The organism is Pseudarthrobacter sp. J1738, assembly GCF_050490315.1.
In the GTDB taxonomy this organism is placed as follows: domain Bacteria; phylum Actinomycetota; class Actinomycetes; order Actinomycetales; family Micrococcaceae; genus JBNPEO01.
The window spans coordinates 315,339-430,681 of sequence record NZ_JBNPEO010000001.1 but is presented as its reverse complement, the minus strand read 5'-3'; the positions used below and the strand labels follow the sequence as shown (position 1 = coordinate 430,681).

The following is a 115,343-nucleotide window of genomic DNA, read 5'->3' as shown; positions in this document are numbered from 1 at the left end:
CTGTTCGTCAGGACCGGGGCGGTAGTGACACCCGGGAATCCCCCACCGCCGCTCTGGCGGTAGTTGTTAATCGCCATGGCAAATTCTTGTTTCGGGTCGATGGGGGCTCCGTTGTAGCTCAGGCCCACAATCCGCTGGCCGTTGGGCTTGGCTACATCGATGTCATAGCTCAGCGATCCGTCGAGCCCGTACACAACGTCATAGTTGTAGTCAGGTGTCCCGGCGGGCGCCAGGTTGGTAACGGCGTTGGTCAGGTCCGCCGCTGGCACGGTGGTTGACGAGACGGTCTTGTAATACTGCGAAGACCACTCAAGGTAATCCTTGACTTGGGCACCGGTGACCTTAATAGACAGCAGAGTGTTGTCGAAGATGTACAGGCCCGCAATGTCCCGGATGGTCAGCGCCCCAGCTTTGACGTCAACTTCACGTGAAAACGCAGCGGCAATTGAGAGGACGGGCAGATGAGCGTTTGGTCCGCCAGCCAATTCCGCCTTGATGGTGGAAGCCTGAACAAAATTGATGGCATCAATAGCTGCCGTGTCTTCCCAGCAAGCCGTTGCAGTAGTCAGTGCTGCCGTTGAATTGCCAATCACAGTGTTGACGTATTTCACTGTGGCGTCGTGACCGGAACGTACTGCAGCAACCACTGCGGCATCTTCAGGAGCTGTGCGCGAATCCAAAAGGTGTGCGTGAGCTGTGTTGACCTTCCACTGGCCGCGGTCCTTGATCAGGTCCAAGTCCATCACGGTTACTCGCATGCCCCATCGCAGCGGTTCACTCAAGAGCACTTGCTGCCCGGTGGTCTTGTTCGTGACAAAACGTTCCGCAATTTCTTGGTGTGCGTGGCCGACCAGGATCGCGTCAATTCCTGGCACTTCTTCTGCCAATTGGCTTGAAGCGTTCTCCGGGAACGGCAATGCGTCGCCGTAGGAGGACCCGGGTGTAGCGCCAGAGTGGCAAGAGACAACCACAATGTCCGCCCCAGCTCGCTTGACCTCCGGAATAACTATTTTGGCTTCTTCCACGATGCCGTTGAAGGTCAACTTGCCTTCCACGTTGGCACGGTCCCACAAGGCACAGCCCGGGGTAACCAAACCAACTAGGCCCACCGTGACCCAACCATTGCCTGTTTTGACTCGTTTGAGTGTGTACGGCTTAAAGGCCCTGGCCCCCGTGGTAGCGCTATGAACGTTGGCGCTCAGGACTGGGAATGTGAGTTGGCTTTCCCAGGTCCGCAAGTGGTCAATACCGTAGTTAAACTCGTGGTTTCCAAGCGCGACGGCGTCATAACCTACCGCGTTCATGGCCAGTGCCATGGGGTGCTTGACGCTGCTCGAAGCCGGAGTGATCTTGGCAAAGTAGTAGGCCAGAGGTGTGCCTTGGATAATGTCTCCGGCATCCAAGGTCAGAGTGTTGGCGTGACCGCGTTCAGCCCGAACTGCACGGATCAAGGAGGCGGCTTGGGCAACACCGATCTGGTTCCCTGCTTTATCCGAGTACGGCGCGTCTTTGAAGTAGTCCCAGTTCAGAACGTTATTGTGCAGATCCGTTGTGCCCAAGATTGTTAGCCGGAAGTTCTTGTTGTGCCCCGCTGGGCCGCCGTTGGCCTCGGCTTGGGCTGGTGCGGCTCCAAGAATTGCTGCTGCTGTGGTTCCGCCGACTGCTGCTGCCGTGATCATGGCTCTGCGGCTAATCTTCGTCTCTGGTGAGTGCATGGTGGTTTGCTCCTGTGGGACCGAGGTCTTTGTGCGGCTGGTTGTTCCGGCTGCGTTGGACAGTCTAGGAGTGAAGCTCGCTGATAGCGAGGGTTTCGGCGGATCGGTAGGCATCGGATAGCAATCTTTCACTTGCGGTTAACCTTCGCCGAGTGGGTAGATAATGTCCCTTTGGCGCCGGGCAAAAGAGCTTTATCTACCCATTCGGCGAGGGAGGCGCCGCCGAGGAGACAACAAAAAACCCCGTCCACCGAAGTGGACGGGGTTTTGAGTGAAACGGAATCGACTACTTGACCGTAACGGTTGCGCCGGCAGCTTCGAGCTGCTCCTTGGCCTTGTCAGCAGCGTCCTTGGTTGCGCCTTCCAGCACAGCCTTGGGAGCACCGTCAACGAGGTCCTTAGCTTCCTTCAGGCCCAAGGAAGTGATTGCACGAACTTCCTTGATCACTGCGATCTTCTTGTCGCCAGCAGCTTCGAGGATGACGTCGAATGCAGTCTTCTCTTCCTCTTCAGCAGCAGCGGCGCCAGCCGGGCCAGCAACTGCAACAGCAGCAGCGGTAACTTCGAAGGTCTCTTCGAAGAGCTTAACGAACTCGGAGAGCTCGATGATGGTCAATTCCTTGAAAGCTTCAATGAGCTCTTCGTTGCTGAGCTTCGCCATGTTGGCGTCCTTCCTTTGGTTGGTGCCTGCGCACCAAGAATTTGATGAGAGAGAAGAGAATTAGTTCTCTTCGGTAGCTGCTTCAGCAGCTTCTTCAGCGGGAGCTTCTTCGGCTGCAGCTTCGGTAGCCGGAGCTTCCTCAGCAGCGGGAGCCGGAGCGCCGCCTTCTTCTTCAAGCTTGAGGCGCAGTGCATCAATGATGCGTGCAGCAGCAGCAGCAGGTGCCTTGAGGACACCAGCAACCTTGGCCAACTGCAGTTCGCGGGACTCGAGAGCTGCCAGTGCGGCAACCTCGCTGGCGTCCAATGCCTTGCCCTCGAAGTAACCGGTCTTGATGACCAGCTGCTTGTTGGCCTTGGCAAAGTCCGTCAGGCTCTTTGCGGCAGCAACAGCGTCGCCCTTGATGAAGGCAATAGCAGTAGGTCCGGAAAGCTGACCGTCGAATGCTTCGACACCAGCTTCCTTGGCTGCAATTGCGGTCAGGGTGTTCTTGACGACCGAGTACTTGTTGTCCTGGCCGAGCGAACGACGCAGCTCTTTGAGCTGTGCAACAGAGAGCCCACGGTATTCGGTCAGAACAGCGGCGTTCGATTCGTTGAAATCGGTGGTGATCTCAGAAACTGCGGTCACCTTGTTCGGCGTTGTCATAACCCTCCTTCCGGGGAATAAAGTCAGTATTGCTGGTCCCCGCCCGGATGGGCTAACGCATGTGCGCACAAACTAAAAACGCCCCGCGCAGATGCACGGGGCTTGGCTCAACATTCTCTTTCAAGAATGGAGCGTTGCTTCGTTCACCTGCGCCGGCCGCCCTTAAAGTTAGGGGCCTTCGATTGAAAATTCACGGTTCCCAGCGGCATGCGCACACGGTTGTGTCATAACATCTGGGGTGAATTTCCAAATAACCGACGGTCTTTGGTTCTTCAAGCTTAGCTGAGAGGCCGAGCAGCGCCAAATCAAAGGCCCGGTCTCCCGCACCGAGGGTTAAGACGTAGTTGCCGGCGAGAAATCCGGCAATTCCTTTTGCCAGATCCCGGTGACGCCCGCTGACACGAAGCCCAGTTGCCGGTTTACGGTCAGCAAGTACCTGTTTTCGAGAGCGTTCCAGGTGTAAATCACCCGCGCGTCCGGAAACTGCTCGCACAAGCGCTCCATGTTGGCTACTTTAATCAGCAATCCCAGCTTGTTGCCGCGATGCTCCTCCAGTATCTGAGTATCGTCTTGAAAGACCACGTCCTGCCGGTGCGCGAGGACAGCGATAGTTGTGATTCCAACTAGCGCACCCGAGTTAATATGTTCGACGGCGGTAACCACCATGCGCCGCCCCTGCGCTATTGAGAGTTCTTCGGTTTCACGCATCATCGAAGAATCAAAAGTCATCTGCTCAGAATCGGCTCCGAGGTACCGTCCGTCTTCACCCACCGAATTCTCTAACTGGGCGACGGCGTTGAGCCACCTCTGTGGGCAATGATCAGTCCAGTGGTGAAGGCGGTACCGATCATCGTTGGCTTGGTCAGCTTCAAGTTCCAGCTCAGCGATCAGGGCCGAGTCCAACGGTAGATTACAGGCGCTGAACTGCTCGATCCGCTCAAGGGTGTATCCAGTCCGGCGCGCAAAGTTGGCCTCACGGCTACTCAAGGGAACATACCCGGCCCCCGTTTCCGGCGGTAGCTGCTCGGCTTCAAGGTCCGGAAGCGACGCTAGGGGGTGGTTCGTATCCACCAGAATCATGCGCCGCCCTTCGGCCCGAGCGTAGAGTTCTGCGGCTTCCACCAATTCCCGCCCGAGGCCCCGGTGCTGGTAGTCCGGCAGGATATCCAGTGTGAGCTCGGCGAGATCAGAGTTGTCCACCAACGGCAAGGAAATATCTACCACCCCAACGATCTGCCCGTCCAACTTGGCCACCAAAACAATCAGCCGATCATAAGGATCATGAGCTTCCAATAGTTTTTCGATTGGCGTGTATGCCAGATCGTCGGTGCCCCACGTTTGCATACGAACTTTCCTAGCCACTTCTACGGCAGCTAGGAAGTCTTCAGCATCCGGATCCTCAAGGGAATCCGGGATCCACAGTTGTTCGATTTTCAGCTCACTGTTCACGGGCTTGCTCCACAACTTTTTGCCATTCCCCGGAGTATCCAGATGGACAGAACCCCAGGGCGATATTGATATTGAGCATGTAGCTGTTCTCAGCAGCATTCTCTGTGACAATTTGGACAACGCGCGGATAATTGGCGCGCAAACGCCTCAGGTTCAGCAACTTCACCAGAACACCCAAGCGATTCCCGCGGTACCCCGCGGCAACCAAGGTGTCATCTTGTTTGGCCACGTTGGGCGCCTCGCTACTGATCTCAAGCACCGTGTACGCTGCCAATTCTCCAGTGGCCACATGCCGAGCAGCACTCACCAGAGATGTCACACCACCGCCCTTGGCAACTTGTTCTACTCGACGCACCCGCTGTGCATCCCATAGTTCCGCCTCAAGCTGCACCCCACCAGCCGGTGCATCGGTGCTCATCTTGGACATCAGCACAGCCATTTGATCTACAAACTCCTCCGGACACTCGTCTACCCAGTGCAAGAGTTCAAAGCTGTCCCCCACTATGGCAAGGGCATCAGCTTCCAGCTGGTCCCACAGGGCCTCAGCGCCAGAACCGAATTCTAGGGCACTCACCCGCTCGGGTTGTTCTAGCCGGTAGCCAGAGGTAAGAGCGAACCGTACGGCGCGGCTGTTCTTGGGTAGTCCGCCGCTGCCGGTAGAGGCGGAAAGTAAGCCATCGGCGTCGGGATCAAAAGTGGCTTGGTGTCCCGAGGAACCCATCAGCACATGCCGACCGCGCTGTTCAGCCACCGCCTCAACATGGTCCAGAAGCATCTTGCCCAGGCCGCGGCCTTGGAAGGCTTGCAGGACGTCGACTTGGAGGTAGCACGAGTCAAGATTGTCCTGAAGCGAAAACATTATCCACGCCCTGGCGACCATCTGCCCCTGAACTCGGACAAAACAGAATTTCAATTCCCAATATTCATTAGGCTTCCAGCTTGCAAGCCGCTGGGTAATGGGCGTAGCACGATCAAGACTGCCCCAGGTTTCAATCACCAGCGCGTCAGTGAGCGCGCTAAACTCCAAAAAGGCGCCGGCATCCGTACTGCCAACTGTCTCTGGAAGTTTCAGCTCCTCGATCACTACCCCATGCGCATCCATCCAGTCAGCCTAACGGCGAGCCACTCGATCTCAAGTCACATCGAGCAATAGAGCGAGCGTGACTTCCACCGGTGCCCGGCCAAAACAGTCCGGCCAAAAGAGCCCCGCCCAACAGAACCCGTGCAAAAAGAAAAAGACCCGCTGGCAGATGCCAGCGGGTCTTTCACTAAAAGTGAGACTTAAGCCTCAGTCACCACGCGGGTAACGTTCGGGTCAACGGAGATGCCCGGACCGAAGGTGGTGGAAACCGTAGCCTTCTGGATGTAGCGGCCCTTGGAAGCGGACGGCTTCAAACGAAGCACCTCTTCCAATGCTGCTGCGTAGTTCTCGGCCAGCTTGAGAGCGTCGAAGGACACCTTGCCGATGATGAAGTGAAGGTTGGAGTGCTTGTCAACGCGGAAGTCGATCTTTCCGCCTTTGATGTCATTCACAGCCTTTGCAACATCCGGGGTAACGGTACCGGTCTTGGGGTTAGGCATGAGGTTACGAGGACCAAGTACCTTACCCAAGCGGCCAACCTTACCCATAAGGTCAGGAGTTGCTACTGCTGCGTCGAAGTCGGTCCAGCCACCCTGGATCTTTTCGATCAGGTCATCGGAACCAACGAAGTCGGCGCCAGCTGCGATTGCTGCTTCTGCCTTGTCACCGGTTGCGAAAACCAAAACGCGGGCGGTCTTACCGGTACCGTGCGGGAGGTTGACTGTACCGCGGACCATCTGGTCAGCCTTACGAGGGTCAACACCCAAACGGAATGCAACCTCAACGGTAGCGTCGAACTTGGACGGGTTGGTGTCCTTGGCGAGCGTAATTGCCTCGAACGGGGCGTAGACCTTGTCTGCCTCGATCTTGGCTACGGCTGCCTCATATGCTTTGCTGCGCTTTGCCATGCTGCTTGTTTCTCCTTGTGCAGTTGTGGTCTGCGGACCGCGCTGGGCCCTGCCACAGTTGGCCATCCAAAGATGCCCAACACTCTAATTTTCGATTCGCCGGAAGTCCGGCAGGGGTAAAGCTGAGTGTCAATTACTCGACAGTGATACCCATGGAACGAGCGGTACCGGCGATGATCTTGGCGGCAGCCTTGACATCGTTGGCGTTCAGATCTTCCATCTTGGTGGTTGCGATTTCTTCAACCTGTGCCTGGGTCAGCTTGGCAACCTTAACGGTGTGCGGGGTAGCCGAACCCTTTGCAACGCCTGCAGCCTTTTTGATGAGCTCTGCAGCCGGGGGGGTCTTGGTAATGAACGTAAATGAACGGTCTTCGTACACGGTGATCTCAACCGGGATAACGTTGCCGCGCTGGGCTTCCGTTGCCGCGTTGTAGGCCTTGCAGAATTCCATGATGTTGACACCGTGCTGACCAAGCGCGGGACCAATCGGAGGAGCCGGGTTAGCGGCACCTGCCTGGATCTGCAGCTTGATGAGGCCGGTGACCTTCTTCTTGGGAGCCAATGTAGGGTCCTTCTCTCAATAACTTACTAAGGAACAGGAGTGCGCCTTAGCTGGGTGGCCGCCATGGCGAGGCGACCGAACGCTTCCGCAACCGCTAAAGCAACACGGTTATGGAGCGAAAAATTTGGTTCAACTAGATCTTGGTGACCTGGTTGAATGCGAGGGTTACAGGAGTTTCGCGCTCGAAGATCGAAACCAAAACCACCAAAGTCTGAGACTCGGGCTTGATCTCGGAGATCGTTGCATTGAGGGTCTCGAACGGACCTTCCTTCACAATGACGGACTCGCCGATCTCGAAGTCCACATCCACCTGAGCCGAAGGCTGCTTGATGGGCGAACCCTTTTCTGCCTGCTCTTCTTCGAATACCGGAGCGAGCATGGAGAAAACTTCGTTCAAACGCAGCGGTACGGGATTGTGAGCGTTACCCACAAAGCCGGTTACACCTGGCGTGTGGCGAACTGCACCCCACGATGCGTCAGTCAGGTCCATACGAACCAATACGTAGCCGGGGATACGAACGCGGTTGATGACCTTGCGCTGAGCGTTCTTGATCTCAACAACTTCTTCCATGGGAACCTGGATTTCGAAGATGTAATCTTCCATGTCCAAGGTCTGGATACGAGTCTCAAGGTTGGTCTTAACGCGGTTTTCGTAGCCTGCGTAAGAGTGAATAACGTACCAGTCACCCTCTTGGCGGCGAAGCTTGGCTTTGAACTCCTCCGCGGGGTCAACAGGAGCGGCGGCTGCAGCGGCAGCCAACGCATCGGCGTCGTCCTCTACTGCGTCTTGGTCCTCGGAAACTTCAGTTTCCTCGGCGACCTCAGTATCTTCCGCGGTTTCGGGCGCAGCAGACTCCGACTCTGCGTCAGTACCAGCTTCAGCCGCTACAGACGTGGTCTCATCCTGCTCAGTCTCGGTTACCTCGAGCTCCTGCTCAGACACTTGGTCTCCTGCTTCCTCAAATTGCATTTTATGCCCTGTTAAATGGCTCAATTCCACAGACCCCGCATTTTCACCTGAAATTTCAGTGTTTTGCGCGCGGCCTGCGGACAGTTTTAGCTAGTTGTCCAGCGATCCTGAGCCACCGAAGACCCAGCCAACACCTGTACCAAAAGCCAGATCCAGCAGAGTGACGATGATCATCATGATCACAACGAATACCAACACAACGAGCGTGTAATTGATCAATTCCGAGCGGGTGGGGGTCACAACCTTCTTCAATTCACCAATGACTTGGCGGAAGAACAGAGCGATGCGAGCGAAGAAACTAGGCTTCGCGGGACGACCCTTGGAGCTGCGGGCAGCTGTATCGGTCACCGTGATCCTCACTCATCTGTTGTGATCCATTCCCATTGGGGAATGTATTCAACCGAAACCCAATCGGGCCCCGATTACTTTGCTCATTGCACCAGTTGTGCTTGTTTCGGCATTTCTACATGCCGTGACAACCATGCGCAGGGCAGACAGGACTCGAACCTGCAACCTGCGGTTTTGGAGACCGCTGCGCTACCAATTGCGCCACTACCCTATGGAGCGAATTACCACTCCGGTGTTTGTCCAACCGGCTTCCCGGGCGGAACGTCAATCAATCGTATACGAGATACAAAATGATTTATGCACCGATTCTCAGGCGCAAACCATCGTGGCGTTTTCAACACCGAGGAATAAGTCTACGCAACTTCTCCGGCTACGTCGAACCCGCCTTGCCAGCATAGAGTTGGTTGTGTCGAATCGACCACCCTCGAGTCCCACCAGAAATGGAATCGTGATGACTGCAGCCCGTGTTTCCCTCCGGATCTCCGCCATTGCCGAGTCAGCGACGCTTGCCGTTGACGCTAAGGCCAAAGCCCTCAAGGCAGCTGGCCGGCCCGTCATCGGTTTTGGTGCGGGTGAGCCTGACTTCCCCACACCCGGCTACATTGTGGAGGCCGCCGTTGAAGCCGCGAAGCAGCCCAAGTTTCACCGCTACTCCCCCGCTGGCGGGCTTCCTGAACTGAAAAAAGCCATTGCGGAAAAGACGCTCCGGGATTCTGGCTACCAGGTTGATCCGGCCCAGGTTCTTGTCACCAACGGCGGTAAACAAGCCGTCTACAACACTTTCGCGACCTTGGTTGATCCGGGAGACGAAGTAATTGTTCCCACACCCTTCTGGACCACGTACCCGGAGGCCATTCGTTTGGCCGGCGGTGTTCCGGTAGAAGTTTTCGCTGGCCCCGAGCAGGATTACTTGGTTTCGATTGAGCAGCTCGAAGCGGCGCTCACCGAAAAAACCAAAATCTTGCTGTTTGTTTCCCCGTCCAACCCCACCGGCTCGGTCTACAGCCCCGAGCAAGTGGCAGCGATTGGCCGCTGGGCTGCTTCCAAGGGCCTGTGGGTGGTCACCGATGAAATCTACGAACACCTGACGTACGACGGCGTTCCCTTCACCTCGATTGCCACCGCAGCCCCTGAGCTAGGCGACAAAGTGGTCATCCTCAACGGTGTGGCAAAAACTTACGCCATGACCGGTTGGCGTGTGGGATGGATGATTGGCCCGCTGGACGTGATCAAGGCCGCAACCAACTTGCAGTCCCACGCCACCTCCAACGTCTCCAACATTATGCAGATCGCGGCCCTCGCTGCGGTCTCGGGCCCGTTGACGGCAGTGGATGAGATGAAGGTGGCCTTTGACCGCCGCCGCAAGGCGATTGTTGCTGGTTTGAACGCCATTGAAGGTGTTGAATGTCCGACGCCGAAGGGCGCCTTTTACGTCTACGCAGACGTCCGCGGCCTGCTGGGTAAGGAGTTCAAGACTGCTGCTGGAACTGCGACTCCTACAACCTCTGCCGAGTTGGCCTCGTTGATTCTGGACGAAGTTGAAGTGGCTGTAGTCCCGGGCGAAGCATTTGGCCCCTCGGGCTTTGTTCGCTTGAGCTACGCGCTGGGTGACGAAGACCTTGCCGAAGGTGTGCGCCGTTTGCAGGACTTCCTGGGCACCGCTAAGTAATACGGCGCCACCAAGTACGACACTCGCTCACTTGCTCCAAGAAAAACCGGAACGCTCCCTCGCCTTGGTGCGGGAGCGTTCCGGAAAAGTGGAATAAAAAACTGGAACTGTCACATCGCTGCTAAAGCAAGCGGCGGTCTGCAGCCCATTTGCTGAGCTCGTGACGGTTGGAGAGCTGCAACTTTCGCAGTACCGCTGAGACGTGTGTTTCCACAGTTTTAATCGAAATGAACAGCTCTTTAGCCACTTCTTTGTAGCTGTAACCGCGAGCAATCAACCGCATCACTTCAAGTTCTCGCGCTGAAAGTTTGTCTAGCTCGTCATCCGCGATCTCCGCTGGTACTGTCCCGAAGGCATCTAGAACAAACCCAGCCAATCGTGGCGAAAACACTGCGTCACCGTCGGAGATTCTGCGAACGGCATCTGAAATTTCTGCGCCTGAAATGGTTTTTGTGACATAGCCGCGAGCGCCGGATCGAATAACGGAGACCACGTCTTCGGCGGCATCGGAAACGCTCAGGGCCAAGAATCGGACTTCGCCTAGGAGTGCAAGGCACCCATTGAGAACTTCGCGTCCGCCTCCCCCCAGACCACCTGGCAAGTGGACATCAAGGAGCACCACTTCTGGTTTCGATGCCGTAATCACTGCGATGGCCTGTTCCACGCTGGCTGCTTCACCGACCACCTCGATGCCTTCGTCTAGATCAGCTTTGAGGCCCGAGCGGAAGATGGCGTGATCATCCACAACGACTACTCTCACCCGACGGTTCCGCGGCGTAACGGGCTCGCTCATGATGCTCCTTCGTTCTTCTCTGGCGGTGTAGCGGGCAAGCTGAGTCGAACTTCAGTGCCGTCACTTCCACTCACGATCTCGGCTGTTCCGCCATGGCGTTTCATTCGGCCCACAATCGATTCACGTACACCCATCCGATCGGCTGGAACTGCGTTTTGATCAAAACCGGGACCACGGTCTTTGACGAAAATCTGCGTGCCCGTGTCCGAGGTTTCTGCGTAGACACTGATGGCGCCGCCAGCATGCCGGGCGGCGTTCAGCATGGCTTCTCGCGCTGATTGCAAGAGCGCTTCATACGGTTCGGTGGTGGTGGCCTGCCCCACAAGAACGACGTCGATTTGGACTCCGTGGGCGTCCTCCACTTCGGCGGCAAAGGCTTTGAGCTGCTCACCAAATTCCGCAGCATCTTTGGCTGAGTCACGGAACAGCCACTCGCGCAGTTCACGTTCTTGGGCTCTCGCCAAGCGGGCGACGTCTTGCTCGTTCCCAGCCCTTCGTTGAATGAGCGCCAAGGTTTGAAGAACCGAATCATGGAGGTGGGCCGCAATTTCCGCCCGTTCGGTCTCGCGTACTCGCCCTGCTCGTTCGGCTTCTAGGTCGCGCCAAAACTTCAGTCCCCACGGCAAAAGCACAAGTGCCACGCCGCCCAGAACGGCGACTGAAGCCAGTAGAGCTACGCCGCTTTGTTCCCAAGAGCCCGATCCTGAAACGATCACTAGGACACCGGCAATGACCAACGCCAAACCCGCACCGAGTCGGGCCCAGCCACCGGCTTGGTTCGCTTTGGTTTTGTCCACGAGACCGGATCGGCGGGTTTCGTCTAGCTGAATCCACGCGATTGCGGCACCAGCAAGGATGGCGAGCGCAGGGATCAACGTTCCCAGAGGAACATCCACTCCGAATTGGCGGGCGATCAAGATTGTTCCAACCAGAATGAGCCCGGCGCCCAGCAGGATTTCCTTGCCGTGACGAACTTTGTTCCAGGTGCGTGTCCACGATGCGCCGGAGACACCAGCTGTGCCCGAAGTCGAGGAATATGAGCCAGGTGTAGCGCCAACGTGCGAAGCGAATCCCGGAGAACTCACCGTTGGAGCAATGGGGGACGCTGGCCGTTTGGCATTTGGCTTGGCAGCTTCATCGGCTGTAGGCACCAAAATCCAGAGCCACCCATAAAAGACCAGTCCTGCCCCGCCGGCTAAGGTCGCAGCAATCATGATCCAGCGCACGGTGTGTACTGGCCAGCCCAGGTGGTCAGCCAAGCCAGCACATACACCGGCCAGCATTCGTTCGCTGCTACGTACAAGCGGCGGACGTTGTGGCGCGCTTTGGATTCGGTCTGGACTCACAGCTCAATCCAAGCACGGCAATCCCCACTGGGCACTGTGCAAGGAGCCGAATTAGGCGGAAAACGCCCAGAATGGGTGATTCCAACATTCGCTCCCTCAGTATTGCCCTGAGAACCCACTGCCCACACTCAGGGTTTATTCAGGGTGTTACCTCATAGATAGCACGCACCCGTGCTTGGCAAGATCGAGGTATGAACTCGAGCCCCAACCCCGATCCAGTGCAGCCTCCCCCACCACTGCCGCCCACGGAAACGCCAACGCAGCCCACTGCGGCGCCGGAGAGCGACTTCTTCGGGTGGATCCGCAGCCTAGGTATTAGCCGCGGCCAGGAGCGCTGGGTTGGTGGGGTTGCGAGTGGCATCGCCCAAAAACTCGGCATTGATCCGCTCATTGTGCGCGGCCTCTTGCTGCTCTTGGTTATTTTTGCCGGCGTCGGATTATTTGTTTATGGTCTGGCTTGGGCTCTTCTCCCCGAGCCAGACGGCCGAATCCACGCCCAAGAAGCGGGCCGAGGACGTTGGGCAAGCGGCATGACCGGCGCACTTGTTGCAACAGTGGTTGGCCTCCCCGCTCTAGGCCGAGGCTTCTGGGGATGGGGCTGGAGTGGAGGATCAGGGATCTTCTGGAGCCTGCTCTGGATTGGCCTGATTGTTTGGTTCGTCTACTGGCTGCTCAACCGCCGAGGCCACGGAGGCACAGCGCCGCACACCATCCCTCCGATCGTGCACAGAAACACCAACTACACCCACGCACCAACCACCAGCACAGGGACCATAACGGCAGGCACCGCCCCACCAACCCTCGCTTACCCCACCACCCAGTACCCAAGCACCAACTACCCAAGTGAAAACTACAGCGCGTACAGCTACACCCCAAAGCCTCCTCGCCCGCCGCGCCCGCCGCGCCCGCACCGTCCCGGCCCCGGGAAACCCACGGTACTGATGGCTCTCGGCGGCGGACTCCTCGTTGGTGGCGGGCTCAAAGCCGCCGATGCCACCAACCTCCTTGACCTGGGGCCTCACGGAAACGCGATCGCATGGGCTAGTGCCGCCGTCGTACTCGGTGTCGCGATTCTTGTGGCCGGCTTCAGAGGCCGCACCGCCGGAGCGCTGTTCCTCTTCGCCATTATCTCCCTCATGATTGGAGGCGTATTCAACGTGGCGCAGCACGGAGTCCGTTCTGACTTTGGCAACCGCAACTGGGCACCAACCTCGGTGACCGAGCTTTCCAATGGCTTTGACCTGACCGCGGGTCGAGGGACCATCGATCTGCGAAGCCTGGACCTGCGAGCGCCTCTGAGTAATTCCGAGACCGTGAAGCTCGACATCACTGCCGCGAATGCAACCATTCTGCTGCCCGCGGACATTCCCGTTCAGATTCGCTATGACATCACCATGGGCAACGTGAGCATCAACGGCCAAAACTTTAATCGCACTGAAGGCCAACCAAGCGAAGACTTCAATACGGACAAACCCGGGGCACCCTTGATCATCAATCTCGAGGCAACGGTCAGCAACGTCATCATCAACGGAGGTCAGTGAAATGAGCAGCAATGAACCGAACGCAGCACTACCACCCCGGGTTGGAACTATTGTGTGGGGGCTGTTGATTGTGGCGCTCGCGGCTCTGATCATCGTCTCTCAACTTGGAGTGATCGCGCTTAATGGCAGCTACGTGGCGATTGGCGTGATGATCGGGGCCGGCTTGGCTCTGCTCATCGGAGGAATCGTCTCGGGGGCCGCAGAGAGATCCCGCACCGCGGCCGAAACACTCAACTCAGCGGAACCCGAAGTACCTGTACAAAGTGACAATCTCGGCACAAACAAGGAGGCTTAGAGCATGAACAAGTTCTACGAAATCATCAGAAGCGCAGGATTGAACCGTGGCCCTCAACGCTGGCTTGGTGGCGTTTGCGGCGGAATAGCAGCCAAATTCAATCTGGACGTTTCCTGGGTTCGGATCGGATTTTTACTGTTGTGTTTGCTTCCCGGCCCAGCTTTTGTTCTGTACGCCGCTGCGTGGCTAGTGCTGCCGGACGCTAAAACCGCCAAAATTCCGTTGCAAAGCTTCTTGGACAAACGCGCGAGTTCCTAAAGTTAACTTGTCACCAGTTGTAACCCGCGCCACACCCTCGCCTACAATCTTAGTGAGCTCAACGGTGCGCTCTCCCTACGCATTTAATCGAAGCAAGGATTTGAGCCACACTCATGAAAATTGGAATCCTCACCAGCGGCGGCGACTGCCCCGGACTCAACGCCGTGATCCGTGGCGCCGTCCTGAAGGGCATCGCTATCCACGGCCACGAATTTGTGGGGTTCCGTGATGGGTGGCGCGGTGTTGTTGAGGGCGATGTTATGGACATCCCCCGCACCATGGTCCGTGGCATTGCCAAGCAGGGTGGCACCATCTTAGGTACCTCCCGCACCAATCCCTTTGAAAACGGTGGCGGACCTGAGGTCATCAAGGCACACATGGAGCGCCTTGGTATTGACGCGATGATCGCCATTGGCGGCGAAGGCACGCTGGCCGCGGCCAAGCGGCTCACCGATACTGGACTCAAGATTGTGGGTGTACCCAAGACGGTTGATAACGACCTCGACGCCACCGACTACACCTTTGGCTTCGACACGGCTGTACAGATTGCCACCGAGGCTATTGACCGTCTGCGCACCACCGGCGAATCGCACCACCGCTGCATGATCGCCGAAGTGATGGGCCGGCACGTGGGCTGGATTGCGCTCCACTCCGGCATGGCCTCGGGTGCGCACGCCATCCTCATTCCCGAACAGCAAACCAGCATCGAACAGATCGCCGAGTGGGTCAGCGACGCTCACGAACGTGGTCGTGCTCCTCTGGTGGTGGTGGCAGAAGGCTTTGTGCCCTCCCACATGGAAGCGCCGCACTCTGAGCGTGGCCTGGACACCTTTGGCCGTCCACGCTTGGGTGGCATTGCCGATCAGCTTGCCCCAGAAATTGAGGCTCGCACCGGTATTGAAACCCGCGCCACCATCCTGGGTCACATCCAGCGCGGAGGTGTTCCTACCGCTTTTGATCGTGTCCTAGCAACGCGCTTGGGTATGGCCGCGATCGACTCGGTGGTTGAGGGCCGTTGGGGAACCATGGTTGCGTTGAGCGGCACGGAGATCACACACGTGAGCTTCGAAAACGCCCTGGGCCAGCTCAAGACCGTCCCTCAGCACCGCTATGACGAGGCCGCCGTCCTCTTCGGCTAAGCATGACTCTGGACGCCGGCTCTGCAGACATTATCCAACTGGCCTGGGCCAGACATTTAGGGTTCGACGACGGCGCTTTCGCCGCCGCTACTTCCTCAAGTGCGCGCCGGTCACACTTAGCTGTGGCCGGCTCGGGAGCGCGGCCAGCCGTGCGTTTGTGGCGTGAGGATCCGGCAGCCAGAGAGTTGAGCTTTCTTCGGTTGTTTGGAGTCGCTGCGCTGACTGGTCCCGCGTGGGCCCTCGAGGCTGCTAGTGACTTCAGCGATGAACAATTGGCTGATCATGGCACCCTTTTGAGTGTTTCCCGCCGCGCTAATGGCCATGGGGGTGGCACGTCTGCGCTGTTTTTTGCCGATGATCTACCCTTACAGCAAACCGCCGAAGAGCTGGAAGTTTCACATAGTCCCGAGGATTTTCAGAGGCTAGAGACTTCCTGCCCGCCGGATGACGTGAACGAAGTCCATGGCGCTCTGAACAGTGGGGCTGGGGATGCCGCATCTTGGAATGCATCTTCGAGCACCGTGTCTTGGGCTGCGGGCCACACAAGCTTTTATACCGTGATTAACGAAGGCGTTCCCCTCGGCGCTGGCGCGTTCAGCGAGTGGGAAGGGCTCTTGGCCTCCATGGCGGTCCTGGTGGCCCCCGACTGGCGTCAGCAAGGCCTCGGCACCGTGGTAGCTTCCATCGCCGCTCATGAGGCTCTAGCGGGCGGGCTAACGCTCCAATGCATCGCTGATGTCACTAACACTGGAGCGCTTGCCCTAGCGAGGAGTCTTGGCTTCGCCGCAGGTGGCACGCAAACCACAGTGAAGCTGGGCCAATGAGTCCGGGGCTAGCGCAACTGGCTAGCTTTGGGTGCAGCGAAGAAAACAGCCATCGCGGCCCCCAGCAGAACCACTGCAGCGGGCAGCATGATCGATTGGCCCATGGCGGTAGAGAAGCCCTCGTGTAAGAAGTCCGGCAGCGTTCCACTGAATTCAAGTGAGGAACTACCTGTAGTCCCGGGTGTTGTGGGCAGTTCGGCTGCAAGGCGTGCTTGGATCAGCGCCGCAATGGCGGCAGAGCCCAGCACAGCACCAACTTGGCGAGTGGTGTTGTAAACACCAGCCCCAGCTCCCGCCATCCGTGGCGGCAGATTACGGGTTGCGGTAGAGCTGAGGGGAGCCCAAATTCCGGCGTTTGCAAAACCCAATAAAGCGCTGGGCAACAAGAACAACCAGATGGCTGTGTCCGGGTGCAGGAGTAGCGAATTCCAGAACAACGCCACAGACATCAGTACAAAAGCCGTTGCCGTAATAAAGCGTGGGTTCACGCGGTCAATGATCTTCCCAACCACGGGGGCCAAACCACCTGAGATCACCGCCATGGGCACCATCATGAGCGCTGACTGAGTGGGGCTCATGCCCCGCACCATCTGGTAGTAAAAGATCTGCGGCAAGGACATAGCCGTGATGCTGAAGCCCATTGCGGTGATGGCAATGTTCGCGAGTGAGAAGTTCCGGTCCCTAAAAACACCCAAGGGAAGCAAAGGCTCACCCATGAAATATCTCGGGAAGATGGACTGCCACACCACAAACGCAATGAGGACTATCAGCCCAACAACTATGAGGCCCCACACGGTGATGGGCCCAGTGACCGTACCCCAGTTGAACTTTTCGCCTTCTTGGATCCCAAAGACCAGGAGGAACATTCCCACAGCGCTAAGGACAATTCCTAGGACGTCGAAGCGGTGCGTGTGAGTCTCAAGCTTGGGAACAAACCGCAGAGCGAAAATGAATCCAACAACACCAACGGGAACGTTGATAAAGAAGATCCACTCCCATCCCAAGCCATCAACCAGTACCCCACCCAAAATGGGGCCAACTAGGGTGGCGACTCCCGCCGTCGCACCCCAGAGGCCCATGGCTGCACCGCGGCGATTCGGCGGAAAAATCCGGGTGATAACTGCCATGGTTTGCGGGGTCATCAGCGCAGCGCCGAGGCCCTGAACTACCCGGGCGGTAATCAGCATGTCGATGTCTTGGGACAAACCGCACCAGAGGGAAGCAGCCGTAAAAACTACCAAGCCTGAGAGGTACAGCTTTTTAGGGCCAAAGCGGTCACCTAGGCGACCGGTGATCAGCAAGGGAACTGCGTAGGCCAGCAGATAGGCGCTGGTCACCCAGATCACCGAGTTGATGTCTGCGTGCAGGCCTTCCATAATCCGTGGATTGGCCACAGAAACAATGGTGGTGTCGATCAGGATCATAAAGAAACCGATCACAAGGGACCACAGCGCCGGCCAAGGACGTTGAACGTTTTCCATTAAGTTGTTTATCTTTTCTAGCCCGTTCTTGGACTGATGGTGTGCCTGGCTAGAGGTAGCAGTACCTAGCTAGCAGCCGAAGTGCCTGAGCGGCGTTCTTCGATAAGTGCTTGAATGTCGGTGCGCTGGAACATGGCTGCGGTGTCTGCAGCGCTCGGTGTTCCTGCGGCCGGATCAGCGCCACCGTCTAAAAGGAGGCGAGCAACCTCGGTGTATCCCTTAAAAACTGCCCCTGCAAGAGGCGTCTGGCCACGATCGTTACTCGCTTCAACGTCTGCGCCGTGCTTTAGCAACAGCTCAACCGTGGCAGCATTCCCGTGGTACGCGGCGAGCATCAAGAGCGTATCGCCGCTGGCATTGGTCAAATTAGCTGGTGCACCGGCCTCCAGATAAGGCGCCAAAACAGCGTTATCTCCGGCCCGGGCTGCATCAAAGAGCCGGTGGGCAAGTTCAATCGCCTCGTTGTCGTTGCTCATGCGTGCCTCCCGCGAATAAATCCTGTTTGTCTTCCAACTACTTGCCCGGCGTCCGGGGCCACAATGATTTCCTGAGCGGCGTCATAGTTTTGCTCCCCGTCCACCACCGTCAAAGTGATGGAAGGATCAACGCTCCGCTTGACCATTGCCAAGGCGATGGGACCCATCTCGTAGTGCAGCGCCGAGCTTGTTACAGTGCCCACTGCGCGGCCCTCAACGTGAATGGGGCTTCCCGCTTCAGGGAGAGTGTGGTGTGAGCCGTCCAGGTGCAAAAACACCAATCGCCGTGGCGGGTGACCCAAGTTGTGCACTCGTGCCACAGTTTCTTGGCCCTTGTAGCAGCCCTTAGCCAGATGAACCGCGGTACGGATCAGGTCAAGCTCATGCGGAATTGACTTCTCATCAGTGTCCACACCCAAACGCGGACGCCACGCTGCGATGCGCAACGCCTCGCTAGCCATGGTTCCCGCCAAGCGCCGCTCCCCTACCGTGTTCACCAGGTCTTCGATAGGAACTAGATATTCAAACCAGGGCCGCTCATAACCGGGGTGCTGAGCTTGTTCGATGGGGCTGTAGGCGTAGCCGCCGGGCCCAACGTTGGGCCATGGGTCCTGCCAGCGAAGCAACTGGTCCCATTCCGCAACTTCATGGGTGCTTGCAAGGACGCCCCATTTCTCAGAAACGTCGCTTACCTCAACGCGCAGCATGAATTTCATCGAGTTCAACCACGCGGCGAGCGGCTGTGCCTCAGCAGTTTCCACGATCAGCCAAGCAGTTTCGCCGTCGTCAATAATTCGGGCATCGTAGTCAATCCGGCCTTGGATGCTCAGGAGCAATAACTCGCTGGACTCCCCCGGCTTCAGACCGGTCAGTTGCTGTGAGGAAAGCGTGTTCAGCCAGGACAACCGGTCCGGCCCGCTCACCGATACAACGCCGCGGTGGGAGAAATCAGCCACCGCTTTGCCGCCAGCAAGGGCGCGTTGCTCGGGAAGCGGTTCGCCATAGTGTGCGGCGACGCCAGCATCAACGCCGCCGGCAGCTACGGCACCAGGGCGCGACAGTAGAAGGCTGTTATAGGTCATACGATCTAGAAGTCCTTTGCGCTTTGCCCTATTCCCGGGAAGGAAAGAGCGCCGGATTTCGGCGCTCGATCTCGGGGCTGCGTCACGGGACGCAGCTACTCGGTGGGAGTGGAGATTTTGTTCAGGAAGGCTGAAGCATGGGCCTTGAGTGAGTTCTCATCTTGGCCGCTAGTGGAACCATCCGTGGCCAAAGGCCCGGTAGCAACATCCCAGCGCCACAACAGATTTCCGTCAACCAAACCGAAAATTCGTGTGGCCGCGGTGTACTGCTTCGAGTGGCTCCCGCGCATCACCATGTCCGTGCTGAGCTGAATCTGCGGGCCCTTGATCTGGCCGTAGTAGAGCTCCGAAATCGCGCCGGGGTGGGTAATAGAAACGGCGATGTTAAATCCACCGTCGGCATTGCGAAGCGCTTCAACTTCGTCTGCAGTTTTCAGGGCGGGAACAATATCCGCCGGGATCAGGCCGGGGCCACCATCGGCGTCGTCGAGCTTACGCTCGAGTGCCCAGAAACCGGTTTCCACCGAGAGCGGCCGCTCAACTGCGCCGTCTTCGTCAGTGAGCCAGCTTTCTGCCCGGTACTGCAAGTACGGCAAACCGTTATGAGTGAAGCTAACGTGCTGTAGAAAGTGCTCGGAATCTTCCTCGCCCGAGCCCAAACGGCCGCGGCCTTCCCATTCGCCAATCAACCATGAGAGGGGAACGAGTTCAGGGGTGAGTCCGGTGGGGATTTCAATGGCCACAGCAGCTGCTACTTCTGGCCCTTGAACAGCCGGTAGACAACGAATCCTGCAAACCACGCCATGGACAAGCCTGCGACGCCGAGCAGAACCAAGAAAATGATTTCAAAAGTAAGAACGGACATGCTGTAATCCTAACGCCTTAGACGGTCAGTAATTTGTCAATGAAATACGCCAGCGCCCCAACTGCAGCCACTGGTGCCAGCCCAACTCCAATCGCAGCCATGACGCTCAATGAGCCGCGGTGAAGCGAAACCAGCCTACGGAAACTCATCAGCACCGAGGCAACAACAACCCCAGTTACAGCCGCTGGCACCACCGCGAGGTCAGAAAAGACCAACCCGCTTAACGGCGCCGCAAGTGCGGCCATCACAACACCTAACGGTGCCACAATACGGTCCGGCCACCGGATCATCCCCACCAAAAGTGCGACGGCGGCGCTAATGCCAGCTACCAGAACCATCTCGCTGACGCCGTTGTAACGTGTGTTCGCGATCCAACCCGCGCTCAGGGCAGCGAGCATTACGCCCGCGCAAGCGCCAAGAGTTGATTCAAGGCGCGCTGCTTGTCCTGTGCCACGAATGAGCTGGACCAGCATCACTGCCATACAGCCCAGGGCAATAAAGGCTGGAGTCCACTCCAAAAATCCTGGAGCTTTGGTCATCGCAGCTGTAACAACGGAGGCAACGGCGGACAGGCCCAATACGGCACCCAAGGTTTTGCGCGCAGGAATGCCCAAGAAGTGCGGCCAGCCCAGACCGATCAACGCAGCCACAACCGCCACGGCCACGGTATGCGCCGGGGCAGCTAAGTATGAGCCACCAACGAGCAGCGTTAGTCCGAGCAAACCTATAAGACCCACTAGGGATGAACCGTGGGCCAGTGGCGTAGCGCTGCTGTCATTGCTCGAAGTCACAAGCCCATCCTGCCTTATGTGACACCAGAAGTGCTTGCACTGTGGACACAAGCGGCATAGACAGTTCCCGCTTAGCTATACTCAAGCAACGGCCCGACGATGTGCTCCAGCCCATTGGAGGAAAAATGTCGCACATACTGCTCCTGACGAACAGCCCAGGATCATCTATTGACGTTTTGCCTGCCCTGGAACTGCTCAACCACCGAGTTCACATCCTTCCGGCCGAACCCACCGCGCTCCTAGACACCGATCCCTGTGACGTCGTTTTACTTGATGCACGCAAGGATCTAGTGGGCTCCCGTTCGCTGACTCAACTGCTCAAAGCCACTGGCCTCAGCTCCCCGCTTGTGTTGATTCTCACAGAGGGCGGCATGGCTGCAGTTTCGGCAATGTGGGCGGTAGATGACATCGTCCTTGAAACGGCAGGACCCGCTGAAGTTGAGGCCCGCATCCGCTTGGCCATCGCACGAGGTTCCGCCGAGCAAGAGGAAACTCAAACCGAAATCCGCGCTGCCGGCGTCGTTATTGACGAGGCAAGCTACACCGCACGCGTTAATGGTTCTCCTCTGAACCTGACGTTCAAAGAATTTGAACTGCTCAAGTACTTAGCTCAACACCCGGGACGGGTCTTTACCCGCCAGCAGCTACTAACCGAAGTTTGGGGCTACGACTACTACGGAGGCACCCGCACGGTAGACGTGCATGTGCGCCGTTTGCGGGCCAAACTCGGAGCGGATAACGAAAACTTGATCGGCACTGTACGTAACGTGGGCTACCGACTGACGCTGACCCGAATGCCAGAAGACGAGCACGCGGACGCCTAAGCACGCCACCGGTACGCGCCACGCATAGAAGCACCCAACTCTTGTGGGGCGCTGAACTGGGGCGCTGAACAAAAGCAAAAAAATTGCCCTCAGCCATGTGACTGAGGGCAATTTACTGGTGGAGGACATACGGGTCGAACGTATCGAGGCCACCCCACTGGTGGATCCCCCTCGCCGTTCTCGCCACCAACGCTGGCAACCGAACGAGATATCCACTATACGTAACCGATGGGCCACTCGCAAAATTGGCTGGCTGTAGCGCCTGAAGCGCCATATAACCTTAGGCAATGAGCACCGAGCACTCCTTGAACTTGCATCTTGCCGTGACTACCGGGCCCGTGGACGCCACGTTTTTGCGTCACGCCACTGCCGTTCTCATGGCAGCGGAAAGCGAAGACGGAAAGCCGCCCGTGTCGGAGCAGAGCATTATTTCACTACGCACTGGCGGCTCGGAGCAACAAACAGTACGGACGGTGAGCGCATACGTTGGCGAAGAAGCAACGCTGGCCGGGTTCGCCGTCGTGATTGAGGACCCGAACGAAGATGACTCACACGCCGGCCTTCTAGAACTTGCTGTTCACCCTAACTACCGCGGAATGGGGGTGGCTAGGCGGCTCATCGCTGAAGTTGCCGCAAACCGTGAAAGTGGGCTGCGTGGCCTCAGCGCGTGGGCGCATGCCAGCCACAACACAGCAGCTGAACTAGCCAAAGAATTTGGTTTTGTTCCCGTTCGTGAACTGTGGCGGATGCGCTTAGACGCAGCTTCGGCATCAAGTACGCAGTCCGCGCCATTGGCTGAGGGCGTTTCAATTCGGGCCTTTATTCCAGGCCACGATGAGGAATCTTGGCTCGCCGCCAACCGCGCAGCCTTCGCCCATCACCCAGAACAGGGCAATATGACCCAGGCTGACCTCGCCGAACGTACGGCTGAGGACTGGTTTGATCCGGCAGGATTTTTGCTCGCCGTCAATGCTGAAAACGAACTTCTAGGTTTTCACTGGACCAAGGTTCATGCGTCCACGGCTGGGCAAGAACCCCTGGGTGAGGTTTACGTTGTGGGAGTTACTCCGCAGGCTCAAGGAATGGGTTTGGGCCGCGCGCTCACGGCCGCCGGTATCAGGTATTTGAGCCAGCGAGGAATCGCCACCATCATGCTTTACGTGGATGCCGATAACACCGCGGCTGTGGCCCTTTACCAAAAGCTTGGATTCACCCGCTGGGACATGGACGTCATGTACCGGCAAAAGGCTGAAATTCAGGGCGCATAGTTCTGTAAGGTTGAGGTGAACCACCCGCACCACGAGGAGTGACATGCAAGCCAACAATGCAGGTACCGCCCAGCAGACCGACGTGGCGCCAGCACGCTTTGGATCCTCGGAAGTTAATGCTGCACGCGCAACCCAGGACCGGATTGATATCCCCGAGTTTGCACCCAGTCAGTTGCCCGACGGCGAAATATCGCCGGACCGCTTTTTGGACCGAGAACTCAGCTGGCTTGCGTTCAATGCTCGCGTTTTGGAACTTGCCGAAGATCCCGATTTGTACCTGCTGGAGCGCGTCAGCTTCCTCTCGATCTTCGCATCCAACCTCGACGAATTCTTTATGGTTCGTGTGGCTGGTTTGAAACGGCGCATTGCAACCGGCCTTGCGGTGCCGTCCCCGGCGGGCCTGAGCCCCATTGAAGTTCTAGAACAGATCAGCGACGAAGCCCGCAAACTTCAAGAACGTCACGCTCGAGTTTTTGCAGACCAGATCCGGCCAGCACTCGCCTATGAGCAGATCCACCTGATGCATTGGGAAGACCTGGATCTTGAAGCCCGCCACCAGCTCAGCAAAATGTTCACCGAAAAGGTGTTCCCGATCCTCACGCCATTGGCCGTGGACCCAGCACACCCGTTCCCCTACATTTCTGGGCTGTCCTTGAACTTGGCAGTTGTGGTTAGAAACCCGATCAGCGACAAAGAACTGTTTGCTCGTCTGAAGGTTCCGGACCAGTTGCCGCGCCTGATCTCCGTTGACGGCCCACGCGCCGGTGCTGTTCCGGGACGAGTGGCTCGTTTTATCTCGCTCGAAGAAGTGATTGCTGTTCACTTGGATCAGTTGTTCCCAGGCATGGAAGTGCTGGAGCACCACTCCTTCCGCGTCACCCGCAACGAAGACGTTGAGGTTGAAGAGGACGACGCCGAGAACTTGCTTCAGGCCCTCGAGAAAGAACTGCTGCGGCGCCGTTTTGGTCCGCCAGTACGTTTGGAAGTCACCAACGACATCAACCCAAATATTCGCGCCCTGCTAGAGCGCGAACTCGGTGTTGAGCCCTCTGAAGTGATTTCTGTCCCCGGCCCCTTGGATCTGCGCGGACTCTCCGTGATTGCTGGGATTGATCGCGCCGATCTGCACTACCCCAAGCAGGTTCCGCACACCTCCCGCTTCCTCAACGAATCCGAAACTTCCAAGGCTGCCAACGTTTTTGGTGCCATGCGGCGCAGGGATATTTTGCTTCACCACCCCTACGATTCGTTCTCCACCTCGGTACAGGCCTTTTTGGAACAGGCAGCGGCTGACCCCAAGGTTCAGGCCATCAAGCAGACCCTGTACCGAACCTCTGGCGACTCACCGATCGTTGATGCACTGATCGATGCTGCTGAGGCTGGCAAACAGGTTCTGGCACTGGTAGAGATCAAGGCTCGCTTTGACGAGCAGGCCAACATCTCTTGGGCTCGCAAGCTTGAGCAGGCCGGCGTTCACGTTGTGTACGGCATTGTTGGCCTCAAAACGCACTGCAAGCTTTCGCTGGTGGTTCGTCAAGAAGCTGATGGCATTCGCCGTTATTGCCACATAGGAACTGGTAACTACCACCCCCGAACTGCCCGGTACTACGAGGACCTCGGCTTGCTGACCTCAAACAATCAGGTGGGCGAAGACCTTTCCCGGCTCTTTAACCAGCTCTCAGGTTACGCACCCAAGTCCACATTTAAGCGGCTTCTGGTGGCTCCGCGTTCGGTGCGTTCTGGCCTCATTGATCGGATCGAAACTGAAATCCGCAATGCACACGCCGGGCTGGCCGCAAAGGTTCAGATCAAGGTCAACTCCATGGTCGACGAAGCACTCATTGATTCGCTGTACCGCGCTTCCCAAGCCGGGGTCAAAGTGGACATCATTGTGCGCGGAATCTGCTCGCTTCGCCCCGGTGTGCCTGGTCTGAGCGAAAACATCACAGTCCGCTCCGTCCTAGGCCGATTCCTTGAACACTCACGGGTTTTCAGCTTCGCTAACGGCGGGGAACCGGTAGTCTACATTGGCTCGGCTGACATGATGCACCGCAACCTTGACCGCCGTGTTGAAGCGTTGGTCCAGCTTTCCAACGCCGAGGATGTGGCCGATGTTGTTGCCCTGCTGAACCGGTACGTTGATCCTGGGACGGCCAGCTGGCACTTGGACACCGACGGTCAGTGGGAACGTCATCACCTGGATGCGGAAGGAAACGAGCTAGAAGACATTCAGTCTTGGCTCTTGGCCAGCCGTTCACGCCAGCGTTCCGTAACCCGGCGGTAGCTACATAGATGAAGAGCGACACACCTGTAGCTGACCAGCAGGAGCACGTGGGCGAAAAAATGGCCGTCGTAGCTGCTGGTGGAATTCCATGGCGTATCCACAAGGGACGCTTGGAAGTTCTAGTGATCCACCGGCCCCGATACGACGACTGGTCTTGGCCCAAGGGCAAGCTTGACGCGGTCGAGACGGTTCCGGAGTGCGGTATTCGTGAGGTCTACGAGGAAATTGGGCTCAAGGCAACCTTAGGCATACCTCTTCAACCCATTCACTACCGGGTCTCAGCCGGGCTAAAAATAGTGCACTACTGGGCTATTCAGGTGGACGGACAGCGGCTGCTTCCGGATGGAAAGGAAGTAGACAGCGTTTTGTGGTGCAGTCCATCAAAAGCTGCCTCACTGCTGAGTAACCCAAGTGATGTGGTCCCGCTTGAAGAGCTGGTGGCTGCGCACGAACGCAACGAGCTGGAAACTTGGCCACTGATTATTGTGCGCCACGCTAAGGCAAAACCCCGCGCGTCGTGGACCAAAGCTGAAGGTGATAGGACGCTAGCTGCTACAGGTGTGCGTCAGGCCCAAGCGGTCAAGCGGCTCCTGATGGTGTGGATGCCCGAGCGAATTGTCACAAGCCCGTGGCAGCGTTGCGTCTCCACGATTGCCCCATACGCCAAAGCCACCGACGCCAAGGTTAAGCTCGTTGAGGCCCTGACGGAACGCAAGCATGAACGGAGCCCCAAAAAGACTGCAGCCGTAGTTGAAGGACTTTTCGATCGGCCAAAACCGGTGGCCCTGTGTACACACCGCCCCGCCCTTCCAACAGTGCTCAAGCAGCTTGCGGCTCACATGCCACAGCAAATGTCGCTGAGCTTGCCCACCAACGATCCGTACCTCACCCCTGGCGAGACCATTGTGTGTCACGTGAGCGTGGCTAAGCCAACGAAGATTCTTGCCGTGGAGCAGTACAAACCTTACGAAGATTAGGCAAAACTCTTGACCCCCAAGGTTTTGTACCAAATACTTGGTACAAAACCTTGGGGGTGTGAACATGCCGTTCTCCTATTCATGGCCAACCTGGCTGCCAGTCGCTCTGATGGTGGGCGCAGCCGCCGTATACGCGTTGCTACGCTGGATCGTCTGGACGCCGCGCGAAGGCAGCAATGCCGTATCGATCACTCAACACGCGCTGTGGGTGGGCATACTCGGCTGGGTCTTCAGTAGCCTCCAAAACACCCAGCAGCCGAACCCGTTCGGCAGCATCCCGGGGCACTTGGCGGTGCCAAGCGGGTTGCCTGGACCAGACCAAGCGCAGCTTCACGATTTGTATCTAGGTCACTGGCTCAGCGAACAAGTTCCGGCATTGCTGCTGCCCGTCCTCGCCGTTTTGGGCATTCATGCTCTGGGTCAGCTCAGTTACCCCGGACCCCGGCGTAGCACCCGCCAGGCGGCTCTGGTGGTACGAAGGATTGGCGATTTTCTCCCGCGAGTGCTGTCCTGGGTCACCGCTGCCTGCTTCGTTTCGAGCGCTGTATTTATTGCTCTGCTTATCCCGCTGCCCGGTTTTTCACCCATGGACGCCGGTGTGGATGCTGACGGCGTAGCCCAGTTCGGCGCTCAATCAGGACGGTTAGAAGGGTGGTTCGTAGCCGCCTCGCTGGGCGGTGGTTTGGTCCTGCTAGCTGCCGGAACCGTGGCAGTACTCGCCCTGATCACTCGACGCCGTGCCATCGAAACGCTGAGCACCGATGAGGACCATGTTCTCCGCAGGATCGCCATAAACCGGCTTTTGCGGACCGTGGCCACCATTGCAGCCGGACTTGGTGTCACCGCCGCGGCCTACTCGCGCATCACCATGCCCACCGACAACTTCACTGGCACGTCCGGATCCTGGATCAACATCGCGGGGATCATCAACATGGCGATTCTTGTGGTGATGTTCTTGTGGCACCCGCCAGCACTCAATGCTTACGACGGCGCGGCGTCGGGTTGGCGCGCTGGTGCGGCACCATTGTCCTCGCCGGAAGCGAGAGCCACCCGGCTTGTGACGTCCGTGGGCACAGCGATGCCGCTGGGTGGCCTAGTAGCGATCATCCTTGTTGTTGCAGGCTGGGGCGCGACGTTCAATAACCAAGAGCCCTGGGTGAGCGTCACCGCCGCCGGCGTCGGTTCTCTGATAGCCCTGTGCGCCGGCGAATTGCTGCTACAGCGCAATTACTGTGGCAATCGGGGCGAGAGCCCGGTAAATGCAGTGGAGCCGAGGACCAGCCACTGGGTGTGGACTGCACCGTGGCTTCTTTGGACCACGGTGGCGGCGGCAATCATCGTGACAGGGGCAATCACCGTGGCGGCTATCGGGCCCCGCTTGTGGGAGATGGCGGGCGGCGCTTCCGTCACCGATTCACAGGCGAACCCAGACCTATCGACCAGCTATGTTGTCCCGGTTCCCGCTTGGATTGGCGCGAGTGTGTGCTGTGCCGTCGTCGTGGTGTTTGCCGTGTTGTGCGTTGTGGTGGCATCCCGGCGCCAGTCCCTCACTGCAGGGAGCCCCGCACGGGATAAAGCGCTCCGCCAGATCACCGTGTACCGCGCAGTCAAGTTGTTGGCAGCGAGCTGGCTCGGCATCGCTGGTGTTGTCCTAGCTTCCGCGGTGGGCAGCATTCGCATGCTCCAAGATCAGCCAAACGGCTACCAGGCACTGACTAGCGTCCCCGTTGGCCAGTGGATCGGCATCCCGCTCATCGCCGTCGCGGTCATATTGTGCGTTATCCCACCAAGCACCAAGCTCACCGCGACTGGCGCCCTTAGACTGCCGCGTTCGGCTTCCTTGAGGGATGGCTAAGTAAATGGCCGCTCGCATCGTCGTCGATCTAGACTCTCCGATTCCCCCCTATGAGCAGATCCGGCAGCAGATCACCTTGCTAGTGGGCTCCGGACAGTTAACGCCTGGCACGCGGCTGCCCACGGTGCGAGCTCTAGCCGCCGATCTTGGTGTTGCAGCAGGAACAGTGGCACGGGCGTACCGGGAGCTTGAGTCTGCCGGTGTGGTAAGCACCGCCCGCCGCTCGGGAACCACAGTCGCCAAACTTCCGGCCTCCGCAGTGACCGTACCGCCGCAGGTGAGTGCCGCCGTCGAACACTTGATTAGTGAAGCGAAAACTGCCGGGCTCGATGCCGACCGTCTAACGGCCCTGGTGCGGGGCGCGTTCGAGGCCACTCGCTGACGCTGGCGCCGGTAGACTTTTGGCCATGAGCATCCCCACGCCCTATGAAGACTTGCTGCGCGAAGTACTAGCCAGCGGTGTAGCTAAGTCGGACCGTACTGGCACTGGAACTCGCAGCGTATTTGGCCGCCAAATTCGCTTTGATCTGGCAAAGGGTTTCCCCTTGATCACCACCAAGCGAGTGCATTTTAAGTCCGTGGCGGTGGAACTTTTGTGGTTCCTGCGTGGGGATTCGAATGTGCGTTGGATGCAAGAACAAGGCGTCACCATTTGGGATGAATGGGCCGATCAAGCTGGCGAACTGGGCCCGGTTTACGGCGTTCAGTGGCGTTCATGGCCCACCCCGGGTGGCGAACACATTGACCAAATCGCGCAGGTAGTCGAGGAACTCAAAACCAATCCAGACAGCCGCCGGCACATTGTCTCAGCGTGGAATGTTTCAGAACTTCACAACATGGCACTGCCTCCGTGCCACGCGTTTTTCCAGTTCTATGTTGCTGACGGGAAGTTGTCCTGCCAGTTGTACCAACGTTCGGCTGACATGTTTTTGGGAGTCCCTTTCAACATTGCCTCATACGCTCTGCTGACTCATATGGTTGCTGCTCAAACTGGGCTCGACGTTGGTGAATTCATTTGGACTGGCGGTGATTGCCACATTTACGACAATCACGTGGAACAGGTTCAAGAGCAGCTTTCCCGGGATCCGTATGAGTACCCGCAGCTGACGCTCCTTCGCCATCCTGAGAGCATCTTCGATTACACCCTTGAAGACTTTGAGATTTCCAACTACCAACACCACCCCACGATTAAGGCACCGATCGCCGTATGAGCACCCCGGAAAATCCGAGCATTCCGCAGGTCATCTTCACTGAGGAAGTCGCCGCGTCCATGACCGGGATCGGCTTAATTTGGGCGCAAGCGTCTAATGGCGTCATTGGCAACCAGGGCGGTATGCCGTGGCACGTGCCCGAAGATCTTGAGCACTTCCGCAAAATGACCACCGGGCACCCCGTAATTATGGGCCGCAAAACGTGGGAGTCATTCCCAGAAAAGTACCGCCCGCTGCCGGATCGCACCAACATTGTGATCACACGGCAGAGTGACTGGAGCGCGCCTGGCGCCGTTGTGGTTAATTCATTGGACCAAGCGATCATAGAATCGCAATTTTCTCCGGGCGGTCAAAAAGTTTGGATCATTGGTGGCGGCGAGATTTTTGCGCAGGCAGCAGAAATCGCAGACATCGCGATCGTCACGGTTATTGACGTGGAGGCCGACGGCGACACAAAGGCGCCGGACTTGGGCGAGGATTGGAAGTTCGCGACCGTGATCCCGCAAGAAGGTTGGCTCACTAGCCGCACTGAAACCCGCTACCGCTTCACAATGTGGCGCCGGACGGAGGCATAAATGTCTAGCTTGAGCGTGCTAAAACGCCCCGAAGCTCTTTTTGTTTTGGGTTACATGCTGTTGCCGCTGTTCGCACTACTTTCGGCGATTGTGGGGCTGACCATGATCCTGAGTGGGCAGAAGATTATCGGCGCAATCGTTTTGGTGATCCTGACGCAGGTCTTCGTTTTTGGTTCCATGTGGGCGCTGCGGACGCGCAAACGCGTTGTTCTGCTTGAGCAAAACCCCGGCTCTGCTGACAGCTAGGTGGGGAGTCCACCCCCTCGCGCATTTTTGACGTTCGCTTTACGGTAGGGACAGATATTTTGGCGGGTTAAGCTGTTTCACGGCTTGGGAGGCATTTGATGGCAGGGAATTTTTGGGGTGCAGATGTGGCCCAGTTGCGAACTCTTGCGCAACAGTTCGGCAAGGCTTCAGACCTGCTAATGCGTCAGTCCTCGAACCTGAGCAGCGAGATCAATGGGAACCAATCGTGGAAGGGCGCAGACAGTGCGCGCTTCAAGTCGGAGTGGAACGGCAGCCACGGGGCGTTGATTACGTGCACTGCGCAAGCGCTGCGCAAGCACTGCGCCAGCACTGCACCAGCACTGCACCAAGAGTCAAAACAGTTAATGCTCAGGCCTCCGAACAGGAAAAGGCCAGCAACATTTCCACCGGTGCCGGCCGCGGAACTGACGCACCAATCATCCCCGGAATCCCTGGCGGAAATTGGTCCTTAGCCGGCCTCTTGGCTGGCTCGGTTGGCTTGATACGGGGCGGCATGGGCATTCACAAGTGGATCAAGGCGCCCTTCACTGTCACCAAGCTTGCTTCGCAGTACGGTTGGATGCTGAAGAACGAGAAAACTGCGTTTATACGATCGTTCCAAAAAGGTCTTCACCGCGTCAATGGCCCGGTATTACGCACGGAGCGGTTGATTACCAACGGCCCGTTGGACGACCTGCTCAAGCGTGGCACCGCGGTCAGCAAGTTTGTGGGGTCGACTGAAAAATATTCGGTGAGATCTGGTGGGTCTACCTCGCCGTACTGTATCCGTTCTGGGCCGCGTGGACCTACTACTTCAAAGAACGTCGGGCCGAAAAGGCCCGCAAGACTGCCGGCCTCTCGCACCCGCTTGAGTCACCTCACCAACGTAAGAATCGGCGTCGGGCCCGTCCAAAGCTCTAAACTGAAGACATGACTCAATCAGTAGGCCTCGTCGGTTGGCGCGGTATGGTCGGTTCCGTCCTGATGCAACGTATGCAGGACGAGGGCGACTTCGCCAACATCAACCCAGTTTTCTTCTCAACCTCCAACGCTGGTGCCAGTGCCCCGGAACTTTCCGGCGCGGCGTCTGGCAGCGCGGGCAAACTCGAAGATGCCTACGATGTTGAGACACTCGCGAAGCTACCGATCATTGTCACGGCACAAGGCGGGGACTACACCCAACGCGTTCACTCCCAGCTGCGCGAACGCGGCTGGGACGGCCTCTGGATCGATGCTGCGTCAACGCTGCGAATGAACCAGGACTCGATCATTGTGCTGGACCCGATCAACCGCGACGTCATCGACCGTGGGCTTGCCAACGGCACCAAGGACTTCGTGGGCGGTAACTGTACCGTCTCCTGCATGCTCATGGGCCTGGGCGGACTGTTCAAGAACGGGCTGGTTGAATGGGGCACATCCATGACCTACCAGGCAGCGTCCGGCGGTGGGGCGCGGCACATGCGCGAGCTCCTCACGCAGTTCGGCACGCTCAACGGTGCGGTCAGCGCAGAACTGAACGATCCGGCGTCGGCCATTTTGGACATTGACCGCAAGGTGCTGGAACAGCAGCGCACCGGCGTTGACGCCACTCAATTCGGCGTCCCGCTCGCCGGTTCGCTGATCCCCTGGATCGACGCGGATCTTGGCAACGGCCAGTCCAAAGAAGAGTGGAAAGCCGGCCAGGAAACCAACAAGATCCTTGGCACATCCGGTGACAGCCACATCGTGATGGATGGCTTGTGTGTCCGTATCGGCGCCATGCGTTCGCACTCTCAGGCGCTCACGCTTAAGCTCCGTGAGGACCTTTCCGTAGCCGAGATCGAGAAGCTGCTGGACGAGGACAACGAATGGTCCAAGGTGGTTCCTAACACCAAGGAAGCATCCATGGCCGAGCTGACACCTGTGGCGGCGTCCGGCACCTTGGACATCCCGGTGGGACGTATCCGCAAGTTGGAAATGGGCCCGGAATACATCAGCGCGTTCACAGTCGGCGATCAGCTCCTCTGGGGCGCCGCCGAGCCGCTGCGCCGTATGCTCAGCATCGCCACCGGCAACCTCTAGGACGCCAAGAACCTGAGATATTTTGCGGCCTGCTGCTCGAAAGACTTTTGAGCAGCAGGCCGCATTTGCTCACTAAAGGCTAAAGGTTCGACGACGTCCTTAGGACCCGTGCACTGGTGCGCCCAAGTGCCGCACACTCGGCCTCCAACAACGATGGTTTTTAGAAAAACACCGTTGCCGCCAGGCACGATTTTTGCCGCGTGCTGAGGGTCCAAAACGTCGTCTCGATCCGCATACCCCAGGATGAATTCATCGAATCCAGGGAGTGCAAGGACACTTCTGGCACCGGGGACTTTGTGGATCCCGCTGAACAGGTCCGGCGCGCACCAATACTCCCGCTCGTTAATGACCCGCTTCTCCAGCTTGTCCCCAATGACTTCCATAGCCCGTCGGACTTCGGTGATGGGTAGTTTGCTCCACGAACTGAAGTCCGCCATGGTCGCCGGTCCGTGACTTGCGAAGTAACGCTGGGCAAGCTCGGCAACGCTCTGTTCGCGTTCCAGCCGCCGCGAGAAAGGGATCCATTCGTTAAATTCTCTGAATAGTTGCTGATTGCCTTCCAGCGGGCCTTGAACCAAAACAGCCATACGGCACAGGGTTCCGAGCATTGTGATTCCACGCTGAGCCTTGGTTCGTTGCCCTGCGCGTTCCCACGCGTCAAACAACTCGGCCCGCGTGCCTCCATCGGCACCACTGTTCCTCGCTTGGGCTACAAGCTCCACTGCTACTTCGGCGCATTGATCAAGATCGGCATCAGTAATTTCAAGTTCCCGGAATCGGGACTTCATTGCCCGGTGCAGTCGATCACTTGTCAGCTCAAGGATCCAGCCAAGGTCCTCCGGCATTACCAGGTGGAGGGTGCCACGCATGGGCCAAGACCGAACGATCTCCCCCGAGTTGATCGCTGCCCGGACCGATTCGAGCGAGAGTTTGCCACCGCCGATATGAACTCGAAGGCCCACGGCCCACATTGCCGACGGCAGGTCCTGAGCCTGCATTGCAGTCATATGCCTGACAACGTCTGCGGGTGTTGGCGAGAAGCTAGCCTCAGTGGCCAGCAGTCCTTGAGCTTGTAAACGCAGTCTCCCGATCACGTGTTCATCCTAGTCGGCGCGTTGGCCCGGGTCAGGTTGAGCAATAGCTGCTTAATCAACGCAGTTGAACACGATCCCGGCAAACTCCCAGCGACCATTCAGGCGCAGCATTTAAGCTCGATTTATGACCATCAGCGAATTGTGGCCTTTGCTGCGACCGCTCAGCAAGGGCCTTGCCGTACCCGCGTGGATCCTCGCCATCGTGGGAATGGGAGCGGCGTTGGTCGTCGCCCTCACCAGCACCATCCGAGTCTCAGCGGGACTGAATCTCCTCCAACTAGTTGGAGCCATGTGCGCAGCCCTCTCGATGGGAATGCTGGCTATAGCCGCCATCCTCCAGCCACCACTGAACACAGAAGCCCACCGCTGGTCTTTGGCCAACGAGCTACCTGCCATGGTCCGCAGCTTTTGGGCCGGCGCCCTCATTATGGCCGTTGGAGTTTTGGGTTTCGCCCTAGCCGGTTGGCTACGTGTTGATGGGCCAACCACCCAGTCGATCGCTTTCACTCAGGTGTTTTTGACTGGCGCTGCAGCATCCGGCCTCACCTACATCCTCTTGGCCAAAGCCACTCCCGAAACCACTGAATAAAAATCTCGAAATTATTTTTGCCGTGTGCCTGGTTTTGGCTGGTTCTGCGGCTAAATTGTCAGACCCTGCTGCAAGGCTGTGGCTATGGAGAGATTCTCAGCGTTGAGTGCGGAAAGTCTAGACGCCTACCGGGTGTTGATGTCTTCCGTGCGCGCGCTGGGATTCCCCCAGAATGGTGCTGGCACTAGGGCTGATTCCTTGGTTGATGTAGCTGCTCCTAGTGCCGGCACCATTGCTTTTCCTGTGGCTGATGCCGTGGATTCTGTAGGTGAAGCTGTTCGTGGTCGGGTGGATGCTGCCTTGGATGCTCTGACAAGTGTTGCCCGGGTTGAGGCCCAAGTAGCGGCACTGAAAGTCCGGTTGCTTCAGGACATCACTGATGCCACTGACGTCCTCCTGGCACCGGAGGCTAGCCCTCAGGATAGGGCTGTTAGCCAGATGAGTATGGTCGCTGAGGTTGCGTGCGCGTTGACTGTTAGCGAAACCGTGGCCGGGACGCTGATCCTCGAGTCCCGGCAGTTGAGTACGGAGTTGCCGTTCACGCTGAGAAGTCTTCAATTGGGGGAGATTTCTTGGGCACACGCACGCATCCTCTGCAACGAAGTCCAAGGCCTAGAACGTGGAACAGCCGCCGGGCTGGAAGCACACTTTTTGGACCCCGATGCTATGAACCCTGCCCGCGGCTGCCCACCAGGTGAACTAGTCCCGGCACGCTTCAGGGCCAAAGTAAAAGCCTGGCGAGAACGCCACCACCCGGCAAGTATCACCATCCGGCATGTGAAAGGTGTTGCTGATCGCAGGCTCGAGTTCACCCCGGACCGGGACGGTATGGCATGGCTGTCCGCCTACCTGCCAGCAGACAAAGCTTCAGCAATCTGGAACCGTGCCACCCAAGCAGGACGAGCACTCCAAAACCCTAAAGAACCCCGAACACTCACCCAGCTACGGGCCGACACCGCGACCACATGGCTCCTTGGCGGCACCGACAACAACGGCAACAACACAAGCAAAAACAACACGATTGAAGACGGCGCTGGTGAGGGGTTCACGTCGCCGCGGGCTCAGATTCAGGCGCAGGTTCTTGTGACCGTCCCAGTGTTGTCTTTGATGGGGGTTACGGAAGAGCCTGCCGTGTTGGACGGTTACGGGCCGATCCCACCAGCCATGGCACGTGAACTTGTCGCTGAAGGCGCCGAGACTTTTCACCGGGTTCTGATTGATCCGGTCAATGGTGCACCCTTAGAGATCGGACGCAGTAGTTACCGGGTTCCTAAGGCTATGCGGCAATGGTTGAGAATGCGCGACGGGAAGTGCCCGTTCCCAGGATGTAACAACAGTTCCCTGGACAACGACGCGGACCACATCCTTTCCTGGGCCAGCGGCGGCACTACTGGTATCAGCAACCTCGGGCAGCCGTGCAAGAAACACCACAGACTCAAACACTCCAGTACTTGGCAACCAACCATTGCCACTAAACACGAACCGCCCGGCTGGATATCACCCCACGGAAAAAACTATCCGAGTGAAACCCAAAACTGGGAAACACCCTGGCTGCCTCCAGATTGGGCTGACGAGCTGGCCGACGTAGCCTTGGAACAGCATGCCCAAAATTGGGAACATGCTCAGCTTCGCGAGCAGGAGAAACGAAGCAAGCAATGGGAGCTAGCGCTAGCCAGCCTGCTAACCCGGTAACCCACTAACCAGCGCCCCAGCACCGCAGCGTGAACGCTCAGAGTTCCTCGCCAATAATGAGCGGCTCCGCGTGCAGCTCGATACCGAAGGTGCGCTGTACGCCGTCGCGCACTTGACGGGCCACCGCCAAAATGTCCGACGCCGAGGCTCCGCCGCGGTTGGTGATAGCCAGCGTGTGTTTGGTGGAAAGCGAAGCCCGTCCGCCAGACTCGGACCCTGAATCGAGTCCAAAGCCTTTGCCAAAGCCTGCCCTATCGATCAGCCACGCCGCCGAAAGTTTCACCTTGCCGTCTTCCCCAGCCGGGTAACGAGGAGCATCGGCGGGCAGGCTTGCCGCAACTTCAGCATCAACTATCGGGTTCGTAAAGAATGATCCCGTTGATGACGTGTCCGGATCGGACGGATCTAGAACCATCCCTTTGGATGCCCGCAGCTTGAGTACCTCGCGGCGTACATCGTTTGAGTACGCGCGCTGGCCCACCTCAACACCGAGGTGCTTGGCCAATTCTGCGTACTTGATGGGTGCGCTCATCCGCCCAATCGCCAACTGGAACTCCACTGTAAGCACCACATAACGTGGCGATCCTTCAATGGTGTTCTGCTTGAGGATCGAGTCCCTATAGCCAAACTTCAGCTCAGAATTTGTGAATGTTTGTACTGCATTCCGCTCACGGTCCCACGTCCGCACAGCAGCGATCGTCTGTGAAACGTCTGCCCCGTAGGCACCAACGTTTTGTACGGGCGTTGCCCCTGTGGCACCAGGGATTCCAGAGAGCGCCTCAATGCCGGACCATGCATGTTTAACTGCGTGTTCCACGAGCGCATCCCAGTTGTGGCCGGCCTGGACAACCACCGACACTCCCCCGCAAGAGTCCTCGGAATTGACTACAAAGCCCTCGGACGCAATCCGCAGGACCGTGCCATCGTAGCCCTTGTCCGAGATCAGCAAGTTTGATCCGCCGCCGATGATCAAGAGTTTTTCGCCAGCAGCATCTGCTGCCTTTACAGCCTCAATGATTTCGGCTTCGGTCGCCGCTGTTACAAGTTTCCCTGCGGGGCCACCCACGGCTGCAGTGGTCAAGGTTGAAAGCTGTGTTTGAGTCACCTCACCAGCCTACCGCCCGGTGACCTCTTGTTTCCGTGCCACGGGTGCCAAGAAGTATGTCAGCACCAACATCACTAGAACAGCCAAGAGCGAGTGAAGGATACCCACGTGCTCGGCCAAAAGGCCCAACACCGGAGGGCCACACAAAAATGCGCCATAACCAATGGTGGAAACCACGGACACTCGGGCTGCTGCCTTGCTGGGATCATCGGCGGCAGCCGACATTCCCACGGGGAAGCCCAGCGATGAACCAAGGCCCCAGAAAATCAGGGCCACGTAGGCAAGCCAGGTGAATGGCGCAAATACAAACAGTGCCAAGCCAATCAGCGCCATTGCTGCACTCACACGCAGCACAGGAACCCTGCCAAATTTGTCCAACAAATACGTTCCAGCGAAACGGCCAATCGTCATGGAGGTAACAAAGAGCCCGTAGCCCATAGCGCCGTTGGCGTTGGATTCGCCATACCCATCAGCGAGCGCGAGTGCCACCCAGTCCCCCGCAGCACCCTCGGCTAATGCCAAGCCTAGAACCAGAACACCCAACAACAGTGTTCGCTTATCCCGCCAGGCTTGAGCCACCAGCCGTCGGCTATCCAGCGGTGCACTGTTTGCACTTCGAACATCAGCAGCTCCAGCGGCAGTGCCACCAGCAGATCCGCCTGCGGCGTGATCCAGGAGGTCACGATCAACGGCAACCAAGTCCGGTGTCAGCGTCTGGATAGGTCCGGTTTCAACACTGAGCGGTACCACCGGGGTTTTATCCGCCAAAAAGTATTTGGCGCCAATATTCACGGAAACTGCCACCACAATCCCGGCAGCCAGCAGATGGTAAAAAACTGGCAAGTGAACGGCTGCGGCCCATGCCCCAACACCCGCTCCGAGAACTGTTCCCAGGCTAAAAGACCCGTGGAGGCGCGGCATGATGTGCCTGCCTAGTGCTCGTTCTACCGAGGCGCCTTCCACATTGGACGCGGTGTTCCAGCTGGCCGTCCCAAGGCCAACAATGGCAAGTGCAATGCCGGCCAACACAGAGCTATCGAAGACCGTGGTGGCTAGGCCGGTCAGGGCCAAACCCACACCAACGATGGTGCTGCCCAGCTGGATGGTGCGCTTGGAACCGAGCCGAATAACAATCAGTCCGGACGCCGAGACGGACAGAAATGATCCAGCTGTCATACACAAAAGCAGTAGACCAATAGTGGCGGGAGTCAGCTCCAAGGCGTCACGAATAGCAGGCAGACGTGAAACCCAAGAAGAGAAAGCAATTCCGCTGGCCCCGTAGGCCACCACTACACCGTTGCGCCATTTCAAGATTGGCGCGTCAACAACCCCGTTCAAGAAATTTTCACAACCGCCTGGGACTTCATCAAGACTTTCTGTCCGCCAGCGATGACTGTCAGATCAATACGTGCGGTCCCGGCGTCCGGATCTACAGCACCCACCACACCACTGACCTCAATCGCAGCACCGGGCTCATCAGTACCAGTGGTGTCTTGAACGGGGACCGGCTTTGTGAAGCGTGTTTGGTAATCCACGACGGCGGCAGGGTCGCCAATCCAGTCGGTCACCAATTGCACTGCGGCACCCATGGTGAACATACCGTGTGCGATCACACCGGGAAGCTCAACCGCTGTGGCGAAGTCGTTGTTCCAATGAATCGGGTTAAAGTCACCTGATGCCCCGGCGTACTTAACCAGATCTTGGCGGGTGACGTTGACGGTAATGGAGCCGATTTCTTGGCCCTTTTCCAGCTCTGCGACGTTGATACTCACGTTTACTGTCCCTCTCCGCGAACCAGGATGGATGAGGTGGTGGTGGCGACGGATTCGCGCTCACCGGATGCTGTGGAGAAAATTTCGGCCCGGGTGCTGATCATCGCGCCGCTGCCCATGGCGCGGACGGAGTCCACGTGAAGTTCGGCTTGAAGCTGGTCACCGGCAACGATGGGGCGGTGGTGGGTGAAGCGCTGTTCGGCATGCACCACACGGGAGAAGTCAATTCCGGACGCTGGATCTTCGATGAGTAGAGCATCGGCTCGCTGCGCAACAATAATGGCGAATGTTGGCGGGGCCACAAGATCTTTGTGCCCTAGGGCCTGTGCAGCTTCAACCTCAAAGTGGGCTGCGTGTGTGGCTTTTACGGCGCGGGCGAACTCGCGAATTTTCTCGCGTCCAACCTCATAAACGTCGGCGGCCGGGTAGCTGCGGCCCTGCAAGTCCGGATTAATACTCATGGCATCTAGCCTATCTGGCGAGGGCTTGTGAGTAGCTACTTCTTGAGAGTTTTACGTATCTGACGGGCACGATAAATCAGTCCGGCCACATGAAATAAAAGCCCGACGCCGATGACCGGCAACGCCGCCATCGCCAGGGACGGGTTGTGTTTTACGTTTCCCACGATAGTGATCACAATGCCTACAGCGATCATGCCCATGGCACCAAAAACCAAGGTCTTGTAGGTGTTGGAGGCAGTGGCCCAGAATTCGTTTAGCACCGTGCAAGCTTATCGCTTATCTAGAACAGCGAGTCTTGGACCGTGGGCTGCACAGATTCGAACTCACCCCATTCAAGCGCTCTGCCTTTGAGCTGGTTGAGGTCCACCACGAATTGTGGCGATTCCGGATCTCCCAAAAGCCGTACCAATGCGCACGCACCTGAGAGGGACAACAGTTCAAAGCCATGTGCCCCTTCGAGCAATGCGTTGGGGTAAGCGTGCCGTAAGCCCTCCGCCGGTGATGCCACCAAGTCAGCCAGCGCTGGACGTTCCCAGATTTGCGCCACCGGATCAAACTGCCCGGCTGTCAGTGGATGAGTTTGAGCATAAGGGCTCTCCAACACTTCCTTCGCCCGGCGAGCATGCTCGGTATTGATCTTGGTCAGTTCGCTGTCACTGAGCGGGCTCAGTAGCCCGGCGCTTTTGGCGGCCGAACGGATTTGTTGCGGCAGCCCGGCGTCGCGCGTTACGGCGTCTTCTAAAATCCGCACCGCTGTGCCGTTCTGGGCGGTGGCCACAAATTGGGCTACTACTGCCCCCTGTTCTGCCAAGCGCTGCCACTGGCGAAGTTTTGAGGCCGTGCCAACTTTGGTGCCACCGCCCGCGAAGGTGGCAACGTACAGCCAGTGCGGCTGGGACAAGTACTTCCTCAGACCAGCGGGGACCTGCCCCCCGCGATGCGAGTCATGCATATGCCGGGTTTCCTCGCGGGCAAAGCATGGCCCACATTGATATCCGCGTTCGGCTGCGGAACCTTGCGGGCAGGCTATCTCGTCGCGGTGAGTTTCATCGTGCACTTTGACGTATCCCAAACACCACTTGCTGGCGTTGATGGCCCGGAAACCCAACCTCACGCCAGGTTCCAAAGGAATGTCGGTGGCTTGGGCGTTTTGCCCCGTACTAAAGCGCAAGACGGGTGGGTGGCTAGGGGCATCCCAAGCGACGGCGCGAAGTATTTCGGGACGGCTTACTTCCGTGTGACGTACTTCAGGGTGACCTGCCGGCGTCGAATTTTCCGCTTGCACGCCGGACGGCACCATGGTTTGGGAGGTGAGTTGCTTAGAGAGCTGGCTGAACGCCAAAAGCGGTGGCGAGCTTCATGATCTTCTCGGCGCGGCCCAAGCGGGGCAAGTCCGAACCGTCACGGATGACACGGCCGTTGGCCTCAAAGTCGTTCATAAAGTCCGTAGCCCAAGCAACATCTGAAGGCGTGGGGCTAATAACTTCGTTGATAACCGTGGTCTGGTCAGTAGCCAGGCACAACTTTCCAGTCATACCCATGGTCACGGTGATGCCTGTCTGCTCACGCAAGATTGGGTGGTTGGTGCCTACGGTGGGGCCGTCAATGGGGCCCGGCAAGTTACCAACACGGCTAGCCACTACAAGCTTGGCGCGCGGGTAAGCCATTGCTTCCGGTGTTGCAGCCATACCGGTGTCGCGGCGGAAGTCGCCGGAACCAAAAGCCAAGCGGAAAGCACCCTGTGCCCGGGCAATGTTGTTAGCTTCTTCAATTCCAAGAGCGGATTCAACCAAAGCCACCACAGGAGTCTTGCCGTCCATCCGGTGGAAGGACTCAGTGACCTGGTCAGCGGATTCGGTCTTCGCCAGCATCACACCGAGCAAGCCGGGGGTGCCGCGCAAACCAGCAAGGTCATCGGCCCAGAACGGACTAATTGCGTCATTGATACGTACCCAAGCGCTATTGCCAGCGTTCAGCCACTTCACAACGTTCTCGCGGGCTTCATCCTTCTGAGAAGGGTCAACGGCGTCTTCAATATCCAACACCACAGCGTCCGCTCGGGAGTTCGCTGCCTCAGCAAAAAGCGGCGTTTTCATAGCATTTACGAGGAGCCATGAACGGGCAATCTCGGGACTAATCGAACGTGTTGGTCGTGCGGACTCGGCGGCGGTGGGAGACGTCATAGTTCTACCGTAGCCCTCCGAGTGCGCACTGTGCCAAAGTTTCGCCCGTAAGGTGAGCAGAACAATATGAACACAACCCGTGCCGTGCGGTTTTGTTACAGTTCTGCGTCTTCTAGATCACAGTGTCTTGTAGACATAAGTGTGAATTAGAGAGCTGCGTCGATTTCCTCAGCACCGTCAACGAATTCGATGGTGCGGTGAATCGTGTCCGGGCGCTGGACCACAGCAGCCACCACCAGTGCAACGTTTTCGCGCGAGACGCTTCGCTGGGCCGGAGTGCTATCAACAACTGTGATTTTCGCCGTCGCACTTTCTTCGGTGAGCGCCCCGGGGCCCAAGACCGTCCAATCCAAATCTGTGGCCCGTAGGTATGCGTCGGCGGCTGCCTTGGACTCGGCGTAGGCAAAGAAGCTGTCCTCCGGCGGCACGCCATGGTTTGGGCCTGCCCCGAGGTAGGAGACCATAACGTAACGCTTGACGCCTGCAGCTTTCGCGGCGTCCATCGAGCGGATTGCCGCGTCACGGTCCACTGCGTAGGTGCGTTCCGGAGCACCCCCACCGGCGCCGGCAGACCATACAACGGCGTCGAATCCCTTAATTGCCTCGGCGATCTGCTCCGTGGTGGAGTTTTCAACGTCCAAAACCACGGGAGTAGCACCCACAGCGGTGATGTCATCACTTTGCTCCGGTTTACGGATAAAGGACGTTACATTCACACCGCTATCTTCGCCACTTAGTACACGCGCCACATGTAGCGCTACTTTTCCATGTCCGCCAATAATCGCGATTGAAGTCATGGTTCCAGCATTGCACTGCTCCCCCGGGGCTTGGCCAGTGATCTAGCCACAAGCGAACACGGGAATAGCCCGAAATTGCACTGTCAGAGACAAAGGCTCCCAGCTACTCCGGCATAATCATGGTGCGCAGATCAAGCTGACGCAGCACTCGGTCAGCGACTTCCGGGTCAACGTCAAGCTCGTTTCGCGCGGCCAAAACCTCTTGACGGGCGGCATCAAGAGCGATGGTTTGCACGGCGATAGCCAGCTCCCGGCCCCGCTGAATCTGTTCCTTGACTGGTTCGCTGCGAAGACTACCGTCCAACAATTCAGCGTGGAGACGGTGCATCTTTTCCTTAACCAGCTCTTTTTTCTCTTGTGGAAGAGCACCAATCAATTCACTGCTTTTTAGCGCCGCCATGGCCGCGGACTGTGCCCGGTGAGCCAACACTCGGGCAGATTCGCGCTCCTCTGAGCCGTCCTCTTGAGCCTTCAAAACACGCATCAACGCGGGCAGCGTCAAGCCCGGAATAACCAGGGTGGCCATCAGAACGGCACAGGCCACCACAATCATTTCGTGCCGGCCGGGGAAATCTTGGCCGTTCGCGAGCGTCTGCGGCAAGGCCAGCGCCAAGGCCAAGGTGGCCAGCCCGCGCATACCGCACCAGCTCAGGATCAGTACCTCTTTAGCGGAGCGAGGCTGCCATGCGTCGTCCCGCCGCCGGGCAGAAACAGCGAGCAACCACAGCCACGCAAAACGCACAGCGATCACTAGGACACAAATGGCCACGGAGAAGCCGATCATGCCAAAAATCCCGGCCCCCTCGTCACGTACCACTTGCCGAATTTCCAGACCCACCAGCCCAAAAGCGAGCCCCGTGACAAGCAGCTCCACAACATCCCAGAAAGCGGTGCGGGTAATACGCTCCGCGGCGTCCTCCGGGCGGGCGTGGCGTTTGAGTTCCAAGGCCACCACCACCACGGCAATAACACCAGAAGCATGCACTTCTTCAGCCAAAATGTACGCTGCGAATGGGACCACCAAGGTGATGGCGCTCCGAGCAACCATGGAGGTGACAAGTTTGGTGATCAGCGAAGTTGCCCAGGCCATAACAACACCGACGGCCACTGCAAGCACGGCGCCGAGCAAAAATTGCAGGACCACTCCCCAGCCAAGTTGTGTCTGGTTGGTGGCAGCAGCCACGGCGGCCTGAAAGATCACAATGGCTGCGGCGTCATTAAACAGCCCCTCGCTTTGCAACACGGTGGTCAATCGGCGGGGCATGTGAACCCGCCCAGCCACCGACTCCACAGCTACCGGATCCGGCGGGGCCACCATTGCTCCGAGCGCGATGGCGGCGGGGATACCGATACCGGGGATCAGCAGCCAGGCTGCACCGGCAACTACCGCCGTGGTAGCCACCACAAGTCCGACGGCGAGCATCAGCAGCGTCCGCCAACGCACCTTAAACACTGCCCAAGAGCTACGTTGCGCTGTGGCATACAACAACGGTGGCAGAAACACCGGCAAGATCAGTTCAGGATCAAACTCAAAATCAGGGAACCCCGGAACAAAAGTCAGCCCGGCGGCGAGGATCAGCATCAGCACCGGGTACGGCAATTTGAGGCGATCCCCCAGACCCACTGCAATGACCGTTGCCGTAAGAAGTCCGATGATCAAAGCGAGTTGGTCCATGGAGCTATTCTCCTGCACTGCTCTCAACTAGTGGCACTTTCACAGCTGAGGGATTACCCGTTGCGAAGGTGCCACAGTTTTAACGTCTAGAAACTAGGGCATCAGCCACACAGTGGTGTTGGCTGGCAGTTGACCCTTAGTCACCGGTGCTGAACTGACCGCAATATCACCCTCCGGGAGTGCTACAGGCGCGGTTCCGAAGTTGGTGACACATTGCCACCCGTTGGGCCGCGTGAAGTGCAAAACGTCAGGGCTGCTGCTGGGGAGCCACTCCAGTTTTTCCTCGGACTGAAGCTGAGACCGGAGCTTTAGTGCTTTGCGGTATAGCTCGAGGGTAGAGCCTTCCACACCGTCTTGGGATTGCACGGAGTAGTCAGCAAACCAATGTGGTTGCGGCAAATGCGAGCCGCCGTCACCAAAACCAAAGGAGCTTCCGGTACTAGTCCATGGCAGTGGGACACGGCAACCGTCGCGGCCAACGTCCACACCCTTGTTGCGGAAGAAAGCCGGGTCTTGGCGTGCAGAATCAGGAATCTCAGAACCGACTTCCTGCAAACTGAGTTCCTCCCCTTGGTACAGATAGGCGGAACCAGGCAGGGCGAGCATCAGCAAGGAGCCCGCACGCGCCCGGCGCAAACCCAGCTCGGCGTTCACATCTTCACGCAGGCCCCCGTCTAGAAGCCAGCGTTTGCCAACTTGTCCTGACATAATTTCGGTTTCGGACCCGGAGGGCTCAGACCCAGCGGATTCAGCTAAGCCGTAGCGGGTGGCGTGCCGAACGACGTCGTGATTTGAAAAGACCCAGGTGGACGAGGCACCCGAGGCTTGGGCGTCCGCGAGGTTTTTGCTGATGATTTCTTTGAACTCATTGGCGTCAAAGTTGGCCTGCAAGAGGTCAAAGTTAAACGCTTGCCCCAGACCTTCCGGGCTCGCATAGCGGGCACGACGGTCTGTGTGCACCCATGCCTCAGCCACAGCGGTGCGAGGCGGATTGTATTCATTGAATAGCTTGCGCCACTCGGTGTAAATCTCGTGGACGTCGTCGCGGTCCCAAAACGGGTGGGTGCCATCTACAAAGCCGTCGGCGCCGTGTGATTTAGCCTCAAGCTGGGCCTTGCTGGGTAGCGGTTCAGAAAGGTCCTTGACTAGGGCGTGAGCTACGTCGATGCGGAATCCATCAACGCCACGGTCAGACCAGAACCGTAAGGTTTTGAGGAAGTCTTCACGCACTTCAGGATTGTCCCAGTTAAAGTCCGGCTGCTCCTTGGCGAAAATGTGCATGTACCACTGCCCCGGAGTTCCATCAGGTTCAACAATCCGTTCCCAGGCTGGGCCGCCAAAGACTGAGTCCCAGTCGGCCGGCGGCACATCACCATGGGGACCCAGCCCATCACGAAAAATGTAGCGGTCACGGGCGGCAGAGTTTTTGGGCGAGGCGAGGGCTTCTTGAAACCACTCGTGTCTATTCGATGAGTGGTTGGGCACAATGTCCACTATGAGTTTGATGCCTGCCTCGTGCAAGGCGGCAGCCATCTCGTCAAAGTCCGCCAGAGTGCCCAACTTTGAGTCAACGTCGCGGTAATTGTCCACATCGTAGCCGCCGTCTGCCAAAGCCGAAGGGTAAAACGGACTCAACCATACGGCGTCGATCCCTAGCTCTTTCAAGTACGGAACCCGCGAAGTGATGCCCTTGATGTTGCCGATGCCATCTGCATTTGAGTCGGCAAAGCTACGCGGGTAAATCTGGTAAACGGAGGCTTGGCGCCACCACGTTGGCGAGGACATCCGATCGGAATCGGAACGTTCTGGCAAGGAAGCGGGAGTGGACAAGATGTTTCCTTTTACTAGTTGCTAGTTGACGTTGTTGCTGCTTCGTAGCCGATGAGCCAACGGAGGCCGTACTTGTCGGTTACTTGACCGTCTGAACCGCCCCAAGGGCGCACCGCTAGCGGGTCAAGCGCCGAACCGCCCTCGGCGAGCTTGTTGAACCACTCATGAAGGACTTCCGGTTCCGCCGTACCTAAGAGCGAGAGCAACAAGCCCTCAACCCGGACACTTGCCTCGCCTTCGGCCGCATCCGAGCCAGAGATTGAAATAGGGCCCCGAAGTTCACCGTGTGCAATTGCTGTGGGCGGGCCATCCGTGCGGTTGAACTCTTCGTAAGTGAAGAGGGCAAGCTCGCCGCCGAAGATGCCCTGATAGAAAGTCAGAGCCTCGGCGGCAGTACCGGGGAAGCTGATGTACACAACTGGTGCAGTCATAACAAGGAATCCTAGAGCTAGAAGACAGGATGACGGTTCAGCTACTAGCCTGAAGCGCCTAGCCACAAATGTCTAGGACCGGCCTTGGGGACCAGCGGTACAGCAGTTGGCGCTAAGCGTGTGACCGCGGTTCCGGGCTGTGGTTCATTTGGTGCCAGAGTCGTCTTCACTCCGTTGGGACCTCAGTGATTACTGTCTTTTGAAGGATCCGGTGTTTTGGCCGAGGTGGCGGTAGAGCGTCGCGCGACTCCACCCGACCAGGCGTGCCGCGTCTTCGGCGGTGCGTCCCTTGGCGCGGGCATCCTTGGCGATAGAGAGTTTGTCCGCGATCACCGCCGGGTCTGAGAGTGGCCGGCCAAAACGAGTGCCGGATTGCCGTGCCGCGGCGATCCCGGCGTTGACGCGTTCCACGATCAGCTCGCGCTCGTACTCGGCCAGGGATGCCAGCAGGTTCAGCATCATCCGTCCGGTCGTTGCCGCGGGGTCGATTCCGTCCGAAATCGAGCGGACGTTCACGCCGCGTTCGCGCAGTAGGTTCACGGTGTTCAGGACATCGACCAGGGAACGCCCCAGCCGGTCGACCCGCCAGACTACTACGGTGTCCCCGGCCTCGGCGTATTCCAGCAGCTTCTTCATCCCGGGCCGCTCGATCGCCGTCCTGCTGCCGGAGGTAACGTCGGCGAACACGTCCCGCTTTTGCACCCCGTCTTTGACCAGCGCGTCGAGCTGAAGCTGCGCGTCTTGGCTTGAGGTGCTCACCCGCGTGTATCCCAAATGTCTCACGCCCTCATTTTGGCTCAGAAACTCCTAAAATCCAAGCAGGTAAGACGTTTTACGGTGGGACGACTTTCCGAGACATTTTCTGCCCCGCCACCCCGGGCCAGATGATTTATGAATGGAGGCGTGCACCTGTGTCTCAAAAAGCTTTTGTTTTTCAAGACACCGGGTGGCGGGCTGGAATTTCACGGACATTGCAGGGCGCGCCGGCTCGATGGCTGATAGCTAGTACCTGGGGATGGCACTCGATTTTCCATTTGAGTTACTAACTAGTAGCGTGACTCAGAACCACTCCCTGTGGTTCTCGTCACAATATTGAAAAAGGACGGTTAACATGAACACGAAGCAGGCAGAAGAGACGATCACCACTCCCGATGGTTTGACGATCATCCCCACTTACGTTCCGACGATCGAAGAGACGGTCAAGGCCAGCGGTGGACACCGTCAGGCGACGCTGCCGAACATCATCGACCCCCAGGCGTAATTTCCTAGACTCGGAGAGTGATGCGTAACAATCGCGAAGACCTCCGGGTCCCTGATGCCAAGGCCGACGTTTATCTCGTCGGCCTTGGCATCGGCGGATTCGAGCGTCGCACGGTAGAGGCCGATGAAGTACTTAAGGAATGCGCAACGATCCTTCACCTGACGGCCTTTCACGATGAGCTTTCCTCCCGATACGGCGCGGAGGTCATTAACATGAGTGACATCTATGAGTCGGATTCAGATGCGCAGAACGTCTACGACGCTATGACCGTTCAGTTCATGGACTACGCCATGGGCCGCCTCTTTCTGGGACCCGTGGCGTTCGTTTCATACGGGCACCCTCTCTTTCTTGTGGACAGCAGCTGGAGTATCAGTGCTCATTGCCGCGAAGCTGGTGTCCGAGCCAAGGCGCTCCCGGGGACCTCATTCATCGATCAAGCCTTAATCGATCTGGGTGAACGCTTTGACTACGGGTTTCAAGCACTTGAGTCGAACCATTTTTTTAAGCAGAAGATCACCCCAGATTTGCGGCTTCCATTGCTCATCTCTCAAGTAGGAGACTTTGGCAGCGGTGAGCTGCGCACTTCAGGTCGCGTCTTGGAACGCGTCCAGCCACTTTTCGATCGCATCCGGGCCCTCTATCCGAAGGATCGAGCCTGTGCGTTGTTCTTCTCATCCTGGAGAATGGACATGGCCCCTGATGTTCGGTGGTCAACTGTTGGGGAACTTGATGCTCTAGCTTCCTCCATCCACATCGGATCAAGCCTGTATGTCCGTGGCTCCTTCACATTTTGAGGACAGTGGATTGAATTTTGAGGACAGTGGATTGACTCGCCACCATTTAGATCTGGAGTTCTGGGGCGTTTTGGTGTCGGCACGCTGCGAGTCGGCGGCAACAGCGGAACATCTGCGTCACTATTTCCGAGACTACGAGGTAGATGCCGGGGTGCCCGCTGACCTCGACATCATCTTCACAGGTGAAGGGCTTCCCTTCTCATCTGAGACACAAAGTTTCATCCGATATGCAGGTGAACCCGGCTGGCGGGAGATTGGTGCGGCTGAACCGACCGTGTTGCCACCGTTGGGACATCCACGACTCCGTAATGCGTTCCGGACAGTTCATGCCAGCGCAGCCGTTCCCCCTCAAATGCACAAGAAGGCACTGCTCCTGACCGGCATATCAACCGCCGGTAAATCGACGATCCTTCTCGAGCTCCTACGGCGAGGATGGGGGTTTATTGCCGATGACACTGTCCTTGTGAGCGAAAATAATACTCTTTGCCCCTTTACTCGCCCCATAGGAATACGCCAAGCCACAGCCGACAGATCCCCGTGGTTGACGAAGTATCTAGATAAGTCCCCGGCTTTTGAAACACCAACCGGGATCACGCGCATGGTCCATGCCAAAGATCTAGGAGCTTGGGTTCCTGAAAGCGAAACTCCATGGAGCTGGACAGTACTCCTAGTGCCTTCAGGCTCCTTTTCTACGATTCAGCTCGGACCCAGCACCATTGAAATGAATCTAGACATCTCAACACACTTGAACTTGGCAGTGGAAGCAATTACCGATTTCGTGGGAGACGAGCAATGACATCGGCCACGAGTGAGTCCCGGCACCTTGAGATGTCATTCTTTGGCGTAGGGCTTCATCTGAGGGCCTGTGAAAAGGACCTGTCCGACGCGGGATTTCTCTACGAGCAATTTCTCTCCCCTGTTTCACACCCCGAGCTGATCGTGGAGCTCGACTGCACCGAGTGGCCGAACCGCGGCTTCTTCACGAGTCTATTAAGCAAAGATCGATTGCTTAAGCGCATAGGTATCAGAGCCGGCCGAAATAGTCCGCTGGAAAAAGACACAGAATGGTCATTCCGGGAATGGTCCGAGCACCCGTCTCCTCTACCACCGCTGGGCCACTCTTCCCTGAGCATTTCCACAGCCACGACGCCGGGCGCGGTAGTGCGACTCCGTGGAGATGTCTATTGTCTGCTGACGGGAGATAATTACGTGGGAAAAACGTCGACTGCCTTGGCTCTGTGTGCGCAAGGGGCGGCGTTGGTAACAGACAACATGGCCATCTTCGATGTTCATACCGGTCATGTTCACCGGTATGAGACCCCCCTCGGATTCAGACGTCGGGGTTTGGTTGACATTATTCCTCGACTATCGGGCTGGGAGCATCGGCTCACAGTCTCACCTGACACGGGTCTCGTGGCTCTTGTAAAGCCCGCCGACGTTCTCGGCCGACATAATGCGCGTGGCGGGAGGATATCGCTTCACGTCAGGATCGGACACGGTGAAGCTACCTCGCCTCGATGGATTAGGACACCAGAGCTACCCTGGTTCACTTCTTCGCCCCAATTCCGTCAGGGCATGATGTTGCCTGAAGAAACACTGCAGATCACAACCACTAAGGAAAGCACTCCCCATGACACAGCCGAGGCTATCCAGAGATCACTCCTCGACGTCCAGCGCGGCTTTCTACCTTGAGGCACGGAATTTAACTAAGTCTTACAAGGGAAAACCGGAACCGGCAGTCCTCGACTGCAGCCTTACCGTGGCACCCGGCGAGCTCATCGCCGTTGTTGGACATAACGGCGCTGGAAAATCCACGCTCTTCGATATTTTGGGTGGTCTAACCCGACCAGATTCCGGGGAGATAATGTCACGTATAAACACCGTGGATATCGGATGGTGCCCCCAACGAGAAATCATTGACTGGTCGTTGACGGTCAGTCAGAACATTAGCCTCGGTTTGGACATCCGTCGACCAACGAGCCGGGCTGAACGCGCCAAGTCCGTTGCAGAGCTCGCGGGAGCCCTGGGGCTAAGCAACTACCTGAATCAAACTGCCGAGACGCTCTCAGGCGGTGAACTCCGCAGGACCCAAATTGCCAGAGCAATGGCGGGTGACCCATATCTGATGATTCTAGACGAGCCCACAACTGGGCTTGACCCGGCCGGTATACGCGTCGTTTTCGAGTACCTTGAGCGCCGCCGGGCTGAGGGCGCATCTGCTCTCATCAGCACCCACGAGACGTCAAGATTCTCAGCCTACTGTTCCCGCGTCATCGCCATTCGTAAGGGCCAGATCATCGTAGACGAACCAGTCGAAGTCTTCATGTCCCATGCCAGTAAATCGGATGACCTATGGGACGCCTACGAAGCACTAGCGCAGGAGCAGTGAACATGCCCCGACCGCTAAGACTATTCAAGTACCACGCATACTCCATGTGGAATTGGCGCTCCTCATACTTGGGGAGATTCATAGAACCTATCGCCTACTTCGCTTTCCTCATCGCTGGCCTCAACAGCGTGATGCAGTCCTCCACGGGAATCAACTACGTGCAATTCGCCCTATCGGGCATGATTTGCTTCCTCGCCTTTCGGTCTGCAACCTCCACCGTCAGCGACGTCGCCAACGACAGGAAATGGGGCGTCTTTGCTATTTACACACTCCAGGGGGGATCGACAGCTGGATACCTCTTTAGCGTTGTCTTGTTCTCGATGGCCGTCTTCATCGTGCAGTTCCTCCTCCTATGGGGGGTCTCTCTGCTCGCTTTTGGGTGGCAGATCAGTCTAGACCAGCTGGCTCTCCAAGGCCTTGTAGGGATGCTAATCGTGCTTGGCTGGAACGGCTGCGGTGCGGCTATCGGGGCCAGAATCCAGTCGTACTCTGTCCGAGACATGATCGTCGTACTCACCTCCCTGCCGGTCATTCTTTCAGCACCGCTTTTCTATCCTCTAGATGGGGCGCCAAGCTACCTTCGAGCTATTTCATCAGTAAATCCTTTAACGTACCAAGTGCAATGGCTCCGAAATCCCGACCTTACCAACATTGGATGGGCCGCGGGTTGGGCAGTAGCAGGACTCATTGTCGGCGGGTTCATGCTGGCAAGCGCGGAAAGAGTCTCGCGAGAACGCTAACAACAAGGCAATCGTTGTGAAGCCACGGGATTCCTTCAGGTAACGGTCTGAGTAATACCAGCCGGCCATACCAAGCGAGAGCACCGGCGCGTTGTCAGGCCCCGCTCGGATAATGGTCGCCATTGACGGTCGTTCAAGAGCCTGCAACATGGTCGCGATCCTGGAGAACATCATTGTCGCGACAGACATCACCCAGAGGTAACGGATACAACAAAGATCGACCATAGCAAACTGCTAAAGAGCAGCGAAGTCCATACTGATTACCACCCCATTCGACCTGTGACAGCTCTCAGTCCTCGGAGCCGGTGTCGTCGTCGTCGAGTTTGGCCGTGTCCGGATCACGCAGCGGGCGCAAGGTTCCGCCCGCCGGTTGGGTGGCGGTGAAGCTGTAGCGGCCGAGCAGGTTGAGGTTCTTGTGTTTGAGCGGGGAGAGCCGGGCCACGTCTTCGTCGCGGATCTCGTGGCCCTCGGTGCGAAGCTGGGCGACTGCAGCGCCGATGTAGCGGGTCGTCCAGAGCACGACGGCATTCAGGACCAGGCCGAGCGAGCCGAGCTGGTCCTCCATCCCGTCACGGTACGCCTGATGAATGGTGCCCTTTTTGCCGTGGCAGATCTCTCGGGCCAACTTGTGACGTGACTCCTGCACGGTGAGCTGCTTGTGCATTTGTCGCCGATAGGAGTCATCCACTGGGTCAACGACGGCCAGCAGGTGCAGGGTCTTGGCGATCCGCCCGTACTCGGCAAACGCCTGACCAAGCGGTGTGGGGCGGCCTTCGTGACCGAACATCCGCAGCAGGTCATAGGCGCGCACCCGGTTGGTGACCAGCGAACCGGCGACCCGCAGCATGTCCGGCCAGGCTGTGAGCACCTTGTTCACGTTCACTTTGTTGTTGCGGGACAGTGCCTCCAGCGCTCCGTGCCCCACTGACGGCTCGGTGCCGGGCATCTGGGCCTTCCAGAACCGCTGGTCTTCGAGGTCCTTGAAACGCGGGGAGAAGCGGTAGCCCAGCATCTTGAAAATCCCGAAGACCATGTCCGAGTAGGAGGCGTTGTCGGTGGCGACCCTCTCGGGCTTCACCCCGCCGTCCAGGTTCAACAAGGCGTCCAGGATGAACAGGGAGTCACGCGGGGTGCCTGGCACCACCATCTGCCCGATGCCAGCCACTTGGTCATTGATCGCGTTCAGCCAGGTGATACCCCTCTGCTTCGCGAAGTACTTCGGGGAGGGCGCGGCGTTGATGGTACGCACGGGAACGACGAAGCGCAGGCCGTCGACGGAGGCGAGCAGTCCCTTGCCCCAGAACTGCACGATGGGCACCTTCGCCTGGGCCTCGATCAGTGCGGCGTTCGCCGCGGCGATGGTGGTGGTGCGCAGGTAGTACTGATCAACGTGGACCAGCCGGGAGCGGGTGAGTGCCTCATTGCTAGGGTTGATTACCGGGGTCATGCCGATGTTGCAGGCTTCCGAGACAAGCAGCGCGACGAGCGAGGTACTCAGGTCTTTCATGCGGGTCCTGCCATCGCCCAGGTGCACGAAGGCGTCCAGGAACCCGGTCCAGGAGTTCACCTCGAAGAGCAGGTCCGGCAGGTCGATTTTCGGGAGCATCTTCTCCACCCGTCCGCGCAGCCAGGCCAACGACTTCGGCTCCCCGAGCGCATGAAGCTTCTCCACATTCAGTCTCGCCCGTCCGCTTGGCTGCACCTCGATGCTGATCTTCGCGTCATCACCGGCTTCTTCGAGGCGCTCGGCCATCTGCCTCCAGGTGGCATCCAGTACCTCGACCAGTTCCCCCAGGTGCTGCTCGGCATCCTCCTCCAGGCTCAGGCCGGCCAGGATGTCCTCGCGGACCGCCTCCCAACCTGTGCCCATGAGCAGGCGGGCGCGTGGGTCCGACCAGCGGTGCGAGGGCGAGGCGAAGATGTCCCGACGCTTCAGGGCACGGAAGAGCTGTTCCAGGACACACACCACGTACGCGTCGCGGTCCACCGTTCCCTCCGGCAGCTCGGCGTTCGCATACACCGCCTTGTGCCAGTGTGGCGGCACGAGCTTGTCGTCGATCTCCCGGGGCAGCAGCGGCTTCTCGCCGACCTTCCGACGCGAGAGTGCCGGCAGCTTCTTCACCCCGGCCAGGATCCGCTTACCGCCGGTCGCGGCTTCCAGGGCCGAGGTCTCACCCAACAGAGACAGGAACGGTTTGACGGTGTTGTAGCGCAGCGCCAATGCCTCGCGCAGTGCGCTCTGTGCCGAATCGCCGTCCTGGGATACCAACGTCACTACTGTGACGGCCGCGCCCGACATCACCGACCGGGGTGCGACCTCCTCCAAGGCCCGCCACAGTGCGGCCACATCCACTTCAACACCGGCCTCCTCGATGGACTCCAGCTTCTCGATGAACACCTTCGCCGCCCTTGCCACGATCCGGGACGCCTTCTCCAGCTGCGGCAGGTTGGACAGGCGCTGCTTATCCGTGGCGCGCTTCGCGCCGCCGATCAGCCTGGTCGCCATCAGGATCTCGAACAGGTCCAGGGCATCATCGATCGCCTTGGCCTCCAGATGGCGCATCACCGCGGTGAGTACCGCCGTGCGCTTAGGTTCCGCGGTCCGATCCAACTTCGGGGCCTTGGTGCCCAGCCCGTACCGGGCCAGCATGGAGAGCCGGTTCGGCGGTATCTGATCCAGCTTCAGCTGGACCAGCCCGAAGGCGGCTATGTCCTCAACCCGCTGCAACGCACCCTTCATCGCGGTGCCGGTGGTCCGCGTTGGCGGTCGCCGCATCCGCTCTAGTTCCGAGTACCGGGTGCCCTCCCTCGTTTTCAGCGTGGCAACCAAGTCCCCGGGCAGCGCCGGATCCGCCCGCAGGGCGGCCTTGGCAACCGTGACGTGCAGCCGCTTCTCGGCGATGGTGCGGACCTCGGCAACCTGCCGGGCCAGCACGTTCACCCCGGGTAGCAGCACCCGGTGCCGACGCAGCCAACCCGCCGCGTGGTTGAACAACATGACAGGTCCCTCGGCATGCGTCCAAGCCCGCCCGTGCAGGAACGCCCTGAACCTCCGTCCATGGGTGGGGTCCTCGTACTGGTGGTAGCCGTATGTATCGCGGATCTCCCACGCGTGCTCATACGCAGTCTTCAGACGCTCGGTGTACTCCTTGAGACAGGAGGGATCTTCAATCTCCAGCTGCTCCGCCAGATGCTCAACGACCAGCCACGGCACAGCCAAGGGATCCTCCAAGAACAGCCCGATGTACCGGACCGTGCACATCTGCAGGGCAAAACCAAGGCGATTGTGGTCACCTCGTCGCTTCGCGATCAGGTTCCGGTCCTCGTCGTCGAGAAAGAAGAAGCGCTCCAACTCGGGCCGCGTCGGTTCCTCGGAGAACCTTCCATAGGCCTCGGCCTGTTCATCAGTCAGAAATTCCACGGGCATGAGACTGACAATAGCCGCCCCACCAGTGATCGAGATCCTTCCGACGAAACGCCGCGCAACCTAGATCGCCTGCGTTAGCCGATCATGATCAAGTGCTTAGCGCCAACCGCTGTACCGCTGTTCCCCAAGGCCGAGGACCGCGCGGCAAACCCTGGCACAAGCGCAGGACGACGACGGGTGGTGAAGAAACGAAAAAATCCCCGGAACCACTAGGGTCCCGGGGATTTTGCCTGTAGCGGCGGGGAGGCTCGATCTCCCGACCTCACGATTATGAGTCGTGCGCTCTAACCAACTGAGCTACGCCGCCACGAATGAGGAAAGCCTGTGTCAAGCCGGTCAAAAACCGCCTTGACACAGGCCCTCATTCAGAGCCCCCCACCGGAATCGATCCGGTGACCTCGTTCTTACCAAGAACGCGCTCTACCACTGAGCTAGGGGGGCAACGAGTAAATACTTTACCGGATGTTTGGCAGTGCAACAAATCGAGAAGTGCCCATTTGGCCCTGAATATCGCGCAGATCACATCAGAAGCATTCCGGAGACATTTTCTACCCATTCCGGGGCACAAACCGGCGCAAAAACAAGGGCACAAAAAAGCGGGAGTGCACTGTCAAAGGTGCACTCCCGCTTTTGGGACTCGAAGCTAATTCAGCTTAGAAAGAATCAAGAATTACCACTTCTTGCGGCCAGCGAAACCGCCCTGACCTTCTTGACGGGGCTTGCGGGCTCCGCCGTAACCACCACGGTCGCCACCGCTGTAACCGCCGCGCTCGCCGCCACGGTTTTCGCGGTCGCCATAGCCACCGGCGCTACGCTCGGAACGATCGCTGTAGGAGCGGCCGCCACGATCGGCAGAGCTACGCTCGCCATCGTTTTTGCGGAAGTCCTTTTTGAAGCCGCCGTTGCCCTTGAAGTTTCCACCACCGCGGTTATCGCGGCCGCCCTGGTACGCTGCACGCTCGCCGGAAGGCTTGCGTCCATTGTCCAGTTCGAGGTGAATCAGCTCGCCACCAATACGGGTGCGGGACAGTGCGCGCAACTGCTCTTGGCTCAGGTCAGCCGGCAGTTCTACCAGAGTGTGGTCAGCGCGGATGTCAATGCCACCGATCTGAGCGGAAGAAAGGCCACCTTCATTGGCAATGGCGCCAACGATCGAGCCCGGCATCACACGCTGGCGACGGCCAACGGCGATGCGGTAGGTGGCATTGCCCTCGGTCAAGGTGCGGGTCGGGCCGCGTGAGCCGAAACCGTCCTTGGAGCGCTCGCGCTTCTGGAATTCCGGTGCCGCCGGGAGATCCTTGACCAAAAGCGGCTGACCGCCCTGAGCCATTACAGCCAATGCTGCGGCGATCTCGGCAGCAGGTACGCCGTGCTCTTCTTCGTAAGAGGAGATGAGATCGCGGAACATCGAAACATCTTGAGATTCAAGCGTCTCGGTGATGCGCTCCGCGAACTTACCCAAACGCAAGGTGTTCACAGTCTCGGCGGTGGGCAAGTGCATCTGCTCAACGGGCTGACGGGTGGCCTTCTCGATGGAGCGGAGCAAGTACTTCTCACGAGGAGTCATAAACAGGATCGCGTCACCGGAACGGCCAGCGCGGCCCGTACGGCCAATGCGGTGCACGTAGGACTCGGTGTCGTGAGGAATGTCGTAGTTGATGACGTGACTGATGCGCTCAACGTCAAGACCACGAGCTGCGACGTCGGTAGCAACGAGGATGTCGATGCGACCTTCCTTGAGCGCGTCAACAGTGCGCTCGCGCTGCTGCTGCGGGATGTCACCGTTGATCGCTGCTGCCTGGAAACCGCGTGACTTGAGCTTGTCAGCCAAGTCCTCGGTAGCCATCTTGGTACGCACGAAGGCGATAACGCCGTCGAACTCTTCAACCTCGAGGATGCGGGTCAGCGCGTCCAGCTTGTGCGGGCCCATAACCTGCAAGTACCGCTGGCGTGTGTTGGCACCGGTGGTGGTCTTGGACTTGACCGAGATCTCCGCGGGGTTGTTCAAGTACTGCTTGGACATCCGGCGGATCTGGCCCGGCATGGTTGCAGAGAACAACGCAACCTGACGGTCAGAGGGGGTCTGCTGGAAGATCTGCTCAACGTCTTCAGCGAAGCCCATACGGAGCATCTCGTCAGCCTCATCCAATACCAAGTACTGGAGTTCGGAAAGGTCCAAAGAACCCTTGGAGATGTGGTCAATGACGCGGCCCGGGGTACCAACAACAACCTGAGCACCGCGGCGCAAACCAGCGAGCTGAGGTCCGTATGCGGAACCACCGTAAACCGGAAGAACAGTGAAGTCATCGATGTGCTTGGCGTAGGAGGTGAACGCCTCGGCTACCTGGAGTGCAAGCTCACGGGTAGGCGCTAGAACCAGTGCCTGGGTCTTGCGGGAGGGACCGTTGAGGTCGTGAAGTTCAGCCAAGCGGGACAGTGCCGGTACCGCGAAAGCTGCAGTCTTACCGGTACCGGTCTGAGCCAAACCAACAACGTCGCGGCCTTCGAGCAGCAACGGAATGGTGGCTGCCTGAATGGGTGAAGGCTTCTCGTATCCAACATCTTGCAAAGCGGCAAGAACGCGGCCGTCGATGCCCAGGTCGGCGAACTTCACGCCTTCTTCTTCGAGCTCAACAGCAGGCGCTGCGGCTTCCTTTGGAGCTTCCTTAACGAATGCTTCTTCCGCGGGAGCTTCAACAGCTGCTTCTGCAGCATCAGTGTTGGTGTTTTCGCTGGTCACAGTCGCATCGACGGTTTCTACAGCTTCAACGGATTCGTTGGATTCGGTGGTTTCAGTAAAGTTTTGGGGCATGGGGAATAGTCCTCATTCGTAGGCCAGGCGGCGCTACTCAGGCAAGAGCTGAGCCGCATTACAAAAGCCAAAGTCGTCTGACTCGGCATAGTGAAACCCGGCGCTATTCCAATCCCATGGCAAGGCTTCTCGCTGCATCGTACGGCTGCTATCCCAGCAGTCTGTACAGCGTTTTCTTCCAGGACTTTGATTCCTGGCCGGCTCTTCCCAAATGAAACGCCCGCACACAAATTGCGGGCCCCAACTCGTACCAGTCCTGCCTCAAACATTGGGCAGAATAAAGGGAATACCGGAAGTGGGGGATGCTTCAATCATAATGCATCCGCCGCCTTGACCGGAACTTAATTTTCGACGACGGTCGGTGAGCTTGCGCACACCCTCACCTAGGTGAGGCGCTGCTCGAGCTTTTCGAATTTTCCCGGAAGATCCTCGTGGAGTACCAGCTCACCGTCAGCGGCAGCGTCCCGGAGTGCTTCAACGTCATTCAAGTCCGGAGAGCTGAACCATTTGCCAATGGTTACCCCGTGGCTGGGGACAAAAAGCTGGTGGATTTGGTCCCCAGCGGTGATTTGACCGGTTTTGAGCACACGAAGATAGCAGCCTACTAAACCCGCCTCGGTAAAACGCTTGACCCAATGCGGCTCGTCCAGCCAGCGCTGAAAGGTGGCGCACGGTGTTCGCGGGCCGGTGACTTCCACTTCTACATCCGGGCCAATCCGCCAACGCTCCCCGATCACGGCTCCGGTGGTTTCAATTCCGTCCACCCGCAAGTTCTCGCCAAAAATCCCCGCCGGAAGCTCCCTGCCCAGCCTGCGCTCCCACTCTTCCGCTTCCGCTTGTGAATAGGCATAGAGGGCCTGGTCCGGGCCACCGTGGTGCTGACGGTCTGCCTGAATATCCGCATAGATGCCCAGCCGATTGACTTTAACCGGTCCCTCAACGGGGTGTTTGTCGATGGCTGTGATTCCTACGTTTCCCGGATCCTGGCGCAATTGCTGGACCCGGCAGACTGCAAGAAGGGTGGCAGTTTTCATACGCAAAGCTTACGGCTGTAGCGAGAATTTAGGGATCAAAACGGTAGCCCATACCCGCCTCGGTATGAAGGTGCCGGGGCGCGGACGGGTCAGCTTCGAGTTTGCGACGCAATTGAGCCATATATACACGTAAGTATTGTGTTTCCTTCGCGTAGGCCTGCCCCCACACTTGGACCAAGAGCTGCTGCTGAGTCACAAGCTTGCTTTGATTCCTCACCAGAATTTCTAGGATGCTCCACTCGGTGGGCGTCAGGCGAACAGGTTCATCACCCTTGGTAACTTTGCGAGCGGCCAGGTCCACCACAAACTCGGCGGTAGTCACCGAAGGAACACCCGGTTCCGCTTCCGAACGGCGTGCCGCAGCACGCAAGCGGGCTAATAGTTCGTCCAGTCCAAAGGGTTTGGTGATGTAGTCGTCAGCTCCGGCGTCGAGCGCCTCCACTTTGTCCTCAGAACCGTGCCGGGCGGACAACACCAGAATGGGCACTTGGCTCCAGCTGCGCAACCGCCGAATGACTTCGATTCCATCCATGTCCGGCAGGCCCAAGTCCAAAACCACCATGGCGGGCGGGTCCGCTTGGGCTTCGGCAAGCGCTGCTTCACCGCTGGCGGCCAGAGTGGGAGCGTAGCCGTGGGCGCGTAAGTTGATTTTCAGCGCGCGGCCAATCCCGCCTTCGTCCTCAACAATAAGTACCTTGATCATTCGCTGGCCTCTGCGTCTAGGTTTTGTACCGGCGGCTCGTATAGCGGCAGGGTCAGGGTCACCGTCAGCCCGCCGCCCGGCGTCGGCTCGGCACCAAGTGTGCCTCCCATTGCTTCGCTGAGTCCTTTGGCAACGGCGAGCCCAAGGCCCAAACCGTGCGCGGCGCCGTCGTCCAATCTTTGGAAGGGGCGGAACATCACGTGAAGCTTTTCTGGATCCACCCCAGTACCGTGATCGGCGATGATCAACTGCGCCGCAGGGCTGCCCTCGGCTGACCTCCCGGCCACGTCACGAATTTCGATGGCTTGACCCGGCGCGTATTTAAACGCATTTTCTAACAAGTTAGCCACCACTCGTTCGAGCATCCCGATGTCTGCCAGCACCGGCGTCGCTGCGGGGCTAAGTTCGATGTGGATAGTGCTGGTGTCTAAACCACGCATTGCCTCAGGCAGGGAATCAGCCCACATCACTGGGGCTAGAAGTGGGGTGGCGGAATCGGCGCTGAGTCTGGACATATCCAGCAGGTTGCCCACCAGATGGTCCAGCCGGTCAGCATAATCTTCGATGGTCTCGAGCAGTTCGCTCCGATCCTCGGCTGGCAGCTCAACACCGGGCTGCCGCAGACTACTGACCGCGAGTTTGATCCCCGAGAGCGGAGTGCGCAAGTCATGCGAGACGGCCCGCAAAATGGCTGTGCGCATGGAATTACCTTCTTCGAGCCGAGCATTATCCTGCTGCGTTTGAACCAGTTCACGCCGTTCCCGGATGGCCACCAAGTAAGCGCCGAAGGCATTAAGCAGCCGCTGTTGCGCCGGGCCCGGTGCCGTGCCGCGCAACAGCAGCGTGTATTGAGAGTCGACGACGGCGGTACTGTCCGCGGAGGCGTGCGTCATCGGCGGGTTCTCACCGGAACTCGCCAAGACTTTCCAATGGCCCTCCCCCGTGTTCAGTTGTTTGAGCAAGGTGATAGCTGGGACGTTGAGAGCATCACGAACCCGGTCCAAAAATGCTGAGAGAGTTCCTCCACTGGCCAGAATCTGGAGGGCCAGCTCACTGAGGGAGTGCGCTTCTTTGCTAGCTGCTTGGGCTTGGATGGCTCGGCGCCTTGCCGTTCCTACAGCAACAGCCATGGAGCAGGCTACGGCGAGGAACATCACGAGGGTAAAGAGTGTGGACGGGTCTGCGATGGAAAAGGTGTGGACGGGCACGGCCGAGAAGTAGTTCAGCAGCAGAAAGCCCAGGATGGAGGCCACCACTGCGGCCCATACTCCCCCAATGGCGGCAACTGTCACTGCCGCGGCCAAGTGCAAAAGCATCACAATGTTGAAATTGCGATAGTTGGCAGCGGACACAGCTAGTTCAACTGTCGCCGGGAGCACCAGCGCTAGGACCAGGCCACCCCAGCGCCGGTTGAAGAGAGAACGCATGTTCTCAGTGTCCCAGTTCATGACGTGCAGCAGTTCAGCAAGTGCGGCAATTCAGGCTACGCAGTGGCCTGAACCGCGGCCCGGCCCAGCGGTCGGTACGCGATGAACCAATAAATCAGCATGGCGATGCCGCACAAGACTCCTGGACTCGAGGCCATCAACTGCCATTGCGTCTGAGGATCTTTGCCCCACTCGCGCGCACCAGCCATCATGGTCAGGTACTTCGGCGTCAGGTAAAACACCACTGTTGTGACCGAAAGGATGATCCATCCTGCAATGCGCATTCCGCCGCGGCGGGCAGGCATACGGTGCATGGCAAAGCCCATCGAGGGCAACGCCACAGCAATCCACACCCAGTGGTGGGACCACGAAACCGGGCTGATCAGGAGCATCAAAAGAGCGGTGGCGGAGACTGCCACAAAGTTTTCCCGTGCGGCGAGGGCCCGGTGTATCACCAACGCGGCAAGAACAGTCAAAGCGATGGCAATGAGCATCCATAACGCGCTGGTCAGCCCAGAATCAGGCAGGCCCAAGTGCAAAAGCAGACCCTTGACGGAGAGATTATCCATGTAGGCCGGGCCACCGATGCGGCCCGTGTCAGGAAGAATTTTGGTCCAGAACGTCAGCGAAGCATTCGGAATAATCGCCCAAGCCAGTGCAATGGAGCCAAAGAAACCGGTGGCCAGCCAGCCGAGGGCTTTGAAATCACGCCGGACTAAAAAGTACAAACCAAAAGCCAGCGGAGTCAGTTTAATACCGGCGGCTATACCGATCAGGAGTCCGGCTGGCCAGCGGAAAGTCCCCCCTTGAGCGTTCTGAGACAAGACCTTGTTGTACAGGGCAAAGTCGGCCAGGATCAGCCCCATCAAAATGATGTTGATCTGGCCAAAGTCAAAGGTGTCCCGCCAAGGTCCCAAGAGCAGGACTGCCGCAGTACCGCCCAAGGCAGCTGTCCGGAATCGCCAGTCGGTAACAGCGGTCCGCCACGTGCGGTAGCCAAAAAGGTGCCGCGACAGCCACGCCGAAACCACTAAAGCGCCCACCAGCGCGGCGCTTGTGAACACCACAATTCCAGCACCAAAACCGATGCTTGCAAGCCCGGCAAATAGCAGCGCCGCGAACGGTGGGTAGGTAAAGGGCAACCCTTCGCGCGGGGCGTACAACCCACTGACAGCGGACTCGCCTTGTTCAAGGACGCGGCTGCCGCCGTAGAAGTACACCTCAAAGTCGTTCATCAACGGGATGTATGCGGTGTACAAAATTCGCAGCGCCAAATAGATGGCAATTGTCCCGGCTGCAGTCGCGAGCCAGCCCCGCGCGGTAGAGGATTTCAACGTTTCTAGTTACCGATCGCTTTGAAAGCCTGCTCAAGGTCTGCGATCAGATCTGCTGATTCCTCAATGCCGCATGAGAGCCGCAAGAGGTTCTCAGGGACAGCCAATTCAGTGCCCTTGACGGACGCGTGAGTCATTTCAGAGGGGTAGTTCACCAAAGACTCGATGCCGCCCAAGGACTCAGCCAGAGTGAACACACGAGTGGCCTCGGCTACCTTGCGGGCAGCGGCTTCGCCACCCTTGAACTGCACCGAGACCATACCGCCGAACTTCTTCATCTGCTTTTTAGCCAGCTCGTGTCCGGGGTGGCTCGGCAGGCCCGGGTACAGCACTGCTTCAACCTCCGGCTGATCGAGCAACCATTCGGCTACAGCTTGACCGTTCTCCGAGTGACGATCCATACGGACACCAAGGGTTTTCAGGCCGCGCGTGGTGAGGAAGGCATCCATCGGTCCTGACACGGCACCGGCAGCGAACTGCATAAACTGCACCTTTTCTGCCAGCTCAGCATCGTTGAGGACCACGGCGCCCCCCACCACATCAGAGTGCCCACCGATGTACTTCGTGGTGGAGTGAACCACCACGTCGGCGCCTAAGGCGAGCGGGTTCTGCAAATAGGGAGACGCGAAGGTGTTGTCCACGACCAGGAGGGCACCGGCGTCGTGCGCTACTTTGGCGAGCGCCTCGATGTTGGTGATTTTCATCATCGGGTTCGACGGCGTCTCCACCCAAACCAGCCGGACCTTCCCTGGCGCTTGGGCCACGGCAGCCGCGGTTGCCTCGAGGTTGGACATGTCAACGGCGCTGTGGCCGATGCCCCATTCGGAGTGAATACGGCTGATCAGCCGGTACGTTCCGCCGTAAGCGTCGTTGCCCAAAACAATGTGATCCCCCGGACGGCAGAGGGCACGAATCAACGAATCCTCCGCTGCTAGGCCCGAGCCGAAGGAATAGGCGTGGTTGCCACCTTCAACTGCAGCGAGCTGCTCTTGCAGAGCGTCACGGGTGGGGTTTCCGCCACGGCCGTATTCGTAACCGTCACGCAGCCCACCAATTCCGTCTTGGGCGTAGGTGGAGGAGAAATGCAACGGTGGCACAACGGCACCGGTACGCGGCTCAAAAGCTTGGCCAGCGTGCACGGCGGTGGTGTTGAATCCTGCGTTCTCTGGAACAGTCATGGCAGTCCTTTCGCTGATGCTCGCTGTAAACCGCGAGCGCCGGGGTGGGTGAGTGTTAGTGGCTGAGGTAGCCGAGGAGATCGTGGCGGGTAACAATGCCAACCGGAGCACCCACAAAGGTGACCATTACGGCGTCGACCTCGGAGAGCAGCGCACGTGCCGCGGGGATGGATTCCAGCGAGCCAATAACGGGCAGGCGCTCCCCCATGTGCTCGGAGATTTTGTCCGTGAGATTCGCTTCGCCGCGGAAGAGTTTGCCGGTCAGGGTGCGCTCATCAACGGAGCCGAGGACCTCACCCATAACCACGGGAGGCTCTTGCGAGAGCACGGGAATGTTACTGACGCCGAACTCATTCATGATGTTGATAACGTCGCGAACGGTTTCATTCGGGTGGATGTGTACAAGGTCCGGGATGCCGCCGGTTTTGAACTCGAGGACCGAGCCAACGGTGTCCTCTTCGCCTCCGGGCAAAAAGCCGTAGGAACGCATCCACTGATCGTTGAAGATTTTGCCCAAGTAGCCGCGGCCGGAATCCGGCAGGATCACCACAACTACGGCTTCGGCGGGCAGGTCTTTGGCCGCTTCGAGTGCTGCAACAACAGCCATCCCCGAGGATCCGCCAACGAGCAGGCCTTCTTCGCGGGCCAGACGGCGAGTCATACCAAAGGAATCAGCATCGCTGACGGCGATGACCCGGTCAGGAACCGCAGGATCGTAGTTCTCCGGCCAGATGTCCTCGCCAACGCCCTCAACAAAATAGGGGCGTCCGGTGCCACCTGAGTACACCGAACCAGCAGGGTCTGCCCCAATAACTTGGACGCGGCCGCCTTCAGCCTCGGGGCGATCGGCGGAGACTTCGCGCAGGTAACGTCCGGTTCCGGTGATGGTTCCACCAGTTCCGGCGCCAATCACCACGTGGGTGACTCGGCCGTCGGTGTCGTTCCAAATCTCGGGGCCGGTGCTCTCGTAGTGGCTGCCGGGCGCTGCAGGATTGGAGAACTGGTCAGGTTTGTACGCGCCCGGGATTTCGCGAACCAATCGATCCGAAACGCCGTAGTAGCTTTGCGGGCTGTCGGGAGCCACGGATGTGGGGGTAACAACAACTTCGGCACCGTAGGCGGCGAGAACTGCGCGTTTGTCCTCGCCCACTTTGTCCGGAACCACAAAAATGCACTTGTAACCCTTTTGCTGGGCAACAAGGGCCAGTCCCACACCGGTGTTCCCAGAGGTGGGTTCCACAATGGTTCCCCCGGGCTTGAGTTTGCCTGACTTCTCCGCGTCCTCGATCATTTTGACCGCAATACGGTCCTTGATGGAACCGCCCGGATTGATGTACTCAACCTTCACCAGAACGGTGGCTTTGATGCCTTCGTTGACGTGGTTGAGCTTGATCAGCGGGGTGTTTCCAATGAGGTCCAGAACGGACTCGGAGTACTTCATACTTCCAACTTTATCCGCTGGGCACTGAGCTCCACCCTGCGGTGCGAAGATAGTGCGGTGCGGCTTCCACACCTATCTCCGGCTTTGCGGCCTTTTTTGTTACCCGTACTGTTCCTAGTGCTGGGTTTGTTGTGCCTTGTTACCGGGCTCTTGCCTGCGAAATCGGCTTCCGAGCTTGCCGACCGTACTGTTCCGGTGCTCACTTTTGTGGTGGCTATGACAATCGTCACGGAACTCGCTGACGACGCCGGATTGTTCCGTTGGGCGAGCTCGCGGATGGCCCGCTTGGGCCGGCACAGTGTGGTGCGGCTGTGGTTGTTAAGCATCGGTTTGGCGTCTGTGATCACCCTGTTTTTCTCGCTGGACACCACAGCGGTACTGGTGACACCCGTCGTCGTTCTGTTGGCTTTGCACGCGAAAATTCCGCCACTACCTTTCGCCCTCACCACCATCTGGTTGGCGAATACTGTTTCTCTCCTGCTGCCGGTCTCCAATTTGAGTAATCTTTTGGCCCAGCAGCACACCGGGCTGACACCTGCTGCCTTTGCTGGGCTGATGTGGGCTCCGGCTTTGGTTGCTTTGTTGGTGCCGGTGCTGCTGCTGTGGGTGATGTTCCGGAAGCAATTGCGCGGCACCTATGCCCTCGCCAGCACTGACGCTGCCGGGGATAAACTCCTTTTGCTCGCTGCTGCGGGTGTGGTTGTGGTGCTGTTGCCGCTGCTGGTTTCGGGGCTCCCGGTCCAATGGCCAGCTCTGGGTGCTGCTGTGGTGCTTTTGGTGTTTTATCTGTGGCGCAGGCCGCACGTTCTGAGGATTTCCATGCTTCCGTGGAAACCGCTGATGCTGACGACGGGGCTGTTTATGGTGGTCGAAACCCTGCACGCTCAAGGGCTTGCCGAGCTGCTTTTGCGGCAAGTGATTCCCGGTGATGGTTTGGCCCCGCTCGTGCAGTTGGCAGCGTTGGGGACCGGAAGCGCCAATCTGGCCAACAACCTGCCCGCCTATTTGGCACTGGAGCCTGCCGCCGGTTCCCCACTCCGGTATGCGGCTTTATTGATCGGCGTCAACGTTGGCCCGCTGATTACACCGTGGGCTTCCCTGGCAACGCTGCTCTGGCACGAACGGCTAGCTGTGCTGGGGGTTCGAGTTCGGTGGAGCGGATTTGCTGTGGCCGGCATTGTGGCAGTGGTGATAACAATTCCCTTGGCAGTGTTCGCCTTGTGGTTGAGCGCCGGAATGCCTGCCTAGAACTTCCCTGGGCTTTATGTCAGTGCGGCGTGGGAGCATTAAGCCCATGAGTCTTGTTGAGCCCCCAAGTGCCGTGGCGGACGCCGCCGATGGCGCCACTCGGTGGGTGACGGACGGACCATATGATTTGCACCAAACCCTTGGCATCCTGCTGCGGAGCAATTCCGACCCCTCAATTGCCGTCCACCCAGACGGCTGGTGGATGGCATTCTCCACCGTGGACGGGCCGGTGACACTGCGCTTGGTTCAAGGCCCTCCCGAAGTTTCGGGGGCTCAAGTGATTGACGCCCAGGCCTGGGGGCCAGGAGCCGCGAGCGCGCTGGACAATTTGTCGGCCCTGCTCGGCGAGGGTGATTCGTGGAGCGATTTCGACGCCGGCACCTCACCATCCGGGACTCCGTTCCCTACTCCCCTGCCGCACCACGTCCTTGAAGCACGACGCCGAAACAAGGGACTGCGTTTACCCTCCACCGGGCGGATAGTGGATTCCTTGGTACCCACTATTTTGGAGCAAAAGGTCACGGTTATTGAGGCCCGGCGCGGCTACCGCTACCTCGTAAAACGCTATGGAAGTGTGGCTCCCGGTCCTGCACCGGAGGGACTTTTGGTGGCCCCGTCCCCCACCGATTGGCTTGCCGTTCCCTCGTGGGAGTGGCACAAAGCAGGTGTTGGCCCACAGCGTTCGGCAACCGTGATGCGGGCCTTGCGTTCCGCCGTCGCACTTGAACGTTTGGCGTTATTGCCTTCTGCCGAGGCGTCAGCCAAGCTCCAGACCATCCCTGGGGTGGGGCAATGGACGGCGGCCGAAGTGCTCCAACGGACTCACGGTTGCTCGGATTCAATCGCGGTCGGCGACTATCACCTCGCCAAGTTTGTGGGTTTTGCGCTCACTGGCCAACGCACTGACGACGCCGGAATGCTGGCGCTGCTTGAACCGTGGCGCGGGCACCGGCAACGGGTGGTGCGGTTGCTGGGACTCACCGGTGCACGTGCGCCACGGTTCGGCGCCCGGATGAGTATCCAAGATCATCGCGGGCACTAGTTCTTTTGCGGTTTAGAGCCCCAGCTTTTCGATCGCTTCTTGGCGCATCTCCACCTTGCGAATCTTCCCGGACACTGTCATGGGAAAACTTTCCCGGACTTGGACATAGCGCGGAACTTTGTAGTGGGCTAACCGGCCCGAACAGAATTCGCGCACCGTCTCTGCATCCAAGGGATCGGCGCCATCTTTGAGAATGATGCAAGCCATCAGTTCCTCGCCGTACTTTTGGTCCGGGATGCCGATGACCTGAACGTCTTGAATGTCCGGGTGGCTGTAAAGGAACTCTTCAATCTCGCGTGGGTAGATGTTTTCACCGCCGCGAATCACCATGTCCTTGATACGGCCTTCCACCAGGATGTAGCCGTCAGCATCCATCCGGGCCAAGTCTCCGGTGTGCATCCAACCTTCCGGATCAATCGCCTCAGCGGTTTTTTCCTCTTGTCCCCAGTACCCCTTCATCACGGCGTAACCGCGGGTGCAGAGCTCGCCGATCTGCCCCCGCTCAACCACCTCGCCCGTTCCCGGATCAACAATTTGGCTCTCCAAATGCGGCATGGTCCGGCCCACAGATTCGGTGCGCTGGGCCAAGGTGTCCCCATCCCGGGTCATCGTGGACACCGGAGAGGTCTCCGTCATGCCATAGCAAATGGCCACATCCTTCATGTTCATCCGTGAGATGACTTGCTTCATCACTTCCACCGGGCACAAGGAACCAGCCATCACGCCGGTTCGCAGGGAACTCAGGTCATAGTCGTCGAAATTAGGCAGGGCCAGTTCGGCGATAAACATGGTGGGCACACCGTACAGGGATGTGGCTCCAAAGTCGTGAACTGCTTGAAGCGCCGAGGTGGGGGTAAATCCGCGTGACGGGACAATAACGCAGCCGCCGTGTGAGAGAACGTTGAGATTGCCAATAACCATACCGAAGCAGTGATAGAACGGCACCGGGATGACCACTTTGTCCTGCTCGGTGTAGTTCAGAAGTGCACCGATTGAGTGGCCGTTGTTCAGGATATTGCGGTGAGTGAGGGTGGCGCCCTTGGGGAACCCGGTGGTGCCAGAGGTGTACTGAATGTTGATGGGGTCTTCCGTAGTCAGGCTCGCCATCCTCTCGGCCAGTTGAGCTGCTGTATGGTGTGCTGGGTTGACGCCTGGCGGGGCGGCAGCGGTTCCAGCGCGATTCCCCTTTCCACTCACCAGCTGCTGGTAACTCAGCTCAGCATCAGTCTGCGGCACGCCAGCAGTGAGTGGACCTGCCGCATCATCAGAGCCAGGAAGGAACACCAGCTCGGTGAGCTGAGGACAATTCTCCAAGGCCTGCCGAGCCATTGCTGGGTAGTCGCTGTTTTTGTCTTGAGGTGCAACAACCAAAGACCGCATGCCGTTTTGGTTGACCACAAACTCGAGCTCATGGCTGCGGTAAGCCGGGTTAACGTTGACCAGAATCACCCCGATCTTGGCGGTGGCGTACTGGAACATCACCCACTCGGCACAGTTTGGGCTCCAAATGCCTAAACGGTCCCCAGCCGCAAACCCACGGTTCATCAGCGCTAAAGCCAGCGCGTCAACGTGGTTGTTTAATTCCTGGTAGGTCCAATGGCGCGGTCGGCCACCTTGTGGGGGCTGGGCTTCGATGAGTGCTTGACGGTCTGGGAAGCGAGTCACCACAGATTCAAACTGAGTTCCAATGGTGGTCTCTAAAAGCGGGACGTCTTTGTCTCCGGCCGAATATGACAACATGTCAGCACGCTACCAACTGTGGCCGGTATTCTGAATCATATGAGCGAAATCGTTGATCTTCAGGCCACTTTCATCCCCAACGAGGGCGAATTTTTCCGCGTAAAACTGGCTTTGGAAATTGCCATCGAAGAAGTAACCCGCGAACCCGGTTGCCTGCGCTACGAACTCACCGAAGTGAGCGAAGACAAGTTGGTTTTGACCGAACAGTGGGCTTCAGAGGCAGATCTTGGCAAGCACTCCAAAGGCATCGCCGTACAGGACTTGAACGAGTCCCTCAGCGCGCTGCTGGCAGAACCCGTGAAACTCGAACGCCTCTAAGCGAGCCGACTCCCCGAACACACAAGAATTGCCCCAAGGCTGAGCCTTGGGGCAATTCTTGTTTCGTTTTAGATCTCGCTAGTCCTAGCCCAGCCACGTTCTAGGCCTGCTACGTTTTAGGCCTGCGAAGCTTCAGAGTTGTCAGCCGGAGCATTCTCAGCCGCAGTGTTCTGGGCCTCGGCCTGGGCACGAGCCACGTGTGCGTGGACCTCTTCCATGTCCAATGCCTTCACGGCGCTAATAACTTCCTCAAGCTGCGGACCTGCGAGCGCACCGGGCTGGGAGAAAACCAGAACCTGCTCGCGGAAAGCCATCAGTGTTGGGATAGAGGTAATACCAGCCTCGGCAGCCAATTGCTGCTCAGCTTCGGTATCTACCTTCGCGAAGACCACATCACCGTGCTGTTCTGAAGCGGCACTGTATGTGGGGGCGAATTGCTTGCAGGGATTGCACCAGTCCGCCCAGAAATCCACCAGAACAATGTCATTGTCTTGGATGGTAGATGCGAACTGTTCACCTGTGATGTCAACGGTAGCCATACTTCAACGGTACGCCGGGGCTCCCCACTATGGCGAAGCCCAGCGTAACTTGTTCGCTCTGCGCTGTATTTATTTATGAATCACTGATTTGTCTCACCACGTGGTTACCTCACCATTGATGAGGCGCTGGCTTCCTTGCACCGGGGAGCGCGATGTTCTCGCGCCATTCGTGTAGCCATTCCGGCAAAGCGAGATCGTTGGGTACGGAATCCACTTCAGGAAGCGCCAGAATCTCCTCGTTGGTAACCGGGCCCTTTTTGCTGACCAGCCGTGTGGCGATGTAGGCACGGGCGTAAATTTCGCCGTCGGCCACTACTCGCTGCTCAAAATAGATGGCCTTTTCATCCAAACCGATGATCTTGGACTCAATAGTGAATCTCTGCCATAGCTGCAGAGATTTGCGGTAGGAGATGGTCTGCGACGCCACCACAGGGGTCCAGCCCCGTTTGCGCATGGCTTTCCAGACGCCGGCACGAACCATCAGGTCAAAGCGCCCCAAGTCCATCAATGAAAAGTACATTCCGTTATTTACGTGCACAGCAATATCCACGTCGGTGGGGAGAACCTTCATCGGTAGTGACGAGGTACCCCAGATGCTCAGTGCGGAGCTGCGTGCGGAGCGGAACAGCATCAGGATGGTGCGTAGAAGTAAGTGCATGATCTTATGTTACTCACCAGTAACAACATACAAAAGCGGCTACACAGCACTTTATTTCCCGTGCTAACCGCGTTCGGAACCAAAATCTGACCAAGTTGCGACGAGTGTTCACCGCAACTTCACCGGGCTGTTCACCCGCGCAGGAAAAAATAACAAGGACTAACGAATTTAGGCAGCAAGGGAGACTGCAATGAGCACCATCGAAAAGCACTTGGCCAGTGAAGACATTCATGCAGAGGCGCTGAATCTTTCGGGACAGGATTATTCGGGACACGGGAATTCCGGACACACTGTGCCCACTTGGCCGCAGCTGACGCCAGGCCAACGTGTCGCTTTGCGCGACGTTCACGGCTACCTAGTGACGGGGATCGTGGACGGAATGACAGCGGACCGCTCCACCTTGTGGCTTCAGCTCGACAACGGCCTGGGCCGCAGGCTCATTCACCACTTAGACGGACTGAGTCTCCACGAGCCCGCCGTGGTCTAGCCCGAAGCTCAGCAAACAGAACTGAAAACACAAGAAGCGCCTCTCCTTGCGGAGAGGCGCTTCTTCACTTCTTGAGTGGCAGATGAGGGATTCGAACCCCCGTAGGCGTTGCCAGCTGATTTACAGTCAGCCCCCTTTGGCCGCTCGGGTAATCTGCCGAACTTCACTAGAAGTACCCTTGGTAACTGCTTCCAGTAACCGCAGGCAAGACAACTTTACAGAATTACGCCGGAAGAATCGAATCGAGGAGTTTGAGTCCTATAACTCAGGCTTCAGACTGGATCCGGGACGCTATTTTCGCCTCAAAACTGGCTGCTTGGTCCAAGGTGATCTGGTTCAATTGCACCGCTCGCAATAAGTCCTGGTGAACGCCGTCCATCCGGGCAGACGCCGCTGGTACTGGGCTCAGAATCACTGACGCAGCCACAGCAGCTGCTGCCAGAGCGGTTCCAGCAGTAGCCACGAATGCCTTACCCGCCGCAACGGAGCTAGCAGTGACATCAGTGATGCGCTTGCGTGCCATGATTTTTGCCTCTCGAGTTGGTCCTTCACTATGAACAACTCTGCGCACCAAAGATAGGTTCCAGCCCCACGTTCGCTTTGAGGGAACTGTGAATCTATGCCTGCAAAGGCCAGTTCGTACTAGGCTGGTGGGCAGAATCCCCCTATCCACGTACTGAAGGAGAGTCATGGCAGGCGAGTCCACATTCGACGTCGTAAGCAAAGTAGACAAGCAGGAAGTTGCCAACGCGCTGAACCAAGCGCAGAAGGAAATCGCCCAGCGATACGACTTCAAAGGCGTTGGCGCTGAAATCGACTTCAGCGGCGAAAAAATCCTGATGAAGGCGAACGCTGAAGAACGTGTTTTGGCAGTGCTGGACGTCTTCCAGTCCAAGCTGATTAAGCGCGGTATTTCGCTTAAGTCCTTGGACAGCGGGGAGCCCTATCCCTCCGGCAAGGAATACCGCTTGGAGGCTTCCATCAAGGAAGGTATTGCTCAGGACATCGCCAAAAAGATCAACAAGCTGATCCGCGAGGAAGGCCCCAAGTCGGTCAAGTCCCAGATTCAGGGCGACGAACTTCGCGTCTCCTCCAAGTCGCGTGACGACCTGCAGGAAGTTATGGCTATGTTGAAGAACTTCGAAGAGACCGATCTTCAGTTTGTGAACTTCCGCAGCTAATAGCTGCACTGCCTGCCCCGCGAAGTTCTGCGGGGCCGCGGATGATTGAACTGGGTCCCGGGAGAGGAACCACCATTACGCAAGCTCGTCTACTACGTTGCCACTACGCTGGACGGTTTCATTGCCGGGCCCGACGGCGGGGATCCAAGCGGGGCTAGCTTTTTCCCGATTACCCCGGACGTCATCGACTTCATCGTGACGCACTACCCAGAAACTCTTCCGGGTCCTGCCCGCACAGCTCTGGGAATTGATGGTCCTGGTCAAAGCTTTGACACCGTCCTAGAGGGCCGCGGATCCTACGAAATCGGCTTGGCCGCCGGGCTCACTGACGCCTACCCTCATCTGCGGCACCTGGTTTTCTCGTCCACGCTCGAGAGCGAAGACCCGGACGTTGAGATCGTCAGCAAGGACGCCATAGAACGAGTCCGCGCGCTCAAAGCCGAAGCAGGCAAGGACCTCTGGCTGGTGGGCGGCGGTACTCTTGCGCACTCACTATTGCCCGAAATTGATCGTCTGATCTTGAAACAAAACCCTTCGGTCATCGGCTCCGGAATCCCGCTATTTGCTGGCGCGTTCCAGGCTCACAGTTTCAGTCCGATTGACGAAATCACGCTTGAGTCAGGGGTTCGCGTCTTGACGTTCGATCGGTCCGAAAACTCGTAACTCACCGACCGGGATTCAATTAGGGCACGTCAGTTTTGCTTAATACCTTTCACTCGGTAATGTTCCTTCTTAGTTGGACCTTGGTTAGGGTCCCCTAAGCCAAGGATCTGTTCATGCTCGGGAACTTCCTCATCGGACTCCGGGAGGGCCTCGAAGCATCGCTCATCGTCGTAATCCTCATCGCTTATCTGATCAAGACCGGTCGCACTCATCTGCTTCCGCGCTTGTGGATTGGTGTGGGCGCAGCGGTTGCCGTGAGCATCGGCTTCGGCGCACTGCTCACCTACGGCCCACGCGGACTGACCTTCGAAGCTCAGGAAGCGATCGGCGGGTCACTGTCCATCGTTGCTGTTGGCCTCGTAACTTGGATGGTCTTCTGGATGGCCCGCACTGCCCGAACTATGGGGTCTAACTTGCGCGGAAAAATCGACGATGCTGGCCGTGGCGCCGCGTGGGGCATTGTTCTGGTTGGTGCACTCTCGGTGGGCCGCGAAGGTCTAGAAACCGCTTTGTTCTTGTGGGCAGCGGCCCAGGCCAGTGGGGAGAACACCATCCCGCTGGTGGGCGCACTCCTTGGTTTGGCTCTTGCGGTTCTGCTCGGATTCCTCCTGCACCGCGGCGTGATCAAGATTCGGCTCGACCGATTCTTCACGTGGACCGGCGCCATTTTGATTGTGATCGCCGGTGGCGTGCTCGCCTACGGAATCCATGACCTCCAAGAGGCCGGCATCCTTCCGGGTTTGCACCGGCTGGCCTTTGACGTATCAGCTGCCGTCCCGCCGTCGTCCTGGTATGGAACGCTCTTGAAGGGCACTTTCAACTTTTCCCCAGCCACCACGTGGCTGGAAGCGGCCGCTTGGCTGCTGTATGTCATCCCCACCCTTGCACTGTTTTTGCGCGCCAACCGTCAGAGCGGAACCTCCACGGCGCAGGCTAAAACCAGTCCGGTTCTCCCCAACGGACTTACACCGAAAGAATCTCAATGAGCCTCGTATCCTCCCCGAAACGCCAAAACTTCGCCGCAGCAGGTGCTGCTTTGGCCCTTTTGGCGCCGCTGGCCCTGACGGCGTGCACGGACAACACTGCCAAGCCGGCCAGCAGTTCAGCTGGCGGCCCGGTGGCCGTCACCAGCACTACGGATGCCTGCCAGCTCAGTGCCACGGGCGCCAAGAGCGGCCCTGTCACCTTTGAAGTGAAGAACGACGGCGCCGACGTCACCGAGTTCTACTTGCTCGCCGAAGACGGTCTGCGCATTATTGGCGAAGTGGAAAACATTGGCCCAGGCATCACCCGCAACCTGGTAGTCACCGCCCCTGCTGGAACGTATCAAACAGCGTGCAAGCCGGGTATGCAGGGCGACGGCATTCGCGCGAGCTTCACGGTGGAAGAGTCCGGAACCACGCCGTCGGTCAGTGCCGACGTGCAGAAGCTGACGGAGACCGCCACCGGCCAGTACACGGCATACGTGAAGGATCAGACGGAGCAGTTGCTGACCGGAACCAAGGATTTTGCTGCGGCCTTTGCTAGCGGCGACGCTGCCAAAGCCAAAGGGCTCTACGCCTCGGTGCGGATGCACTGGGAGCGCATTGAGCCCGTTGCCGAATCCTTCGGTGACCTAGACCCCAAGCTGGACCTGCGCGAAGCAGACCTAGAAGCTGGCCAGAAGTTGACCGGCTGGCACCGGGCCGAGAAGGACATCTTCCCGCCTGCCAGCTACAAAGCCATGACCGAGGCCGAGCGCAAAGCCATCGCCGACCAGCTGGTTGCAGACACTCAAGACCTCTACACACGCACTCGGACTGTGAAGCTCACCGCGGATCAGCTCGGCAACGGTGCCAAGGAGCTTTTGGATGAGGTGGCAACCGGCAAGGTCACCGGTGAAGAGGAAATTTGGTCTCACACGGATCTGTGGGACTTTCAGGCCAACATTGACGGGGCCCGGATTGCCTTTGAAAACCTCCGCCCGGTGCTGTTGATCAAGGACGCTGCGCTGGCTACCAAGCTGGACGCCCAGTTCAAGTCTTTGCAGGCTGAGTTGGACAAGTTCAAGGACGGCGAAGGCTTCACGTATTACAACGACCTCACCCCCGCTCAGGTCAAAACCCTTGCCGCCTCGGTGGACTCGCTTGCCGAGCCGCTGTCCAAGCTGACCGCCGCCGTTGTTCTCTAAGAAGTTGCCTTCTATGGGCATGTTTTCTCAGTCGAAGACACCGGCACCGGCCGAGGAGAATTCCGCTAGCCCTTCGATGAGCCGTCGCGGGCTCCTGACCTACGGCGGCGCTGCTGCGGCCGGTGCTGCCGCAGGCGCTGCCGTCACGGTGCTGATCACGCAGAACGCCGGGGGTGATGCGGCTCCTGCCGCGTCGGCCTCCTCGGAGTCCGTTCCCTTCTATGGCGCCCAGCAGGCGGGTATTGTCACCGCTGCTCAGGATCGTCTGCACATGGCCGCTTTTGACGTCACGGCCACCAACCGCGATGACTTGATCAGTCTGCTGAAGGACTGGACCGCTGCCTCCGAAGCCATGTCCGCGGGCCGCGAGGCAGGGGACACAGGCGCCGTGAACGGGCCTTATGACGCTCCGCCGGAGGACACCGGCGAGGCTCTCGGTTTGAGCGCTTCCCGGTTAACCATCACCTTCGGGTTTGGCCGGACGCTCTTCAAGAACGACGCCGGTACTCGCTTTGGGTTGGACTCTCGCCTCCCCGAGGGGCTGATTGATTTGCCTCACTTCCCGGGCGACGCTCTTGAAGACAACCGCAGCGGTGGCGACATTGTGATTCAGGCATGCTCGGATGACCCGCAGGTTGCCGTTCACGTCATCCGCAACCTGGCGAGAATCGCCTTTGGCCGGGCCACAATCCGCTGGTCTCAGCTGGGTTTTGGCCGCACTTCCTCAACGTCCCGTGAGCAGCAAACACCCCGCAACCTCTTTGGGTTCAAAGACGGTACTGCCAACGTCAAAGCCCAGGATGATGAGCTGCTGGACAAACATGTCTGGGTTCCCAAGTCGTCATCCGCTGGGGAGGACTGGCTGACCGGCGGTTCCTACATGGTGGTGCGACGCATCCGCATGCACATTGAAATCTGGGACCGGACGTCTTTGGGAGAACAAGAGACGCTGATCGGCCGCACCAAGGGATCTGGGGCACCGTTGTCCGGCGGGGAAGAATTTTCTGAGCCGGACTTTGCACGAGCTGGCAGGGACAATAAGCCCCTCATTGCCACCGACTCCCATGTCCGTTTGGCGCATGCTCAGTCCAATTCAGGGGTGAAGATGCTGCGCCGCGGCTACAACTTCACGGACGGATCCGACTCCCTCGGCAGACTCGACGCCGGACTATTTTTCATCGCTTTTGTCACGGATCCCCGCTCCCACTACGTGCCCATGCAAATGGCTATGGCACAAAAAGACAGGCTGGCCGTGGAGTACTTGCGGCACACAGGTTCAGGCGTGTTTGCCATTCCTCCCGGAATCCAAGCTGGCGGCTTTGTGGGCGAAGGCCTGTTTAGCTGAACCGACTGTCCTGAGGCTTGTTCCCTGAAGCTCGCAAAAAGCGCTTGGTGCCTTCTAGCGCCCGGCCATACGTTCGAGCCGGGCAATCCGCTCCCGCATAGGCGGGTGCGTTGCAAACAGCTTGGTCATACCCCCTCCGCGGAACGGGTTTGCGATCATAAGGTGCGAGGTATTAACAAACTGCTGCTCTTGGGGTAACGGCGCAAGCTGTACGCCGCGCTCAATCTTGCTCAAGGCTGAGGCGAGCGCCAGCGGATCGCCAGTGAGCTTGGAACCGTCCTCATCGGCGTCGTACTCTCTGGTCCGTGAAATGGCCAGCTGAATCAGCGAGGCGGCAAAAGGTGCCAACAGAGCCATGGCAATCGCCGCGATCGGGTTGACGCTGCGGTTGTCCCGCGAACCGCCGAAAAATAGCATCATCTGGCCCACCGAAGTGATAACACCTGCGACGGCGGCCGCAACAGATGAGGTGAGAATGTCCCGGTTGTAGACGTGCATCAGCTCGTGGCCCAGGACGCCGCGCAGCTCTCGCGCGTCGAGCAACTGGACGATCCCTGCCGTGACACACACTGCAGCGTTTTTGGGATTTCTACCTGTAGCAAAAGCGTTCGGCGCGGAGGTAGGTGACACGAAAATCCGAGGCATCGGCTGGCCGGCACGCTGCGAAAGTTCCCGCACCGTAGCGTACAGCTCCGGGGCTTGGGCCTCGGGAATCTCAGTTGCTTGCATGGAGCGGATAGCGATCTTGTCACTGTTCCAATAGCCATAGAACGTGGTGCCAACACCGATCAGCGCCATAATCCAAATGGGTGTTGAGCTGCGGCTCCACAAACCGATCACAGCTCCTAGGCCCAAGAGCACCGCCCACAGCACACCAAAGAGTGCAGCGGTTTTTACGCCATTGTGATGGTTATGCACCGTGAATCCTTCCACCCAGTTTGAACTGCCCTACTCCTATTATCCGGCCGGTTGCACCAGACCAGTGTCATAGGCCAAAACCACTGCCTGCACACGGTCACGCAAATCCAACTTCCCCAAAATCTTGGACACATGGGTTTTGGTGGTTTGCTCCGCAATAAAGAGCTTTTTGGCAATCTCTTGGTTGGAAAGTCCCATGCCGATCAGCACCAGCACTTCGCGTTCCCGCTCAGTCAACACATCCAGGCGACGATCCGCGCATACCGGTTTGGGCCGTGACTTCGCAAAATCTTCAATCAGCCGTTTGGTGATACTCGGCGCCAACAACGCCTCCCCCGCCGCGACCACACGCACAGCATTCACCAACTCCTCGGCCGGGGCGTCCTTGAGCATAAACCCGCTGGCACCGAGCTCGAGCGCTTGGTAAATATAGTCATCAACATCGAACGTGGTTAGCATCAGCACATGGCTACCCGACGACGCTCCACCCAAAATCTGTGCAGCGGCCTCAAGGCCATCCATCACCGGCATCCGAACGTCCATCAAAATCACATCCGGCCTTAAAGTACGCGCCAAATCCACTGCTTGCGCGCCGTTTTCAGCCTGCCCCACCACCGTCATGTCCGCTTGAGATCTCAGCAATGCAGCGAAGCCTGCACGCACCATCGCCTGGTCGTCTGCAACAAGTACTTTAATCGTCATGTGCGTCCCTTTCCGGGGCTTTTGCTTGGGTCTGCTCAGCGGCAAAGTTACTAGTCAAACCAGTAGTTGTGGCGTTCGCGTTCAGTGGCAAGTGCGCCATCACTCGGAACCCGCCGTCCGGGGTGGCCGAGCTCTCTAAAGTGCCCCGCACAAGCTGCGCCCGCTCACTCATACCCCGCAGACCATGCCCGTCACCGGGGTTAACCGTTTTCGCCTCGGCCGAGGTCTCCGCTAAACCGGACCCAGCGGGGGCGATTGTCCCGGCGGTGTTGGTCACAGTGATTCTCAACCACCCGGCGTCGGGCGTCACCTGAACCGTAGCCCGGGCCGACGGCGCGTGACGCACCACGTTACTCAACGCCTCCTGGACAATCCGGTAAGCCGTCAAACCAGTGACCGGCCCCGGATCGATTCCAGCGAGGACCTCGGCATTGGGGCCCTCAACATCCACCCCGGCGCGAGTGGCCGCCTCCATCAACGCCGGTAAATCAGCCAACCCCGGTTGAGGCGCAGTAGAAACAGCCTCGCGATCGCTGCGCAAAACTCCCAAAAGCGTTCGCATCTCATTCATGGCCCGGCGTGAATTGGCCGCAATGTCCTCAAACTCAGCCGCAACGGCAGGTTCCATTCCCGGGTACCGGTACTTCGCCGTCGTCGCCTGAACCGAAACTAGGGACATTCCGTGAGCCACCACGTCGTGCAACTCCCGGGCAATCTGGGAACGCTCATCAGCGATTTGCCGCCGCGCCACTTCCTCCGCGGTAACCTGCCGCTCAACACGAAGCTGCTCGCGAATGTCCTGCCAGCGGCCAGTGATAATCGCTGCGATCAACAGGCCAAAGGAAATCGAAGCCAAAACCACCAAGTTTTTACTGCCATCAAAACTCGGATGTGCGGCAGTCAACCCAGCCGAGGCCGTAGCCGCAACCGCCACACTTGCAAGCCAGGAAGCGGCGGCGAGTGGCCATGATGCTTTGAGCCCCGCCAAAACCACCACCAGAATCTGGCACAGCATCGCCGGGACACTCACCGGGAAAGGCAACAGCGGGTCATAAACAGCCAAAACTGGCACAAAATACAGTGGCACTAGCGAAAGTAGAACACCCAAAGCGGGCCGGTGCAGAGTCAGAAAAGCCGCCAGGGAATGGCAGGCGCCCAGCAATAGCCCCGGCACAATCTCGAGCCCATACAGCGAAGAGTTCAATGACGACGAGACCGCCAAGAGCAGCAGGGACACTAGCAAAACAAGCACATTAAACGGGCCCTCCGCAGAGAAACTCGCTAGAGCTGGAAGGACATTGCGGACCCGGAATTTCATACTTCTATTGTGTGGCATTTGCATCTATTGCTCTCAGGCCGTTGGGGTGCGGGCGTCGTAGTTCATAAAGCCCGGTTGGAGTCTGCTGGCCAGCCACGCCAAAACAATACAAATCAATCCACCAACTAGCAGCACCCACCCCTCGGCTAAGAACTTGGTGGCACCGCCGGCCACCATGTCCCCAAAACGCGGGCCGCCAGCAACCACCACAATAAATACACCCTGAAGCCGGCCACGCAGATGATCTGGGGTAGCTGACTGCAAGATGGTGGTTCGGAACACGGAGCTCACAGAATCGGCGATGCCCGCAGCGGCGCAGCACAAGGCAGCCGGCCACAGCCAAATCTGCGGTTCGCTCCCGCCCGTATGGCTGGCCATCACCACCACCAGTCCCAATGCGGAAATGCTCGCGCCCCAACCCATCACCGAAATCACCACTGCCACACCCTGACGGTGGACCCGCCCCAGCGGCCCGGAGAACAGCCCGGCTAGGAATGCGCCCACAGCTACAGAAGCCAGCAAAATTCCCACTGTGCGCTCGCCGCCGCCAATCATCACGGCGCCGATGGCAGGCAATAGAGCCCGCGGTTGGGCACAAATCATGGCGATCATGTCGATGATAAAAGTCATACGCACGTTGGGTCGTGTGCCCAGAAAACGGAAACCCTCCACGACGGAGCGGACACCAGCCTTCCGGACTTCGCCCTGGGGCGGCATGGGTGGGAGCCGGAAGAGTGCCCACATCACAAAAAAGAAGGTCACCGCATCAATGGTGTACGTCCAGTGGAAGCCGATCGAGGCCACCAAAACACCAGCAAGCAGCGGTCCGGCAGTAGTAGCCAAACCAAAAGTGATCATGTTCAACGCGTTCGCCGCAGTGAGGAGTTCTTTGCGAACCAGCAGCGGAATCATGGCGGTCCGAGCCGGGGTGTTGATGCCCATCGCAGCACTCTGCAACGCTGCGAGGACAAAAAGTATCCACACGTTGTTGAGCTGGAACCAGGCCTGAATTGCCAGACCAACGGTGCTCAACCACAGCACCGAGGATGCTAGGAGTGCCACGGTGCGGCGGTCATGAGCATCGGCGATTGAGCCACCCATCAGCCCAGCAATCACCAGCGGTACCAGGGCGAAAATGCTCAAGAGGCCTACATAGACGCTCTCGCCGGTAATGCGGTACACCTCAAGACTGATGGCCACAATCGTCAGCTGGCTCCCGGCTGCTGAGACAAATGAACCTAGCCAAAGCCGCCGAAACGCGGGGCTTTCTTTCGCCGGGGACAGGTCTGCAAGGAGGTTAGGCACCGGACAAGCCTAGTGCGTGCATTTGTGCGGAGTTTTAGCGCCGGTCACTTGGTGGGCTCCCGGTCCTGGCCATGCCTACTGTGAGTGCTGGATCCTTGCTAGAGTCGGGCAAGAAAGGGGGCCTGATGGGACTACCTCGCCGCTTACTACTCTCATCAACGTTTTGGGAGGTCTCACGCCCCCGAAATCCGCTGACGCCAGGTCATCTCGCCATCGTCCTCACCGACCCGTCAAAAACCTTCGACGCCGGCTCAGCCGCCGACCTTCTCCGCTGTTACCGGGCTGCCCGAACGGCTTTGAGTGCGGTTCTTAATTCACACACATTCCGTTTGCAGTTTTCGATGAACTGGCACCCCGTGGGCAGTGGTGTGGGGGAACCGCTAGCCGAGTCTTCCACCCCAACTTTTCACCTCTTTGGGGACACAGGTCCCGGTGCGGCCCTGGCGCAGCCTGAACTTCTTCAATGGCCGACGGCGGAACAACAGCTCGCCTTGCCAGCACACCGGCGGCGCGTGTTGCGTGAGACTGAGCGCGAAGACCTCGACCTAGCGCTGCGGACCGAGATCCGCAGTGCTGATGCACAGGCGCAGGGTGCACTCCCGCAGACTTCGCTCCCACAAGGTGCAGGCACCGCAACTGTCTCCGTCATTTCACTGGGGGACGAATCCGGTGCTAGCTGCGGGCTAAAGGTGACGTTCGGCGTCGTACCTTCCACGGCTGGTGCGGGCGAAATTGGTGCACTGGCCCCGGAACTAGTGGTTGACCTGGCCGGGAAGCTCACGGCGCAGATAGAAGCTTCGCCGTACCCGGGTGTGAGTTGCCTTGCGCTCGATGGGCCCCAAGCAGTGATGTACGTGTACCCCCGATCCGTCACCGAAAAAACCAACCCCCTTCTCCCTCCCACATAGTCACCCGCCCTTCAGACGAAGTCGGTGCACAGCGCCACCTCTCCCGCCGAGGTCGGTGCATAGCTCCGCTGGCCTAGGTAATTTCCGGGGAAAACGGCGCGAAGCACCGACCTCGGCGCAAGGGGCGGGTGGGCCAGCTGAGACGGAGGAAGCTTAGGCTTGGCTTATTGCGACTTTCTCAAAATAAGTGTTTGAATGGGGCTATGACCCTCAGCACACATACTTCCGAAGATTGGGCAGCCGAGCTGCGCTCTTTGGGACGGCGTGTGACTAAACAGCGCTTGGCTGTGCTGACGGCCGTAGAACTGCACCCGCACTCCCCCGCCGAAGCAATTCTTAGCTTCGCCCGGGAAGCTCTCCCCGAGCTCACCGCACAGTCGGTCTACGTGGTCCTCAACGACCTCAGCGAACTCGGCATGCTCAGGCGCTTCGAGCCGCCACACTCCCCCGCGCTCTACGAAACTCGAGTAGCAGACAACCATCACCATGCCGTGTGCACAAGCTGCGGCCGGGTTGAAGACGTTGAATGCGCCGTAGGCCATGCGCCCTGCCTGACCCCTCATTGGTCAGAAGAATCCCGCCCCATGACTATTCAGATCGCCGACGTCCTTTACCAAGGCATCTGCCAGGACTGTTTGGCAGAACAGGCCCTGAAGCTCACAAGCCCACCTGAAAAAGCAAGTAACCCGAGAAAGTAGGAGAACAATGACGGCTAACTTTTCCGAGCCTGTTCAACATACCGCCACTACAACACAGACCGGCGCCCCTGTTGCCTCCGACGAGCACTCGCTGACCGCAGGTGCCGACGGTGTCACAGCGCTTCACGACCGCTACTTGGTTGAGAAGCTTGCCCAGTTCAACCGCGAGCGCATTCCGGAGCGGATCGTTCACGCCAAGGGTGGCGGCGCATTCGGTACCTTCACCGTTACCGGTGACGTATCCAAGTACACCCGAGCTGCGGTTTTCCAGCCCGGCTCTTCAGTCAAGACCGCTATCCGTTTTTCCTCCGTTGCAGGCGAAATGGGCTCCCCCGATACTTGGCGTGACGTCCGTGGCTTCGCAACCCGTTTTTACACTCAAGAGGGCAACTTGGACATCGTGGGCAACAACACCCCCGTGTTCTTCATCAAGGACGGGATCAAGTTCCCCGACTTCATCCACTCACAGAAGCGCCTCCCGGGTTCGGGCCTGCGTGACGCTGACATGCAGTGGGACTTCTGGACCCTCTCCCCTGAGTCCGCACACCAGGTGACCTACCTGATGGGTGACCGCGGCCTGCCGCGTTCATGGCGTGAGATGCACGGTTTCTCCTCGCACACGTACCTGTGGACCAATGCTGAAGGCGAGCGTTTCTGGGTCAAGTACCACTTCCGCTCCAACCAGGGCGAGCACAACATCACTAACGATCAGGCTGAAGAGCTTGCCGGTTCTGATGCTGATTACTACCGCCGCGACCTCTACGAGGCTATCGCCGAGGGTAACTTCCCTAGCTGGAACCTGCACGTGCAGATCATGCCGTACGAGGATGCCAAGACCTACCGCTTCAACCCCTTCGACCTGACCAAGGTATGGCCGCACTCGGACTACCCGCTGGTTGAGGTTGGCCACTTTGAGTTGAACCGGAACCCGGAGAACTTCTTCGCCGAGATCGAGCAGATTGCGCTTTCCCCGGCCAACGTTGTCCCCGGTCACGACATCTCCCCGGACAAGATGCTGATGGCACGTGTGTTCTCCTACCCGGATGCACACCGCTACCGTGTTGGCACCAACTTCAACGAGCTGCCGGTTAACCGCCCCATTTCCCCGGTGAACAACTACTCGCAGGACGGTTCTCTGCGCCACGGCTTCAAGCCAGCGTCCGCTCCGGTCTACGCACCCAACTCCTTCGGTGGCCCGGTCGCCGACCCGGCACGTGCTGGCGAAGGGTCATGGGAGTTCGACGGCGCGTTGGTGCGTGCCGCTGCAACCCTCCACTCTGAGGACAGTGACTTCGGCCAGGCCGGTACCTTGTACCGTGACGTGTTCGACGACGGCGCCAAGGCCCGCTTCCTAGACACCATCACCGGTGCTGTAGGCGGCGTCAAGAGCCCTGAGATCAAGGAACGCGCCATCCAATACTGGACCAACGTTGATGCTGACCTCGGCGCCAAGCTCCGCGCCAACGTGTCCGCAGGTGAGCCGGGCTCCGGCACCGGCGAGGCAGAAGCTGCCAACAAGATCTAAGGCAGTCCACCACCAAAAGGGGCCCTGCACCACGGATAAAACCGTGGCGCAGGGCCCCTTTTAGTTTTCTAAAAATCAGGCGTCGGCCGGAGCTGTCGTTGCGGCATTCGCACCGTCACTAGATCCACCGTCGCTAGATCCACCCGCGACACTGACCCCGCCCGTAAAACCTGGCAAGTCACTCTTGCCCAAACGGAAGTCCAGGTTTTGGAAGAAGACATCCACCATCCGTGAGAAGGCAGCGGTGGCGGCATCGGCGTCGTTCATCACCACGTAGTCATATTGCAGCCCGTAGAAGGACGCGGCGAAAAGCCGGGCGTCAGTGACAGCAACGGCATCGCTGACACCTTGAACGCGGAGCCAATTGCGAGCCACCTCGAACCACAGCCGGAAGCTCTCCTGAGCGTCCCCACGTTGAACAGGCAACACCAGGTCCTGCATGGACGCCTCAAATTCGAGGCGTTGCAGGTTCCGGTTTCGCTGTTGAAGACACCACTGCCACGCGTTGTTGAGCCATTCGGCGAACTGTTCGCGGCTCACTTGCGAGACGTCGGCATGCTTGATGTGGTCCTGACGCGACTCGATGGACCGGACAATCTCACCCACCAGCTGTTCACGGTTTCCAAAGTGGTACACCAACACGTAACTGCTGATCCCCAAACCGTCCGCGAGGCTCCGAAACGTAAGGTCCGCTACCGATTTGTTCAAAAGGTACGTCAGGATTTCGGCGAGCAGCTCTGTCTTGCGCTCAGGTTTTGGAGGTCGGGCCATTTCCCCATCTTAGAGATCGGAGCACGATTTACGGAACAAACGCCGCCTTATTAGTCTTCCTTGCTGCCTTGTGACGCAAATTCCTTGGCATCAGCAAAGCGCTCGTTCAGGCGTGAGTGGCGTTGCCCGTAGGCGAAGTAGATGATCAAACCGATGACCAGCCACCCAGCAAAGAAGATCCAGGTTTCCACCGCGAGGTTTGTCATCAAGTACACGCACAGCGCGGCCGAGACGATCGGAAGAACCTTGCCAAACGGAACACGGAAGGACGGCTTGAGATCCGGACGCTTTTTGCGCAGTACCAGAATGCCCAGGCTGACCACCACAAACGCGGAGAGCGTTCCGATGTTGATCATCTCTTCAAGCAGGTCAACCTTGGTCAATCCGGCAACAAGTGCGACGGCGGCACCACAGATGATCTGAATGCGCGCCGGAGTTGAGTGCTTGGCGTTGGTCACGGAGAGCGCGCGGGGCAACAAACCATCCCGGCTCATGGCCAACACAACACGTGAGAGACCCATCAACAGCACCATAATCACGGTGGTCAAACCGATGAGTGAGCCGAAAGCGATGACCTTGGCAGCATCGGTATTGCCCACTGCCTCAAAGGCGGTGGTAAGTGTGGGGCTCTCCGCCTTTGCTAGCTCGGTGTAGGGCACCATACCGGTCAGCGCCAAGGAGACCAGGATGTACAGCAGCGTCACTACGGCCAGACCGCCGAAGATACCGCGCGGAAGAGTCTTCTGCGGGTCCTTAACTTCTTCAGCTGAAGTGGCCACAACGTCAAAGCCAATAAAGGCGAAGAACACCAGTGCCGCACCAGCGAAGATGCCCATGGTTCCGTACTGAGCCGGCGCTGCGCCGCTGAGGAATGAGAAGAGGGACTGTTTCATAACGTCCGCGCCGCCATCGTTGGCGGTGGGAACGGAGGTTGGAACAAAGGGGCTGTAGTTCTCAACTTTCACGTAGAGGAAACCCACCACAATAACGAATAACACCACAGCAATTTTGATCATGGTGAAGACGTTGCCTACACGGGCAGAGAGCTTGGTTCCCATCACCAGAAGTACTGTAAAAATGGCAACAATCAGGAAAGCGCCCCAGTAGAGGTCCACGCCGCCTACGTTGAAGGACGGCGGAATATCAACACCTGTCAGCGCGAACACCTTGCTGAGGTAGATGCCCCAGTACTTGGCGATCACAGCTGCTGCAGTGAAGAGCTCCAGGATGAGGTTCCAGCCGATGATCCAAGCGAGAATCTCACCCATGGTGGCGTACGTGAAGACGTACGCGGAGCCTGCCACGGGCATGGCGGTGGCGAATTCGGCGTAACACATGATGGCCAGCGCGCAGGTAACAGCGGCGATGGCAAAGGACAAGGTAACGGCCGGGCCAGCGAAGTTTGCTGCGGCCTTGGCGCCCACGGAGAAAATACCGGCACCCACCGCGACGGCGACGCCCATAATCATCAGGTCCCAAGTACTTAGGGAGCGTTTGAGCTTGCGCCCAGGTTCCTCGGAATCGGCAATCGACTGCTCAATTGCTTTGGTCCTCATCAGATTCATGGTGTAATCCAGCATCGTTCGGGGGTAAAAACGGACTTATCCAGAGTATTGTCCGCCCATCGGACGTTCCCACACGTCCCACATAGTGAGACAAAGCCGTCTACCTGAGTGGACACGTCTAACTAGCGGCGGCAGAAGTTTCAGCGGCCCCGGGAGCCGTCGGCGACGGGCTAGGCAGTGCAGAACTGGGCGCTTCAGAACTGGGCGCTTCAGAACTGGGCGCTTCAGAACTGGGCGGGGGCTCAATAGCCGGTGCCGCGTCATAGCTCTGGGTTGAAGCCTGAACCTTGGAACCTGACACGCTCACTTGAATTGGCGGGTGCTCTTTGGCGCCGATCCGCGCGAAGTCCAGTTCGGTCACCGTATTGGGGGTCAAGGCTGCGGCTGTGCAGGTCATGCGCAAAGAGTTGCTGGGGTCCTCGGTGCAAGTGAACGGCGAATTGGCTGGGAGCATCGCCGTCACTGGGGCCATCGTGGCCGGGTTCTGCCCCGCAGTTGGAATGTATTGGACCACGGCCGCGACATCACTGGGTGCGCCGGTGCCACTTGGGTCAGACAGGCTGATCAGCACACTGCTGCGATCATCGGAGCTCGCGCGTGTTACGGAGACCGCCGGAACATAGATTGCAGGAGCTGGCGGCGTGGTGGTTACTGGCGGCGCGGTAGGAGTGTTGCTGGTACTTGGCGCTGGATCCTCACCCGGGATGGTGGGTTTTGTAGAGGACGACGGCGGCCGCTGGCTTGAACTAGTGTCTCCAGAGGGCGAGTTCTGCCCTGCACCTGTGCTGGGGTGATCGTTTTGGCCGCCGGTGCCAAGCTGTCCCGTACTGCTGTGGGACCCATTCCCCGTGCTAGAGCCAGGACCGGGCGCCGAGGGGCTTCTCTGGCCCGAACCATCACCTGAACCGTTGCCAGAACCGGAGGTACCGCTCGTGGAACCTGCCGGAAGTGGTGAGGGTCCGCCGTCGTTATTTCCGCCGGAGTTTTCGCCGTGCGCGCTGAACCCGTTATTACCCGCGGCGTTATCTGCTGCGAAGGCATTGAAAAGCCCATAGTGCACGCCGCCAGCGAGCACCAGCGTCACAGCAACTGCGGTACCAACGGCCATCAAGGAATTCGCCCGCAACCAATCCCAGCTACGGACCGTTGCTTGCTGCAATCCTGTGGCAAAGGCGGCCATGGTGCCACCACGGACCAGCCACGAGGATGAGAGCGCCAGCCCGGCCACCAAGGGGAACACCACGGTGCGCATTCCGGCCCCAACGTCGGTGAGATGCGCGTACATGACGGTGCATTTGTTGCACTCGTCAAGGTGCTCGCGCACTTTGCTCTGCTTGGCACCGCTGAGCGCGCCGCGAGCATAAGCGCCAAGGTTCTCTGCGTACGGTTGGCAGTTTTCGTCGTCGGAAACGTTAATGTGTTCCTGCAGGTACGCCTGCCGCAATCCTTCACGTGCACGCAGAGCCAGTGCGGAAACGGCATTGGCGCTCAGGCCCAGCAACGGTGCCACGGCTGCGGGTTTCATGGCGTCAATCTCGGTATACCAGAGCACTGCCTGCCAGCGTTCGGGCAAAGATTGATAGGCACCACCAATGGTGCGCGCTTCGAAGGACTCCAGCGCAGTGTCCCGCCCAGTCCCCGGCTGCTTATATACAGTCATGTCTTCGCCCGGTTGGACCTGCGCGTCACGTTCGTTGTGCCGTGCAGCCAAGTGGGCGATGGTGGTGAAGAGGTAGGCCCTGAAGAATTCTTTGGGGCCAGCACCTGCCTTGAGGGCGGTCAAGACTTTAGCGAAAGCCTCGGCGGCCAGGTCTTGGGCGTCGCTGGGGTTGCGCGCATACCGCCGTGCCAGTGCGACGGCGGAGCCATGGTGCCGTGCGAACAATTCACCATAAGCGTCAACAACATCTTCGCGGACAAGCGCGATGAGTTGGGCGTCGCTGGGAGTTGTGGGTTCGGCGCTGGGCGTCGCGTGGTTGAGCATGTACAACAATCGTTCGGGGACAGGACCAAGAGTTGGGCCAAAAAACTGCCCCACTCCGCATGCACGAACTCATTTATAACAAGACCGTTACATTTCCACCTTAGGCGGAATCGGTACCTGGCGCGAACCTCGCCACGCTCAGGCTACCGTTCTAGACCGGCCAATCCATCAGGGTTGAACGAATCAGGAAGCGTTTTCCCTCCGGGGATTCCACCGAGAACCCGCTGCCTCGGCCCTGGACCACGTCGACCAGAAGGTGGGTGTGGCTCCAGTAATTGAATTGCTCGCGGGACATCCAAAACTCCACCCGGCCTTCAGGTGTTGCTGGGCTATCAAGGTCAAAGACGCCCAAGAGTACGTCCGAGTCACCCGTGATGAACTCCCCTGCCGGATAGCACATCGGTGAGGAACCATCACAGCAGCCCCCGGATTGGTGAAACATAAGCGGCCCGTGAATTCCACGAAGTTTTTGTAAAAGCTCCACTGACGCCGCAGTGAGCGCCACTCGGGAAAAATCTTCCCCGGGGACGGTCACTGCGGCGTCGAGCTTAGCTGTTGGCATCAGAGTCATCTCTGGATCAGTACCTGGTGGCTATTAGTACTTGATGACCACGCGGCCGTCGATCTTGCCGTGCTTCATCTCATCCAAGACCGCATTCACCTCGGGAAGTTCCCGCGTGGAGACGGTCGGGTGGATCTTGCCTTCGGCGAAGAAATCCAGCGCCTCGGCCAGATCTTGCCGCGTTCCCACAATGGAGCCGCGGACGGTCAGGCCCTTGAGCACAATCTCGAAGATCGGTGCCGGGAAATCGCCCGGCGGTAGGCCGTTGAACACAATCGTTCCACCGCGGCGGGCCATCCCAATAGCCTGGCCGAATGCTGACGGATGTACTGCCGTGACCAAGACGCCATGTGAGCCTCCGGTCTCGCGCTGGATAACTTCAACGGGATCTTCGTTCAAGGCATTAACTGTCAGTTCCGCACCGTGCTTCTTGGCGAGGGCCAGCTTGTCATCAGCAACGTCCACCGCCGCAACGCGCAAGCCCATGGCCACGGCGTACTGGACGGCGATGTGGCCCAGGCCACCGATGCCGGAGATCGTGACCCATTGACCTGGCCGAGCCTCGGTCATCTTGAGCCCCTTGTACACAGTCACGCCAGCGCAAAGCACCGGGGCAACCGCGATGGGATCGGAGCCAGCCGGGATACGTGCTGCGAAACGTGTGTCCACCAGCATGTACTCGCCAAAGGAGCCGTCCACGCTGTAGCCAGCATTCTGCTGCGCTTCACACAGTGTTTCCCAGCCGGTGCGGCAGTACTGGCAGTCGCCGCATGCTGACCAGAGCCAAGCGTTACCTACCAGGTCACCCACGGCTAGGTCGGTGACACCATCACCGATGGCCACCACCTCTCCCACTCCTTCGTGACCGGGGATAAACGGCGGAGTCGGCTTGACCGGCCAGTCACCTTCCGCGGCGTGGAGGTCGGTGTGGCACACGCCGGTGGTCAGAAGCTTGACCAGCGCCTGGCCTCGGCCCGGTTCGGGAACCGGGACGGTCTGGACCTGGAGGTCCTTGCCGAATTCGGTTACTACCGCGGCTTGCATGGTCTTCGTCGTCGTTGTCTCAGTCATAGCAAAATCCTTTCGTCGTCAAACAAGAGTGCAGCTATCAGGCTTGTGCACGGCGATCTTTCGCGAGGGTGCACACATGGTGCGGGCGGGGCGAATCTTGTCCGATCCGCGCCCGCCCGGGCTTGGTTGGCTTAGAACTTGGTTGGCTTAGAAGAAGCCCAGTTTGTTCTCGTTGTAGCTGACCAAAAGGTTCTTGGTTTGCTGGTAGTGGTCAAGCATCATGGCGTGGTTTTCGCGGCCAATACCGGATGACTTGTAGCCGCCGAACGCGGCACCTGCCGGGTAGGCATGGTAGTTGTTGACCCACACGCGGCCGGCCTGAATCTCACGTCCTGCACGGTAGGCAACGTTGCCGTTGCGGGACCAGACACCCGCGCCGAGTCCGTAGAGGGTGTCATTAGCGATTTCCATGGCCTGGTTGTAGTCGCTGAACTTTGTCACTGAGACTACGGGTCCAAAGATTTCCTCTTGGAAGATCCGCATCTTGTTGTCGCCTTCAAAAACGGTTGGCTGAACGTAGTAGCCGCCAGCTAGGTCGCCTTCGAGCTCGGCACGGGCGCCGCCAATGAGGACCTTGGCGCCTTCCTGCTTTCCAATGTCGATGTAGGAAAGGATCTTCTCGAGCTGATCGTTGGATGCCTGGGCGCCCACTTGAGTTTCAGTATCGAGCGGGTTGCCCTGAATCATCTTGGCAACACGGGCCACTGCATCCTTCATAAAGGAGTCGTAAATGTCTTCCTGAATCAAAGCACGCGAGGGGCAGGTGCACACTTCACCCTGGTTGAAGGCGAACAGTGCAAAGCCTTCTTGTGCTTTGTCGTAGAACGCGTCAGTGGTGTCCTGGGCTACATCGTTGAAGAAGATATTGGGGCTCTTGCCACCGAGTTCCAACGTGACCGGGATCAGGTTCTGGCTGGCGTACTGGCTGATCAACCGGCCCGTGGTGGTTTCGCCTGTGAACGCAATCTTGCGGATGCGGGGACTGGAAGCGAGAGGCTTGCCTGCTTCAACACCAAAACCGTTAACGATGTTCAAAACACCCGCTGGCAAAATGTCACCGATGAGTTCAATCAACACCAAAATGGACGACGGCGTCTGTTCAGCCGGCTTGAGCACTACGGCGTTACCCGCAGCGAGCGCCGGAGCCAGCTTCCATACGGCCATCAAAATGGGGAAGTTCCACGGAATAATCTGCCCCACCACGCCAAGCGGCTCGTGGTAGTGGTACGCGGTGGTGTCTTCATCGAGCTGAGATAGACGGCCTTCTTGAGCGCGAACTGCAGAGGCGAAGTAACGGAAGTGATCCGCAGCGAGCGGGATGTCAGCGTTGAGAGTTTCGCGGATAGGTTTGCCGTTGTCCCAGGACTCTGCAACGGCCAACATTTCTAGGTTCGCGTCGATAACGTCAGCGATTTTGTTCAGGACCGCTGCACGTTCGGCAACTGAAGTTTTTCCCCAAGCTGGTGCGGCTTTGTGTGCTGCGTCCAGAGCCAGTTCAATATCTTCAGCTGTACCACGGGCCACTTCGCAGAAGACTTTTCCGGTGACCGGTGTGGTGTTTTCGAAGTATTCACCCTTGACCGGTGCAACCCATTCGCCGCCGATCCAGTTCTCATAACGATCCTTGAACGTCACCTTTGAACCCTCGGTACCGGGCTGTGCGTAAACAGTCATTGTTAGCTCCTTTGCTAAGACTGATGTTTCAAAAACGGATTCGGGCCCCGGGACGGTATTTCTCGTCGCGTCTTTGGGAACCGCTGCATTCAGCCTAAGAAACAAAACGTTGCAGCAAGGTTGCGGACGGTTTACTGCCGCAGATCGGCGTCGATCTTTTCAAGTTCCGCTACCACGACGGCGCGGCGCGGCGAGCGCGGTGGCAGCAGCTTGAGTGCCGTCATCCTCACCTCGGAATCGTCTGAGGCCTCAGCAAGTTGGGCGTATTGCAAAAGGCAATCGGCATTGCCGTCACTCAACACTGCCTCACGGAGCTGGGCTGCTACCTTGTGCCGAAGCTCCACAATGCCTGGGGCCTCGGAACGTGGAAGAACTTCTCCGCGGTAAATATTTAGGGCGATCCGGTGAGCTCCGCGCTGGATGCATTTGAGGACTTGGGTGGAGTCAGGGAGCAGGTCTACCGGCAGTCTGTAGGGCCGAGATTCAGGAACGGCGTCCGGGCTGAGTTGCTTGAGTACGCTGCGCAGCCGCACCATTTCGGCGCGCAAATTCACAGTGGATCCCTCACGCGCATACAGCTGGGCTGTGAGTTCTTCGGCGGTGAGCCCTGCGGGGTGGCTCGCGAGCAGTGCCACGATTTCGCTGTGCCTCGCGGACAGTGTCACGGAGCGGCCATCGATGCTCAGGAGTGCTTGGTCCCGGCCTAACAACTGCAGACTATTGCGGTACAGCGTTGATGCGGTGCTATGCGATTTTTCGGCAGTGCCGGCTGTGGATCCGCCGGCTGAAGCTGCTACTGAAGTCCCGGCCAAACTTCGACGCTTCGGGCTGAGCATCGTGGAACTTAGCCGTGAAGAACTACCACGAGACCCTGAAAGCATCGCCGCCGCTTGCAACCTTTCAATCTGGAGCTGAGCCTGAGCGGCGGCCACTGTAGCTTCCACCAGTGAGAGCGTGTGCGGTGCAACAGCAATCTCGGTTCCAGTGATATCTACTACACCTAGCAATGCACCAGAATCAGGGTCGTGAATAGGCACAGCTGTGCAACTCCAAGGGTGCACTGAGCGTTTGTAATGTTCCTCGCCGCGGATTTGAACACTGCGGTTTAAGGTCAGTGCTGTGCCTGGTGCGCTGGTGCCCACCGAGGCCTCTGACCAGTTGGCTCCGGCCACAAACATCATGCCCTCGGCCCGGCGTTGTAAAACCGGGTCGCCGTCAACCCACAACAGCCGGCCCACGTCGTCGCCCACCGCAACTAGAAGACCGCTGTCATGGCTGGGCTGGATCAAGAGTTTGTGAATCACCGGCATAATCGTGGCCAGTGGGTGGCTGCGCCGGTACTCCTCGAGTTCGGCACGGTCCATGGCAAGTGGCGCCTCGGGGGCATCAGGGTTGGCGCGGAAACCCATGGAACGTTCCCACGAATCGCGAACAATACTACGCAGCCCCGGGACCTCACTGGTGCTGGGCACCTTCAACAGCCCAGCGTCGAGAAGCTCATGCCCCAGCTGGGCTGGTTGTTCTGGAGAGGGGCGCTTTTGGCCTAGACGCTGCAGTGCGGCGATATTCGTCATTGAATGTGTTCGCTTCCTTGGGAGGCTATGCCTGTGGCCTAAGTGTAGGCCGGAATAAAGCCTTAGTGGCAACGGTTGGCCACCATGTGTCCCAGAACTCAAGATCCGCAGCCGCTCAGAGCAGCGCCACTTCCGTAAATAGCACCGGAACACTCTCAGGCAAAGCACCGCGAGTGCCGCGTAGTGAGAACACCAAAGGCATGCTGTACGGCATAGCTGCCTACACTCTCTGGGGCCTTTTGCCGCTGTACTTCATTTTGTTGTTCCCCGCCGGTCCGGTAGAGATTGTTGCGGGCCGGGTGCTGTGGTCACTCATTTTCTGTGCGCTGCTGATTGCCGTGACGCGAACTTGGGCCCCTCTAGCGGCCGCTCTAAAAAACCCAAAGGTCTTTTGGCCGCTGGCTCTTGCAGCCGGTCTTATTGCAATTAACTGGCTCACGTACACCTATGGTGTCACCACCGGGCAGACCGTTGAGGCTTCACTGGGGTACTTCATTAACCCACTGGTTTCAGTGCTTTTGGGCGTTCTTGTGCTCAAGGAAAAGCTCCGCAAACTCCAATGGGCTGCTGTAGGTATCGGTTTTATCGCAGTGATAGTACTGACTATCTCCTATGGGAAACTTCCCTGGATTGCCCTGACTCTGGCCTTGAGCTTTGGCTTCTACGGTTTCGTAAAAAAGCGGGTTGGTTCCCGGGTTGACGCTCTGGCCAGTCTCACGGTGGAGACGGTAGTTCTGGCGCCCTTTGCCGCCGTCGTTATGATCATTTTGACGGTTATTGGCCAAGCCACCATGACCGCACAAGGCCCCGGTCACTTCTGGATTATGGCTGCTTCCGGTGTGATCACGGCTGTGCCGTTGCTGCTATTCGGTGCTTCCGCGCGACGCCTGCCCATGACCACCATTGGCCTATTGCAGTACTTCGCACCGATGCTCCAGTTCATTTTTGCGCTCACGATTCTGGGCGAGACCATGACCATTGAGCGTTGGATCGGCTTCGGGATTGTGTGGCTGGCGCTATTGCTGCTCACGGTGGACATGCTCAGCACCAACCGCAAGAATTCGGCAGCTAGGCGCCTCACAACCCAGCTCACCTAAGCCCCTCCGCCGAATGGGTAGATAATGTCCCTTAGAACCACTCCAAAGCGACGTTATCTACCCATTCGCTGAGCTACTTCTCCGGGCTGGAGTCGATGCGCTCGTAGTCGCGCGGCACCACGATCATCGGCACCGGCAGTGAACGCAGCACCTTGTTCGCCGTGGAGCCAATAAACAGTTGACGGCGCCGAGCCAACCGGGATGAGCCCACCACCAGGGCGTCGCCGTCGCTCCATTCGAGGCCATCGATGGCTTCCTCAATGGTGCGGCCATGAGCAACCGCAACCTGTACATCATGACCGGGCGACAACTGGGCGGCGGCATCCTTCAGTACAGTGTTCGCGTGACGGTGAGCAGCGTTAATACCCTCACCCGATTCACCAGCCACGTCCAATTCCACCAAAGAAATCAATCGCAGCGGGACACCACGACGTCCTGCGGAGCTGATCGCAATGTTGATGGCGGCGTCGGCCCCTTCTCTGGTTCCCACCGCGAGGGTGAGCCGATCAATCGGCTCTTGACGCTGGTAACCGCGCGGAACCAGCGCCACCGGGACGGGCGAGGCGTGAAGAAGCGCGTTGGCCACCGAACCCACCGTGTAGCGCTTAAAGAGCCCATTGCTGGCTGCACCGATCACAATCAGCCCAGCCTTGAATTCAATGGCGCATTCGATTAAGGCAGCGGCGAAAGACTCGCCCTCAATCAGGTGGAATTCCGCCGGAACACCTGCCGGGATGAGAGCTAGCGCTTGGGTTTTCACGCCGCTGGCTCCACCCGGGTTGGTCAGGCTTGTGGCGGCCAAATTCTTGTCCTGGACGTAGACCAAATCAAGATGCGCACCCTGGGCTGCTGCCATGGCAACGGCCAGATTAACGGCGTCGGCGCCGCGTTCATTGGGGGTGTAACCAACTACGTATCGCATGTGTGTGCCTTCGCGGGCTTAGGCAAGTCCGAACAACACTGTCCGCACCTGCAGAGAACTTGTGTAGCTGACTCTACATCCCGCAAACAACTCCGCCGAGTGGGTAGATAATGTCCCTTTGAGCATTGGCTAAGGGACATTATCTACCCACTCGGCGGAGAGGGCGGTGCCTTTAGGCGTTGGCGCGGATTGCTGCCTCGAGGACGTCCAAACCATCGTTGAGCAGCTCATCGCTGATGACCAGCGGCGGGAGCAAACGAATCACATTGCCGTAGGTCCCGCAGGTGAGGATGATGACACCCTCCTTGAGGCATGCTGCGGCAACAGCCTTGGTCAGTTCCGGGTTGGGCTCGATGGTGCCGGGTTTGACCAGTTCAATGGCCAGCATGGCGCCACGGCCGCGGACGTCGCCCACGGCTGAAACTTCGCCAGCGAGTGCGTTCAAACGTTCGGTAGCGATCTCGCCGATGTGGCGGGCACGGGCGTTGAGGTCAAACTCTTCCATGGTGCCAATTGCGGCCAATGCAGCAGCACAAGCCACCGGGTTACCACCGTAGGTGCCACCGAGTCCACCGGGGTGAACAGAGTCCAGCAGTTCTGCGCGGCCGGTGATCGCTGAGAGCGGCATACCACCGGCAATACCCTTGGCCATGGTCACGATGTCCGGGATGATGCCTTCGTGGTTGACGGCGAACCATTCACCCGTGCGGCAGAAACCTGACTGGACCTCGTCGGCAATGAACACCACACCGTTTGCTTTGGCCCATTCGGCCAGCGCCGGCAAGAAACCTTCAGCGGGGACAATAAAACCACCCTCGCCCTGAATTGGTTCGATGATGATTGCAGCGATCTGATCGCCACCGATCTGCTTTTCCATCATGGAGATGGCGCGCTTTGCCGCCTCAGCACCGGTGATCTGCGAGTTCTCTTCGCGGAACGGGTAGCTCATCGGTGCACGGTAAATCTCGGATGCGAACGGACCGAACCCTGTTTTGTACGGCATGGACTTTGCGGTCAACGCCATGGTCAGGTTGGTGCGGCCGTGGTACGCGTGATCAAAAGCTACGACGGCGTTACGACCAGTAGCGATGCGAGCCACCTTGATGGCGTTTTCCACTGCCTCCGCGCCAGAGTTGAAGAGTACGGTGCGCTTCTCGTGGTCGCCCGGGGTGAGGCGGTTCAGCTGCTCGGCGACAGCAACGTAGCCTTCGTAGGGGGTGACCATAAAGCAGCTGTGGGTGAAGTGCTCAACAGCTTCCTTAACAGCCCCGACGACGGCGGGATCGGACGCGCCGACGCTGGTCACAGCGATGCCTGAACCGAGATCAATAAAAGAGTTACCGTCTACGTCGTGGATGATGCCGCCGTCGGCGTCCTGTACATAAACCGGGACGCTAGAGGCGACCCCACCAGCCACAACTGCTTTGCGGCGCTCGGCAATGGCGATGGACTTTGGGCCCGGGAAGTCGGCGTCGATCCGGCGCTTCTGCTCGAGACGGTAGGTGATTTCGTTGACAGTGGTGGTCATGGCAGGGCCTTTCAGAATATTGGGGGTGGCTGTGAAACGGCGGCGCTTAGGCGTCCAGTGCGCTCATCACGTGCTTGATGCGGGTGTAGTCCTCTACGCCGTACATGGAGAGGTCTTTGCCGTAGCCGGATTGTTTGAATCCGCCGTGCGGCATTTCGGCGGTGAGCAAGATGTGGGTGTTGATCCACACTGCACCAAAGTCCAGGTCGCGGCTCACGCGCATGGCGGTTCCGTGATCGGTGGTCCAGATGCTTGAAGCTAGGGCGTATTCAACATCGTTGGCCAGCTCAACGGCTTCGGCCTCATCGGCAAATTTCTGCACCGTGATGACGGGGCCAAAGGTTTCCTTCTGAACCACGTCATCTTGTTGCTGGGCGCCGGTAATAATGGTGGGCTCAAAGAAGAAGCCCTTTTCCCCCGCCTGGTGCCCGCCGGTTTCGATCTTGCAGTGTGCCGGGAGTGCATTCACCACGGCGTTAACCGCATTGAAGTGATTGATGTTGTTCAACGGGCCAAAGTAGTTGTCTTCGTCATTCTGTGAACCGGTGCGCAGTGTTTTGGTGTGTTCCACCATCGCTGCAACCAGCTCATCGTGAACGGATTCTTCGGCGAGGACACGGGTGATGGCTGTGCAGTCCTGGCCAGCGTTGAAGAACGCAAATTCAGCAATGGCTGCTGCGCTCTTGGCAATATCAGCGTCTTTGAACACGATGGCTGGGGCCTTGCCGCCCAGTTCCAGGTGGGCGCGTTTGAGGCCCTTCGCTGCGCCTGAGGCTACTGCAATACCTGCTCGCACGGAACCGGTGATTGATACCAGGCCGGGAACCTTGTGCTCCACCATCATGGCGCCCGTGGCTCCGGTGCCGAGAACAACGTTGAGCACACCGTCCGGCAAAATGCCCTGAGTGAGCTTGGCCAAGACCAAGGTGGATTCCGGGGTGGTGTCTGAGGGCTTGAGAACAATGGTGTTACCGGCGGCGAGCGCGGGGCCGATCTTCCAGATTGCCATAAGGAACGGGTAGTTCCACGGGGCAACCTGAGCCACTACACCGATGGGTTCGCGGCGCACATAGGAGGTGTGGCCTTCAAAGTATTCGCCAGCAGATTTGCCTTCCATGAGGCGTGCAGCACCGGCGAAGAAGCGCATCTGGTCGGCACCGGCGGCCACTTCTTCGCTAGCGATGAGGCTGCGCACCTGGCCCGTGTTGCGGTGCTGCGCTTCAACCAGTTCGTCGCTATTAGCTTCGATGGCATCGGCCAGCTTGAGGAGCATAAGTTGGCGCTGCCCGGGTGTAACTCGCTTCCAGCTTTTGAAGGCCTCGGCGGCTGCGGACATCGCCGCGTCAACGTCTGCCGCGTTAGACACCGGCGAGGTGGCCACCACTTCAGAGTTAGTGGGGTTGATGATGTCCAAAGTATCGGTGCCAGCCGGTGTAACAAACTGGCCGTTGATGAAGTTCTGCAAGGTTTGGACCACTGTGTTCAACCCTCTTTCTGGTGGTGTGTTACTGCGGAGTTAGCTCGAGCCTAGATGAGCTGCGTCACTTCCGGAATGGACAGCTGCACAGCCGTCCCCAACACTGGCAGTGCGGCTGCCCAGCACAAGGACCTATAGTGAACTGGTGACCATCACCCTCGCCGCGCTACTGGCATTACCCTCGCTCAAACTTCGCAATCTGGGGACTGCACAGACAACGCTCACCTCCCCCATTCAATGGGTTGCTGTGACCGAGCACGAACAGCCGCAGCGTTTTCTTAGCGGCGGCGAATTGATCCTCACCACGGGGCTGCGCCAGAAAACAGCCGCCGCGCAGCGCGCCTTTGTACGTCAGGTTCAGCGCGCCGGTGCCGTGGGTATTGGTTTTGGCACGGGTCTCACCCACGAGGAAGTCCCGGCGGCGCTGGTTGCCGAAGCCAACCGTTGGGGTCTACCGGTGGTTGAGGTCCCTTACGAGACGCCGTTTATTGCCATTGGGAAACTGGTGGCTGAGTCCCATTCAGCCGATCACTACACCAAACTTGAACGGCTTCTTGCTGCACACCAGGTCCTTTCCCGATCGCTCTTATCCGGCGGTGGGCTGCCAGCTCTTTTGCGTCAATTGGCCGGGTTGCTGCGCACCGAGCTGCGTTTGAGCCGCTTTGGTATTGAAATCTTTTCCACCACCTCTGAACCCAAAGAAAATCAGGAGTGGACCGCCGTTGCCATTTCCACCGGTCAACGCGATGCCACCACTCTTCATGTACTCCGGCCCTTCACTGACGGCGGCATCTTGGACTATGCCAAGTCTTTGGTGAGCCTAGAACTGAATAATCAGCAGCAACAGCGAATCGCCGCCCGCAAGCTAGCCGGGCAGGTGATGCAGGACGTGATTCGTGGCGCCCTTGATGCGCAAGAGGCCGGCGCCCGGCTAGCTTCGGTGGGGATCTCGGCGTCGGGCCGTCAAGTAGTCATGCTGGTTCGCCCTGCAGCGGGTAGCACCCCGGCGCAAGTTAAGGCTGTCTTGGCCACGGCGTTACCGCCGGAACTCGATGAGGCGCCTACCGCCGTTGTCGATTCTGAGCTGTTGATCATTTTGAACGACGACGCCGCGGCGCCGGCTCGTGCGCGGGCCGTCCACACGCTTCTTTCGGAGGCTGGGCTCAAGGCGACCATCGGTCTGGGTGGCCATTACGCGCGGCCCAACGGTTTGCGGTGGAGCTACTTTGAAGCGCGCGACGCCGTGGCCCGCGGCTTGCCAGTCAATGAGCCAGAGCGGTTGTCATTGACCTCGCTGTTGCTGGCCAGCGAAGACGTTCCGCTCGCGGATATGGCCACCGAGACCCTGCGCCCGCTAGTTGATTTTGATGCAGCGCACGGTTCGGAACTGATGACCACGCTAGAGAGCTACTTGCAGCTCAATGGCTCGGTGGCTGCCGTGGCGGAGGCGCTCACCCTGCACCGAAACACGGTGCGCTACCGCTTGGCGCAAATCACCGAACTCACCGGGCACGATCCCGCTGTGACGCAGGATCGTGTGCAATTGTGGCTGGCACTGTCCGTTCAATGGCTCGGCGCCCGGCAACCGCGGGGGCACTAAACCGGCTTCTGAGAACACAAATGTGCCCGGCCTCGCTTCCGCGGTGCCGGGCACATTTTGGTGGGGTATTTAGACGCTAGCCTGAACTCCGCCACGGGAAATCTTGACCATGTGATCGCGCGGAACAACCTTCACACGCTCGCGCTCCACGGCCACACCGTGCGATCCGCCAGCCGCGGTGGCTTCGGCACCCAGGGACTTCTCATGTTCGTCCAGGGCCAGCCAGCCTTCCCAACTGGTGAAGTGCACATCGCGGGATTCCAGCAAGGAGACGACGGCGTCTTCCGCGGGTTCTGCGGCTACCGGCAAGTTTTCGCGGTCTGCCAAAAGGTACGTCACCGTTTCGAGTGCGTCACCCTTGGTGTGACCAATCAGGCCCACCGGTCCTCGCTTGATCCAACCCGTAGCGTACAAGCCCGGCACGTGCTGGCCGTCCACGTCAAGGACGCGACCGCCGTCGTTCACTACGACGCCACGCTTGTGGTCGAATTCAACGTCCGGCAGGGCGGAACCAAAGTAGCCGATGGCGCGGTACACGGCTTGGACCGGGTATTCGATGATTTCCCCGGTGCCGCGGGCGTTGCCGGTGCCGTCCAGTTCGGTGCGTTCGAAGCGCATACCACCCACGTGGCCCGGGTTTTCGGGGTCTTCAACAATCTCCAATGGAGAGTGCAAAAAGTGCAAGTGCAGTCGGCGGGATGCCTTGAGCTCGGAGAGGTCCTCGGGCTGTTCGGCGATCCAGTTGGTGAGGGTTCCCACCATGGTTTTGATCTGGTTGTTGCTCTGAATTGCATCGTCGGAGGCTTCGTCGAATTCGAAGTCCTCCGCGTAGAGAACAATGTCAACGTCTTTGGAGTGGGAAAGCTCGCGCAGTTCCAAGGGGGTGAACTTCACCTGGGCGGGCCCGCGGCGGCCAAAGATGTGAACGTCCGTCACCGGGGAAGCTTTGAGACCCTTGTAAACGTTCTCGGGGATTTCGGTGACCAGCAGATCATCGGCGTGCTTGGACAGAACCCTAGCCACGTCCAAGGCAACGTTGCCGTTACCAATCACTGCAACTTCCTTGGCGTTCAGCGGCCATTCGCGCGAAACATCCGGGTGACCGTCGTACCAAGAGACAAAGTCAGCACCGCCATAGGAACCGTCCAGCTCGATGCCGGGGATGTTCAGATCAGCGTCTTTGATGGCTCCGGTGGCAAAAATGACGGCGTCGTAGTGGGAACGCAGGTCATCAATGGTGATGTCAGTGCCGTATTCAACGTTGCCGAAAAAGCGGATGTCGCCACGGTCCAGAACCTTGTGGAGGGCGTTCACAATACCCTTGATGCGCGGGTGATCCGGGGCCACGCCATAGCGAATCAGACCATAGGGTGCCGGGTAGCGGTCAAAAAGGTCGATGCTGACGGTCAGCTCGCCGCTTTTAACTGCTTCGCTTTTGGTCAGGATGTCAGCGGCATAGACGCCGGCCGGGCCGGAACCAATGACAGCTACGCGCAGCGGACGCTCTGCGGTTCCTACGGTGGTGCTTGATGACACGGCTGTGTTCCTTTTCTTGGCTTCGATAAGTAGTACGGGTGGTGCTGGTGAAGTTTTTAGTGGCTAGTGCTCTGGCGTGTGATTTTAAGGTTCGACGGCGCCAAGGGGCTGAGGCGTACCACGTCACCAACCACAATCACCGCCGGATTTTGCACTCCAGCTGCCTCGGCCTGCGCTGCAATACTCACCACAGTGCCGATGGTGACGCGTTGATCCGGCGCATAGCCTCTTTCAACAATAGCTACTGGAGTCTCTGCTGGCATGCCCGATGTGAGAAGGGCCACCATCGATTCCTTCAGTTTGGCCACTCCCATCAGCAGCACCACGGTGTGATCCGGGCGTGCAGGAACCTCGCAAAGTTCCTGATGACCAGTCACAACGCTGAATCCGGTGGCCACCCCGCGGTGTGTAACGGGGATGCCGGCGGCTGCGGGGACGGAAATCGCCGAAGTAACGCCGGGAACTACTTCTACGGGAATTCCGTGATCGCGGCAATACTGGGCTTCTTCGCCACCACGGCCCAAAACGTAAGGATCTCCACCCTTAAGACGAACCACTCGGCTGCCTTGTTGAGCATGCTCTACAAGGATGGCGTTGATATCTTCTTGCGGGACGGGGTGATGGCCGGGAGTTTTGCCTACTTCAATCACCTGGACGTCGGCGTGCAATTCGTTCAGGAGTTCGCGTGGGCCCAGCCGATCAGCCACCACCACATCGGCTTGGGCCAAGAGCAGGCGGCCCCGCACAGTGATCAGCCCAGGGTGCCCCGGTCCGCCGCCAACCAGCGCAACATTCCCCAGGGCTCCGTCCCTGTGGCGGTGCCGGCGGATGGGGAGGCTGCCCGTTTCGAGGGCGGTAGCAACGGCGTCGCGCACGGCCATGGCGCGGCGCGGGTCACCGCCAGCGTTCACGGCAATTTTGATGTCTTCCACCATTGCTACTGCCGGCGTCCACGCTGCGGAGGCTTCATGATCTGAGGCGTTAACACTCCAGATTCGGCGTTCTTCGGCGTCTGCGGAAACTTGTGCGTCAACGGTTTTGTTGCCGGTGGCGGTTTGAACGAACCAGACCTTTTCTAGGTCACTGCTTTGGTAGGTGCGCGGCACCCAGGTGAGCAATCCGGCGTCGTTCAATTCACGCACTTGATCCGAGGCTTCGGGGGCCACCACTGTGACTCTAGCGCCGGCGTCGAGCAAGGTTTTTGCGCGGCGGGCTGCAACCGGACCGGCACCAACCACCAACACTTCGCGGCCCAAAAGCCGCAGAGCGGTGGGGTATATGTCCTGAATTGCCATAGGAAAACGATACGGGCAGCTCGTCACGCTCCCCCAAGTACTACGACTCAACCGTTCACGCTGGGTAACCCAACGTCACATTGAGCCCACACTTTTGCGCCGAGGTCGGTGCATAGCTCCGTTCTCCCCGTAATTTTCCAGGGAGTTCGGCACGCTGCACCGACCTCGGCGAAATGTTTAGGTCCGAGTCCACCCAATTGCTGGTGCGATGTACTTGGCCACATTGCCCAGAAGCTTGGCGTTGTAGTCCACACCAAGCTGGTTAGGGACAGTCAGCATCAAAGTGTCTGCTGCTTGAACTGCTGCATCGTTAGCCAGTTCTTCGGCGAGCGAATCCGGGGAACCCGTGTAGCTCTTGCCAAAGCGCGAACGCGTCCCCTCTAAGATGCCCACTTGATCGCGGGAATCTGCCTGCGAGCGCAGACCGAAGTAATACTCGTCCTCGTCATCCACGATCGGGATCACGCTACGGCTCACCGAAACGCGCGGCTCAAAGTTATGCCCGGCTTCCACCCAGGCCTGCCGGAACAGCTGAATCTGTTCGGCCTGCAACTGGTCAAACGGCACACCCGTGTCCTCGGTCAGGAGCGTGGAACTCATAAGGTTCATGCCTTGTTGCGCCGCCCAGACCGCGGTTTTACGAGTTCCGGCACCCCACCAGATGCGTTCCGGAAGCCCGGACGACGTCGGCTGGATGGGTAAAAGCCCCGTGGCGCCTCCCGCGTACTGCGGGTCAGCTTGGGCCACGCCGTGACCGGCGATGGCGTGGCGGAACTGTGCAGTGTGGCGACGTGCCATGTCACCGGCATCTTCGCCTTCGGCGGGCGTGTAGCCGAAGGTCGCAGCACCATTGCGAGCAGGCTCGGGTGAACCACGGCTCACGCCGAGCTGGAGCCTGCCATCACTGATCAAGTCAGTGGCAGCAGCTTCCTCTGCCATGTAGAGCGGGTTTTCGTAGCGCATGTCGATCACGCCAGTGCCCATCTCAATCCGGCTGGTGCGGGCCGCAATCGCAGCCAACAATGGGAAAGGCGAGGCCTGCTGGCGGGCGAAGTGATGCACGCGGAAGAACGCGCCGTCGATCCCTAACTCTTCAGCAGCAATGGCGAGGTCAATGCCTTGCAGTAAGGCCTCCCGAGGGGATTGCACGCGTGAACCCTGTACACGCTGCCAGTGCCCGAAGGAAAGGAAGCCAATCTTCTTGCGATGTGTAGTCACACTCTCGCTAACGTAAGGCGCTCACAAGTCATTCCCACCTCTCCAGAGCTCGCGAAGTCGGTGCAGCGCGCCGTCTCCCCCGGAAATTTACGGTGGAAACGACGCGCTGCACCGACCTCGGCGAATGGGGCGGATGAATTAGCGGGTGCTGCCGGCTAGGAGTCCTCGGCCGCGCAGGAGTTTTTTCTCGATAGGGCCAAAGATCAGCAGTTCAACGGCGATGCCCACAAACAGGATGACCAGGATTGCTGACATCACCATTGACATGTCTGAGAGCTGCCGGCCTTGATCGAGCATGGACCCTAGCCCGAATCCGATCTTTCCACCGGTGGCAATAATCTCAGCGGCCATTAACGATCGCCAGGCAAAGGCCCAGCCTTGTTTGAGCCCGCCCAAATACCCCGGCAACGCTGCCGGAAGAACCACTTGCAAAGCCATCTCTAGCCGGGATGCACCGAGCACTGTCCCAACGCGTCGATATTGCGGAGGGATCTGGTCCACCCCGGAGATGAGCCCGTTGATGATCGACGGAATCGCGCCCATCAAGACCACAAAGTACGCAGTGGCATCACTGAGCCCAAACCAGATGATCGCGGCCGGAACCCACGCCACCGAGGGCAACACTTGCAGTCCAGAAATAAGCGGCCCAAAAGCGCGACGGAGCGGTTGAACCTGTGCCAGGAGCAGACCAATCGGCGTTCCGATCACTGCGCTGACAGCAAAGCCGATGATGCCGCGCTGCACCGAAGTCCATAGCCCCTCTTGGATACGTCCTTCGCCCCAGAGGGTGATCATTGAGGACGCTACATCCAGCGGACCGGGCACCTGATCGCGGCGTTTGAGGCCTAAGGAAACATAAAACTGCCACGCGATCAGCAAAAAAATCAGTGCAGCAACGGGCAGCAGCACCCGGGACCAGTCGGCCCGCGATTTGGTAGCCGCATCGGATTGGAGGGAGTCCAAGCCGGATTCGAGCTCGCGAAGATCGTCTGCGCCAGCAACAGAAGCCACCCCAGCCGCCGGGCTGGCTTGCACCCGTTCGTCTGCTGCTCGGGTCTGAGTGTTACTTGGCATGGCGGCGGATCTCCTGGCGAAGTCGGCTTGTGATGGTTCCGGTCAGCTGAACTGCCAAGGACGGGTCTGCACGGTGCTCGGGCCCCACTTCCCATTCGGCAACAACTCGACCGGGGCGCGAGGACATCAACAGCACACGCTGCCCCAGACGAACCGCTTCACGAACGTTGTGCGTCACAAAAACAATGGTCCTGCCCGTCTCTTTCCACACGCGCTCAAGCTCATCGTGCAACAAGTCACGGGTGATGGCATCGAGCGCTGCGAAAGGCTCGTCCATCAACAGCAGCTGACGTTCCTGTGCAAGCGAGCGGGCCAAGGCTACACGCTGACGCATTCCGCCGGAGAGCTCATGTGGTCGCTTCTCTGCCGCGTCCCCCAAATGAACCAGATCGAGCAGTTCCCCGGCTCGCCGCCGTCGTTCTGTTTTGCCAACACCACGCAGCTTCAAAGCCAACTCAACATTGCCACGGGCGCTCAACCACGGAAAAAGCGCCGAGTCTTGGAACATAAAAGCTGCGCCGTCCGCAGGCACTTCCAAAGCCCCAGAACTGGGCGCTTCGAGCCCGGCGATGATGTTGAGAAGTGTCGATTTCCCGCAGCCAGAAGCACCGAGCAGTGCAACGAATTCGCCCTGCCGGATGTTAGCGCTGACGTTCTCCAAAACGGGAGCGCCATCGCCAAAGCGCTTGCCTAGGTTCTCGAGCACAACTGGCATGTGGTGTTCCTTCTCTTACGGGGCTTGCGAAAGTGATCGGTCAAAAATCGGGGCTAATCGGTGCCCAATCCAGCTGCCGATACCTTCTCTGCCCCGCCCACTTTGTTCAAAAGCGTCAGGTTGAAAATCCCGTTAATGTCAGCAGATTTGGTGGTTCCGGCATCCACACCGTCTTGCAGAAGTTTTGTGTAAGTTCCGGCCAGCGGGTCCACGGTGAACTCAATATTTTTCAGTGACCGCCCAATCACGTCATCCGGGAGCGCCTTGCCAGAGGACTCCTTGAGGGCAGCGTTCAGCACGCTTGCCTTCTCACCTTCCGGCGCTGAATTCAGCCAGGCCACGGATTCCACGTGGCCCTTCAACAGCGCTTCAATGGTTTGTGGGTGCTCCTTCAAAAAGGACTTGTTCACAATCAAAATAGTGGTGGGGAACTGCCCAGGTTTCGCTGAAAGCGAGCCATCCCAAAGATCTTTCTCGTCCACCAAAACCTTGGCTTTTGCTTGGAGCACCAGCCGGGATGCCCAGGGCTCTGGCAACCACGCGCCGTCGAGCTTTCCGTCTTGGAACAGTTTCAGGGTCTGGGCGTTTTCGGTAGGCGTGATGTTGACGTCCCCGCCGCCGTCCGTGGTGGTTTTGAATCCCTGTTTTTTCAAGTAAACGCCCAGTGCCACGTCCTGGGTGCCGCCGAGTTGTGGCGTTGCCAGGTTTTTACCTTTGAGGTCAGCGGCAGTTTTGATGGAAGAGTTAACCACCAGTTGCGCCCCGCCCGATGCTGCCCCGGCAATGATGCTGATGGATTCACCCTTGCTCTTAACAAAGGAGTTGATGGCCGGGTTGGGGCCCAAATATGCTGCGTCGATAGCACCAGCGTTGAGTGCTTCCACGGCTGCGGGGCCAGCGTTGAACACCTCGGTGCTCAGTTTGGTCCCCTCCCCCAGGTCCTTCTGAATGATTCCTTTTGAGACACCTACAAGGGCCGGAGCGTGCGTGATGTTGCCGAAGTAGCCAAGCTTCAGTTCGGTGGCGGGGGTGCCCACGGCCGCCTGTTCTGCAGCGGGTTTGTTGGCAACGGTGGCTGCCACTGCTGCTCCGGCGCCTAGGAGGAGTACGACGCCGGCCGTCACAGCAATCTGGAGGCCGCGGTTTTTCTTGGGCTGCTCACCGGCAACGATGCGGGTTGTGCCGGTCTGGGGAGAAGTCATGGGAACACACTAGAGAGGGGCGCTAACCGCTGGCAATGGTCCGGAAACGCGGGGTCACGGGACTTCATGTGGCGTAGCATTTCCCCACCTGTCCGCAGAGTTTCCCCTTCTTTCGCCGCGCCTAAAGAAGTTCGACGGCGTGCCCTGGGGACACGCCGTCGAACTTTCTAAAAGGCGGGGAGACTCAGCGGCGGCGGCTGCCGATGATGACCGCCACTGAAGCAATTAGCCCGAGTGCGATCCACAGAATCCACCAAGGCGGGTCAACTGAACTTGCGATGGTCACTGGTTTTTGTTCCTGCTCAACGGTGTTTACCCGTTCCGCGGTGACCAGCAGCCGGTGAGTGTTAATACCGATGGGTGTGCACGTTATCAGTGTGACCAGGTCTTTTCCTGCCACCGGCCGCAATGATTCGGTCTCCGTTGGCAGTACTTCAACGATGTTATTGATCCGGTATGTGAGGGTGTCCCCGTAAGTACTCACCTCAAATTCATCGCCGAGTTTGAGGTCTTTCAAACGGGTAAAAAGTGTGGCCTCTGGGACCCCCGAGTGACCTGTCAGGACAGCATGAGTGCCTTTGCCGCCCACCGGAAGCGCAGTCCCATACAAGTGACCCACACCCTTGTGGAGTTCGGCGTCACCGGTGCCGTGATAGATCGGCAAGTCCACCCCGATGCTGGGGATGACCAGACGTGACATCACGCCGTCGGGGCTGAGCGCGAGTTGCTTCGCGTAGTTTTGGGCAACGGCCTTGGCTGCTTGACGCGCGGCGACTTGTTCTGGGGTTCCCGCGTTGATGTCTGTGGTGTTGGAGGCGTCGGGGTTGGTGAAGGGGTCTACGATCGCGCCGCCGCTGAGTGTGCTGTTGTATTTGCGGGCATCGTCTAGGGCCGCGCTCCGGCCAACTGGACCCAGCTCTTTAACGCTGGTGTCATAGCTGCGAACTTCTTTGGATTGCTGCAGTTCTGAGAACCAGCTAGCAGCAGAGGGATAGGTCATAACGCTCACCCCGGCAAAGACTAACAAGGCAATAATCCAGGCTGAGCCGGGCACACGAGAGCGCGGCAAGGAAATTTTGGTTTCCTGTACCGCGCTCTGTGTGGTGCTCATACTACGTACTACTCCTGATTTCGTTCCCCGGCAGGGAAGCGTGGGGGTAGGCATCCCTGCCGGGTCGCGATTCGCCTTCACCCGCTTGGAGCGAAGGACGTTTGGGGGTGACTAGGCGGTTACAGTCTTGCGCCGTGCTGCGCGCTGCCAGATCACTGCACCACCAGCGATGGACAAGAGTCCCAAGCCAGCTGCCATGAACATGATGTTGCCGGATCCACCCGTGAGGGGAAGCGTGAACGGGGGGATCTGCGGGTCCTTGACGGTGATCATTGCTTCAGTGGCGGTACCCACGGTGACGTTGAACTTGACCGGGTTTGCTGCACTGTAGGCGGGGGCAATCTGGTATCCGGCTGGCGCCTTGGTTTCTACGAGCCAGTAGTCCACCAGAGTGGTGCCACCGTTGACAGTGGCACGCAGACCGTCGATCTGCGCCAGGCCGTCTTCACCTGAGGTGAAGGTGTCTTGACCATTAACCTTGATCGCGTTGGTTCCCGCCTTGGCGTCAGCCTCGGATGCGTAAACCTGGAACTCAGCACCAGCGAGAACTTTATTCGTGTCGTTTTCACTGACCTTCTTGATCAACACGTTGCCCCATTTGGTTTGAACGGTGTTGGAGTTGAACTCGTTTCCGTTGATGAAGCTCTGTGCCTTGTTGGTGATGACACCGTTGACTACAGACTTGACCGTAGTGACCAGTGTGACGTTGATCTTGGAGCCCGCTACTGCTTTGAGCTTCTCTAGGCCGGTGGCAGTGAAATTGATGGCTACCAGGCCGCCAGTGGTCGAGAGCGTGTAATCAGTCCCTGCCACAAGGGTGGTGCCGCCAGCAACAACGGTTGCGCTCTTGAAGGTGAGCCGGGAATCCAGCTGGTCGGTGATCAGGTAAGAGTCAAGCGTGTTGCCCTCGGACTTGGCCGGGATTCCCGCTGCGATGTTCCACGTAACATCCGAGCCAAGGCCCGTTGCGTTGGTGTCATCGATGGACTTCTCAAGGGTGGTCAAGGAGTTCTTGGGGTACACGTGAACGTTGTAGATCCAGGTGTTGTCGCTGCTGTGCGGCAACGGGAGGGTCACTAAGAATGGCTTGGCTGCGAACGCGATGTTGTTAGAACCGCTATCCGTTTCAGTCACGAGGTAGACAGCCTGCTCGAGGCCGGAGAATGTTGCCACACCGTTGGCAGTCGTCTGGGTCAGTCCCGGCGAAGCAAGGTGCTGCTGAGCCTGAGCAACTGTCAGCGTTTTAGTGGCCAACCAGCCCTCGTTGGTGGCCAGGTCAATGTTGGTGACCTTCTGCACGGTGAACTCAACGCCATTCAACTGCGTGAGGCCTGCGGTGTTTTGCTCCGTACCGTCCGGGGCAGTGCCAAGTACAGCCGGCTGCTCGAACTTGTGAATGGTCAGGGACTTGGGCGCATCAGGGTTGATGTTTCCCGGGCCCGGAGCTGCTGATGCCGGGGCAACGGAGCCCAGCATTGCTGCGGCAGCGATGCCGGCGATGCCGAGGCCCGCCGTCACCCGCCTAGTGAGGGTTTTACGAAGAGATGACATGTTTTGCGTTCCTTTCAGGAGTGGTACGAGGTAAGTAGCACGTTGTTTTTGGTCAAGTATTTTTGGGGCGGTCACGGGGCTTAGCCTTTTCGCCTGCGCAGGATGAACCAGAGTCCGGCGAGCGCCGCGATGAGGAGCAGCCCCCCGCCGATCAGCGTGTAGCTGGCAGTTCCGGTCCCGCCCGTTAGCGGGAGTGTGTAGGCAGGCGGGTTTCCGTTGACAAAGCGGTAGGTGGCTTTTTTGCCCTTCGCTACAGTCGCAGTGACGTCCGTGACGTCAGTCCAGGCATTGGCATCCGTGAGGCTGCCGTCCGCGTTGTAGCTACCGGTGTAGCGCTGTAGTTTGAGCTGCAAGTAGGCCCTGTTGGCTGACGCGGATTCGCTCAGGGTGTAAACGGTTCCTGCGGCCACGTCTTTGGTGTTTGCCATGGTGGGCTGCTCGGCGCCGGTTACCTGTAGGGCTGTTCCGCTGGCCGGGGTTGCTTTGATGGTGAAGTCGGCGGCTACTATGCTGCCCGGGTTGCTCGTGTCAATGTGTTTGAGCAGCACTAGCTGCGTCTTGCACACCACGGTGTTGGTCAGCGTGTAACCATTCGCTCCAGCCGCGACCGTATCGGTGTAGGGCAGGGTTACCGCAGCAGCCCCGCCGGTCTTGCTCAGCTGCACCTGGGTGACCGTGCAGTTCATCGACGGGTCAATAGTGGTTGTTTCGTTCAGCTGGAATTGCTGACCCACAAAGTAGCCTGTCCGTGCGGTGCCCCAAGCTTGAGTGGAAGCCCCTGCAGAACCGGGGCCGGTGAGCGTCAGGGAGGCACTCAGACCGGCTGGCTGGGAGCCGTTGTTGTAGGCGATACCGTCAACAATCCAGTTTTTGCTGACTGTAACGCTGGCCGCCGTGTTGCTATTGGTGAACTCGCACGTCACGTCTTTGTTGCCGAGCAGGAAGCTGCCGCTGGTGGTTCTGGTCCCCGTCAGTGGCATGGCGGCACCGCTGCTGTCCTTGCACACCAGGGTGCTGGTGTAGCTGCCCTTGTTATTGGTCCCAAGCGTCTCAGCCACATCGATTGTGGTGCCCTGCATAACGTCTTTGGAGTCAATGACCGTGGCCGTTCCCGTGCCGGATGCCGGTGCGGTGTAAGTGCCGTTGAAGCTCAGGGCGGTGAAGCTGGCCGTGTCGCCGGCGATTGCGTTATTCCAGGTCTTTTTGACAGTCACCTTGGCGTTTTTTGGCGTGTTGGTGAAGACGCATTCGACGTTCACGCCGGCCGTGATTTGGGCAGGGAACGTGAACGACGCCGAAGTGCCAGTCCCGCTGGCCACTACCGTTCCGCTTTGGGTGGTGCACTGATACGTGGAGGTGTAATTGACCATCACGGTTCCGTTGGCGGAACTCTCCGAGACCACAATGGCGGTTCCGCTAAGCGGAACGCTGCTGGATACTTCAGCGCCGTCGCCCTGGAGCCCTGTGTCGGTTCCCGCGGTGAGTCCCGTGCTACCGATGGCCGTTCCGTTCGCGGTAGTGGTCAGTTGGAACTGGTCTGTGGGAACAGCGCGCCCAACGATGTTCTTGGTGACGTTGAGCGAGTTGTTGTACTGGCAGCTGGCCATATCAACCGGAGCAACACTCAGGGTGCCTTCGTCGACTTTGGAACCGTCAGAAGGGTTCACCTTGTAGAAACCGGATTGGGTCGTATCCAAGTACAAGTAGCCGCCGTCAAAGGCGATGCCATTGAATGCCTGGTCATTCGGCTGGAGGAATGAAATTCTGGTTGCAGTGAGCGCCGTACTCGTAGGCAATTGCTGTGTGCTGGGGATGGTGCCGTCCAGCTTCATTAAGACATTTGAATTATCCCAACCCATACCGGAGCTGACCACAAAGTACATGTCGCCGTTTGAGCCAAATACGAGGTCACCGTTAGCGCGTGCATTGCCGCCGCTGTCCCTAGTGCCAGCTACTTTGCCTACAAAGCCGATTGGTGTGTCACTTGCCGTGTTGAATGCATAAAGCTCGAGTTCACGGGCCCCATTAACACGTCCGAAGTAATAGATTCCGGTCTTGGGATTGATGCCACCCATCACAAAGGTTCCCGATCCGGCGAGTACACCCACCGTTTTTGTAGTCGGAGGACTCGCCGCGGGGTTGTAGTGGCGGACTACAACATTGTTGTTGTTATTGGCTTGGGTGCTTACGGAGTACGCAGCTGTGCCGCCTTGGGAAATGGCAAGGCCATTGATGCTGTCGTTCCCAAAATCAAAAGCAGCTGTGGCAGCGGCGGAGGACGTGTTGATTGACGTGACCTTGCCGTCGTCATTAAGCGTGTAGACCGTGCCAGCAGCGCAGCTCAGGCTGGCAGCCGCAGCTAAGGCCGGAGCGGCGAGGAGCGACTTCGTGGCCGGAGCGGTGGCAGTTGTGGTCGCGGTTGCAGTCGCTGTCGCAGTGGGTGAGGGAGAGGCTGAAGTAGCAGTGGCGCTGGGCGACGCTGAGGCGGTGGCATCTGCCGGCGTCGTTGTCGCCGAAGCAGTGGCGGTCGCCGTAGGAGTTGCCGTGACCGTGGGGATGGTTGAAGCTGTGGTGGTTTCCGCCGGCGGTTGCGCAGCAGCGGAAACAGATCCTGCACTGAGTGCCAGCCCCAACAACACCACGCTCACACGAGCGAGAGAACCAACGCCACGAACGCCCGTTGACGTGACGTGCCGCCCGGCCATCGCGCGTCGATTCGTGGCAAAAAACTGCATTGGTTCCCCTCAAGACTTCGCACTTCTTGTGCTCAGTCATCGTAGGGAGAACGTCATTCATATAATTAGAGTGGGCAACACTCTAATTTTCGGCCGGGGCACACTCTACTGCTCCGGGCACACTCTATTCAGGCATCTCAAAGTGTCCAGGCCGCCGAGTTTCCCCTTCTTTTGCGGCGCTTAAAGAAGTCCGACGGCGTGTCCTGGGGACACGCCGTCGAACTTTCTAAAAGGCGGGGAAACTCAGCGGTGGCTTGGAGCCTGGACTAGATCCAGTAGCGCTCACCCTCGTTGTCGCCGGGGTGATTGCGGACTAGGCCGGCCGCTAGAGTGTTGCCGTCCACGGGGTCGATCACCAAAAACGCCCCGGTCCGGCGATGTTGCTGATAGTCCTCAAGTGGCAGTTCCGCGGCGAGCCGAAGCTGCGCCTGGCCAATGTCATTCAGGTCCAAACCACTGGCCGGTTCAAGAGCAAAAGTCTCAAGATCCAGCTTCCCGGAAATTGACCGGACCAGAGCCTGAACTGTCCGAGTACCGTGTTTCACCAACACCTTCGCACCTTCACGCAAGGGCTTGGGAGACAACCACGCGAGCGAGGCGTAGAGGTCAGCACTAGCCTGCAACGGAGCATCCCCGGAGGACGCAACAGCGGCGATGGTGTCACCACGGGCAATGTCGATCTCATCCGCCAAACGTACTGCCACCGATTGCGGAGCGGCGGCACTATGGAGCGATGCGCCAGCAAAGTCAATGCCAACAACCGTGGTGATGCGGGCAGGCTGTCCGGGGCTCAAGATTGCCACCGAGTCCCCCACCGTCACCGATCCCTCAGTGATTTGGCCAGCATAGGCGCGGTAATCCCGGTGCGCCTCAACGTCCAGCCCGGCGGCCACGGCATCGGGCGCCAAAGCACCCTGCGGCCGGATGACCAACTGCACGGGGAAACGGAAACTCTCAAGGTGCGATTCCAATTCGTCCGCCGCGGGCAACTGTTCTAGAGTCTCTAAAAGTGCTGGCCCGGAGTACCACGGTGTGCGCTCAGAGCGGTCCACCACATTGTCGCCGTCAAGGGCAGAAACGGGGATCACCAGAACGTTTGCCAAGCTCAGAGCTTGTGCAGCGGCAGCAACCTGCCCCTCAATGTCCCGGTAAACCTGCTCGCTGAAGTCCACCAGGTCAATCTTGTTTACTGCCACAATCACGTGCGCCACACGCAGCAACTTGAGCACTGAGAGGTGCCGGCGGGTCTGCTCCAGAACACCTTTGCGAGCGTCAATGAGTACGACGACGGCGTCCGCAGTGGACGCGCCGGTCACCGTGTTTTTGGTGTACTGCACGTGCCCGGGGCAGTCAGCCAGGATAAAGCTGCGGCGGTCGGTGGCGAAGTAGCGGTAGGCGACGTCGATGGTGATGCCTTGTTCGCGCTCGGCCCGTAGACCGTCGGTCAGCAGGGCTAGGTCAACGCCGCCCTTTTCGCCGCCAAATCCGCGGTCAGCGGAGGAGCGAGTCACGGCTTCGAGCTGGTCTGCGAGGATCGCTTTTGAATCGTGCAGGAGACGGCCAACCAGGGTGGACTTCCCGTCATCTACCGAGCCAGCTGTGGCGAAGCGGAAGAGTGTGGTGTCAGCCAAAAGTGCAGTACCGGCGTGGTTGGGGTTTAGCTCAACAGCGGTGGTTTCAACAGCAGTGCTCATTAGAAATAGCCGTCTTTCTTGCGATCTTCCATTGCTGCCTCGGAAATCCGGTCATCCGCCCGGGTGGCGCCGCGTTCGGTAATGGTGGATGCGGCAACTTCTACAACCACCGCTGCAACGTCTTTGGCGTCAGATTCCACAGCACCGGTGCAGGACATGTCCCCCACTGTGCGGTAGCGAACCAACTTGGTGACAACTTCCTCGTCCGGCCGCGGTTGGGACACTTCACCTACGGCACGCCACATACCGTCGCGGGAAAATACTTCACGGTTGTGCGCGTAGTAGAGGCCGGGCAGTTCGATGTTTTCGCGTTCGATGTACCGCCAAATGTCCAGCTCGGTCCAGTTGCTGATGGGGAATGCCCGCACGTGTTGGCCCACCGTATGGCGGCCGTTGTACAGGTTCCACAGCTCTGGCCGCTGGTTGCGCGGGTCCCACTGCCCAAACTCGTCACGCAAACTCAAGATGCGTTCCTTGGCGCGGGCCTTGTCCTCATCGCGACGCCCACCGCCAAACACTGCATCAAACTTGTTGCGCTCAATAGCGTCCAGCAACGGCGCGGTCTGCAGCGGGTTGCGGGTCCCGTCAGCCCGCTCGGCCAGCTCACCACGGTCAATAAAGTCCTGGACAGATCCGACGACGAGCTTAAGTCCCAGCCTCTCCACCGTCCTGTCACGGAAGTCGATCACCTCAGGGAAGTTGTGCCCCGTATCCACGTGCAGCACGGGGAACGGAACCTTGCCGGGCCAAAACGCCTTTGTGGCAAGGTGCAACATCACCACAGAGTCCTTGCCACCCGAGAACAACAGGGCCGGCTTCTCAAACTCGGCAACAACCTCACGAATAATGTGAATGGCCTCGGACTCCAACGTGTCGAGGCTGGAGAGCCGCTGTGCAGCTTCGCCACGCGGCTTAGACACACTCGCTCGTTCCTCGCTCGCGCGATGCGCAGCTTCCGGCGAAACTGCTGCGCGGATGAGCCCGGACGGCGTCAAATCCTCAGTGGTGGTTGCGTTGCTCATACGTGTAGTCCGCATTCTGTTTTATCGGTACCGGCCCAGCGGCCAGCACGGGGATCTTCACCGGGGGCGACTTTTCGGGTGCAGGGTTGGCAGCCAATCGATGGGTACCCCTGGGTGAGCAACGGGTTGACCGGTAGCAGGTTGTTTTCGGAGTACTCCACAAGTTGGTCGAAGCTCCAGGCCGCCAGCGGGTTCACTTTGACCAGTCCATTAGCTTCGTCCCAAGTCACCAAGGGTGTGTTGGTGCGGGTGGGGGCTTCGTCGCGGCGAACTCCGGTGAACCAGAGTTCGTAACCGGCGAGGGTGCGTCGCAAAGGGGCAACCTTGCGCAGGGCACAGCATTGGGCGGCGTCACGTGCAAAGAGGTCTTTGCCAAGGAGCCGGTCCTGCTGTTCCACAGTGTTCTCGGGCAGCACGTCCACTACGTTGATGCGCAGGTTCGCTGCTACTTCATCGCGTGTGGCATAGGTTTCCGGGAAGTGGTAGCCAGTTTCGAGGAACAGGACGTCCACGCCGGGCAGCTGATCGGCCACAAGTGCCGGCAGCACGGCATCGGCCATGGAGCAGGCCACGGACACGCTGGAAAGCTCGAAGTTCCGGGCCACCCAGGCGATCACGTCACGGGCAGGGGCGTCCCAGCCGAGCTCGGCGGCGCCAGATTCTGCAAGGGCTTTGAGCTCTTCTTTGCTGCGTAGTGCGGTGCTCATTGGAGCGCCTCCTCGTCTGCTGCGTGTGCCCATTGGGCGAATGTTTGGCCTTCGATGTGGTCGGCTACATAGCGGCGAACTACTCGCTCTACGTAGTCAGGCAGGTCTGCCACGTAAACCTTGAGGCCGCGGACGGTGCGGCCCAGCCCAGCTTCTTCGCGGTTATCGGAAGCCAGCCCACCGCCCAAGTGGACCTGGAACCCCGGGGAGGGTTCGCCGTCGGGCGTTGGAAGCATCATGCCTTTGAGCCCGATGTCAGCGGTTTGAATGCGGGCGCAAGAGTTGGGGCAACCGTTGATGTGCAGGGAGAGCGCTTGGGGCAGCTGACCGGACTCCACAAGATCGGCGAGCCGGGTTTCCAGCTCGGCGATAGCGGTGGCCGCAGTGACCTTGGTTTCCACTATTGCAAGCTTGCAATATTCAATGCCGGTGCAGGCGATGGTGCCGCGGCGGAACACGGACGGCCGGGCGGAGAGGCCCAGCTTGTCCAGCTCGGCCACCAGCGTTTCGACGTTCTCGCT

The 115,343-nt window shown here is 58.7% G+C and carries 105 protein-coding genes and 4 tRNA genes (2 of these 109 cut by a window edge); 37 read left to right on the top strand and 72 right to left on the bottom strand.

The annotated features are described in order from the left end of the window. The 10 genes from ACQR35_RS02055 to ACQR35_RS02010 form a co-directional block, all read right to left on the bottom strand. Positions 1–1,715 carry the 5' portion of a bifunctional metallophosphatase/5'-nucleotidase gene (locus ACQR35_RS02055; protein WP_430269080.1) on the bottom strand. Its footprint begins 127 nt before the window's first position, so the window shows 1,715 of its 1,842 coding nt (coding positions 1–1,715); it begins with the start codon at positions 1,713–1,715; the stop codon falls past the left edge of the window. 286 nt (positions 1,716–2,001) lie between these two features. After that, complete coding sequence (rplL, locus tag ACQR35_RS02050) at positions 2,002–2,376, bottom strand: 50S ribosomal protein L7/L12 (protein WP_430266359.1); 375 nt, start codon at positions 2,374–2,376, stop codon at positions 2,002–2,004. 60 nt (positions 2,377–2,436) lie between these two features. Next, positions 2,437–3,024 carry a 50S ribosomal protein L10 gene (rplJ, locus tag ACQR35_RS02045; protein ID WP_430266358.1) on the bottom strand — a complete coding sequence of 196 codons (588 nt, stop codon included), beginning with the start codon at positions 3,022–3,024 and terminating at the stop codon, positions 2,437–2,439. Between the two features lie 333 nt (positions 3,025–3,357). Continuing rightward, entirely contained in the window at positions 3,358–4,473 is a 1,116-nt protein-coding gene (locus ACQR35_RS02040; protein ID WP_430266357.1) for a GNAT family N-acetyltransferase, read from the bottom strand. After that, positions 4,463–5,575 (bottom strand): GNAT family N-acetyltransferase, encoded by a 1,113-nt coding sequence (locus ACQR35_RS02035; RefSeq protein WP_430266356.1) that lies wholly within the window; start codon positions 5,573–5,575, stop codon positions 4,463–4,465. The genes ACQR35_RS02040 and ACQR35_RS02035 overlap by 11 nt, the downstream gene beginning before the upstream one ends. A 179-nt stretch (positions 5,576–5,754) precedes the next feature. Further along, positions 5,755–6,462, bottom strand: a complete 708-nt coding sequence (gene rplA / locus ACQR35_RS02030; RefSeq protein ID WP_430269079.1) for a 50S ribosomal protein L1 — start codon at positions 6,460–6,462, stop codon at positions 5,755–5,757. A 133-nt stretch (positions 6,463–6,595) separates the two neighbouring features. Beyond that, positions 6,596–7,024: a 50S ribosomal protein L11 gene (gene rplK, locus ACQR35_RS02025; RefSeq protein ID WP_430266354.1), complete on the bottom strand. Its 429-nt coding sequence runs from the start codon at positions 7,022–7,024 to the stop codon at positions 6,596–6,598. 133 nt (positions 7,025–7,157) lie between these two features. Beyond that, positions 7,158–7,967 carry a transcription termination/antitermination protein NusG gene (gene nusG / locus ACQR35_RS02020; protein ID WP_430269078.1) on the bottom strand — a complete coding sequence of 270 codons (810 nt, stop codon included), beginning with the start codon at positions 7,965–7,967 and terminating at the stop codon, positions 7,158–7,160. Between the two features lie 117 nt (positions 7,968–8,084). Next, positions 8,085–8,342, bottom strand: coding sequence for a preprotein translocase subunit SecE (secE, locus tag ACQR35_RS02015; protein WP_430266352.1), 258 nt, complete (start codon positions 8,340–8,342; stop codon positions 8,085–8,087). A gap of 138 nt (positions 8,343–8,480) precedes the next feature. Next, positions 8,481–8,553: transfer RNA gene (locus ACQR35_RS02010), tRNA-Trp, on the bottom strand. A 240-nt stretch (positions 8,554–8,793) separates the two neighbouring features. On the opposite strand from ACQR35_RS02010, the gene ACQR35_RS02005 reads away from it, so the two are divergent. After that, positions 8,794–10,011, top strand: coding sequence for a pyridoxal phosphate-dependent aminotransferase (locus ACQR35_RS02005; RefSeq protein WP_430269077.1), 1,218 nt, complete (start codon positions 8,794–8,796; stop codon positions 10,009–10,011). A 121-nt stretch (positions 10,012–10,132) separates the two neighbouring features. On the opposite strand, the gene ACQR35_RS02000 is transcribed toward ACQR35_RS02005, so the two are convergent. Both ACQR35_RS02000 and ACQR35_RS01995 read right to left on the bottom strand, forming a co-directional pair. After that, positions 10,133–10,804 carry a LuxR C-terminal-related transcriptional regulator gene (locus ACQR35_RS02000; RefSeq protein ID WP_430266350.1) on the bottom strand — a complete coding sequence of 224 codons (672 nt, stop codon included), beginning with the start codon at positions 10,802–10,804 and terminating at the stop codon, positions 10,133–10,135. Further along, a complete protein-coding gene (locus tag ACQR35_RS01995) occupies positions 10,801–12,135 on the bottom strand; it encodes an ATP-binding protein (protein ID WP_430269245.1) in 1,335 nt (444 codons plus the stop codon). Before ACQR35_RS01995 ends, ACQR35_RS02000 begins: the two co-directional genes overlap by 4 nt. 206 nt (positions 12,136–12,341) lie before the next feature. Here ACQR35_RS01995 and ACQR35_RS01990 point away from each other — a divergent pair, with 206 nt between their 5' ends. The 5 genes from ACQR35_RS01990 to ACQR35_RS01970 all read left to right on the top strand — a co-directional run bounded on the left by ACQR35_RS01990 (position 12,342) and on the right by ACQR35_RS01970 (position 16,207). Continuing rightward, positions 12,342–13,691 carry a PspC domain-containing protein gene (locus tag ACQR35_RS01990; protein WP_430267961.1) on the top strand — a complete coding sequence of 450 codons (1,350 nt, stop codon included), beginning with the start codon at positions 12,342–12,344 and terminating at the stop codon, positions 13,689–13,691. Position 13,692: 1 nt separating this feature from the next. Next, positions 13,693–13,986 carry a hypothetical protein gene (locus ACQR35_RS01985; protein ID WP_430267962.1) on the top strand — a complete coding sequence of 98 codons (294 nt, stop codon included), beginning with the start codon at positions 13,693–13,695 and terminating at the stop codon, positions 13,984–13,986. 3 nt (positions 13,987–13,989) lie between these two features. Beyond that, entirely contained in the window at positions 13,990–14,244 is a 255-nt protein-coding gene (locus tag ACQR35_RS01980) for a PspC domain-containing protein (protein WP_430269076.1), read from the top strand. A gap of 113 nt (positions 14,245–14,357) precedes the next feature. After that, positions 14,358–15,383 carry a 6-phosphofructokinase gene (locus ACQR35_RS01975; protein ID WP_430267964.1) on the top strand — a complete coding sequence of 342 codons (1,026 nt, stop codon included), beginning with the start codon at positions 14,358–14,360 and terminating at the stop codon, positions 15,381–15,383. Positions 15,384–15,385: 2 nt separating this feature from the next. Further along, positions 15,386–16,207 (top strand): GNAT family N-acetyltransferase, encoded by an 822-nt coding sequence (locus ACQR35_RS01970; protein WP_430267965.1) that lies wholly within the window; start codon positions 15,386–15,388, stop codon positions 16,205–16,207. 8 nt (positions 16,208–16,215) lie between these two features. Here ACQR35_RS01970 and ACQR35_RS01965 read toward each other — a convergent pair whose 3' ends face one another. From ACQR35_RS01965 to ACQR35_RS01945, 5 genes are all read right to left on the bottom strand, one after another. Next, a complete protein-coding gene (locus tag ACQR35_RS01965) occupies positions 16,216–17,688 on the bottom strand; it encodes a DHA2 family efflux MFS transporter permease subunit (RefSeq protein ID WP_430267966.1) in 1,473 nt (490 codons plus the stop codon). A gap of 65 nt (positions 17,689–17,753) precedes the next feature. Then, on the bottom strand, positions 17,754–18,164 hold the full coding sequence (locus tag ACQR35_RS01960; protein ID WP_430267967.1) for an ankyrin repeat domain-containing protein: 411 nt from the start codon (positions 18,162–18,164) through the stop codon (positions 17,754–17,756). After that, positions 18,161–19,246, bottom strand: coding sequence for a YgfZ/GcvT domain-containing protein (locus ACQR35_RS01955; protein ID WP_430269075.1), 1,086 nt, complete (start codon positions 19,244–19,246; stop codon positions 18,161–18,163). Before ACQR35_RS01955 ends, ACQR35_RS01960 begins: the two co-directional genes overlap by 4 nt. A gap of 95 nt (positions 19,247–19,341) precedes the next feature. Then, on the bottom strand, positions 19,342–19,989 hold the full coding sequence (locus tag ACQR35_RS01950; RefSeq protein WP_430269074.1) for an FABP family protein: 648 nt from the start codon (positions 19,987–19,989) through the stop codon (positions 19,342–19,344). A gap of 139 nt (positions 19,990–20,128) precedes the next feature. After that, positions 20,129–20,902 (bottom strand): permease, encoded by a 774-nt coding sequence (locus ACQR35_RS01945; protein ID WP_430267970.1) that lies wholly within the window; start codon positions 20,900–20,902, stop codon positions 20,129–20,131. A 125-nt stretch (positions 20,903–21,027) separates the two neighbouring features. Between ACQR35_RS01945 and ACQR35_RS01940 the strand changes: the two genes are divergently transcribed. The 10 genes from ACQR35_RS01940 (at position 21,028) to asd (ending at position 32,203) form a co-directional block, all read left to right on the top strand. Further along, positions 21,028–21,726, top strand: coding sequence for a winged helix-turn-helix transcriptional regulator (locus tag ACQR35_RS01940; protein WP_430267971.1), 699 nt, complete (start codon positions 21,028–21,030; stop codon positions 21,724–21,726). Between the two features lie 287 nt (positions 21,727–22,013). After that, a complete protein-coding gene (mshD, locus tag ACQR35_RS01935; protein WP_430269073.1) occupies positions 22,014–22,994 on the top strand; it encodes a mycothiol synthase in 981 nt (326 codons plus the stop codon). A gap of 43 nt (positions 22,995–23,037) precedes the next feature. Next, positions 23,038–25,278 (top strand): RNA degradosome polyphosphate kinase, encoded by a 2,241-nt coding sequence (locus ACQR35_RS01930; RefSeq protein ID WP_430269072.1) that lies wholly within the window; start codon positions 23,038–23,040, stop codon positions 25,276–25,278. Positions 25,279–25,286: 8 nt separating this feature from the next. Then, entirely contained in the window at positions 25,287–26,255 is a 969-nt protein-coding gene (locus tag ACQR35_RS01925; RefSeq protein WP_430269071.1) for an NUDIX hydrolase, read from the top strand. Between the two features lie 58 nt (positions 26,256–26,313). Beyond that, on the top strand, positions 26,314–28,110 hold the full coding sequence (locus ACQR35_RS01920; protein WP_430269070.1) for a hypothetical protein: 1,797 nt from the start codon (positions 26,314–26,316) through the stop codon (positions 28,108–28,110). A 4-nt stretch (positions 28,111–28,114) separates the two neighbouring features. Next, positions 28,115–28,492 (top strand): GntR family transcriptional regulator, encoded by a 378-nt coding sequence (locus ACQR35_RS01915; RefSeq protein ID WP_430269069.1) that lies wholly within the window; start codon positions 28,115–28,117, stop codon positions 28,490–28,492. Positions 28,493–28,517: 25 nt separating this feature from the next. Further along, positions 28,518–29,321 (top strand): thymidylate synthase, encoded by an 804-nt coding sequence (locus tag ACQR35_RS01910; protein WP_430269068.1) that lies wholly within the window; start codon positions 28,518–28,520, stop codon positions 29,319–29,321. Next, positions 29,318–29,896 (top strand): dihydrofolate reductase, encoded by a 579-nt coding sequence (locus tag ACQR35_RS01905; RefSeq protein WP_430267978.1) that lies wholly within the window; start codon positions 29,318–29,320, stop codon positions 29,894–29,896. Before ACQR35_RS01910 ends, ACQR35_RS01905 begins: the two co-directional genes overlap by 4 nt. Before the next feature lie 15 nt (positions 29,897–29,911). Beyond that, the gene (locus tag ACQR35_RS01900) at positions 29,912–30,142 is read left to right on the top strand and encodes an NF038396 family protein (protein WP_430268121.1); all 231 of its coding nucleotides are present in this window, start codon (positions 29,912–29,914) and stop codon (positions 30,140–30,142) included. Positions 30,143–31,072: 930 nt separating this feature from the next. Beyond that, entirely contained in the window at positions 31,073–32,203 is a 1,131-nt protein-coding gene (gene asd / locus ACQR35_RS01895) for an aspartate-semialdehyde dehydrogenase (RefSeq protein WP_430267979.1), read from the top strand. On the opposite strand, the gene ACQR35_RS01890 is transcribed toward asd, so the two are convergent. Continuing rightward, positions 32,200–33,297 carry a winged helix DNA-binding domain-containing protein gene (locus ACQR35_RS01890; RefSeq protein WP_430269067.1) on the bottom strand — a complete coding sequence of 366 codons (1,098 nt, stop codon included), beginning with the start codon at positions 33,295–33,297 and terminating at the stop codon, positions 32,200–32,202. The genes asd and ACQR35_RS01890 overlap by 4 nt on opposite strands. 124 nt (positions 33,298–33,421) lie before the next feature. On the opposite strand from ACQR35_RS01890, the gene ACQR35_RS01885 reads away from it, so the two are divergent. Both ACQR35_RS01885 and ACQR35_RS01880 read left to right on the top strand, forming a co-directional pair. Beyond that, positions 33,422–33,886 carry a hypothetical protein gene (locus ACQR35_RS01885; protein ID WP_430267981.1) on the top strand — a complete coding sequence of 155 codons (465 nt, stop codon included), beginning with the start codon at positions 33,422–33,424 and terminating at the stop codon, positions 33,884–33,886. Between the two features lie 84 nt (positions 33,887–33,970). After that, positions 33,971–35,578 carry a DUF222 domain-containing protein gene (locus ACQR35_RS01880; RefSeq protein WP_430269066.1) on the top strand — a complete coding sequence of 536 codons (1,608 nt, stop codon included), beginning with the start codon at positions 33,971–33,973 and terminating at the stop codon, positions 35,576–35,578. Positions 35,579–35,615: 37 nt separating this feature from the next. On the opposite strand, the gene ACQR35_RS01875 is transcribed toward ACQR35_RS01880, so the two are convergent. The 12 genes from ACQR35_RS01875 to ACQR35_RS01820 all read right to left on the bottom strand — a co-directional run bounded on the left by ACQR35_RS01875 (position 35,616) and on the right by ACQR35_RS01820 (position 46,615). Further along, a complete protein-coding gene (locus tag ACQR35_RS01875; protein WP_430269065.1) occupies positions 35,616–36,683 on the bottom strand; it encodes a UDP-N-acetylmuramate dehydrogenase in 1,068 nt (355 codons plus the stop codon). 9 nt (positions 36,684–36,692) lie between these two features. Beyond that, complete coding sequence (locus ACQR35_RS01870; protein ID WP_430269064.1) at positions 36,693–38,021, bottom strand: MFS transporter; 1,329 nt, start codon at positions 38,019–38,021, stop codon at positions 36,693–36,695. Continuing rightward, positions 38,018–38,455: a MaoC family dehydratase gene (locus ACQR35_RS01865; RefSeq protein ID WP_430267984.1), complete on the bottom strand. Its 438-nt coding sequence runs from the start codon at positions 38,453–38,455 to the stop codon at positions 38,018–38,020. The genes ACQR35_RS01870 and ACQR35_RS01865 overlap by 4 nt, the downstream gene beginning before the upstream one ends. A 2-nt stretch (positions 38,456–38,457) precedes the next feature. Then, positions 38,458–38,916: an FAS1-like dehydratase domain-containing protein gene (locus ACQR35_RS01860; RefSeq protein WP_430267985.1), complete on the bottom strand. Its 459-nt coding sequence runs from the start codon at positions 38,914–38,916 to the stop codon at positions 38,458–38,460. A gap of 35 nt (positions 38,917–38,951) precedes the next feature. After that, positions 38,952–39,176 (bottom strand): DUF3188 domain-containing protein, encoded by a 225-nt coding sequence (locus tag ACQR35_RS01855; protein ID WP_430269063.1) that lies wholly within the window; start codon positions 39,174–39,176, stop codon positions 38,952–38,954. A gap of 20 nt (positions 39,177–39,196) precedes the next feature. Continuing rightward, the gene (locus ACQR35_RS01850) at positions 39,197–40,201 is read right to left on the bottom strand and encodes a DUF2797 domain-containing protein (protein WP_430269062.1); all 1,005 of its coding nucleotides are present in this window, start codon (positions 40,199–40,201) and stop codon (positions 39,197–39,199) included. A gap of 34 nt (positions 40,202–40,235) precedes the next feature. After that, on the bottom strand, positions 40,236–41,099 hold the full coding sequence (locus ACQR35_RS01845; RefSeq protein WP_430267988.1) for an HpcH/HpaI aldolase/citrate lyase family protein: 864 nt from the start codon (positions 41,097–41,099) through the stop codon (positions 40,236–40,238). Between the two features lie 146 nt (positions 41,100–41,245). Beyond that, entirely contained in the window at positions 41,246–41,896 is a 651-nt protein-coding gene (locus tag ACQR35_RS01840; RefSeq protein WP_430267989.1) for an SDR family oxidoreductase, read from the bottom strand. Between the two features lie 103 nt (positions 41,897–41,999). Then, positions 42,000–43,571: a Na+/H+ antiporter gene (locus ACQR35_RS01835; RefSeq protein ID WP_430267990.1), complete on the bottom strand. Its 1,572-nt coding sequence runs from the start codon at positions 43,569–43,571 to the stop codon at positions 42,000–42,002. 93 nt (positions 43,572–43,664) lie between these two features. Beyond that, a complete protein-coding gene (locus ACQR35_RS01830; protein WP_430269061.1) occupies positions 43,665–45,401 on the bottom strand; it encodes a glycoside hydrolase family 13 protein in 1,737 nt (578 codons plus the stop codon). A gap of 14 nt (positions 45,402–45,415) precedes the next feature. Continuing rightward, the gene (locus ACQR35_RS01825) at positions 45,416–45,832 is read right to left on the bottom strand and encodes a VOC family protein (protein WP_430269060.1); all 417 of its coding nucleotides are present in this window, start codon (positions 45,830–45,832) and stop codon (positions 45,416–45,418) included. 189 nt (positions 45,833–46,021) lie between these two features. After that, positions 46,022–46,615 carry a recombinase family protein gene (locus ACQR35_RS01820; protein WP_430269059.1) on the bottom strand — a complete coding sequence of 198 codons (594 nt, stop codon included), beginning with the start codon at positions 46,613–46,615 and terminating at the stop codon, positions 46,022–46,024. A gap of 328 nt (positions 46,616–46,943) precedes the next feature. Between ACQR35_RS01820 and ACQR35_RS01815 the strand changes: the two genes are divergently transcribed. From ACQR35_RS01815 to ACQR35_RS01795, 5 genes are all read left to right on the top strand, one after another. After that, positions 46,944–47,093 (top strand): hypothetical protein, encoded by a 150-nt coding sequence (locus ACQR35_RS01815; RefSeq protein WP_430269058.1) that lies wholly within the window; start codon positions 46,944–46,946, stop codon positions 47,091–47,093. Positions 47,094–47,113: 20 nt separating this feature from the next. Continuing rightward, entirely contained in the window at positions 47,114–47,887 is a 774-nt protein-coding gene (locus tag ACQR35_RS01810; RefSeq protein ID WP_430269057.1) for an SAM-dependent methyltransferase, read from the top strand. 31 nt (positions 47,888–47,918) lie between these two features. Beyond that, positions 47,919–48,683, top strand: coding sequence for a hypothetical protein (locus ACQR35_RS01805; protein ID WP_430269056.1), 765 nt, complete (start codon positions 47,919–47,921; stop codon positions 48,681–48,683). An 834-nt stretch (positions 48,684–49,517) separates the two neighbouring features. After that, the gene (locus tag ACQR35_RS01800) at positions 49,518–50,276 is read left to right on the top strand and encodes an ABC transporter ATP-binding protein (protein WP_430269055.1); all 759 of its coding nucleotides are present in this window, start codon (positions 49,518–49,520) and stop codon (positions 50,274–50,276) included. A 2-nt stretch (positions 50,277–50,278) separates the two neighbouring features. Then, entirely contained in the window at positions 50,279–51,016 is a 738-nt protein-coding gene (locus ACQR35_RS01795; protein WP_430269054.1) for an ABC transporter permease, read from the top strand. Between the two features lie 289 nt (positions 51,017–51,305). Here the strand turns inward: ACQR35_RS01795 and ACQR35_RS01790 are convergent, their stop codons facing one another. The 10 genes from ACQR35_RS01790 to ACQR35_RS01745 form a co-directional block, all read right to left on the bottom strand. Then, positions 51,306–54,443: a Tn3 family transposase gene (locus ACQR35_RS01790; RefSeq protein WP_430269053.1), complete on the bottom strand. Its 3,138-nt coding sequence runs from the start codon at positions 54,441–54,443 to the stop codon at positions 51,306–51,308. A gap of 233 nt (positions 54,444–54,676) precedes the next feature. Next, a tRNA-Met gene (locus tag ACQR35_RS01785) sits at positions 54,677–54,750 on the bottom strand. A 62-nt stretch (positions 54,751–54,812) separates the two neighbouring features. Continuing rightward, positions 54,813–54,884 (bottom strand) — tRNA-Thr (locus ACQR35_RS01780). 229 nt (positions 54,885–55,113) lie between these two features. After that, a complete protein-coding gene (locus ACQR35_RS01775) occupies positions 55,114–57,255 on the bottom strand; it encodes a DEAD/DEAH box helicase (protein ID WP_430269052.1) in 2,142 nt (713 codons plus the stop codon). Between the two features lie 383 nt (positions 57,256–57,638). Beyond that, the gene (locus tag ACQR35_RS01770; protein ID WP_430267994.1) at positions 57,639–58,289 is read right to left on the bottom strand and encodes an MOSC domain-containing protein; all 651 of its coding nucleotides are present in this window, start codon (positions 58,287–58,289) and stop codon (positions 57,639–57,641) included. 28 nt (positions 58,290–58,317) lie between these two features. Next, positions 58,318–58,992, bottom strand: coding sequence for a response regulator (locus tag ACQR35_RS01765; protein ID WP_430267995.1), 675 nt, complete (start codon positions 58,990–58,992; stop codon positions 58,318–58,320). Further along, entirely contained in the window at positions 58,989–60,419 is a 1,431-nt protein-coding gene (locus tag ACQR35_RS01760; RefSeq protein WP_430269051.1) for a sensor histidine kinase, read from the bottom strand. Before ACQR35_RS01760 ends, ACQR35_RS01765 begins: the two co-directional genes overlap by 4 nt. Positions 60,420–60,475: 56 nt before the next feature. Continuing rightward, positions 60,476–61,753 (bottom strand): glycosyltransferase 87 family protein, encoded by a 1,278-nt coding sequence (locus tag ACQR35_RS01755; RefSeq protein ID WP_430269050.1) that lies wholly within the window; start codon positions 61,751–61,753, stop codon positions 60,476–60,478. Between the two features lie 5 nt (positions 61,754–61,758). Beyond that, a complete protein-coding gene (locus ACQR35_RS01750) occupies positions 61,759–62,931 on the bottom strand; it encodes a cystathionine gamma-synthase (protein WP_430269049.1) in 1,173 nt (390 codons plus the stop codon). Positions 62,932–62,986: 55 nt separating this feature from the next. Next, positions 62,987–64,372 (bottom strand): cystathionine beta-synthase, encoded by a 1,386-nt coding sequence (locus ACQR35_RS01745; RefSeq protein ID WP_430269048.1) that lies wholly within the window; start codon positions 64,370–64,372, stop codon positions 62,987–62,989. A gap of 84 nt (positions 64,373–64,456) precedes the next feature. Here ACQR35_RS01745 and ACQR35_RS01740 point away from each other — a divergent pair, with 84 nt between their 5' ends. Both ACQR35_RS01740 and ACQR35_RS01735 read left to right on the top strand, forming a co-directional pair. Further along, positions 64,457–65,620 carry an SLC13 family permease gene (locus tag ACQR35_RS01740; protein ID WP_430268123.1) on the top strand — a complete coding sequence of 388 codons (1,164 nt, stop codon included), beginning with the start codon at positions 64,457–64,459 and terminating at the stop codon, positions 65,618–65,620. Between the two features lie 46 nt (positions 65,621–65,666). Continuing rightward, positions 65,667–66,662 (top strand): DNA-3-methyladenine glycosylase family protein, encoded by a 996-nt coding sequence (locus ACQR35_RS01735; RefSeq protein WP_430269047.1) that lies wholly within the window; start codon positions 65,667–65,669, stop codon positions 66,660–66,662. Positions 66,663–66,674: 12 nt separating this feature from the next. On the opposite strand, the gene ACQR35_RS01730 is transcribed toward ACQR35_RS01735, so the two are convergent. Further along, positions 66,675–68,402, bottom strand: coding sequence for an AMP-binding protein (locus ACQR35_RS01730; RefSeq protein WP_430269046.1), 1,728 nt, complete (start codon positions 68,400–68,402; stop codon positions 66,675–66,677). Positions 68,403–68,441: 39 nt separating this feature from the next. Between ACQR35_RS01730 and ACQR35_RS01725 the strand changes: the two genes are divergently transcribed. Continuing rightward, entirely contained in the window at positions 68,442–68,720 is a 279-nt protein-coding gene (locus ACQR35_RS01725; protein ID WP_430269045.1) for a putative quinol monooxygenase, read from the top strand. Between the two features lie 116 nt (positions 68,721–68,836). On the opposite strand, the gene ACQR35_RS01720 is transcribed toward ACQR35_RS01725, so the two are convergent. Both ACQR35_RS01720 and ACQR35_RS01715 read right to left on the bottom strand, forming a co-directional pair. Continuing rightward, a complete protein-coding gene (locus ACQR35_RS01720) occupies positions 68,837–69,259 on the bottom strand; it encodes a thioredoxin family protein (RefSeq protein ID WP_430268003.1) in 423 nt (140 codons plus the stop codon). Positions 69,260–69,368: 109 nt separating this feature from the next. Beyond that, positions 69,369–69,917: an acyl-CoA thioesterase gene (locus ACQR35_RS01715; protein WP_430269044.1), complete on the bottom strand. Its 549-nt coding sequence runs from the start codon at positions 69,915–69,917 to the stop codon at positions 69,369–69,371. Between the two features lie 190 nt (positions 69,918–70,107). Here ACQR35_RS01715 and ACQR35_RS01710 point away from each other — a divergent pair, with 190 nt between their 5' ends. Further along, positions 70,108–70,404, top strand: a complete 297-nt coding sequence (locus ACQR35_RS01710) for a hypothetical protein (RefSeq protein ID WP_430268005.1) — start codon at positions 70,108–70,110, stop codon at positions 70,402–70,404. A gap of 76 nt (positions 70,405–70,480) precedes the next feature. On the opposite strand, the gene ACQR35_RS01705 is transcribed toward ACQR35_RS01710, so the two are convergent. Together ACQR35_RS01705 and ACQR35_RS01700 are read right to left on the bottom strand one after the other, a co-directional pair. Next, positions 70,481–70,562 (bottom strand) — tRNA-Tyr (locus ACQR35_RS01705). A gap of 107 nt (positions 70,563–70,669) precedes the next feature. Further along, a complete protein-coding gene (locus ACQR35_RS01700) occupies positions 70,670–70,927 on the bottom strand; it encodes a hypothetical protein (protein WP_430268006.1) in 258 nt (85 codons plus the stop codon). 166 nt (positions 70,928–71,093) lie between these two features. Between ACQR35_RS01700 and ACQR35_RS01695 the strand changes: the two genes are divergently transcribed. The 5 genes from ACQR35_RS01695 to efeB all read left to right on the top strand — a co-directional run bounded on the left by ACQR35_RS01695 (position 71,094) and on the right by efeB (position 75,763). Beyond that, complete coding sequence (locus ACQR35_RS01695; RefSeq protein ID WP_430269043.1) at positions 71,094–71,585, top strand: YajQ family cyclic di-GMP-binding protein; 492 nt, start codon at positions 71,094–71,096, stop codon at positions 71,583–71,585. A gap of 45 nt (positions 71,586–71,630) precedes the next feature. Next, positions 71,631–72,248, top strand: a complete 618-nt coding sequence (locus tag ACQR35_RS01690) for a dihydrofolate reductase family protein (RefSeq protein ID WP_430269042.1) — start codon at positions 71,631–71,633, stop codon at positions 72,246–72,248. Between the two features lie 113 nt (positions 72,249–72,361). After that, positions 72,362–73,234: an iron uptake transporter permease EfeU gene (efeU, locus tag ACQR35_RS01685; protein ID WP_430268009.1), complete on the top strand. Its 873-nt coding sequence runs from the start codon at positions 72,362–72,364 to the stop codon at positions 73,232–73,234. Then, a complete protein-coding gene (efeO, locus tag ACQR35_RS01680) occupies positions 73,231–74,418 on the top strand; it encodes an iron uptake system protein EfeO (protein WP_430269041.1) in 1,188 nt (395 codons plus the stop codon). Before efeU ends, efeO begins: the two co-directional genes overlap by 4 nt. Before the next feature lie 19 nt (positions 74,419–74,437). After that, a complete protein-coding gene (gene efeB, locus ACQR35_RS01675; RefSeq protein ID WP_430269244.1) occupies positions 74,438–75,763 on the top strand; it encodes an iron uptake transporter deferrochelatase/peroxidase subunit in 1,326 nt (441 codons plus the stop codon). A gap of 54 nt (positions 75,764–75,817) precedes the next feature. Here efeB and htpX read toward each other — a convergent pair whose 3' ends face one another. From htpX to ACQR35_RS01655, 4 genes are read right to left on the bottom strand one after another with little or no spacing between them, the layout of a single operon-like run. After that, the gene (gene htpX, locus ACQR35_RS01670; RefSeq protein ID WP_430268011.1) at positions 75,818–76,681 is read right to left on the bottom strand and encodes a zinc metalloprotease HtpX; all 864 of its coding nucleotides are present in this window, start codon (positions 76,679–76,681) and stop codon (positions 75,818–75,820) included. 39 nt (positions 76,682–76,720) lie between these two features. Beyond that, entirely contained in the window at positions 76,721–77,383 is a 663-nt protein-coding gene (locus tag ACQR35_RS01665; RefSeq protein ID WP_430268012.1) for a response regulator, read from the bottom strand. Next, complete coding sequence (locus ACQR35_RS01660; protein ID WP_430268013.1) at positions 77,373–78,701, bottom strand: sensor histidine kinase; 1,329 nt, start codon at positions 78,699–78,701, stop codon at positions 77,373–77,375. The genes ACQR35_RS01665 and ACQR35_RS01660 overlap by 11 nt, the downstream gene beginning before the upstream one ends. A 33-nt stretch (positions 78,702–78,734) precedes the next feature. Beyond that, a complete protein-coding gene (locus ACQR35_RS01655) occupies positions 78,735–80,006 on the bottom strand; it encodes an MFS transporter (RefSeq protein WP_430268014.1) in 1,272 nt (423 codons plus the stop codon). Positions 80,007–80,131: 125 nt separating this feature from the next. Here ACQR35_RS01655 and ACQR35_RS01650 point away from each other — a divergent pair, with 125 nt between their 5' ends. From ACQR35_RS01650 to ACQR35_RS01640, 3 genes are all read left to right on the top strand, one after another. Continuing rightward, entirely contained in the window at positions 80,132–80,914 is a 783-nt protein-coding gene (locus ACQR35_RS01650; RefSeq protein WP_430268015.1) for a hypothetical protein, read from the top strand. Positions 80,915–81,117: 203 nt separating this feature from the next. Next, positions 81,118–81,612: a Fur family transcriptional regulator gene (locus tag ACQR35_RS01645; protein WP_430268016.1), complete on the top strand. Its 495-nt coding sequence runs from the start codon at positions 81,118–81,120 to the stop codon at positions 81,610–81,612. A gap of 7 nt (positions 81,613–81,619) precedes the next feature. Then, positions 81,620–83,137: a catalase gene (locus tag ACQR35_RS01640; RefSeq protein WP_430269040.1), complete on the top strand. Its 1,518-nt coding sequence runs from the start codon at positions 81,620–81,622 to the stop codon at positions 83,135–83,137. A 75-nt stretch (positions 83,138–83,212) separates the two neighbouring features. On the opposite strand, the gene ACQR35_RS01635 is transcribed toward ACQR35_RS01640, so the two are convergent. From ACQR35_RS01635 to ACQR35_RS01605, 7 genes are all read right to left on the bottom strand, one after another. After that, positions 83,213–83,908, bottom strand: a complete 696-nt coding sequence (locus ACQR35_RS01635; RefSeq protein WP_430269039.1) for a TetR/AcrR family transcriptional regulator — start codon at positions 83,906–83,908, stop codon at positions 83,213–83,215. Positions 83,909–83,958: 50 nt separating this feature from the next. Beyond that, on the bottom strand, positions 83,959–85,473 hold the full coding sequence (locus ACQR35_RS01630; RefSeq protein WP_430269243.1) for an amino acid permease: 1,515 nt from the start codon (positions 85,471–85,473) through the stop codon (positions 83,959–83,961). Between the two features lie 118 nt (positions 85,474–85,591). Beyond that, positions 85,592–87,457 carry a sigma-70 family RNA polymerase sigma factor gene (locus ACQR35_RS01625; RefSeq protein ID WP_430269038.1) on the bottom strand — a complete coding sequence of 622 codons (1,866 nt, stop codon included), beginning with the start codon at positions 87,455–87,457 and terminating at the stop codon, positions 85,592–85,594. A 151-nt stretch (positions 87,458–87,608) separates the two neighbouring features. Next, complete coding sequence (locus ACQR35_RS01620) at positions 87,609–88,019, bottom strand: DUF779 domain-containing protein (protein ID WP_430268020.1); 411 nt, start codon at positions 88,017–88,019, stop codon at positions 87,609–87,611. A 33-nt stretch (positions 88,020–88,052) separates the two neighbouring features. Next, positions 88,053–89,063 carry an alcohol dehydrogenase AdhP gene (gene adhP / locus ACQR35_RS01615; protein ID WP_430268126.1) on the bottom strand — a complete coding sequence of 337 codons (1,011 nt, stop codon included), beginning with the start codon at positions 89,061–89,063 and terminating at the stop codon, positions 88,053–88,055. Between the two features lie 174 nt (positions 89,064–89,237). Then, a complete protein-coding gene (gene exaC / locus ACQR35_RS01610; protein WP_430268021.1) occupies positions 89,238–90,764 on the bottom strand; it encodes an acetaldehyde dehydrogenase ExaC in 1,527 nt (508 codons plus the stop codon). A 131-nt stretch (positions 90,765–90,895) separates the two neighbouring features. Then, positions 90,896–92,338, bottom strand: coding sequence for a GAF domain-containing protein (locus tag ACQR35_RS01605; protein ID WP_430269037.1), 1,443 nt, complete (start codon positions 92,336–92,338; stop codon positions 90,896–90,898). A gap of 200 nt (positions 92,339–92,538) precedes the next feature. Here ACQR35_RS01605 and rarD point away from each other — a divergent pair, with 200 nt between their 5' ends. Beyond that, positions 92,539–93,435: an EamA family transporter RarD gene (gene rarD, locus ACQR35_RS01600; RefSeq protein WP_430269242.1), complete on the top strand. Its 897-nt coding sequence runs from the start codon at positions 92,539–92,541 to the stop codon at positions 93,433–93,435. Between the two features lie 73 nt (positions 93,436–93,508). Here rarD and ACQR35_RS01595 read toward each other — a convergent pair whose 3' ends face one another. The 3 genes from ACQR35_RS01595 to ACQR35_RS01585 form a co-directional block, all read right to left on the bottom strand. Beyond that, entirely contained in the window at positions 93,509–94,357 is an 849-nt protein-coding gene (locus tag ACQR35_RS01595; RefSeq protein ID WP_430268023.1) for a universal stress protein, read from the bottom strand. Positions 94,358–94,529: 172 nt separating this feature from the next. Beyond that, on the bottom strand, positions 94,530–95,885 hold the full coding sequence (gene gabT, locus ACQR35_RS01590) for a 4-aminobutyrate--2-oxoglutarate transaminase (RefSeq protein ID WP_430268024.1): 1,356 nt from the start codon (positions 95,883–95,885) through the stop codon (positions 94,530–94,532). Positions 95,886–95,931: 46 nt separating this feature from the next. After that, positions 95,932–97,362, bottom strand: coding sequence for a gamma-aminobutyraldehyde dehydrogenase (locus tag ACQR35_RS01585; RefSeq protein ID WP_430268128.1), 1,431 nt, complete (start codon positions 97,360–97,362; stop codon positions 95,932–95,934). 145 nt (positions 97,363–97,507) lie between these two features. Here ACQR35_RS01585 and ACQR35_RS01580 point away from each other — a divergent pair, with 145 nt between their 5' ends. Further along, positions 97,508–98,962 carry a PucR family transcriptional regulator gene (locus ACQR35_RS01580; protein WP_430268025.1) on the top strand — a complete coding sequence of 485 codons (1,455 nt, stop codon included), beginning with the start codon at positions 97,508–97,510 and terminating at the stop codon, positions 98,960–98,962. A 69-nt stretch (positions 98,963–99,031) separates the two neighbouring features. Here ACQR35_RS01580 and ACQR35_RS01575 read toward each other — a convergent pair whose 3' ends face one another. From ACQR35_RS01575 to ACQR35_RS01515, 13 genes are all read right to left on the bottom strand, one after another. Continuing rightward, complete coding sequence (locus tag ACQR35_RS01575) at positions 99,032–100,498, bottom strand: FAD-dependent oxidoreductase (RefSeq protein WP_430269036.1); 1,467 nt, start codon at positions 100,496–100,498, stop codon at positions 99,032–99,034. A gap of 56 nt (positions 100,499–100,554) precedes the next feature. Next, positions 100,555–101,793: a uroporphyrinogen-III C-methyltransferase gene (cobA, locus tag ACQR35_RS01570; RefSeq protein WP_430269035.1), complete on the bottom strand. Its 1,239-nt coding sequence runs from the start codon at positions 101,791–101,793 to the stop codon at positions 100,555–100,557. Between the two features lie 177 nt (positions 101,794–101,970). Continuing rightward, positions 101,971–102,942: an LLM class flavin-dependent oxidoreductase gene (locus ACQR35_RS01565; RefSeq protein ID WP_430269034.1), complete on the bottom strand. Its 972-nt coding sequence runs from the start codon at positions 102,940–102,942 to the stop codon at positions 101,971–101,973. Between the two features lie 207 nt (positions 102,943–103,149). Then, positions 103,150–104,085, bottom strand: a complete 936-nt coding sequence (locus ACQR35_RS01560; RefSeq protein ID WP_430269033.1) for an ABC transporter permease — start codon at positions 104,083–104,085, stop codon at positions 103,150–103,152. Beyond that, entirely contained in the window at positions 104,075–104,800 is a 726-nt protein-coding gene (locus ACQR35_RS01555; protein WP_430268030.1) for an ABC transporter ATP-binding protein, read from the bottom strand. The genes ACQR35_RS01560 and ACQR35_RS01555 overlap by 11 nt, the downstream gene beginning before the upstream one ends. Before the next feature lie 53 nt (positions 104,801–104,853). Then, positions 104,854–106,002, bottom strand: coding sequence for an ABC transporter substrate-binding protein (locus ACQR35_RS01550; protein WP_430269032.1), 1,149 nt, complete (start codon positions 106,000–106,002; stop codon positions 104,854–104,856). Between the two features lie 184 nt (positions 106,003–106,186). Next, positions 106,187–107,113, bottom strand: a complete 927-nt coding sequence (locus ACQR35_RS01545) for a class C sortase (RefSeq protein ID WP_430268032.1) — start codon at positions 107,111–107,113, stop codon at positions 106,187–106,189. A 111-nt stretch (positions 107,114–107,224) separates the two neighbouring features. After that, positions 107,225–108,664, bottom strand: a complete 1,440-nt coding sequence (locus ACQR35_RS01540; RefSeq protein WP_430269031.1) for a SpaH/EbpB family LPXTG-anchored major pilin — start codon at positions 108,662–108,664, stop codon at positions 107,225–107,227. Positions 108,665–108,744: 80 nt separating this feature from the next. Next, positions 108,745–111,399, bottom strand: coding sequence for an LPXTG cell wall anchor domain-containing protein (locus ACQR35_RS01535; RefSeq protein ID WP_430269030.1), 2,655 nt, complete (start codon positions 111,397–111,399; stop codon positions 108,745–108,747). 266 nt (positions 111,400–111,665) lie between these two features. Then, positions 111,666–113,093 carry a sulfate adenylyltransferase subunit 1 gene (locus ACQR35_RS01530; protein WP_430269029.1) on the bottom strand — a complete coding sequence of 476 codons (1,428 nt, stop codon included), beginning with the start codon at positions 113,091–113,093 and terminating at the stop codon, positions 111,666–111,668. Continuing rightward, on the bottom strand, positions 113,093–114,115 hold the full coding sequence (gene cysD, locus ACQR35_RS01525) for a sulfate adenylyltransferase subunit CysD (protein ID WP_430269028.1): 1,023 nt from the start codon (positions 114,113–114,115) through the stop codon (positions 113,093–113,095). The genes ACQR35_RS01530 and cysD overlap by 1 nt, the downstream gene beginning before the upstream one ends. Beyond that, positions 114,112–114,822 (bottom strand): phosphoadenylyl-sulfate reductase, encoded by a 711-nt coding sequence (locus ACQR35_RS01520; protein WP_430268037.1) that lies wholly within the window; start codon positions 114,820–114,822, stop codon positions 114,112–114,114. Before ACQR35_RS01520 ends, cysD begins: the two co-directional genes overlap by 4 nt. Continuing rightward, a protein-coding gene (locus tag ACQR35_RS01515; RefSeq protein WP_430269027.1) for a nitrite/sulfite reductase crosses the window boundary here: on the bottom strand, positions 114,819–115,343 show its final stretch. The gene runs 1,221 nt beyond the window's last position; the window shows 525 of its 1,746 coding nt (coding positions 1,222–1,746); its start codon lies beyond the right edge, outside the window; it ends in the stop codon at positions 114,819–114,821. Before ACQR35_RS01515 ends, ACQR35_RS01520 begins: the two co-directional genes overlap by 4 nt.

Coding starts and splice junctions, on each gene's coding strand:
- rplL (WP_430266359.1), bottom strand. CDS start 2,376: ATGGCGAAGCTCAGCAACGAAGAGCTCATTGAAGCTTTCAAGGAATTG.
- rplJ (WP_430266358.1), bottom strand. CDS start 3,024: ATGACAACGCCGAACAAGGTGACCGCAGTTTCTGAGATCACCACCGAT.
- ACQR35_RS02035 (WP_430266356.1), bottom strand. CDS start 5,575: ATGGATGCGCATGGGGTAGTGATCGAGGAGCTGAAACTTCCAGAGACA.
- rplA (WP_430269079.1), bottom strand. CDS start 6,462: ATGGCAAAGCGCAGCAAAGCATATGAGGCAGCCGTAGCCAAGATCGAG.
- ACQR35_RS02005 (WP_430269077.1), top strand. CDS start 8,794: ATGACTGCAGCCCGTGTTTCCCTCCGGATCTCCGCCATTGCCGAGTCA.
- ACQR35_RS02000 (WP_430266350.1), bottom strand. CDS start 10,804: ATGAGCGAGCCCGTTACGCCGCGGAACCGTCGGGTGAGAGTAGTCGTT.
- ACQR35_RS01990 (WP_430267961.1), top strand. CDS start 12,342: ATGAACTCGAGCCCCAACCCCGATCCAGTGCAGCCTCCCCCACCACTG.
- ACQR35_RS01985 (WP_430267962.1), top strand. CDS start 13,693: ATGAGCAGCAATGAACCGAACGCAGCACTACCACCCCGGGTTGGAACT.
- ACQR35_RS01980 (WP_430269076.1), top strand. CDS start 13,990: ATGAACAAGTTCTACGAAATCATCAGAAGCGCAGGATTGAACCGTGGC.
- ACQR35_RS01975 (WP_430267964.1), top strand. CDS start 14,358: ATGAAAATTGGAATCCTCACCAGCGGCGGCGACTGCCCCGGACTCAAC.
- ACQR35_RS01970 (WP_430267965.1), top strand. CDS start 15,386: ATGACTCTGGACGCCGGCTCTGCAGACATTATCCAACTGGCCTGGGCC.
- ACQR35_RS01965 (WP_430267966.1), bottom strand. CDS start 17,688: ATGGAAAACGTTCAACGTCCTTGGCCGGCGCTGTGGTCCCTTGTGATC.
- ACQR35_RS01960 (WP_430267967.1), bottom strand. CDS start 18,164: ATGAGCAACGACAACGAGGCGATTGAACTTGCCCACCGGCTCTTTGAT.
- ACQR35_RS01955 (WP_430269075.1), bottom strand. CDS start 19,246: ATGACCTATAACAGCCTTCTACTGTCGCGCCCTGGTGCCGTAGCTGCC.
- ACQR35_RS01940 (WP_430267971.1), top strand. CDS start 21,028: ATGTCGCACATACTGCTCCTGACGAACAGCCCAGGATCATCTATTGAC.
- mshD (WP_430269073.1), top strand. CDS start 22,014: ATGAGCACCGAGCACTCCTTGAACTTGCATCTTGCCGTGACTACCGGG.
- ACQR35_RS01930 (WP_430269072.1), top strand. CDS start 23,038: ATGCAAGCCAACAATGCAGGTACCGCCCAGCAGACCGACGTGGCGCCA.
- ACQR35_RS01925 (WP_430269071.1), top strand. CDS start 25,287: ATGAAGAGCGACACACCTGTAGCTGACCAGCAGGAGCACGTGGGCGAA.
- ACQR35_RS01915 (WP_430269069.1), top strand. CDS start 28,115: ATGGCCGCTCGCATCGTCGTCGATCTAGACTCTCCGATTCCCCCCTAT.
- ACQR35_RS01910 (WP_430269068.1), top strand. CDS start 28,518: ATGAGCATCCCCACGCCCTATGAAGACTTGCTGCGCGAAGTACTAGCC.
- ACQR35_RS01905 (WP_430267978.1), top strand. CDS start 29,318: ATGAGCACCCCGGAAAATCCGAGCATTCCGCAGGTCATCTTCACTGAG.
- asd (WP_430267979.1), top strand. CDS start 31,073: ATGACTCAATCAGTAGGCCTCGTCGGTTGGCGCGGTATGGTCGGTTCC.
- ACQR35_RS01885 (WP_430267981.1), top strand. CDS start 33,422: ATGACCATCAGCGAATTGTGGCCTTTGCTGCGACCGCTCAGCAAGGGC.
- ACQR35_RS01880 (WP_430269066.1), top strand. CDS start 33,971: ATGGAGAGATTCTCAGCGTTGAGTGCGGAAAGTCTAGACGCCTACCGG.
- ACQR35_RS01860 (WP_430267985.1), bottom strand. CDS start 38,916: ATGAGTATTAATCCGGACTTGCAGGGCCGCAGCTACCCGGCCGCCGAC.
- ACQR35_RS01845 (WP_430267988.1), bottom strand. CDS start 41,099: ATGACGTCTCCCACCGCCGCCGAGTCCGCACGACCAACACGTTCGATT.
- ACQR35_RS01840 (WP_430267989.1), bottom strand. CDS start 41,896: ATGACTTCAATCGCGATTATTGGCGGACATGGAAAAGTAGCGCTACAT.
- ACQR35_RS01835 (WP_430267990.1), bottom strand. CDS start 43,571: ATGGACCAACTCGCTTTGATCATCGGACTTCTTACGGCAACGGTCATT.
- ACQR35_RS01825 (WP_430269060.1), bottom strand. CDS start 45,832: ATGACTGCACCAGTTGTGTACATCAGCTTCCCCGGTACTGCCGCCGAG.
- ACQR35_RS01815 (WP_430269058.1), top strand. CDS start 46,944: ATGAACACGAAGCAGGCAGAAGAGACGATCACCACTCCCGATGGTTTG.
- ACQR35_RS01810 (WP_430269057.1), top strand. CDS start 47,114: ATGCGTAACAATCGCGAAGACCTCCGGGTCCCTGATGCCAAGGCCGAC.
- ACQR35_RS01800 (WP_430269055.1), top strand. CDS start 49,518: ATGACACAGCCGAGGCTATCCAGAGATCACTCCTCGACGTCCAGCGCG.
- ACQR35_RS01795 (WP_430269054.1), top strand. CDS start 50,279: ATGCCCCGACCGCTAAGACTATTCAAGTACCACGCATACTCCATGTGG.
- ACQR35_RS01790 (WP_430269053.1), bottom strand. CDS start 54,443: ATGCCCGTGGAATTTCTGACTGATGAACAGGCCGAGGCCTATGGAAGG.
- ACQR35_RS01775 (WP_430269052.1), bottom strand. CDS start 57,255: ATGCCCCAAAACTTTACTGAAACCACCGAATCCAACGAATCCGTTGAA.
- ACQR35_RS01770 (WP_430267994.1), bottom strand. CDS start 58,289: ATGAAAACTGCCACCCTTCTTGCAGTCTGCCGGGTCCAGCAATTGCGC.
- ACQR35_RS01765 (WP_430267995.1), bottom strand. CDS start 58,992: ATGATCAAGGTACTTATTGTTGAGGACGAAGGCGGGATTGGCCGCGCG.
- ACQR35_RS01760 (WP_430269051.1), bottom strand. CDS start 60,419: ATGCGTTCTCTCTTCAACCGGCGCTGGGGTGGCCTGGTCCTAGCGCTG.
- ACQR35_RS01750 (WP_430269049.1), bottom strand. CDS start 62,931: ATGACTGTTCCAGAGAACGCAGGATTCAACACCACCGCCGTGCACGCT.
- ACQR35_RS01745 (WP_430269048.1), bottom strand. CDS start 64,372: ATGAAGTACTCCGAGTCCGTTCTGGACCTCATTGGAAACACCCCGCTG.
- ACQR35_RS01735 (WP_430269047.1), top strand. CDS start 65,667: ATGAGTCTTGTTGAGCCCCCAAGTGCCGTGGCGGACGCCGCCGATGGC.
- ACQR35_RS01730 (WP_430269046.1), bottom strand. CDS start 68,402: ATGTTGTCATATTCGGCCGGAGACAAAGACGTCCCGCTTTTAGAGACC.
- ACQR35_RS01725 (WP_430269045.1), top strand. CDS start 68,442: ATGAGCGAAATCGTTGATCTTCAGGCCACTTTCATCCCCAACGAGGGC.
- ACQR35_RS01720 (WP_430268003.1), bottom strand. CDS start 69,259: ATGGCTACCGTTGACATCACAGGTGAACAGTTCGCATCTACCATCCAA.
- ACQR35_RS01715 (WP_430269044.1), bottom strand. CDS start 69,917: ATGCACTTACTTCTACGCACCATCCTGATGCTGTTCCGCTCCGCACGC.
- ACQR35_RS01710 (WP_430268005.1), top strand. CDS start 70,108: ATGAGCACCATCGAAAAGCACTTGGCCAGTGAAGACATTCATGCAGAG.
- ACQR35_RS01700 (WP_430268006.1), bottom strand. CDS start 70,927: ATGGCACGCAAGCGCATCACTGATGTCACTGCTAGCTCCGTTGCGGCG.
- ACQR35_RS01695 (WP_430269043.1), top strand. CDS start 71,094: ATGGCAGGCGAGTCCACATTCGACGTCGTAAGCAAAGTAGACAAGCAG.
- efeU (WP_430268009.1), top strand. CDS start 72,362: ATGCTCGGGAACTTCCTCATCGGACTCCGGGAGGGCCTCGAAGCATCG.
- efeO (WP_430269041.1), top strand. CDS start 73,231: ATGAGCCTCGTATCCTCCCCGAAACGCCAAAACTTCGCCGCAGCAGGT.
- efeB (WP_430269244.1), top strand. CDS start 74,438: ATGTTTTCTCAGTCGAAGACACCGGCACCGGCCGAGGAGAATTCCGCT.
- ACQR35_RS01665 (WP_430268012.1), bottom strand. CDS start 77,383: ATGACGATTAAAGTACTTGTTGCAGACGACCAGGCGATGGTGCGTGCA.
- ACQR35_RS01660 (WP_430268013.1), bottom strand. CDS start 78,701: ATGAAATTCCGGGTCCGCAATGTCCTTCCAGCTCTAGCGAGTTTCTCT.
- ACQR35_RS01650 (WP_430268015.1), top strand. CDS start 80,132: ATGGGACTACCTCGCCGCTTACTACTCTCATCAACGTTTTGGGAGGTC.
- ACQR35_RS01645 (WP_430268016.1), top strand. CDS start 81,118: ATGACCCTCAGCACACATACTTCCGAAGATTGGGCAGCCGAGCTGCGC.
- ACQR35_RS01640 (WP_430269040.1), top strand. CDS start 81,620: ATGACGGCTAACTTTTCCGAGCCTGTTCAACATACCGCCACTACAACA.
- ACQR35_RS01635 (WP_430269039.1), bottom strand. CDS start 83,908: ATGGCCCGACCTCCAAAACCTGAGCGCAAGACAGAGCTGCTCGCCGAA.
- ACQR35_RS01630 (WP_430269243.1), bottom strand. CDS start 85,473: ATGAATCTGATGAGGACCAAAGCAATTGAGCAGTCGATTGCCGATTCC.
- ACQR35_RS01625 (WP_430269038.1), bottom strand. CDS start 87,457: ATGCTCAACCACGCGACGCCCAGCGCCGAACCCACAACTCCCAGCGAC.
- ACQR35_RS01620 (WP_430268020.1), bottom strand. CDS start 88,019: ATGCCAACAGCTAAGCTCGACGCCGCAGTGACCGTCCCCGGGGAAGAT.
- adhP (WP_430268126.1), bottom strand. CDS start 89,063: ATGCAAGCCGCGGTAGTAACCGAATTCGGCAAGGACCTCCAGGTCCAG.
- exaC (WP_430268021.1), bottom strand. CDS start 90,764: ATGACTGTTTACGCACAGCCCGGTACCGAGGGTTCAAAGGTGACGTTC.
- ACQR35_RS01605 (WP_430269037.1), bottom strand. CDS start 92,338: ATGACGAATATCGCCGCACTGCAGCGTCTAGGCCAAAAGCGCCCCTCT.
- rarD (WP_430269242.1), top strand. CDS start 92,539: ATGCTGTACGGCATAGCTGCCTACACTCTCTGGGGCCTTTTGCCGCTG.
- ACQR35_RS01595 (WP_430268023.1), bottom strand. CDS start 94,357: ATGCGATACGTAGTTGGTTACACCCCCAATGAACGCGGCGCCGACGCC.
- gabT (WP_430268024.1), bottom strand. CDS start 95,885: ATGACCACCACTGTCAACGAAATCACCTACCGTCTCGAGCAGAAGCGC.
- cobA (WP_430269035.1), bottom strand. CDS start 101,793: ATGGCAATTCAGGACATATACCCCACCGCTCTGCGGCTTTTGGGCCGC.
- ACQR35_RS01560 (WP_430269033.1), bottom strand. CDS start 104,085: ATGCCAAGTAACACTCAGACCCGAGCAGCAGACGAACGGGTGCAAGCC.
- ACQR35_RS01555 (WP_430268030.1), bottom strand. CDS start 104,800: ATGCCAGTTGTGCTCGAGAACCTAGGCAAGCGCTTTGGCGATGGCGCT.
- ACQR35_RS01550 (WP_430269032.1), bottom strand. CDS start 106,002: ATGACTTCTCCCCAGACCGGCACAACCCGCATCGTTGCCGGTGAGCAG.
- ACQR35_RS01545 (WP_430268032.1), bottom strand. CDS start 107,113: ATGAGCACCACACAGAGCGCGGTACAGGAAACCAAAATTTCCTTGCCG.
- ACQR35_RS01540 (WP_430269031.1), bottom strand. CDS start 108,664: ATGTCATCTCTTCGTAAAACCCTCACTAGGCGGGTGACGGCGGGCCTC.
- ACQR35_RS01535 (WP_430269030.1), bottom strand. CDS start 111,399: ATGCAGTTTTTTGCCACGAATCGACGCGCGATGGCCGGGCGGCACGTC.
- ACQR35_RS01530 (WP_430269029.1), bottom strand. CDS start 113,093: ATGAGCACTGCTGTTGAAACCACCGCTGTTGAGCTAAACCCCAACCAC.
- cysD (WP_430269028.1), bottom strand. CDS start 114,115: ATGAGCAACGCAACCACCACTGAGGATTTGACGCCGTCCGGGCTCATC.
- ACQR35_RS01520 (WP_430268037.1), bottom strand. CDS start 114,822: ATGAGCACCGCACTACGCAGCAAAGAAGAGCTCAAAGCCCTTGCAGAA.